Origin of the sequence: Rheinheimera soli (assembly GCF_021290985.1) — a bacterium.
GTDB classification, from domain to species: domain Bacteria; phylum Pseudomonadota; class Gammaproteobacteria; order Enterobacterales; family Alteromonadaceae; genus Pararheinheimera; species Pararheinheimera soli.
Genome location: NZ_JAJOYU010000006.1, coordinates 57,672 through 163,866, shown reverse-complemented (window position 1 = coordinate 163,866; position 106,195 = coordinate 57,672). Strand labels below are relative to the sequence as shown.

Annotated in this window: 106 protein-coding genes and 1 pseudogene (1 of these 107 running past the window's edge); 59 read left to right on the top strand and 48 right to left on the bottom strand. The window is 46.3% G+C overall.

The features are described from left to right. Positions 1-57: 57 nt before the first annotated feature. Positions 58-582 carry a GNAT family N-acetyltransferase gene (locus LSG37_RS06690; RefSeq protein WP_233079145.1) on the bottom strand — a complete coding sequence of 175 codons (525 nt, stop codon included), beginning with the start codon at positions 580-582 and terminating at the stop codon, positions 58-60. Positions 583-824: 242 nt separating this feature from the next. Here LSG37_RS06690 and LSG37_RS06685 point away from each other — a divergent pair. Further along, a pseudogene (locus LSG37_RS06685) lies at positions 825-1,868 on the top strand (integron integrase). 75 nt (positions 1,869-1,943) lie between these two features. On the opposite strand, the gene LSG37_RS06680 reads toward LSG37_RS06685, so the two are convergent. Then, positions 1,944-4,175 (bottom strand): S46 family peptidase, encoded by a 2,232-nt coding sequence (locus tag LSG37_RS06680; RefSeq protein ID WP_233079144.1) that lies wholly within the window; start codon positions 4,173-4,175, stop codon positions 1,944-1,946. Positions 4,176-4,387: 212 nt separating this feature from the next. Between LSG37_RS06680 and LSG37_RS06675 the strand changes: the two genes are divergently transcribed. Next, positions 4,388-5,410, top strand: coding sequence for a hypothetical protein (locus LSG37_RS06675; RefSeq protein WP_233079143.1), 1,023 nt, complete (start codon positions 4,388-4,390; stop codon positions 5,408-5,410). A gap of 146 nt (positions 5,411-5,556) precedes the next feature. Beyond that, positions 5,557-5,967, top strand: coding sequence for a YccF domain-containing protein (locus LSG37_RS06670; RefSeq protein ID WP_233079142.1), 411 nt, complete (start codon positions 5,557-5,559; stop codon positions 5,965-5,967). Between the two features lie 19 nt (positions 5,968-5,986). On the opposite strand, the gene LSG37_RS06665 is transcribed toward LSG37_RS06670, so the two are convergent. Next, positions 5,987-6,169 carry an oxidoreductase-like domain-containing protein gene (locus LSG37_RS06665; protein ID WP_233079141.1) on the bottom strand — a complete coding sequence of 61 codons (183 nt, stop codon included), beginning with the start codon at positions 6,167-6,169 and terminating at the stop codon, positions 5,987-5,989. Positions 6,170-6,254: 85 nt separating this feature from the next. Between LSG37_RS06665 and LSG37_RS06660 the strand changes: the two genes are divergently transcribed. Continuing rightward, on the top strand, positions 6,255-6,602 hold the full coding sequence (locus LSG37_RS06660; protein ID WP_233079140.1) for an MGMT family protein: 348 nt from the start codon (positions 6,255-6,257) through the stop codon (positions 6,600-6,602). Here LSG37_RS06660 and LSG37_RS06655 read toward each other — a convergent pair. Genes LSG37_RS06655 through LSG37_RS06640 form a run of 4 tightly spaced genes read right to left on the bottom strand, consistent with a single transcriptional unit; the run spans position 6,599 to position 10,150 of the window. Then, complete coding sequence (locus tag LSG37_RS06655; protein WP_233079139.1) at positions 6,599-7,309, bottom strand: ZIP family metal transporter; 711 nt, start codon at positions 7,307-7,309, stop codon at positions 6,599-6,601. The genes LSG37_RS06660 and LSG37_RS06655 overlap by 4 nt on opposite strands. Positions 7,310-7,346: 37 nt before the next feature. Continuing rightward, the gene (locus tag LSG37_RS06650; protein ID WP_233079138.1) at positions 7,347-8,051 is read right to left on the bottom strand and encodes a 2'-5' RNA ligase family protein; all 705 of its coding nucleotides are present in this window, start codon (positions 8,049-8,051) and stop codon (positions 7,347-7,349) included. Between the two features lie 10 nt (positions 8,052-8,061). Next, positions 8,062-8,943: a DMT family transporter gene (locus tag LSG37_RS06645; RefSeq protein WP_233079137.1), complete on the bottom strand. Its 882-nt coding sequence runs from the start codon at positions 8,941-8,943 to the stop codon at positions 8,062-8,064. Positions 8,944-8,962: 19 nt separating this feature from the next. Then, the gene (locus tag LSG37_RS06640) at positions 8,963-10,150 is read right to left on the bottom strand and encodes an MFS transporter (RefSeq protein ID WP_233079136.1); all 1,188 of its coding nucleotides are present in this window, start codon (positions 10,148-10,150) and stop codon (positions 8,963-8,965) included. Positions 10,151-10,314: 164 nt separating this feature from the next. On the opposite strand from LSG37_RS06640, the gene imuA reads away from it, so the two are divergent. The 5 genes from imuA to LSG37_RS06615 all read left to right on the top strand — a co-directional run bounded on the left by imuA (position 10,315) and on the right by LSG37_RS06615 (position 16,935). Beyond that, entirely contained in the window at positions 10,315-11,007 is a 693-nt protein-coding gene (gene imuA / locus LSG37_RS06635; protein WP_233079135.1) for a translesion DNA synthesis-associated protein ImuA, read from the top strand. 11 nt (positions 11,008-11,018) lie between these two features. After that, entirely contained in the window at positions 11,019-12,512 is a 1,494-nt protein-coding gene (locus LSG37_RS06630) for a Y-family DNA polymerase (RefSeq protein WP_233079134.1), read from the top strand. Beyond that, positions 12,512-15,640, top strand: coding sequence for an error-prone DNA polymerase (locus LSG37_RS06625; RefSeq protein WP_233079133.1), 3,129 nt, complete (start codon positions 12,512-12,514; stop codon positions 15,638-15,640). The genes LSG37_RS06630 and LSG37_RS06625 overlap by 1 nt, the downstream gene beginning before the upstream one ends. Before the next feature lie 18 nt (positions 15,641-15,658). Then, the gene (locus LSG37_RS06620; protein WP_233079132.1) at positions 15,659-16,057 is read left to right on the top strand and encodes a hypothetical protein; all 399 of its coding nucleotides are present in this window, start codon (positions 15,659-15,661) and stop codon (positions 16,055-16,057) included. 77 nt (positions 16,058-16,134) lie between these two features. Next, positions 16,135-16,935, top strand: a complete 801-nt coding sequence (locus LSG37_RS06615; protein WP_233079131.1) for an ion transporter — start codon at positions 16,135-16,137, stop codon at positions 16,933-16,935. 37 nt (positions 16,936-16,972) lie between these two features. On the opposite strand, the gene LSG37_RS06610 is transcribed toward LSG37_RS06615, so the two are convergent. The 4 genes from LSG37_RS06610 to LSG37_RS06595 form a co-directional block, all read right to left on the bottom strand. Continuing rightward, the gene (locus LSG37_RS06610; RefSeq protein WP_233079130.1) at positions 16,973-17,686 is read right to left on the bottom strand and encodes a helix-turn-helix domain-containing protein; all 714 of its coding nucleotides are present in this window, start codon (positions 17,684-17,686) and stop codon (positions 16,973-16,975) included. Positions 17,687-17,791: 105 nt separating this feature from the next. Next, positions 17,792-18,142, bottom strand: a complete 351-nt coding sequence (locus LSG37_RS06605; RefSeq protein WP_233079129.1) for a hypothetical protein — start codon at positions 18,140-18,142, stop codon at positions 17,792-17,794. 76 nt (positions 18,143-18,218) lie between these two features. Further along, complete coding sequence (locus LSG37_RS06600; protein WP_233079128.1) at positions 18,219-18,803, bottom strand: HAD family hydrolase; 585 nt, start codon at positions 18,801-18,803, stop codon at positions 18,219-18,221. A 69-nt stretch (positions 18,804-18,872) separates the two neighbouring features. Then, positions 18,873-19,787 carry a LysR family transcriptional regulator gene (locus LSG37_RS06595; RefSeq protein ID WP_233079127.1) on the bottom strand — a complete coding sequence of 305 codons (915 nt, stop codon included), beginning with the start codon at positions 19,785-19,787 and terminating at the stop codon, positions 18,873-18,875. A gap of 163 nt (positions 19,788-19,950) precedes the next feature. Between LSG37_RS06595 and LSG37_RS06590 the strand changes: the two genes are divergently transcribed. Then, positions 19,951-20,400: a DoxX family protein gene (locus LSG37_RS06590; protein ID WP_233079126.1), complete on the top strand. Its 450-nt coding sequence runs from the start codon at positions 19,951-19,953 to the stop codon at positions 20,398-20,400. Positions 20,401-20,485: 85 nt separating this feature from the next. Further along, on the top strand, positions 20,486-21,178 hold the full coding sequence (locus LSG37_RS06585) for a pirin family protein (protein WP_233079125.1): 693 nt from the start codon (positions 20,486-20,488) through the stop codon (positions 21,176-21,178). A 33-nt stretch (positions 21,179-21,211) separates the two neighbouring features. Here the strand turns inward: LSG37_RS06585 and LSG37_RS06580 are convergent, their stop codons facing one another. Then, positions 21,212-22,054: an alpha/beta hydrolase gene (locus tag LSG37_RS06580; protein WP_233079124.1), complete on the bottom strand. Its 843-nt coding sequence runs from the start codon at positions 22,052-22,054 to the stop codon at positions 21,212-21,214. A 172-nt stretch (positions 22,055-22,226) separates the two neighbouring features. On the opposite strand from LSG37_RS06580, the gene LSG37_RS06575 reads away from it, so the two are divergent. After that, complete coding sequence (locus LSG37_RS06575; RefSeq protein ID WP_233079123.1) at positions 22,227-23,093, top strand: DMT family transporter; 867 nt, start codon at positions 22,227-22,229, stop codon at positions 23,091-23,093. Between the two features lie 10 nt (positions 23,094-23,103). Here the strand turns inward: LSG37_RS06575 and LSG37_RS06570 are convergent, their stop codons facing one another. Together LSG37_RS06570 and LSG37_RS06565 are read right to left on the bottom strand one after the other, a co-directional pair. Beyond that, the gene (locus tag LSG37_RS06570; protein ID WP_233079122.1) at positions 23,104-23,490 is read right to left on the bottom strand and encodes a hypothetical protein; all 387 of its coding nucleotides are present in this window, start codon (positions 23,488-23,490) and stop codon (positions 23,104-23,106) included. 28 nt (positions 23,491-23,518) lie between these two features. Next, positions 23,519-24,121, bottom strand: a complete 603-nt coding sequence (locus tag LSG37_RS06565) for a DUF2799 domain-containing protein (RefSeq protein ID WP_233079121.1) — start codon at positions 24,119-24,121, stop codon at positions 23,519-23,521. 119 nt (positions 24,122-24,240) lie between these two features. Between LSG37_RS06565 and LSG37_RS06560 the strand changes: the two genes are divergently transcribed. After that, positions 24,241-24,888, top strand: a complete 648-nt coding sequence (locus LSG37_RS06560; RefSeq protein WP_233079120.1) for an acyl carrier protein phosphodiesterase — start codon at positions 24,241-24,243, stop codon at positions 24,886-24,888. Here the strand turns inward: LSG37_RS06560 and sixA are convergent. Together sixA and LSG37_RS06550 are read right to left on the bottom strand one after the other, a co-directional pair. Then, positions 24,846-25,316, bottom strand: a complete 471-nt coding sequence (sixA, locus tag LSG37_RS06555; protein ID WP_233079119.1) for a phosphohistidine phosphatase SixA — start codon at positions 25,314-25,316, stop codon at positions 24,846-24,848. The two genes, LSG37_RS06560 and sixA, sit on opposite strands and share 43 nt — an antisense overlap. A gap of 6 nt (positions 25,317-25,322) precedes the next feature. Further along, on the bottom strand, positions 25,323-25,877 hold the full coding sequence (locus LSG37_RS06550; RefSeq protein ID WP_233079118.1) for a hypothetical protein: 555 nt from the start codon (positions 25,875-25,877) through the stop codon (positions 25,323-25,325). A 171-nt stretch (positions 25,878-26,048) separates the two neighbouring features. Between LSG37_RS06550 and LSG37_RS06545 the strand changes: the two genes are divergently transcribed. The 6 genes from LSG37_RS06545 to LSG37_RS06520 all read left to right on the top strand — a co-directional run bounded on the left by LSG37_RS06545 (position 26,049) and on the right by LSG37_RS06520 (position 30,039). Beyond that, positions 26,049-26,441 carry a ribonuclease E inhibitor RraB gene (locus LSG37_RS06545; RefSeq protein WP_233079117.1) on the top strand — a complete coding sequence of 131 codons (393 nt, stop codon included), beginning with the start codon at positions 26,049-26,051 and terminating at the stop codon, positions 26,439-26,441. Between the two features lie 31 nt (positions 26,442-26,472). After that, positions 26,473-27,174 (top strand): YebC/PmpR family DNA-binding transcriptional regulator, encoded by a 702-nt coding sequence (locus LSG37_RS06540; protein ID WP_008900266.1) that lies wholly within the window; start codon positions 26,473-26,475, stop codon positions 27,172-27,174. A gap of 81 nt (positions 27,175-27,255) precedes the next feature. After that, entirely contained in the window at positions 27,256-27,765 is a 510-nt protein-coding gene (yjjX, locus tag LSG37_RS06535) for an inosine/xanthosine triphosphatase (RefSeq protein WP_233079116.1), read from the top strand. An 86-nt stretch (positions 27,766-27,851) separates the two neighbouring features. Continuing rightward, a complete protein-coding gene (locus LSG37_RS06530) occupies positions 27,852-28,400 on the top strand; it encodes an NADPH-dependent FMN reductase (RefSeq protein WP_233079115.1) in 549 nt (182 codons plus the stop codon). A gap of 146 nt (positions 28,401-28,546) precedes the next feature. Further along, positions 28,547-29,569: a GGDEF domain-containing protein gene (locus LSG37_RS06525; RefSeq protein ID WP_233079114.1), complete on the top strand. Its 1,023-nt coding sequence runs from the start codon at positions 28,547-28,549 to the stop codon at positions 29,567-29,569. A 71-nt stretch (positions 29,570-29,640) separates the two neighbouring features. Beyond that, on the top strand, positions 29,641-30,039 hold the full coding sequence (locus tag LSG37_RS06520) for a hypothetical protein (RefSeq protein WP_233079113.1): 399 nt from the start codon (positions 29,641-29,643) through the stop codon (positions 30,037-30,039). On the opposite strand, the gene LSG37_RS06515 is transcribed toward LSG37_RS06520, so the two are convergent. The 3 genes from LSG37_RS06515 to ahpC form a co-directional block, all read right to left on the bottom strand. After that, the gene (locus tag LSG37_RS06515; protein WP_233079112.1) at positions 30,040-30,651 is read right to left on the bottom strand and encodes an excalibur calcium-binding domain-containing protein; all 612 of its coding nucleotides are present in this window, start codon (positions 30,649-30,651) and stop codon (positions 30,040-30,042) included. Between the two features lie 116 nt (positions 30,652-30,767). Further along, entirely contained in the window at positions 30,768-32,312 is a 1,545-nt protein-coding gene (gene ahpF, locus LSG37_RS06510) for an alkyl hydroperoxide reductase subunit F (RefSeq protein WP_233079111.1), read from the bottom strand. Positions 32,313-32,473: 161 nt separating this feature from the next. Next, the gene (gene ahpC, locus LSG37_RS06505) at positions 32,474-33,040 is read right to left on the bottom strand and encodes an alkyl hydroperoxide reductase subunit C (protein ID WP_127025081.1); all 567 of its coding nucleotides are present in this window, start codon (positions 33,038-33,040) and stop codon (positions 32,474-32,476) included. A 296-nt stretch (positions 33,041-33,336) separates the two neighbouring features. Here ahpC and LSG37_RS06500 point away from each other — a divergent pair, with 296 nt between their 5' ends. Beyond that, positions 33,337-33,960 carry a lytic transglycosylase domain-containing protein gene (locus LSG37_RS06500; RefSeq protein WP_233079110.1) on the top strand — a complete coding sequence of 208 codons (624 nt, stop codon included), beginning with the start codon at positions 33,337-33,339 and terminating at the stop codon, positions 33,958-33,960. Positions 33,961-34,095: 135 nt separating this feature from the next. After that, positions 34,096-34,860, top strand: coding sequence for a DUF4097 family beta strand repeat-containing protein (locus tag LSG37_RS06495; RefSeq protein WP_233079109.1), 765 nt, complete (start codon positions 34,096-34,098; stop codon positions 34,858-34,860). 33 nt (positions 34,861-34,893) lie between these two features. Here LSG37_RS06495 and LSG37_RS06490 read toward each other — a convergent pair whose 3' ends face one another. Then, positions 34,894-35,514 (bottom strand): DUF2238 domain-containing protein, encoded by a 621-nt coding sequence (locus tag LSG37_RS06490; RefSeq protein WP_233079108.1) that lies wholly within the window; start codon positions 35,512-35,514, stop codon positions 34,894-34,896. Positions 35,515-35,710: 196 nt separating this feature from the next. Here LSG37_RS06490 and LSG37_RS06485 point away from each other — a divergent pair, with 196 nt between their 5' ends. The 4 genes from LSG37_RS06485 (at position 35,711) to LSG37_RS06470 (ending at position 38,122) form a co-directional block, all read left to right on the top strand. Continuing rightward, on the top strand, positions 35,711-35,848 hold the full coding sequence (locus LSG37_RS06485) for a hypothetical protein (protein ID WP_233079107.1): 138 nt from the start codon (positions 35,711-35,713) through the stop codon (positions 35,846-35,848). 65 nt (positions 35,849-35,913) lie between these two features. After that, a complete protein-coding gene (locus tag LSG37_RS06480) occupies positions 35,914-37,023 on the top strand; it encodes a sensor histidine kinase (protein ID WP_233079106.1) in 1,110 nt (369 codons plus the stop codon). After that, on the top strand, positions 37,016-37,750 hold the full coding sequence (locus LSG37_RS06475) for a LytR/AlgR family response regulator transcription factor (protein ID WP_233079105.1): 735 nt from the start codon (positions 37,016-37,018) through the stop codon (positions 37,748-37,750). Before LSG37_RS06480 ends, LSG37_RS06475 begins: the two co-directional genes overlap by 8 nt. Positions 37,751-37,861: 111 nt before the next feature. Beyond that, positions 37,862-38,122, top strand: coding sequence for a superinfection immunity protein (locus tag LSG37_RS06470; RefSeq protein ID WP_233079104.1), 261 nt, complete (start codon positions 37,862-37,864; stop codon positions 38,120-38,122). Between the two features lie 34 nt (positions 38,123-38,156). Here LSG37_RS06470 and LSG37_RS06465 read toward each other — a convergent pair whose 3' ends face one another. Then, the gene (locus LSG37_RS06465; RefSeq protein WP_233079103.1) at positions 38,157-39,044 is read right to left on the bottom strand and encodes a tRNA/rRNA methyltransferase; all 888 of its coding nucleotides are present in this window, start codon (positions 39,042-39,044) and stop codon (positions 38,157-38,159) included. Positions 39,045-39,234: 190 nt separating this feature from the next. Here LSG37_RS06465 and LSG37_RS06460 point away from each other — a divergent pair, with 190 nt between their 5' ends. Together LSG37_RS06460 and LSG37_RS06455 are read left to right on the top strand one after the other, a co-directional pair. Continuing rightward, a complete protein-coding gene (locus LSG37_RS06460; RefSeq protein ID WP_233079102.1) occupies positions 39,235-40,077 on the top strand; it encodes a 23S rRNA (adenine(2030)-N(6))-methyltransferase RlmJ in 843 nt (280 codons plus the stop codon). An 11-nt stretch (positions 40,078-40,088) separates the two neighbouring features. Next, complete coding sequence (locus LSG37_RS06455; RefSeq protein WP_233079101.1) at positions 40,089-40,874, top strand: S1/P1 nuclease; 786 nt, start codon at positions 40,089-40,091, stop codon at positions 40,872-40,874. Between the two features lie 2 nt (positions 40,875-40,876). Here LSG37_RS06455 and LSG37_RS06450 read toward each other — a convergent pair whose 3' ends face one another. Both LSG37_RS06450 and LSG37_RS06445 read right to left on the bottom strand, forming a co-directional pair. Beyond that, on the bottom strand, positions 40,877-42,469 hold the full coding sequence (locus LSG37_RS06450; protein ID WP_233079100.1) for a response regulator: 1,593 nt from the start codon (positions 42,467-42,469) through the stop codon (positions 40,877-40,879). A gap of 99 nt (positions 42,470-42,568) precedes the next feature. Beyond that, positions 42,569-42,901 (bottom strand): DUF440 family protein, encoded by a 333-nt coding sequence (locus tag LSG37_RS06445; RefSeq protein ID WP_233079099.1) that lies wholly within the window; start codon positions 42,899-42,901, stop codon positions 42,569-42,571. Positions 42,902-43,056: 155 nt separating this feature from the next. Here LSG37_RS06445 and LSG37_RS06440 point away from each other — a divergent pair, with 155 nt between their 5' ends. The 3 genes from LSG37_RS06440 to LSG37_RS06430 all read left to right on the top strand — a co-directional run bounded on the left by LSG37_RS06440 (position 43,057) and on the right by LSG37_RS06430 (position 46,341). Further along, complete coding sequence (locus tag LSG37_RS06440; protein ID WP_233079098.1) at positions 43,057-43,443, top strand: VOC family protein; 387 nt, start codon at positions 43,057-43,059, stop codon at positions 43,441-43,443. Positions 43,444-43,467: 24 nt separating this feature from the next. Beyond that, positions 43,468-44,277: a 23S rRNA (guanine(745)-N(1))-methyltransferase gene (rlmA, locus tag LSG37_RS06435; RefSeq protein WP_233079097.1), complete on the top strand. Its 810-nt coding sequence runs from the start codon at positions 43,468-43,470 to the stop codon at positions 44,275-44,277. Between the two features lie 84 nt (positions 44,278-44,361). Beyond that, positions 44,362-46,341 (top strand): cache domain-containing protein, encoded by a 1,980-nt coding sequence (locus tag LSG37_RS06430; protein ID WP_233079096.1) that lies wholly within the window; start codon positions 44,362-44,364, stop codon positions 46,339-46,341. A 421-nt stretch (positions 46,342-46,762) separates the two neighbouring features. Here LSG37_RS06430 and LSG37_RS06425 read toward each other — a convergent pair whose 3' ends face one another. From LSG37_RS06425 to LSG37_RS06395, 7 genes are all read right to left on the bottom strand, one after another. Then, on the bottom strand, positions 46,763-48,232 hold the full coding sequence (locus LSG37_RS06425; RefSeq protein WP_233079095.1) for a hypothetical protein: 1,470 nt from the start codon (positions 48,230-48,232) through the stop codon (positions 46,763-46,765). A gap of 85 nt (positions 48,233-48,317) precedes the next feature. Then, a complete protein-coding gene (locus tag LSG37_RS06420; protein ID WP_233079094.1) occupies positions 48,318-49,535 on the bottom strand; it encodes a serine hydrolase domain-containing protein in 1,218 nt (405 codons plus the stop codon). Between the two features lie 4 nt (positions 49,536-49,539). Beyond that, a complete protein-coding gene (locus LSG37_RS06415; protein WP_233079093.1) occupies positions 49,540-50,043 on the bottom strand; it encodes a gamma-glutamylcyclotransferase family protein in 504 nt (167 codons plus the stop codon). Continuing rightward, the gene (locus LSG37_RS06410) at positions 50,040-50,546 is read right to left on the bottom strand and encodes a M48 metallopeptidase family protein (RefSeq protein WP_233079092.1); all 507 of its coding nucleotides are present in this window, start codon (positions 50,544-50,546) and stop codon (positions 50,040-50,042) included. The genes LSG37_RS06415 and LSG37_RS06410 overlap by 4 nt, the downstream gene beginning before the upstream one ends. A gap of 68 nt (positions 50,547-50,614) precedes the next feature. Beyond that, complete coding sequence (locus tag LSG37_RS06405; RefSeq protein ID WP_233079091.1) at positions 50,615-51,181, bottom strand: hypothetical protein; 567 nt, start codon at positions 51,179-51,181, stop codon at positions 50,615-50,617. Continuing rightward, positions 51,174-51,743, bottom strand: coding sequence for an RNA polymerase sigma factor (locus LSG37_RS06400; RefSeq protein ID WP_233079090.1), 570 nt, complete (start codon positions 51,741-51,743; stop codon positions 51,174-51,176). Before LSG37_RS06400 ends, LSG37_RS06405 begins: the two co-directional genes overlap by 8 nt. A gap of 53 nt (positions 51,744-51,796) precedes the next feature. Then, positions 51,797-52,432 (bottom strand): energy transducer TonB, encoded by a 636-nt coding sequence (locus tag LSG37_RS06395; protein WP_233079089.1) that lies wholly within the window; start codon positions 52,430-52,432, stop codon positions 51,797-51,799. Positions 52,433-52,493: 61 nt separating this feature from the next. Between LSG37_RS06395 and LSG37_RS06390 the strand changes: the two genes are divergently transcribed. Then, positions 52,494-53,015, top strand: coding sequence for a SixA phosphatase family protein (locus LSG37_RS06390; RefSeq protein WP_233079088.1), 522 nt, complete (start codon positions 52,494-52,496; stop codon positions 53,013-53,015). A gap of 122 nt (positions 53,016-53,137) precedes the next feature. Further along, entirely contained in the window at positions 53,138-55,360 is a 2,223-nt protein-coding gene (locus tag LSG37_RS06385; protein ID WP_233079087.1) for a GspE/PulE family protein, read from the top strand. A 34-nt stretch (positions 55,361-55,394) separates the two neighbouring features. Here LSG37_RS06385 and LSG37_RS06380 read toward each other — a convergent pair whose 3' ends face one another. The 3 genes from LSG37_RS06380 to LSG37_RS06370 all read right to left on the bottom strand — a co-directional run bounded on the left by LSG37_RS06380 (position 55,395) and on the right by LSG37_RS06370 (position 59,095). Beyond that, positions 55,395-56,963 (bottom strand): methyl-accepting chemotaxis protein, encoded by a 1,569-nt coding sequence (locus tag LSG37_RS06380; protein ID WP_233079086.1) that lies wholly within the window; start codon positions 56,961-56,963, stop codon positions 55,395-55,397. A 148-nt stretch (positions 56,964-57,111) separates the two neighbouring features. Next, positions 57,112-58,260, bottom strand: coding sequence for a 23S rRNA (uracil(747)-C(5))-methyltransferase RlmC (rlmC, locus tag LSG37_RS06375; protein WP_233079085.1), 1,149 nt, complete (start codon positions 58,258-58,260; stop codon positions 57,112-57,114). Between the two features lie 91 nt (positions 58,261-58,351). Beyond that, positions 58,352-59,095: a dienelactone hydrolase family protein gene (locus tag LSG37_RS06370; RefSeq protein WP_233079084.1), complete on the bottom strand. Its 744-nt coding sequence runs from the start codon at positions 59,093-59,095 to the stop codon at positions 58,352-58,354. Positions 59,096-59,242: 147 nt separating this feature from the next. Between LSG37_RS06370 and LSG37_RS06365 the strand changes: the two genes are divergently transcribed. The 3 genes from LSG37_RS06365 to LSG37_RS06355 all read left to right on the top strand — a co-directional run bounded on the left by LSG37_RS06365 (position 59,243) and on the right by LSG37_RS06355 (position 60,475). Continuing rightward, entirely contained in the window at positions 59,243-59,950 is a 708-nt protein-coding gene (locus LSG37_RS06365) for an SIMPL domain-containing protein (RefSeq protein ID WP_233079083.1), read from the top strand. A 26-nt stretch (positions 59,951-59,976) separates the two neighbouring features. Next, complete coding sequence (locus LSG37_RS06360; RefSeq protein ID WP_233079082.1) at positions 59,977-60,207, top strand: lipoprotein; 231 nt, start codon at positions 59,977-59,979, stop codon at positions 60,205-60,207. A gap of 79 nt (positions 60,208-60,286) precedes the next feature. Further along, positions 60,287-60,475, top strand: coding sequence for a hypothetical protein (locus tag LSG37_RS06355; protein ID WP_233079081.1), 189 nt, complete (start codon positions 60,287-60,289; stop codon positions 60,473-60,475). A gap of 153 nt (positions 60,476-60,628) precedes the next feature. Here LSG37_RS06355 and LSG37_RS06350 read toward each other — a convergent pair whose 3' ends face one another. From LSG37_RS06350 to LSG37_RS06340, 3 genes are read right to left on the bottom strand one after another with little or no spacing between them, the layout of a single operon-like run. Continuing rightward, entirely contained in the window at positions 60,629-61,582 is a 954-nt protein-coding gene (locus LSG37_RS06350; RefSeq protein WP_233079080.1) for a metallophosphoesterase family protein, read from the bottom strand. Between the two features lie 25 nt (positions 61,583-61,607). Next, positions 61,608-62,639, bottom strand: a complete 1,032-nt coding sequence (locus tag LSG37_RS06345; protein ID WP_233079079.1) for an AraC family transcriptional regulator — start codon at positions 62,637-62,639, stop codon at positions 61,608-61,610. Next, on the bottom strand, positions 62,639-63,538 hold the full coding sequence (locus LSG37_RS06340) for a GGDEF domain-containing protein (RefSeq protein WP_233079078.1): 900 nt from the start codon (positions 63,536-63,538) through the stop codon (positions 62,639-62,641). Before LSG37_RS06340 ends, LSG37_RS06345 begins: the two co-directional genes overlap by 1 nt. 198 nt (positions 63,539-63,736) lie before the next feature. On the opposite strand from LSG37_RS06340, the gene LSG37_RS06335 reads away from it, so the two are divergent. From LSG37_RS06335 to LSG37_RS06325, 3 genes are all read left to right on the top strand, one after another. Next, positions 63,737-66,490 carry a TonB-dependent receptor gene (locus tag LSG37_RS06335; protein ID WP_233079077.1) on the top strand — a complete coding sequence of 918 codons (2,754 nt, stop codon included), beginning with the start codon at positions 63,737-63,739 and terminating at the stop codon, positions 66,488-66,490. A 14-nt stretch (positions 66,491-66,504) separates the two neighbouring features. Beyond that, complete coding sequence (locus LSG37_RS06330) at positions 66,505-68,466, top strand: phytase (RefSeq protein WP_233079076.1); 1,962 nt, start codon at positions 66,505-66,507, stop codon at positions 68,464-68,466. Between the two features lie 278 nt (positions 68,467-68,744). After that, positions 68,745-69,137: a response regulator gene (locus LSG37_RS06325; RefSeq protein WP_233079075.1), complete on the top strand. Its 393-nt coding sequence runs from the start codon at positions 68,745-68,747 to the stop codon at positions 69,135-69,137. Here LSG37_RS06325 and LSG37_RS06320 read toward each other — a convergent pair. Then, complete coding sequence (locus tag LSG37_RS06320; RefSeq protein ID WP_233079074.1) at positions 69,134-69,481, bottom strand: HopJ type III effector protein; 348 nt, start codon at positions 69,479-69,481, stop codon at positions 69,134-69,136. The two genes, LSG37_RS06325 and LSG37_RS06320, sit on opposite strands and share 4 nt — an antisense overlap. Before the next feature lie 75 nt (positions 69,482-69,556). Here LSG37_RS06320 and LSG37_RS06315 point away from each other — a divergent pair, with 75 nt between their 5' ends. From LSG37_RS06315 to LSG37_RS06305, 3 genes are all read left to right on the top strand, one after another. Next, entirely contained in the window at positions 69,557-70,567 is a 1,011-nt protein-coding gene (locus tag LSG37_RS06315; RefSeq protein WP_233079073.1) for an SPM autocatalytic domain-containing protein, read from the top strand. Between the two features lie 93 nt (positions 70,568-70,660). Next, a complete protein-coding gene (locus tag LSG37_RS06310; RefSeq protein ID WP_233079072.1) occupies positions 70,661-71,104 on the top strand; it encodes a hypothetical protein in 444 nt (147 codons plus the stop codon). A gap of 160 nt (positions 71,105-71,264) precedes the next feature. Beyond that, positions 71,265-71,612: a hypothetical protein gene (locus LSG37_RS06305; RefSeq protein WP_233079071.1), complete on the top strand. Its 348-nt coding sequence runs from the start codon at positions 71,265-71,267 to the stop codon at positions 71,610-71,612. 224 nt (positions 71,613-71,836) lie between these two features. Here the strand turns inward: LSG37_RS06305 and LSG37_RS06300 are convergent, their stop codons facing one another. From LSG37_RS06300 to LSG37_RS06285, 4 genes are all read right to left on the bottom strand, one after another. Continuing rightward, positions 71,837-73,747 carry an extracellular catalytic domain type 1 short-chain-length polyhydroxyalkanoate depolymerase gene (locus LSG37_RS06300; RefSeq protein ID WP_233079070.1) on the bottom strand — a complete coding sequence of 637 codons (1,911 nt, stop codon included), beginning with the start codon at positions 73,745-73,747 and terminating at the stop codon, positions 71,837-71,839. Positions 73,748-73,977: 230 nt separating this feature from the next. Then, entirely contained in the window at positions 73,978-74,439 is a 462-nt protein-coding gene (locus tag LSG37_RS06295) for a VOC family protein (protein ID WP_233079069.1), read from the bottom strand. A 78-nt stretch (positions 74,440-74,517) separates the two neighbouring features. Further along, positions 74,518-75,015 (bottom strand): STAS domain-containing protein, encoded by a 498-nt coding sequence (locus LSG37_RS06290; protein WP_233079068.1) that lies wholly within the window; start codon positions 75,013-75,015, stop codon positions 74,518-74,520. 11 nt (positions 75,016-75,026) lie between these two features. Continuing rightward, positions 75,027-76,358, bottom strand: coding sequence for a PP2C family protein-serine/threonine phosphatase (locus LSG37_RS06285; protein ID WP_233079067.1), 1,332 nt, complete (start codon positions 76,356-76,358; stop codon positions 75,027-75,029). Between the two features lie 204 nt (positions 76,359-76,562). On the opposite strand from LSG37_RS06285, the gene LSG37_RS06280 reads away from it, so the two are divergent. From LSG37_RS06280 to LSG37_RS06255, 6 genes are all read left to right on the top strand, one after another. Further along, on the top strand, positions 76,563-77,966 hold the full coding sequence (locus tag LSG37_RS06280) for an AlkA N-terminal domain-containing protein (protein WP_233079066.1): 1,404 nt from the start codon (positions 76,563-76,565) through the stop codon (positions 77,964-77,966). Then, positions 77,963-78,463, top strand: a complete 501-nt coding sequence (locus LSG37_RS06275; protein WP_233079065.1) for a methylated-DNA--[protein]-cysteine S-methyltransferase — start codon at positions 77,963-77,965, stop codon at positions 78,461-78,463. The genes LSG37_RS06280 and LSG37_RS06275 overlap by 4 nt, the downstream gene beginning before the upstream one ends. Before the next feature lie 154 nt (positions 78,464-78,617). Then, a complete protein-coding gene (locus LSG37_RS06270) occupies positions 78,618-79,502 on the top strand; it encodes a pirin family protein (protein ID WP_233079064.1) in 885 nt (294 codons plus the stop codon). A 193-nt stretch (positions 79,503-79,695) separates the two neighbouring features. Next, positions 79,696-80,409: a 5'-methylthioadenosine/S-adenosylhomocysteine nucleosidase gene (gene mtnN, locus LSG37_RS06265; RefSeq protein ID WP_233079063.1), complete on the top strand. Its 714-nt coding sequence runs from the start codon at positions 79,696-79,698 to the stop codon at positions 80,407-80,409. Continuing rightward, positions 80,410-81,369, top strand: coding sequence for a cobalamin biosynthesis protein CobD/CbiB (locus LSG37_RS06260; protein WP_233079062.1), 960 nt, complete (start codon positions 80,410-80,412; stop codon positions 81,367-81,369). Between the two features lie 216 nt (positions 81,370-81,585). After that, positions 81,586-86,007, top strand: a complete 4,422-nt coding sequence (locus LSG37_RS06255; protein ID WP_233079061.1) for an EAL domain-containing protein — start codon at positions 81,586-81,588, stop codon at positions 86,005-86,007. Positions 86,008-86,089: 82 nt separating this feature from the next. Here the strand turns inward: LSG37_RS06255 and LSG37_RS06250 are convergent, their stop codons facing one another. The 4 genes from LSG37_RS06250 to LSG37_RS06235 form a co-directional block, all read right to left on the bottom strand. Then, a complete protein-coding gene (locus LSG37_RS06250) occupies positions 86,090-86,392 on the bottom strand; it encodes a type II toxin-antitoxin system RelE/ParE family toxin (protein ID WP_233079060.1) in 303 nt (100 codons plus the stop codon). After that, positions 86,380-86,637 carry a type II toxin-antitoxin system Phd/YefM family antitoxin gene (locus tag LSG37_RS06245; RefSeq protein WP_233079059.1) on the bottom strand — a complete coding sequence of 86 codons (258 nt, stop codon included), beginning with the start codon at positions 86,635-86,637 and terminating at the stop codon, positions 86,380-86,382. The genes LSG37_RS06250 and LSG37_RS06245 overlap by 13 nt, the downstream gene beginning before the upstream one ends. Before the next feature lie 88 nt (positions 86,638-86,725). Next, a complete protein-coding gene (locus LSG37_RS06240) occupies positions 86,726-87,691 on the bottom strand; it encodes a hypothetical protein (protein ID WP_233079058.1) in 966 nt (321 codons plus the stop codon). Positions 87,692-87,772: 81 nt separating this feature from the next. Next, complete coding sequence (locus LSG37_RS06235; protein WP_233079057.1) at positions 87,773-88,330, bottom strand: hypothetical protein; 558 nt, start codon at positions 88,328-88,330, stop codon at positions 87,773-87,775. Between the two features lie 401 nt (positions 88,331-88,731). Here LSG37_RS06235 and LSG37_RS06230 point away from each other — a divergent pair, with 401 nt between their 5' ends. The 5 genes from LSG37_RS06230 to LSG37_RS06210 all read left to right on the top strand — a co-directional run bounded on the left by LSG37_RS06230 (position 88,732) and on the right by LSG37_RS06210 (position 94,406). Continuing rightward, the gene (locus LSG37_RS06230) at positions 88,732-89,583 is read left to right on the top strand and encodes a DMT family transporter (protein WP_233079056.1); all 852 of its coding nucleotides are present in this window, start codon (positions 88,732-88,734) and stop codon (positions 89,581-89,583) included. A gap of 240 nt (positions 89,584-89,823) precedes the next feature. After that, complete coding sequence (locus LSG37_RS06225) at positions 89,824-91,098, top strand: efflux RND transporter periplasmic adaptor subunit (protein ID WP_233079055.1); 1,275 nt, start codon at positions 89,824-89,826, stop codon at positions 91,096-91,098. 37 nt (positions 91,099-91,135) lie between these two features. After that, entirely contained in the window at positions 91,136-91,840 is a 705-nt protein-coding gene (locus tag LSG37_RS06220; RefSeq protein ID WP_233011176.1) for an ABC transporter ATP-binding protein, read from the top strand. Between the two features lie 9 nt (positions 91,841-91,849). Continuing rightward, entirely contained in the window at positions 91,850-93,160 is a 1,311-nt protein-coding gene (locus LSG37_RS06215; RefSeq protein WP_233079054.1) for an ABC transporter permease, read from the top strand. A 10-nt stretch (positions 93,161-93,170) separates the two neighbouring features. Further along, the gene (locus tag LSG37_RS06210) at positions 93,171-94,406 is read left to right on the top strand and encodes an ABC transporter permease (protein WP_233079053.1); all 1,236 of its coding nucleotides are present in this window, start codon (positions 93,171-93,173) and stop codon (positions 94,404-94,406) included. A 501-nt stretch (positions 94,407-94,907) separates the two neighbouring features. Here LSG37_RS06210 and LSG37_RS06205 read toward each other — a convergent pair. After that, the gene (locus LSG37_RS06205) at positions 94,908-95,753 is read right to left on the bottom strand and encodes a DUF2971 domain-containing protein (protein WP_233079052.1); all 846 of its coding nucleotides are present in this window, start codon (positions 95,751-95,753) and stop codon (positions 94,908-94,910) included. An 82-nt stretch (positions 95,754-95,835) separates the two neighbouring features. After that, complete coding sequence (gene leuE, locus LSG37_RS06200; RefSeq protein WP_233079051.1) at positions 95,836-96,480, bottom strand: leucine efflux protein LeuE; 645 nt, start codon at positions 96,478-96,480, stop codon at positions 95,836-95,838. A gap of 307 nt (positions 96,481-96,787) precedes the next feature. On the opposite strand from leuE, the gene miaB reads away from it, so the two are divergent. The 5 genes from miaB to lnt all read left to right on the top strand — a co-directional run bounded on the left by miaB (position 96,788) and on the right by lnt (position 102,304). Then, positions 96,788-98,215: a tRNA (N6-isopentenyl adenosine(37)-C2)-methylthiotransferase MiaB gene (gene miaB / locus LSG37_RS06195; protein WP_233079050.1), complete on the top strand. Its 1,428-nt coding sequence runs from the start codon at positions 96,788-96,790 to the stop codon at positions 98,213-98,215. Between the two features lie 72 nt (positions 98,216-98,287). Further along, positions 98,288-99,352: a PhoH family protein gene (locus LSG37_RS06190; RefSeq protein WP_233079049.1), complete on the top strand. Its 1,065-nt coding sequence runs from the start codon at positions 98,288-98,290 to the stop codon at positions 99,350-99,352. A gap of 3 nt (positions 99,353-99,355) precedes the next feature. After that, on the top strand, positions 99,356-99,817 hold the full coding sequence (gene ybeY / locus LSG37_RS06185) for an rRNA maturation RNase YbeY (protein ID WP_233079048.1): 462 nt from the start codon (positions 99,356-99,358) through the stop codon (positions 99,815-99,817). A gap of 75 nt (positions 99,818-99,892) precedes the next feature. Beyond that, a complete protein-coding gene (locus tag LSG37_RS06180; protein ID WP_233079047.1) occupies positions 99,893-100,771 on the top strand; it encodes a CorC family transporter in 879 nt (292 codons plus the stop codon). A 3-nt stretch (positions 100,772-100,774) separates the two neighbouring features. Further along, positions 100,775-102,304: an apolipoprotein N-acyltransferase gene (lnt, locus tag LSG37_RS06175; protein ID WP_233079046.1), complete on the top strand. Its 1,530-nt coding sequence runs from the start codon at positions 100,775-100,777 to the stop codon at positions 102,302-102,304. A gap of 55 nt (positions 102,305-102,359) precedes the next feature. Here lnt and LSG37_RS06170 read toward each other — a convergent pair whose 3' ends face one another. Further along, positions 102,360-104,060, bottom strand: coding sequence for an alkaline phosphatase D family protein (locus LSG37_RS06170; protein ID WP_233079045.1), 1,701 nt, complete (start codon positions 104,058-104,060; stop codon positions 102,360-102,362). 252 nt (positions 104,061-104,312) lie between these two features. On the opposite strand from LSG37_RS06170, the gene LSG37_RS06165 reads away from it, so the two are divergent. Next, entirely contained in the window at positions 104,313-105,800 is a 1,488-nt protein-coding gene (locus tag LSG37_RS06165; protein ID WP_233079044.1) for a methyl-accepting chemotaxis protein, read from the top strand. Next, positions 105,797-106,195: the 5' portion of a DUF6436 domain-containing protein gene (locus LSG37_RS06160; RefSeq protein ID WP_233079043.1), read on the top strand. It continues 132 nt past the right edge of the window; 399 of the gene's 531 nt are visible here — the first part of the coding sequence; the start codon lies at positions 105,797-105,799; the stop codon falls past the right edge of the window. The genes LSG37_RS06165 and LSG37_RS06160 overlap by 4 nt, the downstream gene beginning before the upstream one ends.

Genomic DNA, 106,195 nt, shown 5'->3' with positions numbered 1-106,195 from the left:
TGCACTTTGCGGCAAGCTTGAAGCGCAGCGAAAAACTTGTCCGATAACAGCGCCTTGTTACGAGTTAGCAGGATTGACCAATGATGTGAGTACATGATCCTCCCAACGACCATTAATTTTCAGGTACTTCTTTGCCAGACCCTCTTCGGAAAAACCAAGCTTCTTGAGCAAACTGCCGGACCGTTCATTGCAGGGCATATAATTCGCCATAACTCTATTTAGTTCCAGCTCATCGAAAGCGTACTTTATTGCTGCTAGACATAACTTACTCATGGTTCCGGTGCCTTCAAATTCTTTTGATACACCATAACCCATGAAACATGCTCTGAAAGGTCCGTAAACTATGTTCGTCAAAGAACAATGAGCAATCACACTTCCATCATCAAGCCCAATGAAATGGGCTGAACTACCACTACCATCTTGATGTTGCTTTTCGTATTCCGACAACCTCATCTGGATTGACGCCTCACTGTAATAACCACTTTCCCGTACAGGTTCCCAAAGATAAAAATGATGTGCATTGGAACTGTAATAGTCAGCCAATCGGCCCGCATCATCCTTTATGGCCAGACGTATATTCATTGCTTAATCAAACTCGTAACAATTTAATAGAAGGGTTTCTGCCCGCAAGTCGAACATTTTTCCGCCTTCTTTCATGATTTTTACTCATACCAAATTAACGCTGATGTACCTCTATTTCAACAACTTTTTCTGAAATCAGTAAATTTATGCACGACAAAATCTATACAGCCTGTACGCTAGTTGGTGGATTTTTTACTCAAACTGAACCACTGTTTATTTAAACAGTTATTTGGAAGCAAAAAATGGCCTCGCCTTTTTTGGATTATGTCAGGGAGTTTATGGTGTCGCGGCGTTATGCCAAGCGTACCGTCGAAACCTATTTGTATTGGATTCGTTTTTATATTTTATTTCATCATAAGCAGCACCCGAATCAGCTTTCGGATGCAGATGTGGAGAGTTTTTTATCTTATCTTTCCAATCAACGCACTGTGGCTATTAAAACTCAGGCGACTGCTCTGAATGCACTGAGTTTTTTGTACCGGCATATTATTTTGCGGCCACTGTCGCTGAACCTTAATTTTAATAAGGCTCAGGTAGCGCAAAAACTGCCAGTGGTACTAACCCGCATTGAGGTTCAGCAGTTGCTTGTTTTGATTGAGCCTAAATACAAGCTACTGGCTCAACTGATGTATGGCAGTGGTTTGCGTTTAATGGAAGCAGTTAGGCTTAGGGTACAAGATATTGATTTTGATTATTTGTCTGTACTGGTGTGGCAGGGTAAAGGTAATAAAAATCGTCGGGTGACTTTAGCACCAGAGCTTATTCCAGCCCTAAAACTGCAAATAGAACATGTAAAACAGCATTTTCAGACCGATCTGCATAACCCTTCTTATGCAGGAGTCTGGTTGCCTTTTGCGTTGGCACGAAAATATCCAGCTGCGCCAAAAGAGATTGGCTGGCATTATTTATTCCCGTCTAACCTGCTTAGCCTTGATCCGGAATCAAAGTTAATACGTCGGCATCATTTGGATGAAACTACGGTTAGAAGTGCTATAAAAGTAGCTGCTCGATTAGCGAAAATATCAAAAAACGTTACCTGCCATACACTCAGGCACTCTTTTAGAAACTACATCCCTGTAGTTTCCCCTGCGGGCCAGCCTGCGGCTGTTCAAATTCATTCCCGATGAATTTGTGCAACTCACCTCTTAGAGTCAGGCACTGATATTCGTACCGTACAAGAACAGCTTGGCCATAGCGATGTAAAAACCACACAAATTTATACCCACGTTTTAAACCGTGGTGGCAATGCAGTGAAAAGTCCGTTGTCTTTGTTGCTGAATGGGTGAAGGTTCTGATGGTTATGCGTGAATATGAAAAGGGAGGGCATAAAGCCCTCCCCTACGGTATTTTCGACGGGTTGATTACCTTACTATTTCCATCTCCGCCAATAAATTATCGGCGTTATCAACGTATTGCATCATCCACAATACATAGCGGATATCTACATGAATGGCGCGGGTGATCTCCGGGTTGAAGTACCAGTCTTTGGTGATCGACTCATAAGTCGAGTCGAAGTTTAAGCCCACCAGTTCGCCTTTGCCGTTCATGACCGCTGAACCTGAGTTGCCGCCTGTGGTGTCGGCGCTGGATAAGAAGTTAACCGGCACTGAGTTAAAGGCTTTTACTTCGGCTTTTGGGCAGTTGAAAATACCGCAGAACCATGGTTCCTTGGTTTGGGCTGCTAAATCAGCGTAGAAATAGCCGTCAGTTTTACCAGCCTGATAGGCATCCACTAAGTTTTGTGGGGCGTTAAAAGGGTAATCAGCCTGACGTTTGGCAATTAAGCCTTTGACTGAAGTAAAAGGCGTTTTATACACACCGTCTTTGGCCGGGTAACCGTCTACTGAGCCATAGGTAATACGCAAAGTGCTGTTAGCATCAGGGTACACTGGTTTTCCCTGTGCTTTGTTGTAGGCAATAATGGCCTGCATATAAGCTGGGCGTACTTGGGATAACTGACCTTTTAGCTCTTTATCCTGAGTTTCTAAGGCCATATTTTTATCAAAAATAGCCACTGCAATGCGAATAAATGGGTCTGAGCTTGCGGCAAAATCAGCAGGTGTTTTACCCAGCCAGGCTTTGCGGCCTTCAGTGCTGGTTAAACTGCTTTGTGGGTAAAGTGCTGTTAGTTTTTCTGCAACTTGCGCATCTGTCATGCCAGCAGTTAAACCTAAAGCGCTGTCCAATTCGGCTACACGCACAGCATCAGGCTGAGCTAAATATTCGGCTAATTGCTCTGACCAAATGGCGATATCCATAGTCGGGTGGAAGCTTTTTTCCATACGGGCTAAGCGGCCTTCAATCATTTTTAAATCACGTAACTGAAAGCCCATTTCGCGCATCGCGTCTGGTTTTTGGTTTTCCTGCGCTAAGCGATACAACAGCATAGCGGCTTGCAATAAATCGCTGCGCTTGGCGGCTTCAAAGTAATAAGTTTGCTGAGTAAAAGCCTGCTCGGTTTTTATCAGTTGTTTTAATGCATCTATACTTTGCTGGTAGGGTTTGCGTGTTTCATCGGCTTTGATCCAGTCCAGCAGTGCCTGCTCACGTTGAACTTTAATAGCGTGAATATCCGTTACTTTAAAGCCGTCCAATAAGCCCTGCAATTTTTTCATGCGGTTATTGTGACTTTTAACCACAGACGAATACTTCACTTTTAAATCAGCATCTGCTGCACCTAAACGGTCAATCGTGTTGATCATTTGCTGAAAAGTATTTACCTGGGCCGGATATTGCCAGTCGGCCGCAAAAGAGATTTCATCAGCTAAACGATAACGGCTGGTTTGGCCCGGATAACCTGCCAATAAAATACCGTCGCCCTGACGGACACCATTGGCATTCACTTTTAAAAAGTTTTTGCTTTGGTAGGGTACGTTATCCACTGAATAAGGCGCTGGTTTGCCGTCTTTGCCGACATAACCACGGATAAAGGTATAATCGCCGGTATGACGTGGGTACTCAAAGTTGTCGATATCACCACCGTAGTTTCCTACCGCTTCTGATGGTGCATACACCAAACGTACATCCTGCAGCATCAGCTGTTTGATTTGGAAATACTCCATACCGTGGTGAAAGCTCACCACAGAGCAGCGGTAGTTCGCATCACTTTCGCAGTCTTTAATTAATGCTTTACGGTTGGCTTCTATCGCTTCATAACGATCTTTTCCAGACAAGTCTGCTGCCAGTGAACCTGTAATTTGTGCTGTTACATCGGTTACGGCCTCAGTGATATACAAGCGTTCCTGCGGCCCTGCCGGTAATTCTTCAGCCATAGTTTTGGCTAAAAAACCTTTATCAATCAAGTTATTGTCTTTGGTCGAATTATTCTGAATAGCGTTGTAGGCACAGTGGTGATTCGTCACTACCAGGCCTTGTGGCGATACAAAAGAGGCAGAACAGTAACCGAGACTAACAATGGCATTCATAGGGTACTGGCTTAAATCGGCCAGTTGTTTGCCCGGAATATCAATGCCTTTGGCTGTCAGTTCTTTTTGTAATTCAGCCAGTTGATGCGGCTGCCACTGGCCTTCGTCGGCTATGCTGGCAAAGCTGAGGCTAAGTGCCAAAGTGCTGAGCAGGTATACAGATTTCATAAGATCCCTTGGTATTTTTAGTTGTAGTTTTAGTGCGTAAAAATAAAAGCCAAATTATCCATGTAAAGCGCTTTGGTGCAACCTTGTTTAGTTCAGCGTGGGAAATTTAAGCCCAGTTGCAGGATTCTTTTCTCTGATGGATTGAGCAAAAAGCTGCCTCGTGCTAACAATAGCAACATAAAGATAACTATATAGAATTCAGGAATTTAACTATGCAACAATGGAATGAGCGTTTTCCCCGTTTGGCGCAGCTGCATTTTGCGCAGTGGTGTTATTTGCTGGCCACTGTGTTTTTATTTTTATACCTGCTGCTGGGTTTAAATAACACAGTGCTTGCTCAAATTGGCGCTGTATTACTGCTTTTGGCCACAGCCAAAGAGATGTGGCAACGTTTTGCTATTTGGTGGCATAGCTTGCTGGGTAAAGCCTGTATTCTGATTTTTTACGCCATAGTGCTGAATTTCTCTTTTGCTTATGCCGAATCCATTGTCAACGGTGTGATAGGCGTAAGGCCTGATGTAGTGCCCTACAGTGTGAATTTAGCCGCTTTATTACTGGCACCGGCCTGGACTTTAATTGGCAGCATGCTGACTCTGCAGTTTTATTCCATGCTGCACCTGTTGAAAGTGATGCTGCTGTTGATGCTACGGCCTTTAGGCGTGCCCTCTAAACATCTGCTGGATGACGAAGAATTTCCGGTCTGGACTTTAATGGCCCGCATTATTTATTTGCCTGTGGTCACTATGATTTTAATTTTGACTTTATTCAGCTATTTCAGCGGTCATCCTGAACAGTTTCTGAATTGGGGAGAGACAACTCAGCAGCAAAACACTCCAGAATCTTTGCAAAAACAACTGGAAGAAATAAAAAAACGTGAAGCAGAATTGCAGCATCAGCAGCCAAAAGGCCCACACAGCAAAGTCCCGGAGTTTCAGATATTTATCGATGATGGTTATTTAATGGGCAATAGTGGTTTTAAACTGCCCACTATGCTGTGGCTGAACAAACTGGTGGCCTCTTTTAACTACCATGTCGAGAGCTTAAGTGCGTCGAGCTGTAAACTGACCCCACCTGAGCATTTGGTGCATATCAACGACTACGAAGTACTAGTGGTCACGCCTGATGCCACTCAGCCTGTGGGCTATAGCTACAAAGTTCGGGTCTGTGACTCCCCGGCTTTTCCATTTGGTGTAACAGGCAGGGCTTTGGTACCAGCACCTTTAACTGATCAGTAGCCACATCAGAGGTGCATTTGACTATAAAGTGGTAATTTTCACAGTGCCACTTTCGCCTTAAAACATTATCCTACTGATTTATATAGAAATTAAATCTGGCCTTAATCTTGTAACCTTTTTGGCATCACTGAAAAAGGAGAACGACCATGGGTGCTTTAAGGCTGATATTTAATATTTTCTGGTTTGTGATGGGTGGCTTTTTAATGGGGCTGGCCTGGTGGTGTATCGGTTTGCTGTGCTTTTTAAGTATTGTATTTATTCCTTTTGGCCGCGCCTGTTTTGTGATTGGTGAAATGGCGTTCTGGCCTTTTGGCAACGAGCACGTCAACCGTGAACGCTTAAATCGTATTTCCGATATAGGCACTGGTCCGCTGGGTTTTATCGGTAATGTAATTTGGTTTGTCTTTGCCGGTTTCTGGCTGGCCTTGGGTCATTTGTTTCATGCCGTGGCTTGTTTTATTACCATCATCGGCATTCCATTTGGCTTAGCTCACTTAAAACTGGCAACTTTAAGCCTGGCCCCAATAGGCCGCACTGTGGTTAATAAAGCCTATTAAGCTCATTGCGGAGTAAGAGTCATTGATTAGACTCTTGCTCCTGCTTTTGCTCCTTTTGAGCCAACCAAGCTTTTTGCTCTGCACGGTAATAATCCCAGACACAAGGGCAACAGCTGCCACTGCCACAACAATCGCTGCTTTCTGGTGCTACAGGTTCTTCGGTGGGGATACGCAGCCGAATACCGTTAATAGTGGTAAACATAAAAAACTCCGGCAAAAAATGCGGCGGCATTGTAGCATTGTGCTTTCATATTCAGCCACTGATGTACTTTTAAACCAGAGATTTAATGCAGCAACAAAACCCTTCTAAACAACAAAAAATCTGGCAAACGGTATTACAAATTCCGGCTGGAAAAATTGCCAGTTATGGTCAGATTGCTGATTTGGCAGGTTTACCCGGCCGCGCTCGCTTAGTCGGAAAAACGCTGGGGTTAGCACCAGATGAACTGCACCTGCCCTGGTACAGAGTGATGCGTTCTGGCGGTCAGCTGGCTTTTGCTGCAGGTACACCCCAAGCTTTAGCACAACAACAATTACTACTGGCCGAAGGTGTAATAGTACGTAATGGCCGGGTGGCCAAAGATTTCTGGTGGCAACCTGATTTATCCGAGTTGCTGTTTAAACTGCAGTATTAGTGATACATATAACCCAGCATACCAGTAACAAAACCTGCAATGGCCCCCATAGGAGGAGCCCAGTGCTGCTCTAACCTGACCTGTGGCGCTATATCCTGAAACAGCGAATACAATATACCGCCAGCGGCAAACAACATAATCATAGCCACCAGTGCTGGTGATTCTGCCAGCCAGAAATAACCGACCAGCCCTGCAAGCGGGCCAAAACATGCCATAGCTGCAAAACTTGCGACTATGACCCAACCTGAATACGTCGAAAATTGCCTAAGTTCACGATAGGCATTGAAGCCCTCAGGAATATTTTGCAGCGCAATTAAAACGCCCAGTAATAAAGCCTGCGAACCACCAGCCGCAACAGCTGCCCCTAAAGCCAATGATTCTGGTAAAAAATCGGCCAGCATGGCCATCAGTTGACTGGCAGAGGTTTGGTTTTTACTCAGCCAGATATCAAGCAACATAAAAATAGCAGCGCCGCCAATAAACCAGCTGCAGGCCACTACAGGTGAGAGTGCCTTCATGCCTTCGGGAACCAACACTAAAGCAATAGCAGATAACAAGGCGCCGGCACCAAAAGCCATAATGCTGTGCCTGAACTCCTGTTCCAGCCAATCTGACTGAATATGCTCAAACTTGGCCAGCAAAGCCCCTAAAGGCATAGCAAGACCTGCAGCCAAAGTGAGCAGAATTACATTAAGTAGATCCGACATAAGAATAACAACAACCCTGTCCTGATTTGAATCAAAATCAGCCTAGCCGTAAGCGCTTGATCAGTACAGTATTTTCTTGACGCTGATACCAGTCATTGCCAACCAGTTCCAGCTCTTCAATCAGGCAAGTACCAAAATCAACTGAGGCTAATGCCTTGATTTTATGCAGGAACAGCTCAGGATTGGCAGGCTGTTGGCTAAAACGTAACACCGTCATATGAGCGGTTTGGATGGCATAACGCTGGTCAATCGAATGCTGTAAGGTCGATTGTCCAAAGGCAGAGCGCAGCTGTTCTCTTAACTGGTTTAACTGCTGATCGTCAAAAAAGCCCTGCACCAGCACACAAGAAGGCGATGCTGTGATCCCCTGAAAATGCAGACGAAATGGGCCTGTGTTTTTAATCACTTGTTGTACTAATTCCACATAAGCCGCTGTATCTATCTGCGATAAAGTAAAGCCTGAATAACAAGAAATCAGTGACAACACAGTCAGGTGTAAATCTGACGCCGGATAATAATACTGTTGTGGCTCCAGCTGCATCAGCTCTGCGAGACTATGCTGGATTTGCTGTTTTACCTGCTCTGAAGGACGGGCCAACAAAGTGACGCCATAACGGCTGTCATCTTTAGCAGTTAACAGAGGGTCAGTCTCAAACTGATGCTGTTCAAACTTGACTAAAGACTGCTGCCACAAGGCTTGATAGTGCTGTTGCTGTTGCTGCTGCACTTGCTGCTTAGCCATCATCAACTTGTTAAGTAAAAGCTTTGGAGCGCAATAACCAGCGCAGTGGCAGTTGAGACACCAGCATACCCAGTAACATCAGGCCACAGCCTGTCAGCGCCCTGCTACTTAACTCTTCTCCCAACAGCCATACACCACCTATAGCGGCAAAAACGGTTTCTAAACTTAAGATAATGGCAGCGTGAGCCGGATGGGCATGCTTTTGCGCCATCACTTGCAAGGTATAGGCAATACCCACTGACACCACACCTGCATAAAGCACCGACTTCCAGGCCAATAACGCATTGGTGACTGTGGGTGTTTCGATGCTAAAAGCCACCACCATGCTCAAGGCACCACAGACCACAAATTGCAGACAAGCTAATAAAATTGGCGGTACTTTTTTGCTGTAGTGATCAATAGTCAGTAAATGCGCGGCCCAGAAAAATGCACCTATCAGCTGCAATAAATCACCGAAATTCACCGAAAAGTTGTCACCCACACTCAATATATACAAACCAGAGACAGCAATAGCGCAGCCGAGCCAGATATTGCCGCTGATTTTATGCTTAAGAAAAATCCCCAACAGCGGCACCAGCACTATATAAAGCCCGGTAATAAAACCTGCATTAGCGGCTGTAGTGTACAAGAGCCCAACTTGCTGCAGTGATGCAGCTATAAAAAGCAAAACTCCAACCGGCAAACCAGCCCACAACAGCAGCTTCCAGTCCACATCTTGTAATTTACCCTGATGCCGATACCACCAGATCAAAGGCAATAAACTGAAAGCCCCGATAAAAAAACGCAGGCCGTTAAAGGAATAAGGCCCTAAATGGTCCATGCCCAAACGCTGGGCGACAAAACCTAAACCCCAGATCGCAGCGGCCAGTAATAACATCAGATTGGCTTGCATGCTCGACTCCTGAAAAAGCCTATTGAAATTTTGTGTTGTAAAACGCCGGATTAAAGCGTGTCACCATCGCCATCAAAAGCACTGCTATAGCGGCTAATAATAACCAGCTGATGCTAAAGCTTTGGCTAAAGTCACGGATAAAACCAGCAATCAGCGGTGAAAAAGCCGCCAGCGTATACCCTATGCCCTGCACAAAAGCCGTCAGACTGGCTGCTGAAGAAGGCTGATGCTGATGATCCATAGACACAATCAAAGACAGTGGAAACAAACCGCCAATACCTAAACCTAATAACGATGCCCATAGCAAACCCAGCGCAGGTGCAGCTACTAAACCAGCAAAACCTGTCGCCATCAACACCAATAAAACCAACATCACAGGGCGACGATCGGCTTTACGACTGGCCAGCCAAGGGCTGATAAAACCAGACACCACTTCCATACAAAGCAATAAACCCAGTAGCAAACCACTTTTTTGTTCACTCCAGCCCTGCTCCACATAATAAGCAGGTAACCAAGCCAGCACACAGGTAAAAGCACAAGTGACCAGACCAAAAAATAGCGCTAAGGTCCAGGCTCTGCCGTATTTACGAAAGCTCAGAGGCTTTTGTTGCGACTGCACCACAGGCAAGTTTTGAATAGCGTTTTTTTGAGAAAACCACAAAACCAAAGCCACTACAGATAAAACCACCCAACCAGATAAGGCGACTCGCCAGCTTTGTGCCCAATCAGCCCAAAATGCAGCTAAAGACGCAGTTAAAGCAGCACCAGCAATAATGGCGGATATATACCAGCCCATGACTAAAGGTGCTTTGGTGCTGAATTTTTGCTTAATCACCCCTGGCACCACAGCCTGCACCATGGCAATACCTAACCCCGCCACTATGGCACTTAAGGTTAAATCTAAAGCCCCTACAGCCCAATAACGTTGTGCTGTGGCACCAGCTATGGCGATAGATGCCCAAAAAATCACCTGATAAGAGCCAAACCACAGCGCCAGCTGATGCGCAAAAAAGATGCCTAAACCCATCGCCAGTACAGGCAACATGGTCAGCAATGAAGCCTGGGTAAAAGACAGATGCAGTTCAGGTTGCATCAAAGGTAATAAAGGCCCGATAGACGCCATGGAAGGTCGTAAGGTGAGAGCAATCAGCACCAAACTCAGGATCAAAACCCAGGTTTGGGCAGTAAATTTTGTGGTTTCAGTCATGTCTATACCAAGATGATGGAGCGCCAGAGGACGCAGAAAAGTCGCGCACATTAACATAATTCTTACGCTCTGATCGACCCGAAGCAAAAGATCAGAAAACTCTGACTTTATCCTTGCGATCCAAAACAGATCTTTTATACTGTTTTTATATACAGTAATTTGAGATGAAAATCATGAATGCTCTGCTGCAACAGCTACAGAACAGACAATTGATCTGGCAGGCTAGTCAAACCGAAGCGCCTTATGAACATTGCCAAAGCACAGGCTTTAGCGCTTTGGATCAGCTTCTGGGCGGCGGCTGGCCACAGCATAACGTGATTGAATTACAAAGCCATGGCGCTTGTGCTGAACTGCAATTGATCCAAAAAGCACTGGCAGGATCCGGATCTGAACTGCTGCAAATCTGGATCAATCCACCAGCCAATCTCTGTGCGGAATACCTGCTGCAACAAAAGCGGCCTTTGCATCAGGTATTGCAACTGAATGCCCCCCGCACTGCTGATGCACTCTGGGCGGCTGAACTCTGCTTAAAAAGTGGCAGTTGTATGGATGTGTTGCTCTGGCAAAACAACTTAAATTTAACCCAGCTCAAACGTTTGCAGTTAGCAGCAGCACAAGGCCAAAGCCAGTTGTATTTTTTCCGCCCTGCGGTGGCTGAACAACAACTGCTGCCCTGGGCTTTAAGTTTGCAACTGACTCCGGCGACGACTGGCTTACAGATCCGCATTCTGAAACGTAAAGGCGGCTGGCAACAACAGGAATTAGTGTTGCCATGGGCTGAGCTTTATCCGCACTTTATAAAGCCAGAGTTACAACAAAAGCAGTATTCCAAGCCACCTTTATCCCGAGTCAGTTGAGGCTATTTCTCATGTCTGCCCAGATGGAGTTTTGGTTGTATTTATATTTCCCGCAATTGCAGCTGGATAAATTGCTATTACTGCAAAACACAACTGCAGCCCTATCTACTCAGGACAAAAGTCATCATCTTGATTTAACAGCACCTCTGGCGATAGTAGGCGCTGACCATCAGTTGCTGCAACTCAACTCTGCAGCCAGACAAGCAGGTTTAACTTTGGGCATGGGATTGGCGTCCGCAGCCTCTTTATGTCACCAATTGCAGCTGGTCCCCCATCAGGCGGAGCAAGAACAACAACAACTGCAGCAACTGGCTCAGCTTTTGTATCAATACTGCGCCGATATAGCACTGCAAGCGGATTCGGGTTTAGTGCTGAAACTAAGCCCTATGCTGGCTTTGTATGGCGGCGCTATACAGTTCTGGCAGCAGATACAACAAGTGTTGCAGCAAGCCGGTTATCAGTATCATTTTGCCACAGCACAGCAGCCTTTAGTCGCACGTTTATTGGCGCAGCAGCACTGGGATCAGTTTTTACTGCAAAGCGATAAAATTCAGCAGCAACTTAAAGCTTTGCCACTACAACACGCCCAATTGCCAGACAAACTACAGGAACAATTACAGCGGCTTGGGCTTGCACAACTAGGCGATGTACTGAAAATTCCACAGGCCGAACTGGTACGGCGTTTTGGTGTTGAAATGCTGCAGTATTTACAACAACTGACAGGAACAAAACCCGCGTTACTGCTGTTTATTCAGCCCGCAGAACACTTTGAGCAGCAGTTAGAACTACTGTACGAAATGGAGCGCAGCGATCAGTTACTTGGGCCTTTACAGCACTTGTTTGGCTTGCTGCAGCTGTATTTACAACAACGGGATCAACTGGCTTATCAGTTGGAACTTTGCTTACTGCAGCGCCAGGATCAGCAGCAACAGCTGCAATTGCATTCAGCTCAGGGCGAATACCAAAGCAAAGACTGGCTAAAGATCAGCGAATTGCAGCTGGAACGCTTAAAACTGAAAAAGCCTGTTATCCAGCTGAAACTGATTTTAAGGCGCAATGGGCCGCGTTACGCTCAGTACAAAACCCTGTTTGCTGGCCATTTAGGGGCAGGTAAAGCACAGCTGTATTCAGCCCTTCAGCTCTTGTCATTACTGCAGGCACGTTTGGGAAAGGAACAGGTAAAAAGCCCTTGTCTACTCAATGATCTGCTGCCGGAACAGGCCAGTAGCTATGCAGGTGCTTTAGAGCCACAAGCTGCTATTGCCGGTACTTTAGCTGCGGTGCGCCCCGCATTTTTAGTGGATCCACCTTTGGCTTTGGATGCAGAGCAACAACAGCAGTTGCAGCTACACTATGGCCCTGAACGCTTAAGCAGTGGTTGGTGGCAACAACAAAGCCAGCACCGTGATTATTATGTCGGCCAGAATGCGCAGGGCCAGTGGTTATGGCTCTACCGTAATTTGCAGCAGCCAGAGCAGCTATACGTACAGGGGTATTTCAGCTGATGAAAATCCCAGCCTGCAGTAAAAACAACAGCTACTCCGAGCTCTTTTGCCAGAGTCATTTTTCCTTTCTGCAAGGCGCTTCCAGTCCGGCTGAATTGGTGCAACAAGCCGCAGCTTTAGGCTATAAGGCCTTGGCAATTACTGATGAATGCTCGCTGGCAGGCGTAGTACGCGCTCACCATCAGATCAAAGAAAAACAATTGCCACTTAAACTGATTATTGGCTCTTTGCTGGTACTGAACCCGCAATTACGGCTGGTATTGCTCTGTCCGGATAAAACAGCCTATAGCGAGTTATGCCGTATTATCACTCAGGCCAGACGCCGCGCCGAAAAAGGCTCGTACCAGTTGGCCGAATGGGACATTCAGCGTGTGCAGCATTGCCAGATCCTTTGGCTACCCAGTGGCGATGATCAAACCGATCAGTACTGGGGCAACTGGTTACATCAACATCATGCAGAGCGGTTATGGCTTGGAGCCAGCCGCAAATTACAAAGTCAGGATCAGTTTTATCAGCCCTACTGCCAACAGTTGGCAGAGCGACTCCAACTGCCTTGCTGTGCTACAGGTGAAGTGCTGATGCATCAGGCCAGCCGTTTACCTTTGCAACATGCATTAAGTGCCATTCAAGCGGGCTGTGCTGTGCCTGATATGGCGCGGCAGTTATTAAGTAACGCCGAACAAAGCTTAAGGCCTATTAAAAAATTACAGCAGTTATTTCCGGCAGAGCTTTTGGACAATAGCCAAAAACTGGCTGATTTATGCCATTTTTCATTGGATGAACTAAGTTACCAGTACCCGGCTGAACTGGTGCCTGCAGGCAAAACTGCTATGCAACATTTACGGGACTTGGTGAAAGCGGGCGAGAAACAACGTTTCCCTGAAGGTGTACCAGACGATATCCAGCAGACCATCAACAAAGAGCTGGATTTAATAGAACAGCTGAACTACCCCTTCTACTTTTTAACTATTCATGATTTGGTGGTATTTGCACAAAAACAGCAGATTTTGTATCAGGGCCGTGGCTCGGCGGCTAACTCAGTGGTCTGTTATTGCCTGGCTATTACTGCTGTTGATCCACGTCAAATTCAGGTTTTAATCGAACGCTTTATTTCGATAGAACGGGCAGAACCTCCTGATATAGATGTAGATTTTGAACATGAACGCCGTGAAGAAGTGATCCAGTATATTTACCAGAAATACGGCCGTGAACGCGCAGCGCTGGCTGCCACTGTGATTTGCTATCGCTTTAAAAGTGCTTTTCGCGATATCAGCAAAGCTTTGGGTTTTGAGCTGCATCAGGTGGAGTTTTTCTTAAAGAACCTGCATAGGCGGGATAAAAGTCAGCACTGGAGCAGCCAGCTGACTCAATTGGGGCTGGATCCTCAAGCGAAAAAAGCTCAGTTGTTGGTGCAACTGGTGCAGCAGCTGGTTGGCATGCCACGGCATTTATCTCAGCATGTTGGGGGCTTTGTTATTTCAGAAGGGCCTTTGTACGAACTGGTGCCGGTGGAAAATGCAGCCATGGCCGATCGCACCGTGATCCAGTGGGATAAAGATGATCTGGAATCATTAAAGCTATTAAAAGTAGATGTGTTGGCTTTGGGCATGTTGTGCGCCATTCGCAAGGCTTTTGATTTGGTCAGGCGTTACCAGAATACCGATTTAAGCATAGCAGCTATCACCAAAGCAGGTGACGATCCAGAAGTCTATAAAGCTATTCAAAAAGCCGATACGGTAGGTTTATTCCAGATTGAATCTCGCGCTCAAATGTCGATGTTGCCACGGCTTCGCCCCAAGACCTATTACGACTTAGTGATCCAGATAGCCATAGTACGACCTGGCCCTATTCAGGGCGATATGGTGCATCCTTATTTAAAACGCCGCAATGGCGAAGAAGCTGTGTCTTACCCTTCGCCTGCAGTACAAAAAGTGCTGGAACGTACTTTAGGTGTGCCTATTTTTCAGGAGCAGGTGATTAAACTGGCGATGGTGGCAGCAGGTTTTAGCGGTGGTGAAGCCGATCAACTTCGCCGAGCTATGGCCAGTTGGAAAAAAACCGGCGAGCTGATCCAGTTTAAACAAAAACTAATAGACGGCATGTTAAGCAGAGGCTATCAGCTGGATTTTGCCGAACGTATTTACCAGCAAATTTGTGGTTTTGGTGAATATGGTTTTCCTGAATCGCATTCAGCCAGTTTTGCTGTGCTGGCTTATGTCTCAGCTTATTTAAAACATTATTACCCTGTGGCTTTTTATGTCGCTTTGCTAAATAGCCAGCCTATGGGGTTTTATGCACCCAGCCAGCTTATCCAGGATGCCAGGCAACATGATGTGGAGGTGCTGCCTGTTTGTGTTAATCAATCGGATTGGGATCATTTGATGCTGCCAAGCTCTTTAGCAACTAAAACTGCCACTACGAATTCAGGTTTTGCGATCCGCTTAGGGTTGCGACTGGTCAAAGGCTTAAGTCAGCAAGGGGCACAGCTTTTGTTAAAACACAGGCCTGAAGGTGGTTATCAGCAACTTGCTGAAGTAGCGCAATCTGGACTGAGTGATAGCGATTTAACCGCACTTGCCAGTGCCAACGCCTTGCAGCAGTTGTCGGGGCAACGTTATCAGGCGCGTTGGCAACTGTTGGATCAGCAGCATAAATTGCCTTTATTAGCAGCCGAGCCTTATCAAACCCAGTACCAGTTGCCTCTGCCTTCAGAACTGGCTGAAGTGGTGGAAGATTATCAAAGTACAGGCCTGAGCTTACGTACTCATCCGGTGCAGTTATTAAAACAACAAGGAGTACTGGGAAAATTTGCCCAGGCGGCAGAGCTTACTGCACTGAACCATAAGTCGGTGGTGACTGTAATAGGTTTAGTCACAGCGAGGCAAAGCCCTGGCACTGCATCGGGTGTGACTTTTATCACGCTGGAAGATGGCACAGGTTTTAGTAATTTAGTGGTCTGGTCGGCCACAGCCTCGGCTCAGCGTCAGGCCTATTTAAAATCTAAATTATTAAAGGTAAACGGCATTTTGGAGAAAAAAGACGGCGTGATTCATATTATCGCCGGTCGTTTAACCGACCTGACGCCACTACTTGGCTCGCTGAAATCCTACTCCCGAGAGTTCCATTAACACGAAAGAATAAAGACGATGTGGACACCTAAAAGTAATAAAAGAGACAGACCCTACAGAGTAAAAAAAACCGGTATTAAAGATGAAAATATCGACCGGCAAATTCTGGTGCTGCATCAGGCTATTGCGGCCAAATTATTAGCAGAGCCTGCTTTACTGGAGCAGGTGAAAGCCAAACTGGACGAACGTCGTGATAATGGCCAGCTGGGTTATGGTGCCTACTTACATTGGGTATCTGTACTGGAGTTGTATCAGCAGCCAAAACAGTTTTGTGACGGCATCACAGAAGACAGCCCTTATTTGCGTAAGTTACGCCGCCGCACACCTTTTGTCGGGATTTTAACTGAGCAGGAGCGGCAACAGGCCTTGTCACAGCACAGCCTGGGCACTTTGGATCAGGTGCTGACAGGTTTTTAACAGCGACCTAAAAGATAGCCTTGCTATATCAAGCTCTTGCCGAGACAATTAGCCAAAGCTTTTCAACCTGGTGTGTTATGCACGATCACAGCTTGTTGCACAAACTCCGCTCACGCCTGGCTCATCAGCTGGATCCTGTGCTGTATTCAGGCCGTGGCATGTCTCCGCTCAATATAGCCATAGCACTGGTGATACTTGCAGGAATTCTGCTGGCCATTATTCAGACCGAACCCAATATCAGCAAGGGGCATGAACATTGGTTTCGTTACACTGAGCTGGCTTTAGGTTCGCTGTTTTTGCTGGAGTATCTGGCAAGGCTTTGGACTTGCATTGAAAATGATTCGATAAAAAGTCGCTGGCAACATTTCTTTTCCTTTTTTGCCATGGCCGACTTATTGGCGATCCTGGTCGCCTTTTCGCTCTATATGGGGAATGGCGGTGTCATTTTACGTCTGGTGTTATTAATTCGCGTAGTGCGATTAGCACGACTTGGGCGTTTTTCCACTGCGCTGGAATGTATAGTAGTCGCCATCCGCAGCCGCACTTATGAGCTCTTGGTCAGTGGTATTTTTGGTCTGGTTATTTTGCTGTTTGCCGCCACTTGCCTGTATTTAGTCGAAGGGGATATTCAGCCAGAAGCTTTTGGCTCTATCCCCCGGGCAACCTGGTGGGCTGTCGCCACGTTAACCACTGTAGGTTATGGTGATGTCTACCCTATCACTGTACTTGGCCGTGTTTTGGCAGGTATTACTGCAGTCACAGGTATATGTATGATTGCAGTGCCAACAGGCATTCTGGCGTCCGCTTTTAGTGACGCCATTAAAGAAGCCAAAGAAAAACACCGCCGTCTGCCAAAGGTGCTGGATCGCGAAATTTAGCAGCAACGTAAAACAGGGGCAGTAGTGGCCCTTGTGTTCAGATCCGTAACAATGCCTTGCGGCCCAGACTTAACACAGCACTAAATACCATCAAAAATAAGCCAAGCAGTTGCAGTACTGTGTTGCCAGTGCGGTTAACACGGCTGGCTGTTTTATATTCAAAAGTACGGCTGCCGCCCTCTACAGTGCGAGTGTAATACTGGCCCAGATTTTCAAAGCTATGTTCTGTCAGTTGGGCTAAACGTTGATACATCTCCTTCTTCTTTTGCTCCATCTCTTTATCAGTACTGGGAAAGAAAGAATAACTTTGATTCCAGTCGTTAAATACAAAAGCTGATTCGCCAGGTAATACAACACCTTGAGATTGATACTGGTAGAGTTTCTCAGGAAAACATAACGCCTGAAAACCAGCGTAAAAACAGACGGCCCCTAAGGCAAAAACAAAACTTAAACTCAGCACTAACCAACCGGAGTGGCGTTGCTGCTTGCTGTTCTGCTGTTTCAGATAAAACTCGACATCAGCTATGGCGGTCAGTTGCTGTATTTCCTGCGCAGAAAAAGCTGCAATAAATGCAGGTAAGGACAGGTTCAAAGCCGTCAGAAGACGACGGAATACTTCGTTGGATGGCAGGGATTTATCGTTTTCCAATTTGGATAAATAAGACTGCTCAATGCCTATTTGCTCAGCCAGTTGTGGCTGGCTTAACTGCATTGTTGCACGCTTGTCTTTAATATAATCGCCTAAGGTCATAACAGTTCCTTGTGTGTTGAAGTCCTGGTAATGCTCGGGAATTCCCACAGAAATAGGAAGCTGAATATACCGGAATACTAATGAATCTCTGGAATAGCTCAGAATTTACAATGCTTTTTGCGCTACCTGATGTTGTTTGACCAGCTCTAACAGTTTTTTCTGTATCAAGCGCCGCTGCATTTTTTGATCAAGAAAAGTACAGAAAAAAGCCCCTGCCAGCACTGCACAGACAGCTTCTGCGGACCAAAAGAATCCTTGCGCAGATACCTCCAACAGCGGCTGACCAATAAAACCTGACAGCAAGGTAAAACAGAAAACCCAGGCGATCATCAGCAGTATTTCCAGCCTTTTACAAGGCTGTGTTGCTTTGGCTTGCTGAATTAAGGCAAAGGTGTCCACGGACGGCCATGTCTGTGTTTCCGGACATTGTTGATGTAACCACTGGGTGTAACTCATATGACTGCTCCTTCAGGCACTGTTAAACAAATGTTAGAAACATTATGCCTAAAAGTCCAGAACAGAGTGCTATACGTCAGGCTGTTAACCAGTCTGCGAGCTCCAGCAGATCGTCTACCACCACATCAGCCAGCTCTGCATAAATATGGTTATCGCCGTAGCGGTATAAACAGCAATAAGCACCAGCATTACGGGCCGTTTGGATATCAAACAAATAGTCGCCTACATAAAGTATTTGATCAGGGGTAACGCCCAGCTGCTCTGCGATCAACCATAAACCTTCAGGCTGAGGTTTAGCCGGAGCATCGTCGCGGGTCAGCACCAGTTTAATAGGAATATTCAACGCCTGCACACACAACTCTGTGGCCTGCCGCATATTGCGGGTTAAGATTGCCATCGGTATGTTTTGGCGATTCAGTTGCTGCAGCAACAGATCTGCATTGGGCATCCAACTGGCGTTACGCGCACCTTCCAGTTCAAAGTCGATAATAATTTGCTCTGCCTGTTGTTTCTTCAAAGCACAATCTAAGGTGGCTAAATGCTCCAGGATCAGCGTTTGCTCAGGCCAGCCTAAACGGCGACGCAGCTCAGAAAAATCCAGTTTGGAGTCCACCAAAGTGCCATCCAAATCAAACACTACAGCTTTAATTTTTTTATTCAATGCCCATCTCTTTCACTTTGTGTTGTTGGTATCAGGCTACGTGCAAAACTATAACATAGCCCAGTTTGTTCAGGTGCCTGACCAAACTTTTAGCCAGGGATAATGGCTAAAAGCTTCACTAAACCACTGCAGTGCTTTGCCCTGACCTTGTTTTTGCCAGGCCAGATACAACATCGCCTTTTCGCGTGGAATGCTGGTTTTTTTGGCAATTAATAAACCTCTGGCTAATTCGTCCTGAATTAAATGCTTTGGTAAAAAACCTACCCCTAACCCCTGCACCTGAGCGGCAATTTTTGCTTGCATTGAACTGACCTTTAGCGCGCGTCTGGTGGTAAATAAGCCTGAACTTCGTTTGGGTGCATCCAAAGCCGAATCCGACACCACTATGGCCGTTTCCTGCTCTACATCGGCTAAGTCAATCTGTCTGTTGATATTGGCTAGTTCATGTTGCGGCGACAGCGCAAAGACAAACTCTACTTCGCCAATAGGCACCAGTTCGTATTTTCCTTTGGGCATATCGGCCGATACCCCTATCGCAATTTGCGCACGCCCTGTTTCCAAAGCCTCCCAGCCGCCACCTAATACTTCTTCACGCATACTGACTTCGGTCATTTTGCCAAGCGCCATAAATTCATGAATAAGGCTCAGCACGGGCGGATACGGCACTATGCTGTCTTTGGCAATCACAAACTGAGTTTCCCAGCCCGTGTCCACTTGCTTAATTGCATCCTGCAAGCGACTGGCGGCCTGCAATAATTCACGCCCTTGTTGCAGCAGCAACTGGCCAGCTGGTGTCAGCTGTGCTTTTTGTTTGGAACGATCAAACAGCTGTACTTCAAGGTCAGCTTCAAGTTTGGCTATGGTATAGCTTAAAGCTGAGGGCACTTTGTATAGGTGTTCAGCCGCTGCGGCAAAGCTGCCTTTGCGATCGATAGCGTCCAGTGCACGCAAAGCGTCCAACGTCAGAATAGGATGATTAGCCATAGAACCTTTATTTCCATGTTCAAATATTTTGAATTATAAACTCAGTTTATTCCGCTTTTTTAAAAATACAAGCCGTTCTAAAGTACACAAATCGGAACTGACAAGCGGTTTAAAGCAGTCTGACAACCCTAATTAACGGTCAATTTATTTAAAGGTGAATACTATGAACAAAGCAACTTTACAGAAAATTTTTGGTACTAACGCAGGTTTTGGCGCTTTAGCTTTACGAGTTCCAGTAGGTATTATTTTTGCTGCACACGGTGCTCAGAAATTATTTGGCTGGTTTGGTGGCTACGGCCTGGAAGGCACTGGCGGCTGGATGGAAAGCATAGGCCTGGCTCCTGGTGTACTGATGGCGTTTTTAGCAGGTGCAGCTGAGTTTTTTGGTGGTCTGGCATTAGTCTTTGGTGTACTGACCCGCCCTGCCGCAGTGACTTTAATTATCGCCATGTTAGTGGCCATCTTTAAAGTACATTTTGCCAACGGTTTCTTTATGAGCACCAACGGCTACGAATTTGCCTTAGCCCTGTTAGCTGCCAGTGTTTCACTGTTGTTCAGCGGTGCAGGTAAAGCCTCAGTAGATGCCATTGTCGCGAAAAAACTGAACTCATAATTCTAACCAAGTGGCTCTCTCTGCTACAGAGAGAGCCTGCCCAAACTCAGCCCACCGGGCTGTAGCTTCAAGTACGAGGGATATCATGATTGAATTAAGACATTCTGCAGAGCGTGGCTCAGCCAATTTTGGCTGGTTGAAAAGCAAACATAGCTTTTCTTTTGGCCGTTATTACGACCCGGCTCATATGGGGTTTTCGGCTTTAAGAGTTATAAACGATGACCAAGTAGACGCAGCTGCAGGCTTTGATACTCACGGCCATCAGGATATGGAAATCATCAGTTATGTGCTGGAAGGGCAAATTGCTCACAAAGATTCAGCCGGTAATGTGAAAACTTTACCAGCAGGTGAGTTTCAGCTGATGAGTGCAGGTAAAGGCATTTATCACAGCGAATTTAATGCCAGTGATAAAGACAACTTAAAGTTTTTGCAGATTTGGATCCAGCCGAATCAATTTGGTGGTAATCCCGGTTATCAGCAAAAAGATTTCAAAGCTGAACCTGGCTTAACGCTGGTGATATCGCCGGACGGTCGTGACGGTACGCTGCAGATTAAGCAGGATGCCTATTTATCACAACTGTTGTTAAGTGAGCATGATGTCATTGAATTACCTGTGAAAGCCAAACGTAACTTCTACCTGCATTTAATTACAGGCGAATTAGAGCTAAACGGCACAGCGATGCAACCCGGTGATGGCGCAAAAATCAGTAAAGAAACTGAACTGAAAGCTTTAGCCACTCAAGGTCCGGTCAAAGCCTTGTGGTTTGATTTGCCTTAAGACTTAAAAGCAGAGTCGATGACTCTGCTTTTTCTATGGTTTGGAATTAAACAACCACAAAACAGCAGTTTTAAATTCATTCCGCCACGCAGCTTCGTTGTGCTCTGCATCCGCCACCAAATGATACCGGGTCAATTCTGCCGGATGTCTTTTGCTAAGCACAGCCTGATAAACACGTTCAACATCCGGCACCATGGAGTCGCCTTCTTTGCCGCCCATATAAAAATACAAGCGTGCTTCCTTAGCAGCTGAATGATTTTCAAACCATCTGACCTGTTCACCTGTGATCCAATACGAAGGTGAAAAGATCCCTGCTTTACCAAAAACGTCGGGAAACTGCAGGATGGCGTAATGACTGATTAAGCCCCCTAAAGAACTGCCCATAATAGCTGTGTGTTCAACATCAGCCAGAGTTCGATAATGCTGATCAATATAAGGTTTTACTGTGTTGGCAATAAACTCCACATAAGCTTTGCCTTCTGCTTTACCAAACTTAGCATGATCAACAGGGTTCAGCTCAGTCATGCGCTTTTCACCACCGTTGTCTATCCCCACCACTATCAACTCAAGCAAACCTGCAGATGCAAGCTCATTCAGCGTTTCATCCACGCCCCACTCACCGGCATAAGCTGTAGCGTGATCAAACAGGTTCTGGCCATCGTGCATATAAAGCACAGGGTATCTTTTGTCTGAGCTGGCGTAACCCGGAGGCAAATACAAACGCACTTGCCTGCTGCGATCCAAATCCGGCATTACAAAAGCTTCACTCAACACCGTCACTTCCGACGATGCAGTTGACGGCTTAGATTGTGGCTCGGATTCAGAACAAGCAACCAAGATCAACACCAAGGGTAAACTAAAGATAAACTGGCGCATTGCAACAGATCCTTAAGTAATCACAGTAAGAAAAGGCTCAAGCCTAGCCAGCTTTTTTTTAAACAACAAACAAAAATTTGTTACAGAATGCGGCTTACAGTCACAACTTGAATTGTGCAAAACAGGCAGCTAAAGTGGCAGCTTCCCAATCCTGTCCCTGAACGGCCATTGCATGTTTTTATCGTCTTACCGTTATTTTTATATGGCCGCTTTAGCCGCTGCTATGATGGGCACCATTGGTTTAATAGCGCGCTACAGCGCTGTCGATCCAGCCAGCCTGACCTTTTATCGCTTAGGTTTAGGCGCAGTGATCCTAGCTTTGTATTTAGCTGTTACAGGACAACTACGCTTATTAGCAGGAAAACCTCCGGTGTTGGTACTGGTGAATGGCATTTTGCTGGCCAGTTTTATTTTGTGTTTTTTATCTGCAATCCAGACAATCTCTTTAACTCTGGCTATTTTGCTGGTGTATCTGGCTCCGGCATTGTCAGCCATTCTTGCGCATTTCCTGTTTGCAGAACGCTTAACCAGTCGCACTTTGTTCTTGATCATGCTGGCTTTTTTTGGCTTTTTTATGCTGCAGGAATTTCAGTTCGACAGCCGCGTTGAGCAACAACAAGGTCTTTGGTATGCACTGGCATCCTTGATCACCTACACCGCCTTTATTTTACTCAATAAAAAAGTGCCTGATGCTGTGCCTTTGTATCACAAAAGTTTTTATCAGTTGCTGGTTGGCTCACTGTGCGTTTTACCTTTGGTCGCGAACCAGCCCTGGCCTGAAGCGGATCAATGGCTGTGGCTGGTGATTGCTGGATTATTTCCTGGATTCTTAGCCTTGGTGTTTGCCCTGCAAGCCATTCAACATTTACCGACCAGAGTGTTTGGAACTCTGGCTTATCTGGAACCCGTGGTGGTGATTATCGCTGCATGGCTGCTGTTTGCTGAGCCTATGTCTGTTTTGCAATGGCTTGGCGCGATGCTGATTTTAGCTTCTGGTGTAGCTCAGTCCTGGTTGAGTCAAAGCCCTAAGCAAAGCTGATTAAATCAATCTAAGGAGCTACGTCCAGCGACACTCTGTTGCGTAAAATCACTTCTTCGCCCGGACTAAACAGGTTGGTATTGTGCAGGTACAACTCCAGCCTCATGCCTGGTGTGATACGTAAAGGCCGCTCCAGCACATAACGTTTGGTACAAGGCAAGCTAAGCAGCAGTTCGTCCTGAAGCCTAAGTTCTAACTGGCAATGGATGCCGTCAGGCAACACGCCAGTCATGCTGTAGGCAATAAAATCTGTCTGCTTTTCAGGCCATTGGGGTTGATGAGGCAAGCGGCTGCGCTGGCCGGCGATCAACAGTTTTTCTGTAGTCCAGGTGATATCCAGAGGGGCAGACAACACCACCAGAGGCATACTCAATAACAAAGCACCAAAAAGCTTCATCTGTTGATCACCTTAGTCAACCACCTTTTTAGCCACCCTGCTGGATCAACCCAAACTGAAATTCAGCTTGTTTCAAATCACGCTGTATCTGGCCTTGCATTTGATTCAGCTCACGCAACTGTTGCTGCAGATTACGGTTTTCATCCAGCAGTTTTTGTTTCTGCTGCTTGTCTTTTAGCACACTCAACTCTTTACTGTTGTCGTCGATGCGTTGTTCCAATTGATCGATAGTGCCGGCATTTCGCTGCAAAGTTTTTTGTAAATTCAACAAGGCTGATTCAGCCTGATACCATTTACGGCCACGGTCATAACCTAAACGAAACTGCGGCTCTAAAGCACCGCTACAAACTTTGTTATAAGCACCACCACTTTGACCTAGTTCTCTGCCTGCATCGTAAGTACAGTACAACATAACTCCTTCAGCGTGGCCTTGCTCATAGGCTTTAAAATCAGAACCTACGCCATGTTCAGCACATTCTTTTTGGTAGCTGCGAAATTTAGTGCTGGCAACCCCTTGCTGACCATCGGTTTTGCCAATAGCAAACCAGTCTCCAATCTGACATTCCTGTGGACTGATGCTGCTACAGCCTGTAAGCACTAGTGCAGTTATCAGTAAAACACCTTGTTTCATGTCACTTATCCCTTTGTATTCTCTATAAACTTCAGACCTCTACTTATAGCGGATTAGTTCAGCAAATACATCTTTTTTGCCTTAGACTAAACGCAGTTTTGCAGAAATCCCGTGGTGTAATGAATTATCTGGCCCATCTGCTGTTAGCACAACCCAACACTGATTCCCGTATTGGTAATTTATTGGGTGACTTTTACCATGGCACCAGGCTGGAGTTATTAAGCCCAGCAGTGGCCGCCGGTTTATACAATCACAGAGCTGTGGACTGGTTTACCGATCAACATCCACAAGTTCGCGCAGCTCGTTTGTTGTTTAGCCCAGAAGTACGGCGTTTTTCCCCTATAGCTTTGGATATGTTGTTTGATTTTTGCCTGATTAAGCACTGGAAACATTTTTTTGCTTCAGACTTTAATAGCTATAAAGCTCAGTTGTATCGCCAGTTGCAAAACGACTTGCCGCAGATGCCGGACTCCATGGCCCGAACCTTTAAAGCGGTAACTGAACAAGACTGGTTTGGTCGCTACGCACAACTTGAAGGTATTCAACAGGCGTTACGCCGCATGGCCTTACATGGCCGATTTACTGCCCGTTATGCCTCTATTGCAGATGAATTGCCAGAGCTTCAGGCAGAAACAGAAGCAGTGTTCCTTGAATTTTTCCCGCAGTTACAAAGCTTTATTCAACAAGCAGCCATAGAACAGCAGCCGCTTTTGGCCTTTGAGCGTTACAGCAAAGCCACAGGCAAAGACCAGAGTAATACCGCCTGATCAGACCTCAGCTCAACAGCTGTAATGGACGCCTTTTTAATAAAAAAATTGTCTGCATTGGTATTCAGTAACAGCGCCAGCATAGCTGAAATATCAGGTTCATGGCCGACACAGCAGACAGATTCAACCCCTTGTTTGATCAACTCAGTTAAGGCGTTGTGCTGTACTTCTGCCAGAGTATCAATAATCAGCCAGGCTTGTTTTTGCGGTTCGGGCCAATCGGCATGCTGATGCAGTAGCAGCGCTGTTTGCTCGGCTCTATTAAAAGGACTGGTCAGCAGCAGTTGTGGTTTTAACTGCTGTTTTTTACAAAAATCCGCCAGTTTTTGGCATTGTTTAATGCCTTTATCCACCAAATCACGGCTTGGATCCGGCAGTCCCAAAGCTCTGTCCTGCGCCGTAGCATGACGCACCAAATACAGCAGCATCAGGCCTTACTTCGCTTGAGGTGCAAAATCTGCACTTTCAAAATAAAGTTGTTCTGCATCTTTGCCTTTGGCCTGATAAAGAATTTCATCCACAGCACCTTCCCCTGAAATAGCCCTTACCAATAACTCGCCTTGCGAAAGCGCAATACGATAAAGCCCTTTTGACTCTGCTCCAGCGCCGACTGCTTTATCCAGCAGTTTTTGCTGCACCAGCACTGTTACAGTGCCAAGATCTTTACCACCTCGTTCAAAATGCCCCAGGTAGACTTGTGCGTTAAAGGTTTTTAGTTTGCCCTGCTGTAAATCTTTGAGTGCAAAAGGCTGTGGTTCCAATGTGACTAAGTTTTTTGCTGTTAGCGCCTGCAAGACTTGATCTGGCAGTTCGCCGCTCACCTGAAGCACAATCTGATGGGCATGTTTGCCTGTTGGAAAAGGCAGATGAGAGGCAATCAGCTGATCGTCTACCTGTAATAACACCATGCCATGGATGCCATGACTGGCATGCAGACAAGCCCAAAGCGGTGCGCTGAAACAACACAACATAAGCCAAAGTGCTTTCACAGTGACAGCCTCATTAATTCTGATAGTCCTGAGTCTGCAACTATCCATGATATGGGTCAAGTTCAATACCAGATTGCCATACCAATCAGCTAGAGAATATTGCTATAATCCGGCCACTTGCCGCGCCGGGCTTACCGGATCGGCCTATTAAACTGATGTGGAGAGCGGACCATGCAATTTCCTGATGACGGCAATGGCGATATGCTGCGTGCCTTAATGGACGCCGGAATAGATTTAAGCCAGCCTCTGGCCATTGATTTTTATCTGGTGTTTAAAAACAAAGACTATGCAGAAAAAGCTATGGCCGCTTTAGTAGCGTCAGAGCTGCAAGGTGAAGTAGAACTGCACTTCAACGATCTGGAGCAATGGGAGCTGATTGTTAGTCAGACCATGGTACCAGAGCATGCTGCAGTGACAACACGTGAAGCTGAACTGGATAAATTTGCCAAGAAATTTGGTGGTCACAACGACGGTTGGGGCGTGATGCAACATCAGGACGGCGATGACGATTTTGATGATGAACATGGCGACGACTGTGAGCCTGACTGCGGTCACCAGCATTAATTTTTACTGATACAGATACGAGAGAGAAGCAATGGGCGCTCAATGGAAAGTTAAACATAAAGCCGACGCCTCGGCTGCCAAAGGCCGTATTTTTACTAAATTAGCCAAAGAAATTATGGTTGCAGCCCGTAACGGTGCTGACCCTGATATGAACTCTAAATTACGTGTTGCTGTAGAAGCCGCCAAAAAAGCTTCAATGCCACGTGAGACCTTAGAGCGCGCCATTAAAAAAGGTGCAGGTTTACTGGACGGCCCGGCCAACTATGAAACCGTCGTTTATGAAGGTTTTGCCCCACATCAGGTGCCTGTGATTGTTGAATGTTTAACAGACAACAAAAACCGTTCAGCCCAGAGTATTCGTGTGCTGTTCCGTAAAGGTCAGCTGGGCGGTTCAGGTTCAGTCTCATGGGACTTCAAATACTTAGGCGAAATTGTTGCTCATGCTGTGACACCGGATGCCGATTTAGAAGTAGCAGCCATTGAAGCTGGCGCACAGGATTTTGAAGAAGGCGAAGAAGGCGATAGCGTGTTCCTGACTGAACCTACTGATCTGGATGCAGTCAGCAAAGCCTTACCTGCTTTTGGTTTTAACGTCACCTCAGCCAAGCTGGTGTATCGTCCAAATAACCCTGTGACTTTAGATGACGCAGCCCGCGCTGAAGTGGAAGCCTTTTTGGAAGCCATTGACGCCGACGATGACGTACAACACGTCTACGTGGGTTTAGCAGGTTAATACTGCACACTGAATGCAAAGGCGGCCATGGCCGCCTTTGCTTTTTCTGAAATTCAAAATATCTGATCAACAGGTGTTGTCATGTTAATGATTCAAGTAGCCTCAGCTAATCCGGCCAAAATCAAGGCTGTGGCCTCTGCTTTTGCTGAACTATTTCCTGATGAAACTTTAGAGGTGCAAGGTGTAGCTGTGCCCAGTGGCGTTGCAGCTCAGCCGATGAGCAGCGATGAAACCTTATTGGGGGCCATGAATAGAGTGGCGGCATTAGCAGACTACAAAGCAGATTATCGGGTGGCGATAGAAGCAGGTTTAGATGGGGATTTCACCTTCGCCTGGATGGTGATTGAACATCAGGGCAAAATCGGCAAAGCCCGTTCCGCCAGTTTAATGTTACCCCCTGCGGCTTTGGCACAACTTAAAGCAGGTAAAGAGCTGGGCGATGTGATGGATACTATGTTTGAACAAAACAATATCAAACAAAAAGGCGGTGCTATTGCCCTGCTGACCCATAACAAACTCAGCCGCAGCTCGGTTTACCACCAGGCCTTAATTCTGGCAATGATCCCTTTTTTAAATCCGGATTTGTTCTGACTGGCGCAAAACAAAGAATTAAGGTTGTCATTCATTCACTTCAGACTTAGTGTAGAGAGCCCATCATTTACCTAAGGGAATATTACATGTCTGAATTAAAAGTACTGGCACTCTGCGGCAGCTTAAGAGCCAAATCGACCAATAAAGCTTTGGTAGAGTATGCGATAGCGCATGCCCCTGAAGGCATGCAGATTGAACTGGCCGATTTATCTGATCTGCCTTTTTATAATGCCGACCTTCCAGCTAAACCTGATGCAGTAGAGCGCCTGCTGGCCCAATTTGCTAAAACTGATGCCTTGCTGCTGGCCTGCCCTGAATACAACTACTCTATTGCCCCAGCGCTGAAAAACGCTCTGGATTGGGTTTCCCGTGAACCAAACAATGAATTAATGGCGGGCAAAGTAGCAGCTATTATGGGCTCAGGTGGTGGTATGGGTACGTCTCGTGCTCAGTATCATTTACGTCAGGTGTGTGTATTTTTAGATCTGCATCTGGTGAATAAGCCTGAAGTCTTCTGTAACGCTTTTGCCAATACCTTCGATAGCGACGGCAAACTGACCGATGAGCGTATTCAAAGCCTGATAGTGCAGCAATTGGCTGCCTTACAAGAGTTGGCGTTACGTTTTAAAAAATAAAGACTTAGCAATAACTTACTCTGGTACAAAGCAGATAAAACAAGACTGTTGTGTTCATCTGCTTTCTTTGTCAGAGTATGGATCAGAATAAGAAATTACATGGTTGGAATCAGCCATTCCCAACTTGCCAAGGACTGAGGTAAAGCTTGTTACAGCGCTTAAAAGACAATTTCCATCTGTCGATGATTACTTTGGTTGGCGTAATTGCCAGCTGTACTTTATTGCCTTACGCTTTATACCGTTTGGCAACAGGCAGCTATTTGGTCGGTATAGTCGACATGCTGATGATAGCCGTCAGTACAATTTCTGTCTGGATGGCATGGCGAACCGGCGATACTGAAAAACCGGGCTTTCTGATGGCCGCCGTATTTTGTTTTGGTGCTGTGCTGGTATGCATGAAGCTCGGGCAGGATGTACTGTTCTGGATTTACCCTTTGATGGTGTTCATCTTCTTTTTAGTCGCTCCGATCAAAGCTCTACTCTTACTGTTACTCATGGTCAGCGCTATTGTATCGCTGCATTTTTCCGAGCAATCCAGTATTTTTAATAGTGGTTTTCAGTTGTTGGCTTTTATTACCACTACCTTAATCACCAGTATTTTTGCTTATATTTTTGCCTATCGTACTCACTTGCAACGACAGGAGTTGCGGCATTTAGCCACCACAGATCCACTGACAGGCGCGGCAACCCGCCACTCTTTAACCGACGAACTGACAGCTGCAATTGAGCAATACCAGCAGAAAAGTAGTGTCAGCGGTTTAATGCTGTTGGATTTAGACCATTTTAAGCGTATCAACGATAACTTTGGTCACCAGTCCGGCGATCAAATTCTGAGTCAACTGGTGCCTTTATTAAAACAAATGATCCGCCAACAGGATTCTGTGTTTCGTTACGGCGGAGAAGAATTTGTCTTGCTGATCAAAGAGATCCAATTGGCAGATTTACATCGTTTAGCGGAAAAGATCCGTCATGCGGTTTGGCATCAATTGGCTTTACCTGACGGCTCTGCCCTGACGACCTCTATTGGCATTGCCACAGTGCAACAGGCTACCGACTGGGAAAATTGGTTACAACAAGCCGATGTAGCTTTGTATCAAGCCAAACATCAGGGCCGCAATCAGGTGGTGATCGCCACTGGTCCTGAAGTAGACAAAAGCAATCCGTCTTAGACTTAAGTCGAAGCGCCATTTATCAGCTAATACTTTAAGCTGGTTTTATCTATTCTGTGCAGGTGCCTTTTATGTTGTCCTTTATTATCAGCCGTTTTTTTGCTTTTCAAATTCTGGTGCTGCTGGTTCTGGCTTTAGCCAATTACTTTTCAGCCATTAAACTTGGATTTATTCAGGATGTTGTGTTATTGCCAGCCCTGACTATTTTTCTGGTCTATCAATACTGTAAAAAACAAAATGCGTTTTTAACAACAGAGCAAAGTCAGAAGGTGGTTTACGCTCTGATTTTAAGTGATGCATTGATCCAGGCTGTCCTCACCTTCAGCAGCCCACAAGGTATTATTGCTGCACAGCACTTTACCAATGCAGCTTTAACTTATGCAGCAGTGATGGTGTTCCATAGCCTGATGATTTATTTCGCTGTGGGGTACAGCAAAAGCTTATTTGAAAAACGCCAGGCTGTGAGCTGACTAAAAGCGCCTGTGACCACAGTGCTGGCGCTCACATGGAATGCCATTGTTGTCGCCATCAATCAATACATCAGGGCAATTTTTCAAATAAAACTTAGCCTCATCACAAGACAACATTTCTGAACAATGTTGTTTACCTTCACATTGAAACTGCTCGGCGTGTTGGTTTTGTATAGGTGGCCACACCGGACTATCTAACAAGGCGGTTGCATGCTGTAACTCTTCTGTTTCTACCTGATCCATCCCGGTATGCACAGGAAATTCTGTCTGAGCACTGAATAAATGCACCGACTGATAACCCAACCATATCAGCACAGATAACACCAGTACGACGGAGAATAACTGCTGGAATGGCAAAGTGGAGAGCGCGGGCTTTTTTAGTTCAGGAGCCGGAGCAAAATGCTGGCCTGCTTTGTATGCAGAAACAGCCTTGGTTTTGCCCTCTGAGTCTATTTCAATCTGAAAAAAAATCTGGTCGCCATTTTTTAGCTGATCCGGCTTTTTGCGAAAGCCTGCACTGCTGATGCGAATATCCGGTCCTGCTTTGTCCTGTTGCAAAAAACCAGTACCAAGTGCAGGATCCCAGTCCCTTAACTTTCCCTGATGTAACATCTCAACGTCCTGTTGTTGCTATTTTAAAAACACCCTATTTAACCTAAATCGCTTTTATTTTACAAGCATAAAAAAAGGCCACCTGTTTACCGGCGGCCTTTAAGCAAAGTGAGCTGTTAGTTGCGGATCAGGTAATCAAAAGCACCTAAAGCCGCTGTTGCACCACTGCCCATCGCAATAATAATTTGCTTGAACGGTGTGTTAGTCGCGTCACCTGCAGCAAACACGCCTTTTAATGACGTCTGGCCGTGGCTATCGACAATAATTTCGCCACGCGGCGTTAATTCCACAGCACCACGCAACCACTCGGTATTTGGCACTAAACCAATTTGTACAAAGATACCGGCCAGTTCCACAGTTTTGCTTTCGCCATTGGTACGGTCTGTATACTGCAAGCCAACAACGCGCTGACCATCACCCAGCACTTCTGTAGTTTGTGCCTGGGTGATAATAGTGATGTTGCCCATAGACTGCGCTTTTTTGATCAGCACTGCGTCTGCACGCAATGTGCTGTCAAATTCCAGCACTGTCACATGCTGAACAATACCAGCTAAGTCGATAGCAGCTTCAATACCTGAGTTACCACCACCTATGACTGCAACTTTTTTGCCTTTAAATAAAGGACCATCGCAGTGCGGGCAATAGGCCACGCCTTTACCACGGTATTCTTTTTCACCAGGCACGTTCATCTCTCTCCAACGTGCGCCAGGAGATAGAACTATGCTTTTACTTTTCAGCACAGCGCCGTTTTCAAGCGTGATTTCAAACAAGTCGCTTTTGCCAAGCTTCACAGCTTTTTGACTGTTCATAATGTCCACTTCGTAATGACGAACGTGAGACTCTAAGTTAGCGACCAATTTTGGACCTTCAGTTTCTTTGACAGAAATAAAGTTCTCAATACCTACTGTGTCTGCCACCTGGCCGCCAAAACGCTCGGCAACAATACCAGTGTTTAAGCCTTTACGGGCTGCATAAATAGCAGCTGCAGAACCAGCAGGACCACCACCCACAATCAGCATGTCGAAGTTGTCTTTAGTTTTCAGCGCTTCAGCCTGACGAGCCGCAGCACCGCTGTCGACTTTGTTCAGAATGTTGGTCAGGGTAATAGCGCCCTGAGAGAACTGCTGGCCATTTAAATACACTGTTGGTACAGCCATGATATTGCGTTTGCTGACTTCATCAGGGAACACAGCACCGTCAATCATGGTGGTTTTAATATTTGGATTCACTGCTGCCATTAAATTCAGCGCCTGCACTACTTCAGGACAGGTCTGACAGCTTAAAGACACAAAAACTTCAAAATTAAATTCACCCTGCAGGGCAGCAATTTGCTCCAGTACAGCAGCTTCTTCTTTAATGGTGTGGCCACCTGAATGCAATAAAGCCAGCACCAATGAAGTGAACTCGTGGCCCATAGGCACACCAGCAAAACGAATTTGAGTGTTCTTCGCAGTAGAGCGCACCAGCATAGATGGCTTTAATACTGCCGGGTCTGTCTCATCTTTTAAATGGATCAGCGAACTTAAACTGGCGATATCTTCGGCCAGACTTTTTAACTCGGCTGCTTTATCGCTGCCGTCTAACGCAACTACCAGCTCCACCGGGCTTTTCAGGTTTTGCAAATAGGTTTTTAATTGGTTCTTTAGGTTAGTATCTAACATATTTGGCCCCTTTCTTATAGCCACAGTCACTGCCACCTTCAGGTGGATTGCCACTGCCCTTTTGGACAAAGCTTCGCCGTACCAGTAAATACTGGTGAGCAAAACTCACAAATTTATTTGGAATAGGGGCTGAGAACTCAGCCCCTGTAGTCTAATCAGACTTAGATTTTACCAACCAGGTCTAAAGATGGAGCTAAAGTCGCTTCACCTGGAGTCCATTTAGCTGGACATACTTCACCGTCGTGGTTTGCAACGTATTGTGCAGCCTGAACTTTACGGAACAGTTCTGCAGCGCTACGGCCGATACCTAAGTCGTGAATTTCAGCAACTTTGATTTCGCCTTGTGGGTTGATTACGAAAGTACCACGTAAAGCTAAACCTTCTTCCTCGATCATCACACCGAAGTTACGAGTGATAGTACCAGTAGGGTCGCCGATCATTGGGTAGTTGATTTTCTTGATAGTTTCAGAAGCATCGTGCCACGCTTTGTGAGTGAAATGCGTGTCAGTAGATACTGAGTAAACTTCAACACCGATTTCCTGGAACTTAGGGTAGAAATCAGCCAGATCGCCTAATTCAGTTGGGCAAACGAAAGTGAAGTCAGCTGGGTAAAATACTACTACTGACCATTTGCCTGCCAGATCCTGTTCAGTCACTGGAACAAATTTACCGTGATGGAAGGCAGTCGCTTTAAATGGCTTGATGGTGCTGTTGATAATTGAAGACATTGTCTTACTCCATGTTGGTTGATTACTAAAATGAACTCGCTTCGATGGGACAGAGAATAGCTGCTCCGACCGATTTGAGATAACGAATTAAATCTATAAAGTTAATCTGTTTTAGTGATTGAAAAACTCAGCTTCTTATCTGTTTTTCCACTTTATTCTACAGTGCCACTATGACAACAGCATAAAAGCCCTGTGCTTACTGCATCTGTAGCGCTGTCATTCTTTGTCCGTTCACACCACAAAAAGTGCAAACAATGACTATGCTCAATGGGTTAGCATTAAAGTGGGGGCATAAATTGAAACTTCAAGCAGCTAAAGCCCTGGCTGGCGGTGTTTTTTTATTGCTGGTTCCTACTGCAATTGCAGACAATCCGCCTGTGTACCGTTACCAGCAAGCCAATGGCGTCACGGCCTTTTCCGACAGGGCCCCCAAAAACCAGCCTTATCGACTGGTAAGGTTTGATTGTTTCGCCTGCAAGGTGCAAAGCACAGTAGACTGGCACAATACACCGCTGTTTCTACAGAAGTATCAGCAGGAAATAGCTGCAGCGGCTTTACATCATCAGTTAGACCCAGCCCTGTTACGAGCCATCATTCATGCCGAATCTGCTTTTAATCCCAAAGCTTTATCCAAAAGTGGCGCCGCAGGTTTAATGCAGTTAATGCCCGCTACCGCCACTGAAGTGGGAGTGAAAAATGTCTGGCATCAACAACAGAATATTCAGGGTGGGGCTTCTTATCTGGCTTTTTTACTGAAACGCTATAAAGGCAATATCAAACTGGCCACCGCAGCCTACAACGCAGGGCCAGGTGCTGTGGATAAACATCAGGGAATTCCACCTTATGCTGAAACTCAAACCTATGTAGAGCGGGTTCAGTTACTCTGGTCCCGCTATCAGCAAGCCAGCCAGGCATCCTGAAACATTTAAAGCTAAAGAGTAACAATTTATAAGTCTTTGTTTTTTAATACCTTTAATACCTACCCTTCCTTTGCAATTGCTTAGCACAACAGGCAGACTAACAACACTTTCAAGGAGTTGTTTTAAGGACCTGTTATGAAAAAACTGATTGCTGTCTGTATTCCCACCTTATTGCTCAGTGCCTGTGTGATCCACGTAGGCCATAGTTCTGCAACAGAAAATCTGCAACACGAACAACGCCAGTTGCAGTTAAGCGCTGCAGGTTTGAGCGAGTTAAAAGCTGAAACTGAAGCAGGCGGCTTGAAAATTGTCGGAGTCAAAGGGGCCAGTCAGATTGTAGTGACAGCCGATATTTATTCCAGCGAAGACAGACCTTTTACTTTATCACTGGAAAAACAAGGCTCTGCTGCTGTACTGAAGGCTGTCGGCAGCTCTTGCATCGGTATTTGCACTGGTTCTTCTGCTTATGCTGATCTGGTAGTGACCATGCCAGCTGAACTTGCTTTGGCGCTGGAAGACGGTTCAGGTGATATCAGTATTGAAGGCTTAAGCGCTGATCTGGTGATTGAAGATGGCTCGGGCAATTTAACAGTGCAAGGTGGCCGTCATCTGGTACTGGAAGATGGCTCAGGCAATGTCAGCCTGACTCAGCTCAGCGGCAATCTGACTGTCGAAGATGGCTCAGGTGATTTGTTTATTCAGCAGGTTGCAGGCACTGTACTGGTGGAGGATGGTTCTGGCGATATAGATATTCAGCAAGTCAAAGGCATGGTGACTATCAGTGATGGTTCAGGAGATATCCGGGTGCAACAAGCAGGTGGTTTTACTTTACTCGAGGATGGTTCAGGTGAGCTGAAGATTGATCAGATCAATGGCCCTGTCAGTTTAAATAAAGACTAATCCATACAGGCATCCACACAAGCAGGTCAGAGTTTAACTCTGACCTTTGTCCGCGCCTGTACGCAGTTGCCGTAGCTGTTTATCATGTAAACTTTTCAGCATAAACCAGCCAAGCAAAGCACCTATTAAGGCCCAAAGCATATCGGATTGAGTATCCCAGACATAACCCTGAGTGCCCAAAAAGGCTTCGGCATCTTCACCTGTAGCTAAGGCGACCCACCATTCGATCAGCTCGTAAAAAGCACTGAAGGCTAAACAAAAACAAATACTGAAAAAACATTGCCAGCTTTGACCGAAAATTAAGCCCCTGCGTAAAATAATTTCGCGGCAAATAATCACAGGAATAAAGCCCTGAGCCAAATGCCCGACTTTATCGTAATTGTTCCGCTCACCGCCCGTCCAGTCACGGATCCAGTCAAATAAGGGGACTTCGGCATAAGTGTAATGACCACCGACCATCAAAATCACTGAATGCAGCAAAATTAAGCCATAAAGCAAAGGGGTTAATGGAAAGCGGCTTTTAGTGACCGTCAGCACAATCAGGCCAATCAAGGCAGGTAAAACCTCCAGAAACCAGGTGAACTGGTCTTTTGGTTCTATGCCAGACCAAATCAGTACGACAAAAAATACTGCTAACCACACACTCTGTTTCATCCAACTATGACCCTTCCTTGATTAGTACCTGCTATCAAAGCAATAAAGCGATTAAAACACAAGACCAGCTTGTAGCAGCCTGACTCAACTGCCTGAATAACCTTCTATCCCTTTGACTCACCGCTGGTCACTTTTTATAAAACAAAGACTCTATGCTGCAGCACACTCTGTATTGTGACTAATAGATGGTGCCGGCATGATGGAAAATATAAAACAAAGATGCACAGCTTTTGTCCTGAGTTTTATCAGCCTGAGTTGTATTCTGGCTATGGGGCCCTATCTGATGTTAAAAACAGCTCCGGCTTTGGGCACTTTACTTATCATGCTGCCTTGAACCCTTGTTGTTTTCCCCTTGCTGCGGTAAAACATCTGCGTTTATTTGATTTTGGAAGTCTTATCTTGTCTGATTTTTTAAGTCGTGCTGTTGAGTTATCAAGCCGTATTAGCAGATCCTATCTGCTTGGCCAGCTGATTTTTATCTCAGTGTTTTTTGCCAGCTACCTGCTGATGATGCAACCTTTTCTGAAATTAGTAGAAACCAGTTTAGTTTCACGCTTTGTGATCCGTGGCTTAGTTGACTGCGCCAACTTAGTACTTGTCACTCATTTGCTGTTAAGACCAGTGCTGAAATTCTATTTACTAAGTGTTTCACAGAAACTACTCCCTGCTCTATGGAGCTTTTTGTATATAACAGCTTTGTCGTTGTTTTGTTCGGCCCTTTCAATGCTGACGGCTAAACTGGAACTGTTGAAAACCACTCAAATTGATACGGTCAGTTTTAACCATCAGAACCAACAGCTTTTGATGGAGTTCTCTCAGTTTAATCAGTGGCTACTGGGTGGTTTTAATACCTTTATTATTTTACTGGGCTGGAGCCTGATTTATTTATTCTGGCATGGTCTACAGCAAAAAAAGCAATTGCAACAACAGATGCAACAAGCTCAAATTCAACAACTGACCTACCAGCTCAGTCCCCACTTTTTATTTAATGCATTAAATTCAGTACGAGCCTTAATTTTTGAAAATCAGCATCAGGCCGCACAAACAGTCACGCATTTATCTGAACTGCTGCGTATTCATTTACAAACTCAAATGCGGCCTGTTGCCACTTTGGCAGAAGAATGGCAAACCGCAGAATTTTATTTGCAAATAGAACAGGTAAGGCTGGAGCAACGGCTGGAGACTTGTATTGAATTGGCTGAAGACTGTCTGACACAAAAACTGCCGGGGCTGACGGTATTAACATTGATTGAAAATGCCATTAAGCATGGTATTAGCCCTAATGCCGAACCTGGCTGGCTGAAGGTGAAAGCAGAAAAAACAGGCCGCTCTGTCTGGGTGCTGTCAATCAGCAATAGCTACAAAGCGGTCAGCCCTTTCAAGGGCACTGGCAGCTCGCTGAACAATTTACAACAACGTCTTGTGCTGCAGCTGGGAGATAGCATTCGCTGGCAGCAGACTAAAACAGATCAGCAATTTGAAGTGCGGATGGAGCTGCCTTATGTTTAAAACCTTAGTGGTGGATGATGAACGTTTAGCCAGAGCCGAACTCAAGCGTTTACTGGCTCCTTACCCACAGATCAGTATTGAAGCTGAAGCCTGTACAGCGGAACAGGCTTTGGAGTTGATGCAACAACAGGCTTTTGATTTGGTGTTTTTAGATATTCAGATGCCGGGTTTATCAGGACTACAGCTGGCCCCTCAAATACAAAACCAATCATCACAAAAACACTGCCACTTTGTATTTTGCACTGCCTTTGATCAATACGCGCTGGACGCCTTTGAACTCAATGCGCTGGATTATTTATTAAAACCTGTTGCACCAGAGCGGCTGGAACGCACTATTCAAAAGCTGGAGCAACAGCGGGCCTCAGGTCAACAGCACAGTTATTTGCCTGAACAGCATGGCATTTTGCTGAAGTTTGGTGACATAAGCCGGATCAAACGACTGAATGAAATTCAGCGTTTTGAAAGTATTGGCAACCACACAGCTGTGTACTGCGACGATGGTAAAAGCTTTTTGCACAGCTCCTTATCCAAAGTAGAGGTGCGCTTAAACCCTCAGCAGTTTTTTAAAGTCAGTCGCTCCGACCTAGTGCGTATTGATGCCATCAGGCAAATTGAACCCGGCCTGGCTGCAGGCACTATGATTGTGGTACTGCATGATGGCTCAGCTGTGGAAGTCAGCCGCCGTCAGGTGCAACAGCTAAAACAGTTGTTTAATGCCTGGGGTTAACCGTATTTCAGTGTTATGGGCCGAAAATCACTTTTTCTGAGGCTGAACCAGACCGATCTTATACTCTGAAGCTGTTAAATCACAGACTTGGATCACACAGAGGATTAAAAGATGAACGAAATGATGACGACCTTTAGTAGCGCTTTTGCCGCAGCCTCATTGACACAATGGCTGGTTTTTTTACCCCTGTTTCTGGCTGTCTACTTTTTGCCAGCTTTGCTTGCTTTGGCCTTTAATCGCAAACATTTAAAACTGATTTTAATCGCCAATATACCAGCAGGTTTTTCCATGATTGCCTGGAGCGCGCTGATCGTCTGGGCTGTGACAGGAAAAATGATGGAAAAAAAACAACCTGAAAAAAGCCCTGTTTAATCAGGGCTCTTCATGTATAGGGTACCTAGTGCCTTTACTGCTGCTGGCGATACCATTCGCCTAAAATCAGGCTGGCAGCAACACTCACATTTAACGACTCCACTTTACCAGTACCAGGAATTTGTAAGGCGATATCAGCGGATTTAGCCACAGACTGAGAGACACCAAACATCTCTTCACCAAAAACTATCACGACTTTGGCAGGCAACTGGCTGCTGTACAGCGATACGCCACCATGGCTTGAGGTGGTTACCAGTGTATAGCCTGCCTGTTTACACAGCTGCAATGCCAGCGGCAGGTTGTCACAACTTAAACCTTCGACAAACTCTACGCCACCTTCAGCAGTGCGCGCTGCAGCGCCATGCGCCAGTAAATCCGGGTCTTTCATCACTATGCCACTGATACCAAAATGAGCGCAGCTGCGGGCTATAGCGCCTAAATTGTGTGGATTACCTACACCATCTAATGCCAGCAAACAATCCTGCTTTTTACGGCCGTTTTGGGTTAAATAAGTCGCCAGCGATAGCACTGGCTTACGTTTCACCAATAGTACCACACCACCGTGATGCTGGCTGCCTGCTACTTTTTCAAGCTCGGCTTCAGACACCACATGATAGGCTTTTTTATTAGCCGCTAAATACTTCATCAGATCTGCAAACTTAGGCGCCATTTGCTCGCTTAAATACAAACGCACTAAAGCTTCAGGACGTTGCAAAAAGGCGACACGGCAGGCATTTTCACCATAAATTTTGGCTTCTTCCTGACGATTTTGTTTTAACACTTTGGCAGACACAGCTTTAGGTGCAGTGGTTTTTGCTTCAGCTGTTTTGACCGATGCTGGTTTTGCCTTAGTCCATGGCTTTTGCAGCTCTGAACCTGGTTGAGTTTTTTTATGCTGTGGTGCTGAGGTTTTGCGATTCAAGGGAGATCCTGTACGGGCGCTGTCGCTGATTGGGCAGATTTTAACACTGCATCAGCCAGAACCCCAAGCAACTTATGACTTACCGCGATACACAGAATACTTGCCTTTCTGCTCTGGCGCAGTATGCTGGCGCCTTGTGCCGCTATTGCTGCGAAAAACACTGAAACATTACCGTTAAAAGAGTCTTCTTATGCTGAGTTATCGTCATAGTTATCATGCAGGTAATCACGCTGATGTGATCAAACATCTGGTGCAGATTTGTATCCTGAATTACTTAAAACGCAAAGATAAGCCTTTTTGCTATCACGATACTCATGCAGGTGCTGGTTTATACAGTCTGCATAGCGAACAAGCGCAAAAAACTGCGGAATACCAAACAGGTATAGGCAAACTCTGGACCTATCAGGGCGTAAATGCGGACATCAAAGCTTATGTCGATACCATCAGGCTGGTGAATGACAGCGACGACTTAGCCTTTTATCCGGGTTCACCGAAAATTGCTGATTTATTATGCCGCGCTACAGACACCATTCAGGCCACCGAATTACATCCAAGCGATCATCCTATTCTGGCCAGCCAGTTTCAGCGTCGCCGCCACAGCCGTATTGAAAAGATGGACGCCTGGGCTGGCCTGCGCGCTATGTTACCGCCTTTGTCCAAACGTGGCTTAGTGCTGATTGACCCACCTTATGAGCTAAAAACTGAATATCAGGACCTCATCAAAGGCCTGCAACAAGCTTACCAGCGCTTTCCACAAGGCACTTATGCCATCTGGTATCCGGTGATCGAACGTCAGGCGGTTGAAAGTTTTATTGATGCTATTGTTGATACACAAATTCGTAACCAGCTGCGGATAGAATATTGCCCGCAACCAGATACTGAAGGTTTTGGCATGACAGGCAGCGGCATGCTGGTGATTAACCCGCCTTTTACGCTGAAACAGGATATGGAGAGCTGCTTAAAAGAGCTGGCGCCATTGCTTTCACGAAGCCCACTCGCCCACTGGCAAGTCACTCAACTCGTCGATGAATAAGGAAATACCCTATGCGTAATCTAGTCTTAGCTTTGGCGTTGTTTTGCAGCCCGGTATTTGCTTTTGGTGAATTAGGCCATCAGATGGTCTGTTCCATGGCCTATCAGTTATTAAGCCCGGTCAGCCAGCACAAAGTGCAGCAACTGATGCAATTACACGAACAGAAAGATTTTACCCAAGCTTGTTCCTGGCCGGATCAGGTGCGCTCACTGCCGGAGTATCAGCACACCAAAGTCTGGCATTACGTCAATATCAAACGTTCTGACAGCAAATTGACCATGCAGCACTGCCCCGCTGAAGGTTGTGTGCTATCCGCTATTGAGCAAGAGCGGAAAAAGCTGACGCCATTTGCGCCATCAAAAACCCAGTTAGAAGCTCTGCTTTTTGTAGGACACTTTATAGGCGATTTGCATCAGCCTTTGCATGCGGGTTATGCCGATGATTTAGGTGGCAACAGAACTGCAGTCTATTTTGAAGGTGAACCGTCGAATTTACATGGGGTTTGGGATAGTCGTATTCTGGAAGCCGCCTCTTATCAGGATGATGCGAAGCAACAGGCCTTGTATCAGGCGTTGAAGACGAAACAACAGCAATGGCAAAGCGTCAGTGTGCTGGACTGGGCAAACGAGTCGGTGTTGCTGGTGAAACTGATTTATCAGGGCTACAAGCCAGGCATGTTAATAGACGAAAACTACCAGCAACAGCACCTGCCTCAGTTGGAGCAACGCTTGCAGCAAGCTGCTGTGCGTCTGGCATTAGTGCTGGAACAAAGTTTTAATCCAACGGACGCTGATTAACTTCAGCGGCTGTTAAACTCATCCAGCACAAAGGTCTTAAACTTGCTTAGCTTTAACTGGCTTAGCAAGTTTGCTAAATGCTCCTGATGGGTTAAATAACCAGGTTCAGCCAGATAGGCCTTGTAATACATTTGAGCTGCCGGGCGTAATTCACCTTCTTTTTCATGCCGTAACCCCATTTGAGCATAGACCTGCCCTCTGTCTTCTGCGGTATAAATCAAATGAAAGGCCTGCTGATGCACGCAAGCCGCATAAACTTTATGTATGCTGTGCGGCATCAAATTCAGAGCTTTATTCGCCAGATACATTAAATCAAAGGCAGCATTCATCTTACCAAGACCCGCCATCAGGCTCGCGCCATGACACTGACTGGCGACAGACATCTGCATAGCAGCTAAATGTTGTTTTTGTTTCTCTAAGAAAGCAATAGCGGCTTCTTTGCCATCAGCCTGACAAACTAAGCTGCCCTGCAACCAGATGATATCAGCCGCAAACTGACTGGCTTCTTTGTCGGTGATTAACTGACGAAAACATTGCTGCAACATAGCCTGATACTGGGAAACTCTCTGCTCTGGCATAGGCTGCGCCATTAAAAACAGCAGCAGCTTACACAAAGTTACCGTCAATACACAAAACTGGTAACCACTGCCAGCCTGCCGTCTTTTGCGCTCTATCAGTTCAATGGCTTGTTCTGTTTTATCCGACACCATCATCACCAATTGCACTAACTGAGTAATATGGGTCGACATACCAGCAGCCGGGAATTTAACAGCCACACCAAGAGCTGCGGCGTAGTCTTCGTTTTCCAGCGCCAGATACACTTGCCAAACTTCTTTGCGTTCTTGATAACGCAGTACTTCTTCGGTCACATTCACTAAAAAGCTGTTGCAGGACTGCAAATCAGCTTGTTCGTAATCCAGTATAAACTGCAACCACAAGGCCCAGCCCTGCTGCTTGGCACAGGCTGATTTAATCAATGCAGAAGCTGCGTCATAAACGCCCAGCTCCAGCAGCATCTGCGCTTTTAGTTGCAGCACGGCCACTGGGGTATCAGCACCAGCTTTTTGTTGTAGCTCAGCTATCAATTTAAAAGCATCAACATAACGGCGTTTATGCACCAGAGGCAGGATCTGATCCATAAAAGGTTTTAGGCGCACATGCAGTTTTAACTGCTCATCGATGTGGAATTTATTGCAAGGCCGGTCGAGAAAATCAATCTGATGAAAAGGATAATCGACAGCATGCTTCTGCCGCTCTGTCGCAGTGGATAACACCACCAAGCGGCTTAAGGGACTAACAATGTGTTTGTGCAGCAGCAAATCAATCAGATCGGCGCCAACCAAAGAGGGTTCCGCATCATAATCAAGCAAAATTACATCGTATGGTGCAGTACCTTCAGTGCTCAACAGATCCTGAGCTGTACGGCTGAGCTCTACTTTTTTGATACCAAGGCCGGTCAGTATTTGTTTTAACTGATGACCAGACGCAGGATCAGACTCAACAACTAACACATTGAGATCAAATAACTTACTAAAATCAAATCGGGTAAGACTCAAACCTTTGCCTCGTTTTTTCTCAGATCGATGATCGGCCACTCACACCTCTTTAGTGTAGGCGGAAGATGGCCAGTCGCAAAAGAAAAATTTAGAAAAAACGATACAAAATCCGAGACTTGGCAAATTTTTTAGCCTGGTTTAATCCTGTCCGCGCCAGCGGGCATGACATAAAGTTTCATATTTTTCTTTAGACAATAAAATTCTGGCCAAAACAATTTCTGCAGCGCCATTCACATCAGCCAAACCAATGCGAGCTTCGACATGCAGTTCAGGGTCTATATCCATGGCGATCATATCCACCCAGTCGTCGATGGCGGGCACCAGGTCAACATAAGCTGAAGCCGACGCATGTTGTTGATACAACGCATAATCTTCAACTGATAAGTTCTCTTCTGCTAGCTCTTCAAAAATAGCAAAAGCGTGATCACACAGCTCATCTAAAGACCAGAGTTCCAGTTCTGCACCAGACATTTTTCTCTCCACACAGATAAAATAAAGACCGCAGTATACCAACAGCCATCCTCAACTGCCCAGCAACTCAGGGGCAAAAGGCTAATAATTGCTGGCATCCGCTGCATCGGATCGGTAGCATAGCGCCACTTTTTCTTCTGCCGGAACCACCTATCATGAAGCAAAGCTTAGGTTTAATAAGTCTGTTAGTGGCTGACTACGACGAAGCGATAGCGTTTTACACGCAAAAACTGGGTTTTGAGTTAGTAGAAGACAGCCCACAAGGTGAAAAAAGGTGGGTAGTGGTACGACCCAAAGGTGCTGTAGAGACCGCAATTTTACTGGCCAAAGCCAGTAATGAGCAGCAAAAACAACAGATTGGCAATCAGTGTGGTGGCCGGGTTTTTCTGTTTTTAAATACCGACGATTTCTGGCGCGACCACAGCATGATGCAACAGCAAGGTGTGAAGTTTCTCGAAACGCCACGCGAAGAAGCTTATGGTACTGTGGCCGTGTTTGAAGATTTGTACGGTACCCGCTGGGATTTGTTGCAACTGAATTAATTGAATTTTTATTAGGGAATTGTTATGTACCGCTGCCCGCTTTGCCAACAGAGCCTGACTCAACACCACAACAGCTTTGCCTGTGTTCAGGGCCATAGCTTTGATCTGGCCAAAGAAGGTTATTTGCATTTACTGCCGGTGCAGCAAAAAAATTCCAAAGTGCCGGGCGATTCTGCATTGATGATGCAATGCCGCCGTGATTTCTTAAATGCCGGTTATTACCAGTTGCTGTCCGATGCGGTGAACCAAAGCTTCGCTTCTGTATTGCCACAACAGTCTGTAGTGCTGGATTTAGGTTGTGGTGAAGGCTATTACAGTCACAGACTGCTTCAGGCCCTGGCAGACAAAGAAGCCACTCTGTACGGTTTGGATATCGCCAAAACCGCCATTAAAAAAGCCGCCAAAACTTATCCTGCCATTCACTTTTGCGTCGCCAGCGCTTGGCATCTGCCTTTTGCCGATCAAAGTTTTGATGCAGCACTTAAACTCTGTGCTCCTTGTGAGCCGGAAGAGCTGGCCAGGGTATTAAAAACTGACGGCATGCTACTGACGGTCACGCCAGCGCCGAAACATTTAGTAGAGATCAAACAACAGGTGTACAACTCTGTACGCTTGCATAGCGATCAGATTGAAGTAATTCCGGGTTTTGTGCACCAACAGCGTCAGGAATTAACACATCAACTGACCGATTTACCCGCGCAAATGGTACTTAATCTGTTGGAGATGACGCCTCTAGCCTGGAAGTTTAACAGCGAACAAAAGCAACAATTTGCTCAAAGCTCACCTCAAATCAGTCTGAACTTTTATTTAGACTTGTATCGAAAAAATCGTTGAGACAAAGGGTCAACAGACTGGCAAACCCCTTGCATTAACCTCTACGGATCCATTGGAGGGCAATAGCTCAGGTGTTGGTTGTACATGCAGTTTTTTTTCGAACATCATAAAAATAATCTCAAACCTTATATGAGTGGCGTTATACAGTACGAACAAAAATTAACTGAACTGGATAGTTGGTGGAGTAAGGTTAGTTTAATAGGTAAAATCAATAGCTTACGTCTTGGTTCTACCATACTCGACAATATGGACCAAACCAAAAAACGCTTCACTGAATTACAACAAATCCTGATCGACAACTTACTGCTGGAACAAACCAAAAAAACCTTACTGTCAGACAAAGCCTGCTGCCAGATTGCCATTGATGTGCTGATCCGCAACTTGTTTGAACGTACAGCAGATATAGGTTTTTTAGCCACAGACTCGCAAATTCGCGGCTTTTTAGCTGCTCCTGCAGCTGGGTCAACCGATGCGATGCAGCAGCATTTAGCCAGTTATGTCAGCTACTATTCAGTGTATCAGGATGTGGTTCTGCTGGGTCCTGACGGACAGATCCTGCTAAGGCTGGATCAGTCGTACACTCAGAACTACAGCCGTGATCCCTTAGTGCAACACTGCTTGCAGCAGCCCCGGAATTTTAGTGAAACCCTCAGGTATTCAGACCTGCAGCCCAACCAAAAACAAAGTTTGATTTATGCTCAGGCTGTTGTATCAGACCAGGGCGAAGCGCTTGGCGTACTTTGCCTTTGCTTTAAGTTTGAAGATGAAATAACCAATATTTTCAAAAACTTAATTCCAGAACATAGTCAAAGTATTTTATTGCTGCAGGCTGATGATGGTTGCACCGTATTCAGTTCAGATCCTGACTCTTTGCCGCCACAACAGACTTCTGGACGACAACAGCAACTGGGACTCAGAAAGGTAGACAACCGCGATTATTTACTTAGTTTCGCTCAGACTCAAGGCTATCAGGGCTACTTTGGCCCGGCCTGGCAAACTCAGATCTGGACACCATTACAGAGCTTTGCTGCTCAGACCGCATCGACTCAGCAGGTGCTGGATATTGATAATCTGACATTATTCCCTGAACTCTTTCAGATCCATCGTTCCTCCTTGCAGGTCAACGAAGAGCTTAGCCTGATTGTACTGAATGGTGTGATTTCAGCAGCCCGTAACGACGCTGTCGAATTTGTGCCAGTACTGGATGCAATCCGGGGTATAGGCAAAGAAATCCATCAGGTATTTTCCCATTCAGTGGAAGAGCTGGCTCATACAGTGCTGCATAGCCAACTGGAAGAACTGATGATGCTGGCGCGACAGGCATTGGATATCATGGACAGAAATCTGTATGAACGGGCCAACGACTGTCGCTGGTGGGCACACAACAAGAAATTCCAGCTGTTGCTGCAAAATCCTGATGCAAAAAACCAACAGCAGGCCGCTGAAGAGTTAGCTTACATCAATGATTTATATACAGTTTACTCCAACATTTATATCTACGATGCAAAGCAAACTATCTTGTGCAGTGCCAGAGAACACCAGGCAGAGCTAAAGCAAATGCCAGCACAAAGTGGTGCTGCACAGTGCCTGCTATTAAACGCCCCGCATCAGTATGCGGTTAGCGATTTTGTGCCCAGCTTTTTATATCAACAGCAATCCACATACATCTACCATGCTCCAATTTTTACCGATACAACCACAGGAAAAGCTCAAGGCGGTATAGCCTTGGTCTTTGATAGTACGCCACAATTTAGTGCAATGTTGCTGGATATTTTGCCCAAAAATGCACAGGGGGAAATTAAAGCTGACTTTTCCGCCTGTTTTATCGATGAGAAAGGGGCCGTTTTGTCATCCAGTCATACCGAACTCTGGCCTGTAGGACATTGTGTGCCATTGGCTGACGAGTTATTTCGCTCTGCGCAGCTGCACCCTGTCAGTCAGCGAGTCACCCTGAACGATCAGCCGTATTGGCTGGCACTGGCGTATTCTAAAGGCTACCGTGAGTACAAAACTTGCGATGGCTACGACAATCCGCTGTATTGTTGCGTACTGCTGCAGTGTTAACTTAGGCTTGCCATCAAGCCGCCTCATCCATTAAACCGATAGAGGCTATAGAGTTAAAACGTTATCTTTCACCTGCATCCATCTTTATGCTGAGCACAAAAATCAACACAAGATGGATGCAGCGTCACCATGCGAATCACGACTTCAGCTGATGCTCTGACGCAAAGGCTTACCAGCTGCTACAACTTTTGATCTGTCTCTAATCATTTTAAAAATGAATACAACCTCAACTGAACCAATGCCGGACACTATGGTCCATAGCTTTCAGAAATTTGGCTTGTTGTCATTCCGCAGTGAAGATTTCAACACAGAGTCAGCTTTTTGATTTAAGGAGTTCTAGCGCAAGCGGTTTTATTTATCTCCCTGAACCGCTATTTTTTGCCCGGCTTTATAGCCGGGCTTTTTTTATCAGAACAGGACTTCAGTTTTGAATAGTGGTCACTCTGTTCCATAAATTCTGATTTTTGCTGTAAGAAAAATACTCGTCAGGAAACCAGCATTTAGGAATTAACTCCATATTCTTACGTTCTTCAAAATTCGACACCAGCTTGCTCAGAATTTCCAGCAGACGCTCTTCGCTCATTTTTTCCAGCTTTTTCCGTGCCGTTGGGAAATACAGGTTGTTATCGACACCAATAACCACATTGGTGCCTGTATTGCTAAAGGTCATACTGCGGGTGACCACCCGACATATCGGCATATCTGTGGCAGGCGGGTACAAAGAGACAACCAGTGCATATTCGTACCTGTCCAAATCACGTTTGTCTGAGTCTTTTGGAATATAAGTCACGCCATACCCCTGCGGAAACAGGCCGGTAATTTTAATCAGCGCATCAACAGCGGCTTTATGGTAGTAACCTCGCTCTACTCCACTTTGCAGCACCAGCGCCGCTTTGGGTAAAGATTCATAGCTGTGGTTTAACTTAGTCGACAAGACAACTGAGGTATAAATTTGCGGAATTTTCAGCAAGTTACCCACGCCACCTTCGGGTTTAATGGCGTTTTTAAGCAAGGTATAGACAAAATTCAGTTTGTCTTGCTCGTTTTGATTAAACAGCTCCCGCTCTTCTTTTGAATTCCCGACATAACGGTCGCAGGCCAGGCCTTTGGTGACATAACTCAGGGTTTCCTGATAGTTAATTTTCAAAAGCGCTACGCGGTTTTCATCATCTAAAACCCGGAATTCATCCAGATCGCCATCCGAGCCTTTGAGAATAGCCAAAGCATCCGGGTGATAAGTGCCGATATCCTGCAATATGGCCGCCATCAATAACGGCAGTTGCACGTCATCGCGAAAAGGTGAATAGTCGGCTTTATAAGCTGCATCTGCGTTATCCAGCATTTCTTTGGCTGCACGCATCTTGCCCAGAACATAATTATTGCTCAGTTCGTTATCCAGCAGCAGGCGATCGAGTAAACGCAGGCTTAAAATGCCTTTGTACAGATGTTTAAACTTTTGGTTCACTGCCGCAACATATTTGCCGTTACTGGGTGCCAGCAACTGAATAGTGCCCAAAAACTTCGATGACATTTGGATGGTTTCATCAAAATTTTCGCCCTCAGTCAGCTGTAACACCGACAAACAGAGTGCTTTTAAAGCTCTGTATCGCTCTACCCTGCTGTCATCGAGCATACGTACATACAATTTTAGCGCAGACTGAGCTTGAGCCAATTGCTTCTGTTCACTGGAAGACAGCTCTGGCTTTTTTTCAAGTTTGCGGACTTGCAATTGTAATTGCTGAAGTTTTTCATCCTGCTGCTTCGCATGACGAAAATAATCAGTCGCCACCTCATAGACAGAATCATTCAAGGCTGTGGCATCGTGGATTTTGCTCAGGATAGTTTTTACAGTTTTACTATACGAAGACTGACTTATGGTTCCCATCGACATATCGGGCATCTATCCTTTTCAGCGGGCCGTTCAGGTTGTATCAAAATGAGTCAAGAGTATAGCAGTCCTTTGCCTCTGTCTGGTGTCAGTCTGCCAACAAAGGCACTTGCCACTCGACGTCAGGTTCCATTTCCATATCCCATTCTTGCTGCATTTGTGCTGCTATACGCTTCTTTTTCTGCGGTTTAACCGCCAGTAAATTTGACCAGAACCAGGTGGATAAATCCCCCACCAGATTGGTTTCGGCGTTAATCAGTACCACTAAGCCTACACCTTTTTCTTTGGAATAGGCCATTTCGGTGCGATAGCCTCTGACCCAGCCACCGTGATAAAAAACCTCATGACCACCAAAGTTAAAAATGCGTACTCCTAAACCGTAATGTGACGTAGTGACATACTGGCCCCAGGTGCGGCCACCTAAATCATCAGCCACTTTAATTCTTTTATTGCGTACGTCCTGCAACATAGCCGGGCTTAATACGGCAGGGTAATGACCTAGTTGAGCTATCAGCCATTGACTCATGTCCATCACACTGGCATTCACGCCAGCGGCCGGGCTTACCCGGTAATAACTTGGATTGACCTTAGCTTCAGCCCAGCCTCTTTTCACCCGGACATGAGGCATAGCACGGTTTTTAGAGGCTAAAAATGCAGAATACCCCACTGAAGCTGTTGGCATTTTTAGCGGTTTAAACAGTTTTTGCTCCATCAGGCTTTCAAAGCTGCTGCCTGTGGTTTTTTCCATCACAGGACGAATAAGGCTGAACAACACGTTCTGATAGCCATAACATTTGCCTGGCGCACAACGAGGGTTTAAGTAACGAAACTTAGGCAATATCTGAGCTGGAGTCTGGTTGGCTTCAATTAAGTCATCATAGGTATTAGGCACCAAACCCGCACTTTGTGATAACAAATGCTCTACTTTCAAAGCTCCGGTATGGCGCGGACTTTTAAAAGAAAATGCAGGTACATAACGGGTTACAGGATCATCCCACTGAAAACGGCCCTGATGCACCAACAAAGACGACAATTGGCCAGTAAAAGTTTTTGATACAGAGGCCAACCGGAACACTGTGTACGCATCTATATTTGATTTAGTGCCGACATTTCGCACGCCATAGGCACCAACTTTCACTACTTTGTTATCTTTAACGATAGCGTAAGCAGCACCAGGAATATTGTTCTTTTTTAGTGTCTGGCGAAAATGCCAGTCAAAGTTGGTAGCCAGTTTATCAACATCAGCCGCCAGTAACTGGGGGGAAAGGACGAGGAATGCGCCCACCAGTAATTGGATTAATTTCAATGTTTCAGTCCTCAGACAAAGGGGTTGCCTTTGTTTTAGTGCCAGTATTGGCCTGTAATTTATGATAAGTCGTTAACATCGACGGTATCAGCTGTGTAATCAAATGCTCTTTATGACTTTCACTGACCTGATGCAAAAACCAGTCTCCGGCAACATAAGGCAGTAAAGCTGGCCCTACTGTATAACACCAGGCGTCTATCCATAGACCCAAAGATTGCACTCTCACTTTCTCGCGCAGGTATAAACCAGAATCCAGCTCTTCAAAAAAATCCAGCTTCGCCAGTTCTTCAGGCGATACCCCCAACAGTACTTTTCCCTGCTGCAAATGGCCAGGACAATGAGCTAAAGCAGGCACTGGCGTATTGGCATGTTGCTGGCTTAAACCATATCTTTTGTAATCAAGCAGGCTGGCGTCTTGCATCACGTAGTCTTTGCCTGTAATGGCAAAAACAACTTCAGGTAACATCAATAAACCATAAACAAAAACTGCATCACCATCAGGCTTCATACCGCTTTTCCTTCCAGCTGTCTCAAAGTTAAAAACAGACGTAAGTCGAATTCCAATTGATGATACTGGGGTTCCATATGCTGACACAATTGATAAAAGGCTTTGTTGTGATCTTTTTCGCGCAAATGCGCTAATTCGTGCACCACCACCATTTTTAGCAGAGGAAATGGCAATTGTTTAAATAAAGCGGAAATACGGATTTCCTGTTTTGCTTTCAGTTTGCCACCTTGCACTCTGCTGACAAAACTATGCAAGCCTAAGCTGTTGTCCAGATGAATTTTACCGTCAAAACAAACTTTGCTGACAGGTGGGCTGGATTTAACAAAACGTTGCTTTAGCTCCTGAGTAAACTGATACAGGCTTTTATCATTCTGAATATCGTGCGACTGTTGAGGGTAACGAGTGGCCAGTACTTCAGCCAGACGCCCTTGTGCAATCAGCGACTGTACCTGTGTTCGCACTGCTTCGGGATAAGAGGTTAGAAAAGTTAAAACAGGTTCCACTAAGCATCATCCACAACTAAAACGATGCTTAGTGTAAAAAATAAAAGCCCTGCCGTGAACCTTTCTTTTCAGCTGCTGCAGTGTAACGCTTGTTTACCTGAGATTATTGCCAGGATCTGGCCTTGCTGACCGGTTTTAAGCTCTACCCACTGCCCGGCCCGCCATGGCAAATCCTTTTGTAATTCCAGAGCCAGTTGCTGATCAATTTTCACTAATAGCTGATCACAAACTTCGACTTGCCAGTGCTGACCACTAAAACTGAGTTGCCCAACCAGACTATTACTTTGCTCAAGTTGGTGACGGGCTTGCTGATACTGTTGGTACCTTTGCTGGTAAGCCGTTTGCTGCGGCGACACCTCGTTTTTGGCCAGACTATGCAACTGCACCTGATGGTAGCCCGCATCCGACTGCAACACGATTTGGTAATAGGCAGGTTGCCACCAGATTTGTTGTGCTAACCAGATTAAAGCCACAGAAGCCGCCAGGCCCTGCACTGCAGGCCATAAAGATTTCCAGTTTGTTTTGCGGGCTTCAGGCTTGAGCTGTAACAACTGCTGCCTGAGTTGATCGGGCATAGGCTGTTCAGTTTTACTTTGCTGATACAACTGCTGTAGTTTTTCATCCAGCTTATTCATCGTGCTCTCCAAGCTGTTTTGCCAACGCCTGCCGCGCATAACGTAAACGGCTTTTGACGGTCTCTGGTTCTGTCGAAGTGATTTGTGCTATCTGCACTAAGCTGAATCCTTCCAGTTGCAGCAATAAAGTTTCGCGTTGCAATAACGGCAGCCGCTCTAATAAATGCTGTAACTTCAGTTCATTTTGTTGCTGCTCCACTGCTGCAGCAGGGCTGTTGTCTTCTGATGCTAAGTCTTCACTGATTTCATAGACCCAGCGTTTTTGTCTTCTGAATTCATCCAGTAGTAAATTACGGCCTATCGCAAACAACCAGGTTTTAAAACTGCTGTGTCCGGCAAACTGTTGTTTTTGCTGCATCACCTTTAACCAGCTTTGCTGACTCAGATCAGCTGCCAGTGCCAGGTCACTTTGCTTTAGCAAAAAATGATATAAATCATCACCATAAGAATGGATCAACTGGGCAAGGTAAGCTGGATTATCTGTTTGTATATAAGCTTGCATCAGCCGCTGTGGATCAGACTCTGGCAGAGCGCTATGTCGATTTAACCAGGATAACAGCATCCCTTACTCCTCTTTCAGCCAGGCCAGCACCACAGCAGTGCTGGCTTTGAGTTTTATGCTTTATCCAGACTAAAATCCAGCTGCACCTGTAAATGACGTTGTACCACAGCTTTGCCATCGATCAACTGAGGTTGGTACTTCCAGGAACGTAAGGCTTTCACAGCCTCCCGGTCAAAAATACGTTTGGGTTCAGCATCCAACACTTCAACATCAATCACAGCGCCAGTGGTATCAATTGAAAAACTTAACTTTACCCAGCCTTCTATACCATTTTTAGCGGCTTCAACCGGGTATCTGGGATCAATACGCACCATAGCTGTGGCTGTTTTATCCGGCAAGCTAAATTCACCTGCATCAGTTAACTCAAGTCCGGGCAATACAGGGTCCACGGACAACTCAATGAAAGGCCCTGACTCACCTGTGGTTTCAGCTGTCAGGGAATCCGGTCTTGCTACAGGTTTTGGTGGCTCTGGCAAAGTGCGTATGATGATGTTGGCCTGACTGTCTTTTCTCGGTTCATGCAGTTGATGATCGACAGCATCTACAGGTGGTTGTACAGAAACGCTGTCAGCCCCTATTAATTGCTGCATCAAAGCAAACAATAAAAACGTGATCAGTAAAGCCGGTATAGCGGCCGCCATCAATTTTGCTGTATCTGTGCTGGTATCCATAGTATCTATAGTATTCATCTGGCATTCTCCTGTTGTTTTCAGTTAGACGAAACTGCAGGAAAAAAGGGGTTAAACAGTGATGAAAAAAATAGTGGCTCTGGCTGCAATAACAGCGTTGACTGGTTCTGCATTTCAGCTGCACTCAGCGCCCGCTGAAATTTATCTGGTGCGGCATGCCGAAAAAGTGAAATCTGCGGATAAAGACCCCCACTTAAGTGCTTGTGGTCTGGCACAAGCGCAGGCTATGGCGACACTGATCCCTGCAGCTTTGACACGCATTTACCACAGTGGTTATCAACGAACCCAACAAACAGCAGAACAAATACTGACGACTCAGCCAACAGCCTCACTCAACACTTATGACGCCAGGGATTTAGCAGCTCTTGCCAAGGACATTCACCAGCAAAACAGCCCGCTACTGGTGGTAGGACACAGCAATACCACTCCAGAACTCATCCATCTGCTTAGCCAGTTAACAGCACCAAAGATGAGTGAACAGGATTACGGCATGGTTTATCAGTTAAAACAATCAGCACAAGGCTATCAGTTGGTTAGTTTTGCCATTTCACAGCCGGACATTTGCCCTACAGCTGCTATTTAATCAAGCTCTTGGATCAAGCACTTAGCTACAGCGCCTCCCGGCAAAAATAATCCCCTATGCTAGACTGAAACTAATAAAAACTTTCCTTTCTTTGGCAAGCTACAGTCTGGTTCAGGGGTCTTATGGCGTTTTATCAGAAGTTGTTAGAGCTGTTCCAGTCCATCCATAACTCAGAGCGTTTTCTGGATGTGTTTCCTGAATTGGAAGCACAAATACTTCAGCTTTTTGCGGCTGAACGTATCACTATTTATCAGCGCAGTTATCACAGTCAGGATATTTATTCACGCTTTAAAACCGGCTCAGAACTGACGGAAATACGGGTGCCTATAGGCCCACAATCTATCGCAGGTTTTGTCGCTTTAAGTAAAAAATCAGTACTGATCAAAGACGCTTACGATGAGCAGGAACTACAAAGCATCCACCCTAAACTGAACTTTGCCCGGCAGTTTGATCAGAAATCGGGCTTTCGTACCCGCTCAGTTTTAGCAGTACCCATTACAGAGCAAAACGTGTTGTTGGGCGTGATCCAGCTGATTAACGCTAAAACATCCGCTGCTTTTAGTCAGGACGACTGCGACAAAGCCACTCAGCTGGCACAGTTACTTGGCCAGAAATTCCGTTATGAATTAGGTGCCACCCGTGGGCCTTTCGATTATTTACAGCATCGCAATTTAATTTCTGCCAGTCAGTTACAACAGCTAAATGTACCACCAGCAGATTTTGCTCATCAGGTGAATAAAATCATCACAGAATATAAAGTCAGCAAAGAGCAATTGGGCTTATCGCTGGAGGCTTTTTATCAGGTCAGCTTTATTGGTTTTGAACCGGACAAATATCAGTTGCATGGACTGAACAGCAAACTCAACCGCTCTTACCTGCTGAAAAACCATCTGGTGATCCTGGAAGATCAGGCAGGCAAAGTGGTGATAGTACTGACCAACCCCAACCACGCCGATACCCTGATGGAAGTAGAACGGGCAACAGGCTTACTGAGCTACGATATTCATGTTGCTTTGCCTGACGATATCGACCATTACATTAAAGGCCAACAAGAGGATAACTTAACCGAGTTAGGCGATCTGCTGAATGAAGCCGATGACGATCTGACATTAGAGACTCTGCAGCAGGAAGACGAAGGTATTTCTGAAGAAACCCCAGTGGTGGTTAAGCTGGTGAACCGGGTTTTAATGGACGCTCAGCGCCTGAATGCTTCGGATATTCATATTGAATCCGGTAAAGGCAAAAGCTCCTGCCGGGTGCGGCTGCGGATAGATGGCGAGTGCCGTGAACTGATCCAAATTCCGCCGGCTTTTATGCCGCCCGTGGTGTCGCGGATCAAAATTATGGCAAGGCTGGATATAGCTGAAAAACGTCTGCCACAGGATGGTAAATTCAGCGTCAAACTGGCGAATAAAATTATAGAAGTCCGGGTTGCTACCTTACCTACTGTATTTGGTGAAGGTGTGGTGATGCGGATTTTAGCCAGTGGTGAAGCTTTGCCTTTTGACAAGCTGCAATTGAGTCCACGCAATTACCAGATGATGTCGCAGATGATTAAACACCCACATGGGGTATTGCTGGTCGTCGGCCCTACAGGTTCGGGTAAAACCACTACTTTGCATGCCATCTTAGGCCGGTTAAATACCACAGATAAAAAAATATGGACTGCTGAAGATCCGGTTGAAATCACTCAGCCAGGTTTGCAGCAAGTGCAAATGAATAATAAGTCGGGTTTAACTTTTGCTGTGGCACTGCGGGCTTTTTTGCGCGCCGATCCGGATATTATTTTAATAGGTGAAATGCGCGACAAAGAAACAGCCCATGCCGGTATTGAAGCCTCGCTGACAGGGCATTTAGTGTTATCCACACTGCACACCAATTCGGCCCCCGAAACCATAACCCGTCTGATTGATATTGGTATAGACCCTATCAACTTTGCAGATGCCTGTATCGGTATTCTGGCGCAGCGACTGGTCCGTACTTTGTGTGGCAAATGCAAAGAAGCTTACCAACCCGATCAGATTGAGCTGGACTACTTACAGAGGCATTATGGTTTAGCCTTTGCCCCCGAGCTGGAACTAAAAAATCCGCTGACACTACACAGGGCAAAAGGCTGCCCTGCATGCGAGCAAACAGGCTACAAAGGCCGGGTCGGTGTGCATGAACTATTGCCTATCACCTCGAAGGTGCGTCAACTGATTTATCACAAAGCCAGCATAGAGCAAATTCAGCAGCAGGCGATAACCGACGGTATGCGCACTTTAGTGCAGGATGGCATTTTAAAGGTTTTGTCTGGGATGACAGATTTTAAACAGTTACAGGCCATTTCGGTGTTTGAAGACTAAAGCCGGTTGCCCGGCTTTCGTCAGAAGCTAAAGATTAAGCTTTGCGGAAACGCTCCACTAGTTCATGCAATTGCTCAGAGGTGTTTTGCAAATTTTTACCACTTTCGCTGACCGCAGTTCCCTGACTCAATGATTTGCTGGCCAGATCAGAAATACTGACAATTTGCTGATTAATATCTTCAGCCACATGAGCCTGCTCTTCGACAGCGGCGGCCATTTGCCCAGCCATAGCAGCGATACTACTGACAGCAACACTGATGCCTTCCAGCGCTTTTTCGGCCTGAGCGACTTGAGTCACACCCAATTCTGCATCCTTACGACCATTTTCCGCTACCAACACTGAAGCTTTGGCTTTGGTCGAGAGTTGCTGAATAATCTCATAAATCTCTTTGGTCGATGCAGTAGTACGGGACGCCAATAGCCGCACTTCATCAGCGACCACGGCAAAACCACGACCTTGTTCACCAGCACGCGCAGCTTCAATAGCAGCGTTTAATGCAAGCAAGTTAGTTTGCTCTGCGATCTGCTCAATAATTTGCGCAGCGCCAACAATTTTATTGGTTTGCTCCGCTAAATCTGCCACAGACTGACTGATGTCATTGACTGTTTTTTGTAACTGTTGCATAGCACCGCGGGTTTGACCTGCAACAGCTGAACCAGAACGGGCCAACGCATCTGCATCATCAGCTTTACTCGCCGTATCCTGCACATGAGCAGAAACCTCAGCGATAGTAGTGGTCATTTCATTCATCGCAGTCGCCACCTGCTCCGTCTGCATTTGCTGCTTACGAATACTGTCTGCTGCATCAACCGATAAGTGCCGCACCTGATCCGACTGCACAGCCACTTTAGTGGAAGCGTCTTCAATCCGGGTTAACACAGTATTTAAATGAGCAGACTCTGCCAACAGCGCCACCTCCAACTGCCCTAACCTGCCCTGATGTTTTGCATAAGAGGCCACAGCTAACGGATCAGTAAAAGGAGTTGGCAACAAATCGACCAGTCCTGCCAAGGATTGCTTTAAGCGATAGACACCAAGAAAATAACTTATAAAAGCGCTTAAAATCAAAGCAATAGCTGCAGCTACAGGGCCCATGGCCCACCACAACAACAAAGACACAATGACAAAGAGCAGCGGCATCACAGCCCAGCGTAAATCCGCTGACAGATCTGAAGTTGCTTTTGCCGTGTTTTTCCCGGCATTAATAGCTTTATACAATTGCTCTGCATGAGCGACCTGGGCACGGCTGGGTACAGTGCGCACCGATTCATAACCTACAACACGGCCGTGCTCTGTGATGGGAGTCACGTACGCGTTAACCCAATAATAATCACCATTTTTACAGCGGTTTTTCACCAGCCCCATCCAGGGTTTACCCTGCTGTAAATAGCTCCACATAGTTTGAAATGCAGCTTCTGGCATTTCAGGGTGCCTGACAATGTTATGAGGTTTACCCACTAACTCTTCTTTACTAAAGCCACTGATCGAAGCAAAAACATCGTTGCAATGCAAAATAGTGCCTTTGATATCTGTAGAGGAAATGAGCTGCTGCTCTTTGGGAAAAGTACGTTCTTTTTCGGTGACAGGTAAGTTCTTACGCATTTGTGACACTCTCCTTAGTTGTGCACGATCAGACTAAATTCAACAGATATGAAATTAAAATAGGGAAATGAAAATACTGATAAAAAACTAGCAGCAGATCGGCGTCTTGCACAGGAAATATAAAAAAATATATAACTTGCTGAATGACTTATGCGGTACTACGTCTTTGTAACAAGGTTAACACTTCTGCATGATGGGTATGAGGAAACATATCAAACAGTTGTACTTTGAGCAGTTGGTAGTCTGTTGTCAGCACAGCCAAATCGCTGGCCAGCGTATCAGGATTGCAGCTGGAATAAATCAGCCATGCTGGTTGTAACGCCAACACAGACCTGCAAAGCTCCGCCCCCAAACCCCGACGCGGTGGATTCACCAGCAGCAGATCGGGTGTTTGCTCTGCCGCTTTGGCAAAAGCAGTGGCATCCAATGCCTGAAATTGAACCTCAGCAAGCCCAAGTTCAGCGGCTGAACGTGTTGCACTGGCAATAGCTTTGGGCGCAATTTCAATACCAGTTAAAGCCCGAACCTGGCCTTGTGCTGAACTGGCCAGATGCAAACCAAAACCACCCACACCACAAAATAAATCCCAAAGCCTGTGCCCTGGTAAGGGTGCTGCCCATTGTTTTGCTGTGGCATACAAAGCTGCGGCCACTGTGCTATTGGTCTGGAAAAAGCTTTGTGGCGTCAAATAAAGCGGAATACCGTTTAACTGCTCGCGCAACAATTCTGCTGGCGTTAACACAATTTCTTCCGGCCCTTCAAGCACCGCCATATGCACCGGCTGAAGATTCACCGAACAGACCTCAAGTTCAGGCCATTGCTGTTGCAACCAGGCTAAATGTTTTTGGATTGAGGCCAGGCAGTTTTTCGAGCGCAACACAAATCGCAGCATAAAACGGCCTGAATGCTGACTTTGGCTGAGTAAAACAAGCTTCAGCTCACCCTGTTTTTGCTCCAGTTGATAAGGGGTTAAACCAGCGCGTTGAATAAAGCGTTTAATCAAGACAAAAGCCGGCTCAAAGGCTGGCGGATACAAAGGGCAAGCGGATAAATCGACTGGGTCTTGTCCATTCAGAATGCCCAGCACAGGCTCTGCTGTTGTGCCGGACACCACCATTTTGGCTTTAGTACGAAAACCCTGTTCGTCACTTGCCACTGCAGGCAGCAGTTCAGCTTCAGTAAAAGGCGCCATCAACAGCGCCAGTTTCTGTTGTTTTTGTGCTAATTGTTCAGCATAAGGCACAGCAAGCTGGCTACAGGAGCTACAACGTCCGGCTAAAAACTCAACACAATTCATCGTCTCTCAACTGTACTTAAAGGCCTGTAAGGAATGGCTGCCATTTTACGACGTTAAGCAAAGCCAAAGCCAGAAAAACTGCCTGTAGCAGCTACATCTGGCGAAACAAAGCCAAAGCCTGCTGGTAATTTTGCAAAGCTAAAGCAGCATCATAACGCTCCCCTTCATCTCGCATAAAGGCATGCTGAGCATTGTATTCATACCAGCTGAAATGAACTTTGGCCTGGGTCAGTTGTTGATACACTTTTTGCCGCCCTTCAGCAGACACATGAGGGTCTTGTTTGCCCCAGACCATCACCAGTTCGCCCTGAATATCAGCGGCACGGCTTAACGTCTGCGGGCCTTCGCCACAAGGTAAAGTATCACTGTGTAAATCTGTGGCATACAAGCAATAAGTGGCTTTGATAGCCGGATTGAGCGCTGCACGAAATGCCAGATGACCGCCAATACAAACGCCCATAGCGCCCACTTCAGGCCGGACATAAGGCAGACTTTTTAAATAATCCAACATGGCCTGATTGTCGCTGTCATAACTTTCCAGCGGCTTAGTCCATTTATCCTGATTGCCTTTGTCTTTGCCTGCATCGTCATAAGCCAGCACTGTGCCCAGTGGATTCAGCTCATGGAAAATTTCAGGCACCAGCACCACAAAACCATGACTGGCAAGCAGTGCAGCACTGCGGGCTATAGGAGCAGTTTGCTGGAAAATCTCGGAATAAAACAAAATAGCCGGAAAGGTTTTACCCAAAGTAGCAGCCCCTAATGGCTGATACTGATACACCAGCATAGGCCCGGTTGGCGTAGTTAAGGTGATTTTTTTGTGTTCAATTTGCATAAAAAAAGTCGTCTGCTGAGAAGGCTGGGCAGCCATCATAAATAGCTAAACACAAAGTCACCAGCTTGTTTTTACTATCAGTAAAGTATTAATCAGCCATTCAGCTACTCTGCATACACTTAGCTTATCTCAAAATAAGGAGTTTATATGATCCAGTCCCGTTCATGGGTTGCAGCAGCAGTTCTGGCTTTGGGTATAGTTGCAGGCAGCGCTATTTTAGCCAGCAGCCTGATCCAGTTCAGAGCTATGGAGCGCGTTGTGCAGGTCAAAGGTTTAGCTGAGCGGGAAGTTGCCGCAGATACGGTGATTTGGCCTATTAAATTTAACGATGTCGACAATAACCTGACCACGCTGGTGGCTAATGTTGAGCGTAAAAACGAGCAAATTCAGGCGTTTTTAAAACTGCAGGGCTTTAGTCAAAAAGAGATCTCTGTGGGTGTGCCACAAATTGTCGACCGTCAGGCTGGATACTACGACCCGAATGCCAATCAGATGCGTTACACCGCCAGCTCTATTGTCACCGTATACAGCAGCAATGTCGATTTAGTGCATCAGGCCATGGCGAAGTTACTGGAGCTGAGTAAAACAGGGATCGCCATAGCGGGGCAGGATTATGACAGTAAGCCCGAATTTATTTTCAGCGGTTTAAACGAATTAAAACCCGACATGATTGAAGAGGCCACCCGCAATGCGCGTGAAGTGGCGACTAAATTTGCCGCAGATTCACAAAGTAAACTCGGCAAAATTAAAACCGCCAGCCAGGGTCAGTTCAGTATCAGTGACCGTGACAGCAATACGCCTTATATCAAAAAAGTCAGAGTGGTCGCGACGGTTGACTACTACCTGTCAGATTAGTAACGATTCTACAAACGGAGCTTATGATGAAAAAAGCATTGTTTTTGACCAGCAGTATTGCAATTTTACTGACATTAACAGGCTGTGTGGTGCGTGGCCCCAGTGTCTGGGTTGAACCAGCAGGCTATTACGGCACTGCTGTGATAGTTGAGCCAAGACCCACTGTAGTAGTGGTTGAAGAGCGCCATTATCATCAGGACAGGCACTATCATAAAAAGCAAAAAAAACATAAACGCCATTATCATCGTCACCACTAAATCAACTTCAGGCCGCGATTGTACAATTGGCTGAATTGAAACTAAGCTAGCAGAGCTAGTTTAAATAAAAGGGAAAACAATGCGTATCTATTCAGCTTTAATTGTTACAGCAGTACTGATGTCAGGTGTAACAGGCTGTGCAGTCAGAGGACCCAGTGTCACAGTGGAGCCACCTAAAGTGATCATTCCTGGGGTGGTCGTTGAAGGCCATGGTCATGGCAAGAACAAACATTGTCCGCCGGGCCAGGCGAAAAAAGGTAAGTGCTAGTTTTTGACTTTTTAATTTTTTGATTTGGCAGGAAGTGTGGAAAGGCCGGAGCTTTGTGATTTCACAAAGCTCCGGCCTTTTTATTTTATACCTTAAACTGCCCTAACGAGGTCAGGTTCTGACACTCAACAGCATTGCCGTTGACTGCCGCTGTTAGGAAGCGCGCTTTATGCTGAAACTGTAACTATGCTGTGGCAGCGGTGTCGCAACGCCCGTCTGGTAAGTGTCGACCTGCATTATGCCTTTATCATTCAGGCTGAAGACTCTGAACATAGGGGTATGTTTGGTCTCATCAGGAATTTTGGTGCGTTCCAGCGCTGGAATATGTAAGTAGTGCACCTGCCCTATCTGCTTGGAGTGCGCCACTCTGTCCATATCCATATGTAAATCACCTGAAATAACTGCAACCAGATTGGGCTGAGCTATCACTTCTGCAAAACCAGCATGATGAATACCTTTTTCTGCATTTTCAGGATAAACACCGGCTTGGGCACCATGCACAATTAACAGCACTGCTTTGTTATTTAAGCGCTTTAACTCGCCAAGGATCCAGCTGATGCCTTGATCATTAAAATCACGGCCATGATCTGGTGAAGCAAAAACCAGAGCCACTTCATCATACTCCAGCACATAACTGGGTGAGTCGATCGTCACTTTGCCTTGGTTCCACAGATTGGCATACTGCATAAAACGCTCTACTGTACTGCCATGTTCTTCATTACCCATAATAGGATAAAACGGCAGTTTCAGTTGTTGCAGTACTGGTGTCGCATTTTCATATTGAATTTCTGTGCCTTTGTGCGCAATATCGCCCACCCCAACCACAAAGCTTAGCTTCAGAGGTTCAGTCAGTTTGTTCACATCGGCTACTGCTGCAGCCAAATTTGGAAACTGGGGTTCAGGTTTAGGTTCGGCATCACCCAATACAGCAAAAGCCAGCACTACGGAGCCCGCTTCTGCTGGTGTTGCTGCGACTGGCGCTGTCACTGGTACAGCTTGTGCCTGTGGGTTTGGTTGTTTCGTCTCTGTTGGTGAGTCTGCTGGAGAGCAGGCGCTCAGCAACACGCTGAGTACCAGAGGTACAAAAAGGCTGAAACTGGTTTTCATAGATAGTCCTGTCAAAAGTTGCGGGTTAATTAAAATGGAACATGCCTTTAAAGCTGCTGGGAATTAATCCTGTCCAGCGTTTAAAGGCACGACGAAAGTTGTGTTCATCTGAATAGCCCAGCTTCAGGGCTAGTTGGCGGTTTGAATACTGGCCTTGTTGCAGTAAATTGCGGGCAGCGTCACGACGCACTTCATCTATTAAACGGGCAAAATTAGTGTCATGCCGACTGAGCAAACGTTTAAGTGTGCTATTGCTCAGTCCCAAAGCCAGTGCCACCTGCTCCTGACTCAGCAACTGAGGCAAAGCGCGCTGTTGCAACCGACAAATACTTTCCAGTATTCCTCGTTGTTTTATCAACACATGGTTTAGCTGACGACAGGTTCGTCTGGCCGCTTTAAATTGCTCAGCGTCAGCATCACTAAAAGCCTGCTGCCACAGGGCCAAAGGAATACGTAAAGTATCACAGGGCTGATTGACACTCAGCTCACAGCCCCATTGCAACTGATACTGCAATTGCTGTTCAGCACAAGCCTGCTGTAACTGCACACTAACACCGGTCAAAGACCCCAATTGCTGCTTGATCAGGCTAAGCAACAGCGAACATAAAATGGTCAGCATAAATGGCCGCTGCGACGCTAAACCCAATGCTGCTTTAAACTCAATCACTAGATGGTCATTTTGCTGGTAAAGCCTGGCGTAAAAGCCTGGAAACAACTGATGACGGAAGTAATACAAATGACAGAGCGCCTGCTTCAGGTTTTTTGCGTACTGCAAACTTTGGCAAACGGCAATATAACGGCTGTTCAGCATAGCGCTGCCCAATAAAAAAGGCAGCTCAGGGCTTTTCAACTGATGCTGGCAATTGTGCAATAGCTTCAGCCAATCTGCATGGTGCAGTCGTCCATGCGGCCTTTGTAAGTCCTGCTCAAAAATACCAGTGCCACTTAATAACTTATGCAGTTCAACTCCACGACGCTGAGCTAATGCCAGCAACTCTGTACTGCCATGTTGCAGCAACAGAATTTTGTCGTGAGAATCAAAGTGGCGTGCTGGCATCAGACAGGCTGCAATCTGAATTCAGTGCTCTGTTTAGCAGCGACCAACATCGAAAGCGCGGTTTTAAGCGCAGCAGAGGCCGAATCCTGACTCACTTGCATAGCGGCCATAGTCAACTCAGGTCTGCCTTCTGCATCCGTCAGTTGCTGCACCTGCTGTTGCAAATGCTGAGCTATGATCTGAGCTGCAGCTTCAGCTGTATCGGGTAAAACAGCCACAAAACAATCTCCGCTGTAGCGACAAACCACATCACTGTGGCGTAACTGACTTAGCAGCAACTCACTCAACTGGCTCAGATAATGATCACCTGCAGCTATGCCATGACGTCGGTTAAAATCGGCGAAGTTGTGAATATCCAGCACTAACAGGCTTAACGGCTGACGCTGGCTCTGATGCAATTCAACTTCCCTTTGCAACACAGCCAGTAAATACTCAGCACCATACAGCTGAGTTAAAGGGTCAATTAATTCATGATTGCGTAAAAACAGCTCCCGTCCACGCAATTGCCGATTGATAGCCCGCTGTTCCCTGTGCCAGCCAATCAAGCCATAAGTGAGTACCAGCATGCCAATAGGCGCAGGCAAAGATTCCAGCCAGCTCATCAGCCGGATTTCTTCCGGGTATTGAATAAACTCGTCAAGTAAATCAAGAAAGTACGAGTACACCAGCAATAAGCTGCCGTAATACAGCCACTCTGTCACCCGCCCTGCCGGACGACTGCTGATAATCAGCCCCAGCCAGCCACAAGCAACCAGTAAGGTCGTGCCTTCCCCCAGCACATCCACCCAGTCAAATTCATAGCTTTGTTTGGCATAACCACAATAAAGCGCGAGCAGAAAACCGCTAAGCAAAAGCAGCAGGCTGCATATTAATTTATAGCGATGTTGGCGCCACGTCATACTCAGGTCCAGACAAATAAAAACCATTCTGCGGTTGGCGCATGACAATTACATGACAAAGTGAAGCCAAGACAGCAGCAGGCTGAGCGGTAAAGACCCGGGTCAGCAGCGCTCAACCAAACAGGTTCAGAAGCGGTGTTTTGTCACAGAGCAACGGCACACTGGCTCACAGTTCTAATAAGCACACTGAGAGCACACATGAAACTTAACTATCGCCCGAACCTGTTGGCCTGCGCCGTAACACTGGCTTGTAGCACATTATCTATGGCCCTGCTGGCCGATGCGGATGTACAAGGCCGGATCACGGATAACCGTAATAGCCTGCTGACTGGCGCTGAAGTCAGTATCCCTGAATTAAAACTACGTCGTACTACAGGTGCAGATGGCAGCTTTCATTTCAACCAGTTACCTTCTGGCACCTATACCCTGCTGATCAATTACCTCGGTGCAGCTCCGGAAAAAAGGGTACTGGTGGTTGCAGATACTCATCAGCGCCTGGGTGATATCAAACTGCTTTCAGCCGGCAATTCTGTTGAGCATATAGAAGTGGTCGGTCAGTCTGGTGCCATTAGCAAAGCATTAAACCGCCAACGTAACGCCAATGGCATTGTGACAGTGGCAAGTACGGATGAAATGGGCCAGTTCCCGGATAGTAACGTCAGTGAAGCACTGCAACGTCTGGCAGGTTTATCTGTAGAGCGGGATCAGGGCGAAGGCCGTTTTGTTCGGGTTCGGGGTTTAGCGCCGGACTACAATGCGGTGACTTACAACGGCACTCAACTGGCAGCGCCTGAAGCTGGTCGCCGTGCTGTAGCTTTGGACGTCATTCCTTCTGACTTACTTGAGTCGGTGGAAGTGAATAAAACTTTGACTCCGGATATGCCAGCAGGCTCTTTGGGTGGCACAGTAGAAATCAAAAGTTTATCTGCCTTTGATCGCAGCAACGACTTTTATTCCGCCACAGTAGAAGCAGGCCATAACGAGTTGCAGAGTAAAACCAGCCCTAAAGTGTCAGGTGTGATCAGCAAGATTATGGATCTGGGTGGCGAAACTGACGTCTTTGGTGTGGCTTTGGCTGCCAGTTTTGCTGAACGTAAGTTTGGCTCTGAAAACGTTGAAAGTGGCGGCGCCTGGGATTTTGAAGAAGGCCTGGAAGAATTTGAGTTAAGGGACTACAGCATCAGTCGTGAGCGTTTGGGTGTGGCACTGAATCTGGACTACAGACCAGGCAACAACAACGACTATTACCTGCGTACTCTGTACAGCCGTTTTAGCGATACAGAAGAACGTCAGGGCATGATCGTTGAACTGGCCGATCCGCTTTTAGCAGGCGATACAGGTGAAGCAGCGCTGATCCGTTCCTTAAAACAACGGGAAGAAACTCAGAGTATCAGTGCTTTTGTACTGGGTACTAAACAAACGTCAGGCAACTGGGAGTGGCAACTGGAAGCTGGTGCCAGCAAAGCAGATGAAGATACGCCATTTAATATTGGCGCTGCCGACTTTGAGCAGGAATTTGACGAAGGTGTAGGCTACAGCGGCAGCACTATTTTACGACTGACAGCGCCAGCAGAAGCTTATTTGGCCGATGGCTATGAGTTAAAAGAAGTCGAAATGGGCGACACCTATGCCAAAGAGACTGAACGTAATGTCAAATTTGACCTGAGTCGCGAATTTACCCAAAGCCAGGGCAGCATGATCCTCAAAAGCGGCGCTAAATTCAGCCAGCGTGAGAAAACAGCAGATGAAGACATCTGGTTATTTGAAGATTTTGAAGACTTAGGTGTCAGTGCATTGAGCATGGCCGATTATGCTGGTGGACAGGTAGATTATGGCCTGGGCTCTATAGGTCAGGCCGTCAACAGCAGCGACATCTATCAATTAGTGAACAGCCTGAACCGTGATGATTTTGTGGATGAAGTTGAATCACAAATTAATGACTATCAGGTGGATGAAGATATCAGCGCCGCCTATTTGATGGCACAGTGGGAACGCGATAATTGGCAGCTGATCACTGGTGTGCGTTATGAACATGAAAAACGCGATGCTCTCGGCAGCCGTTATGACGCCATCAACGAAACCTTTAGTGCCAATCAGGTAAAAAATTCTGAAGGTTACTGGTTACCGGCCCTAGTGGCACGTTATAACCTGTCGGAGCAAAGTATAGTCCGCGCTGCCTTCAGCACAGGTTTGGTGCGCCCTAACTTTGAGCAACTGTCACCCGCCTTCCTGCTGGAAGAAGATGACGACGAGCTGGAAGCGGCTTTTGGTAACCCTGAATTAGAAGCCCTGACATCCAACAATTTTGACCTGGGTATTGAGCACTATGCCGATAAGCTGGGTGTATTGTCTGCCATGTTATTTTACAAAAAAATTGATAATTTCATCTACGAAGCCGACCTGGCTGGCCGGGGTGAATATGCTGATTTTGCTGTGGCAGAAACCTATGTCAACGGCGGTAAAGCAGATTTATATGGTATCGAACTGAACGCTGTGCATAAAGTTTCAGGTTTTGGCAACTGGCTGGATAACCTGCTGCTGTCGACCAACCTGACGCTGACGGATTCAGCCGCCGATATTGAATGGTTTGATGATGGTACTTTGTTCAGTCGTGAAGTGGCCTTACCCAGCCAGTCCGATAAAACAGCGAACCTCAGCCTGGGTTATGAAACCGACGTAGTGAGTCTGCGCCTGGCTGCTAACTATAAATCTGATTATCTGGCTGAAGTGGGTGATATCACCGACCAAGAATACGACGTGCACGCTGATGATCATATGCAGGTTGATTTCACCAGCAAATGGACAGTGCAACCAGGCATGCAGCTTTACTTTAATGTCGTCAACGTCAATGACGAACCTTATTATGCGTACACAGGGCGTAAGCCTTATAACTTCCAGTATGAGCAATATGGCCGCACCTTTGTGCTGGGTCTGCAAATCACCAACTGGTAAGTAAGGAAAACAGCATGATATCGACTACAGATTTTTTTAAACTCAGCATCATCACTCTGGCGCTGAGCACTGTACTGAGCGCCTGTCAGGCCGATAAAGCCCAGCAGCAAGTTGCAACATCAGCTTCTGCTGCAACAGCGTTGAACGTCAAAGCCAGCCATTACCATCAGGTACAAGTTGCAGGTGCAGAGTATCAGCTCTTCACCGATGGTCAGGGCTTACAGATCAAGCTGGGCGAGAGCCAACACAGCAGCTACAGCGGCAGCTTTAACCGTCTGACCCTGCAGCCACTGTCAGCAGACAGCCTGCTGGTCGCGGCAATGGATAGCAACGACAATAGCTTGTACTTATGGCGTTTTTCACCCAAAGAACAAAAGCCTTTAGTGCTGATAAGACAGCAACTGATCAGCAGCAGAGTGGTAGAAGACTTGTGTTTTTATCAGAGCCACGAAAATCAGCAATTGAGCTTATTTTTACTGGGTGGCCGCGGTGGTGCTGACCAATTATTGCTGCAACAAAAGCAAGAGTGGCTGGCAGAACCCTTGGTAATACGTGAATTGAATGTGCCTTATGACAGCAAAGCCTGCGTTGTGGATCAGCACACTGCTGCGCTTTATATCTCTGAAGCTGACAGAGCTATCTGGTCTTATCAGGCAGAGCCAGAAGCAGATGAAGGCCGCAGTTTAGTTCAGGTTAATCAGCCATTTGGTCAGCTGCAAGGCGAAATTATGGCATTGCAAGTGCTGCCAGACAGCAGCCTGCTGGCGCTGGAAGAAGAACCGGCCAGACTGCTGCATATCAGCAGCAAAGGTGAAGTGATAAGCCAAAACATGGTTCCGGCCTTTAGTGCCGCCAGTGGCTTATCTGTTAGAGTGCAAGGCAACAGCACAACAGCCTATATCAGCAATGAAGATGCAGATGCGGTGCAACCTCTGACACTGCAGGAAACCATGAAGACTGCTGTAGCCACAAAACCAGCCATGGTGCAAGTAAAACCCACTTTGCAAACCGAAGCGGCCAGCCAACGGGGTGATGTGATGGATGACCCAGCTGTCTGGCATCATCCTTCCCAACCAGAGCTGAGCCTGATCCTCGGCACCGACAAACGCGCAGGCCTTGATGTGTACAGTATGCAAGGCAAGCGAGTGCAACAACTGGCCGTCGGACGTTTAAATAATGTGGATGTGCGTTACAACTTAAGCTGGCAAGGCAAAAAACATGACATCGCCACAGCCAGTTTACGCGATGACAACAGCCTGCAACTTTTTGCTATTGATCAGCAAGGGAAATTGCATAATGCCGGCAAAGTGCCAACCTCAATGCAAGAGATTTATGGCCTGTGCATGTACCAGGATGCCAAAACTGGCACCCCTTATGTTTTTGTTAATGATAAATCTGGCTTAATTGAGCAATACCGCATCGACAGCAATGGCACAAACTGGCAAGGCACTTTAGTGCGTTCTTTGCAGGTGCCAAGTCAGCCTGAAGGCTGTGTTGCCGATGATAAGCGCGGTATTTTATTTGTTGGCGAAGAAGATGAAGCTGTATGGCGTTTTGCAGCAGGTGCAGAAGCCGACAGCAAAGGTGAGAAAATCATTTTGGTTGATGACAAGGTTCTGGTCGATGATATAGAAGGTATAGCTCTGGCTGAGCACAATGGAGCCAGCTATCTGGTCGTTTCCAGTCAGGGCAACGACAGCTATGTGATTTACGATGCAGCACCACCTTATGCACAACGCCTGCACTTCAGAATTACCACTAACCCACAACTGGGCATAGATGGCGCTTCTGAAACCGATGGTCTTGAAGTCACAACCCGCTCTTTAGGCCCTGGTTTTGAACAAGGTGCTTTGATAGTGCAGGATGGCCGCAACCGGATGCCGGAAGCAGGCCAGAATATGAAACTGGTGCCCTGGCAGAGCTTGCTGCAAGAGTTGCAAAAGCAGAACCAAAGTAACCAGAGCCAAGATAAATAGCACTAAAATAAAGAGTGCCAAAACGAAATTCTTTCTTTACGGCTTACTATAAAAAGCAGCAAAGCGACTGGTTTAGCTCAAAAAAGCCAGTCGCTTTTTTATTTTTTATAGCGTTCAGACACCACTGTTTTGCCCGGCTTTATCACCACTGCAGCTTATGTATTTTATCCGTTACTCTGCTGAACTGGTTTTATCAGGAAAATATCGTTTATTTATTGCGCTTTTAGCTAAATCACGACATGCTTAATCAGTAAATGCCCCAAGCAAGGATGTTGCGCATGACTATAGATCAATCCTCTATTCTGATCGTCGATGACGTCAGTTCTGTTCGTTATTTCTTAACTCAAAATTTGCGTATTATGGGTGCCGAAAAAGTGGCAGAAGCCAGCACAGGGCAACAAGCCTTGATGGCCATCAGCACTGATCATCCTGATGTGATTTTTCTGGATATTGAATTACCGGACAGTAACGGCCATGAGCTGTTAAGCCGTATTAAAGCATTAGAACCTAAGTGCCATGTGGTCATTATGTCTGCACACAGCACTGTGGAAAATGTAAAACGCAGTGTCGAAGGAGGAGCCAGTGGTTTTATGGCAAAACCTTTTACCCCGCAAAAAATTCAGGCAACGATGAATCGTATCTGCAATCTACCCCAAGCCCAATCCGCTTAAACGGATTTTGGGCTTAAAGCCTGACCGCTGAACTCAATGCCATCCCAGCCGTGCTGCATGAACTGACGGATATTGGCGTGATCTGAGCCTGCCGGGCTGGATAACACATCTACACGGTAATAATCACCAAACATCTGCAAAGCTTGTGGTTCCGACAAACGGTGCAACAACGCAAAAGCTAAAATCTTGCAGGAACCATTGTTTTCACCAGCGGCATTGTGTTTATCGCCATTCTGAAAAGCAGTTTCAGTAAAATCGTATAAGCTTTCAATCAGCTCTATGCTTTGCTGAAAACTAATGCTGTCTGGATCTGTCGTCAACTGACGGAAAAAATTTTCTAACATGATTAAGGCCCTGATTAAAGTTTGTACAATTATGGTCGATACAGTCGTTAAGCCTAAGTAAGAGGGGGAGCCAAAATGCAAATCCTCAGCATCAAGCAACAACAGAACTCCAGCAGTCAGCAGTTATTGTATTCAGGTCGCACTGTGAGTCCAGCGCGAAATGACAGCTTAACTGTAACAAAGGATAACAGAAGTTTAACTCAGACTTCTCTGCTACCTTCAGCTAATGTTATTACTGCAGAAAACAGTGCAGCATCAAAGCCGGAAGACACAACGCAAGCTACAAGTGACGATGGTCTTTTTAACGCTGTATATTCCATTGGCACTATTAAACGTTTGCTGGAACAACTGACAGGTGAAGAGTTAAAAAGCTGGGTAGACCCGGCAGAATTAAACCGGGCCTTGAATGGCTCAACCACAACCCCCCAGCCAGCGCAGCTTGAAAATCAAAATGCTTCAGGCGTGACTATCCGTGAGTGGTCCTATCGTTATGAAGCCGTCAGCGCAGATTTCTCAGGTTCAGTAGCTCTGGACGATGGCAGCAGTTTTAGCTGGTCGATGCAATTTGCCATGAGCTACGAAGCATTCAGCTACAGTGAACGCACAGAACAGCCGATGAAAGACCCACTGGTAATGAGCTTTAACGGCCGCCCTGTTGAACTGACGGGCCAAACTACAGCTTTTCATCTGACAGACAATGCCAAACATATTCAGCAACTTGCACAAGGCCAGTATTATCTGGCCAAAGACAGCAATAACAATGGTGTGGTTGATTCTGGCAAAGAATTATTTGGCCCCAGCACAGGCGAAGGTTTTGCCGAACTGGCCGCTTTTGATGAAGACCAAAACGGCCTGATCGATAAGCAAGACCCTATCTGGGAAAGTTTATGGTTATGGCGCCCGGAAGATAAAGGCTTGTACAGCTTAAAAGAGATGGGGGTCACAGCCCTGAGCGTCGATTCTGTCGCAACACCTTTTAGCTTAAGGCACAAAGACGAACTACAAGGCCGGCTGGAGCGCAGCTCAATTTTTATCACCGAAGATAAAAACGTAGGTTTATTGCAGCAGATTGATTTGAAAGTCTGAGGGACAGAAACAAAGCTTGTCTCAGAAATTGACCTTGGTTCTGCAACTATGTAGTGTATTTTCATAGCCTAAGCCTATGGAAAGTTATAAAAAATGGAATTTGAACTGCGGGAACGAAGCCAAAGTGCAGGTATAAAAGCGCTGAAAATCATCCTGTTGAATATAGCACTGTGGACAGCAACCTTTATTGGCTACCACTACATCTCCGATGTCCTCAGTTCAGGGAATAGCAATGCAGGGAAACTGGTCGCAGTGATTGTAATGGGGCCAGCCTTAGCTTTGGTGCTTTCAATACAAGTCGGGATCAGGCCGCAGCGCATTTTTGTTGCCAGTGAGCAAGGTATTCAATTTGGTGATCCGGTATCAGGTATGAAGCGCTATTGCTGGAAAGAAATCAGCTGTTTTGAGTTATCCCCTGACTCCAAATTATTAAAGCTAAGTTTAAAAAACACTGATCAAGCAGAAATTATTCCGCTCAAGCGTTACGGCATTAATCAGCAACAATACGACAGACTGATTCAACTGGCCCAAAATTAATCTGAGGGCCACTTGTTCCCTAAATGTGCAAATGCCATTAGTATCAGATAGACAACTAAAGAGCGCCCCATAGTTTCACAGACTTTGATCCATTGTGAACGCCAGATAAGGCGGTAAAAAGTCAGCTGCTTTCCCCTTCATAGTACATAAGGACATTAAAATGAAAATTAAGGTAAGTTTATTAGTCGCCTCTTTATTGACCTCTGTGGCCTGTTTTGCCGCTGAGACCTATCAGGTTTCGACTTCTTTTTTTAAGAATGGTGAGTTAGTTGCAGCCCCCATGCTGATCGTAGAGGCGGACAAAACGGCATCCTTTACTCTAGGTGATGACTTTAGCTACAACTTAACGATCACACCAAAGCAGGATCAAACTGTCGGTGTTGCAACTGCAGTTACCTTTGGTAGTGACACTATAAAGCCGTCATTTATCCTGGCCTACGATAAAGAAGCGTCCATGGAAATTGGCGATAAAAAACTGACACTAGTGGTAAGCAAAGTGGGCAGCTAACAAGCTGCGGTATTCGGGGCCTAAGGCCTTGCAACCTTCACCAGATCAAGCGGACCGGCTGTGCATGAAGTCCACTTTTGTTTTTTTGTCATTTGGTCTCAGCCGATCCATTGCTTTTATGCAACCTCTCACTGCTTAACTTACTGCTCATTTCAGACAAAAAACAGGGCAAGACATTAGGTCTTACCCTGTTTTTATTCAATGACAACTTAGCGGCAATTTAACTATTGGGGGCAAGCGCCCAGTTGCCAGTACCCGCTACTACTGGACGATAAAACACTGACGCCCCAGGTAGAGCCTGCCAGCGCTGTATTGCTGCCGGTCGCAAAATAATTTGGTGCATATGGATTACCGGAACTATAGGCCCGGCCTGCCAGTTTGTGACTGTAGTTATTGGTGCTGAACTGCACACAATCTGCCGGTGGCTGTGGTGTTGGATCGCCACTATCGTCCCCTCCACCAGTGCTGCTGCAACTTTGAGTGGGGCCAAAACAACTGGCGTCATTATCCTGCCAACGGCACTGATTACCTGTAACCAGCTGTTCACGCAATATAAAACTGGCGGTGCTGTATTCCAGATAACAGTTGGCATAATTGGTGTAGTTCAACCGACCTGCAGCAATGTGCTGATCAAGCGTCGCGTTTTGTCCTGCATCTATGCTGAAGTTAACTAATTCCGAACTTAGCAAGCCTCCGGCATCAAGTGCTGTGACTAAAGCTGTATTGTTACCGCCAGCTAAACCACAACGCTGGGCACTAAATAAATCGCCGATCAAAGTGGCAGCGACAGTGCCTGTACTGAATTCAACACTGACAGAGGCCAAATCACGATTTAAATCAAACACCCGGCCTGTGACAGTGGCACATTGCCCATCCACAACAACGGACAGCTCACTCAGTTCTGGTGCTGCGGCTGGAGGTGGCGGCCCTAGTAAAACTGAGCTGCTGTAAGGGTCACTTACCAAACCTTCGCTGTCAGTGGCTGTCACTGTGATTTGATACCAATCGTTGGCCAAAACCGGGCTGGTCAGGCTGAAGTTGCCTGTGGTGTTGGGCGTTGTGCTGACACTCACCGTCTGGTTCATGCTGTTATTAAAACTGGCATGGATACTGATGGAGTCCGCATCTGCGTCCGTTGCTTTCCCACTAAGGCTTATTTGATTAGTAGTCTGGCTGACACTGATATCTGTCAGTTCTGGCGCGCTATTGCGGTTTACTCTTTGGTTATTGTCACGGAAATACTGCCCTAAATAACTGGCGTAATTAATACCGTTGCCATTGATGTAGGATCCACTGGCACCCTGACCGCCAGACCAGGCGTGATCGACATTATTGAGCCACAACATAGACACCCGACCGTTTTGCCATAAGCTCTCATCTGCAGTGCGGCCAGTGCCGTTGCTGATCAGGTTCTCACCCGCCAATCGGCTTACGTTGTATAAATCGGCCATGCCAGTGGCATTTTGCTCGTTATAGCAAAGGTTCACTGTAGTGTCGTTACGGCCATGGGCAATAGAGGCAATCTGGCTGGTAAAGTGACTGGAATAACTGCCGGCGTATTGGTTACAGCGTGTTGCAACATCCGCGGTTTCACAAGGACCAAGAGCACCACTAGAGCTGGTGCCTATGCTTGGGCCAGCACTAACGCCAACACCAGCAAAAATATCAGGTGCAATACAAGCTGTGGTATGAGCAAAAGAGGCACCAGAGGACAAACCGGCAATATAAACCTGATTCGGGTCTATCTGATAACTTGGGGTGGCCATTAAGGCGGTCGCCAGATTGATCAGGTTTTTATAATCGCCACTGCTGCGGTTTCTGGTTCCCTGCCAATAAGACCAGCAACCAAAACCCGCTTTATTCATTGCATCAGGTACGGCAATGACCAGGCCATGCTGTTCAGCCGCTTGCGCCAGATTTGCAGTTAAGTAAGCATCTACCGACTGAGTACAGCCATGCAATACCACCAGTAAGCCCCGGCCCTGACCAATAGAAGATACTGAATCCGGGGTATATAAATGTACTTTGTTAAAGCCGCCAACTGCCTGATTTTGCTGCCAGCTACCGGCCAAAGCCGCTGAAGATAATAGGCCCAGCGTTAACAGAGCCGCCAGAGGGTAAGAATATTTTTGCACTTTGTCTGTTCCTTATCTTTATTGTTTTGATGAACACCGAAGCAACGCAGCCCTTCCCTGTTTGTTCGTTAGCAACTACAGCAGCAGGCTTTGGCGTGAAAAAAACTATAGATGGAACAGCTAAAAAGCGCGGTAGTACTTTAGTGCTGTGAGCGATGAATACAAAGGTCAAGGGCGCATTGCTGCGCCCTTGTTTAATAACTATTTGATGATGATTGTTAAGTTCACTGCTACCCAAACATCTGTGCTGAGCGTTTTGCCATTTCTTCTTCAGATACATCTTCTACGTGAGTAGAGATCATCCACAAGTGGCCAAAAGGGTCTTGCAGACAGCCACTACGATCGCCCCAGAATTGGTCTGCTACCGGCATGGTCACAGTGGCCCCAGCCGCTGCTGCTCTCTCTACAAAAGCATCCACATCAGGTACGTAGATCATCAAAGTCACAGGGCTGGCACCCAGCATATCCGGGCTTTTTGTGCCCCACTCATCACTCTGCTCACTGAGCATAAATACTGCAGCGCCTATATGCATTTCGGCATGCATTACAGCACCGGACGGCATATTCATCCGCATTATGGTTTCGGCACCAAAAGCTCTCTGATAAAAATCCAGTGCCGCCGCCGCATTTTTGATCACCAGATAAGGCAATACTGCAGAGTAGCCTGGTGGAACCGCCTGAACGTCGGACATAACCTTCTCCTTATAAGTCGTTTATTTGAAGTTAAAAAAACGCTATGAGTATAGTCAGAGATACAGAGGCTGCACTGTTCAACTTAACTGCTGCTTTAATACATCCACCACAGACTGAAACTCACTTCTGTTTTTCTCATTCAATGCAATCAGTGCTTCGTGTGCATGCAGGATCATCAGACCTTTTTGCTGATCGCTGTATGGCTGGGCTTGAACGCTGGTCATATCGAACTCTTTATCTGTACTCTGCTGCACAATATCAAAAGCCTGATCCAGGCAAAGGCTAAACAGCAGTTCGTTGACCTGGGGCTGAGTGGAAAACAAAGTAGGTTTTGGCAATTGCTGCTGCTGACAATAACGCGCCAGACTGGCCAATAAACCTATATAAGTGCTGTCCATAAAGCTGGCTTGGTTTAAATCTACCACCAGTTGTTTACACTGCAGTTTTGCAGAAAACAGCCGTTCAACCAGATCGTCCATACCGGTCGCATTGGTATAACGCAGCTCACCACGCAATTTGAAAAAACAGCAATGCTCAACGCAGGCGAACAGAATTTGATCTTGTGGTGTTGTCATAGGTTTGCCCTTTATCTGCGTAGGTGCCGGGTTAACTTCAGTATAGTTAAATCGTCGGGCAAAGGCTGAGTTGGATCTATGGCTAAAGCCTTAAGCAAATCGGCGATGTCGTTTTGCTCTGCACTAACCTGCAATAAATGCTGCAGTTTTTGCTCTGTATTTTGTTGTGGTAATACATCTAACACACCGTCGGACCATAAAAATAAGCTGCTGTTTTCCTGAATTAACAGGCAGTGATTCGTGTAACTGGCAAAATCAAACATACCCACAGGGGTGCTTTTTAATTCCAGATAGCTGCCATGCTGCTTTTCTAACAGCAAAGGCCAGGGAAAAGCGCCTGCGTTGGCATAGGTTATTTCTGCAGTCCGGGTGTCCAGCACCGCATAAAACAGCGCTATGTATTTGCCGATTTTTTCCTTCAGCAGCTCTTTGTTTAATTCAGCCAAAACAGCAGCAGGATCAATAATATGATCGCAGGTGCCACGCTGATAACGTTCCAGCTTAGCGCTGATAAAACGCTTCAGATACACAGTCACAAAGGCCGATGCCACGCCGTGACCTGACACATCGGCGATATAAAACACTACCTTGTGCTCATCGACCGCAAAGTAATCGACAAAATCACCGCTCATAAATTCAGATGGATACAAGGCATGGCAAAACTGATATTCAGCACAATGGAAACTTGGCGGTGGTAACATTTTAAACTGCACCTGCTTGCCGGCTTTTTCCCCCGCTTCCAGTTCCGCCAAAGAATGCTGTAATTGTTGATTACTGCATTGTAATTGTTCAGTTCTGGATTGAACTTGTTGTTCCAGACTGGCATTAAGCTGTTCTAACTGCTCAATCGCCATATAGGCTCTTAATGCAGACACCACGCTGGTCGTCAGGCGTTGCACTGTCAGCTCAGTTTTAGATCGGTAATCATTGATATCATAATCCAGCACTATGCGATGCTCGGGCGCCTGTCCCGGCTGACCTGTGCGCAAAATAATACGTACCAGTTGATTTTGTAACTGGTCACGAATGTAGCGCACCAGAACCAGACCAGCGTCATCAGTTTCCATCACAACATCCAGCAGTATCAGCGCTATGTTGCTGTTCGTTTCCAGAATATCCCTGGCTTCGGCGGCACTGTAAGCACTTATAAACTGCAGTTTATGTTGCAGGAAAGTAAAATCACGCAACGCCAATAAAGTGATCTGATGTATTTCTGGCTCATCATCAACAATAAGCACTGTCCAACTGGGTCGCTGATCGTCATCCGATTCAGCGTCAACAGCAAACAACAGTTCATCGTCATCAGAGCCTTGAGTTGGCTGGGCATTAAAGTGTTGCTCCATACAGCTTTCCTTCACATTAATGTCTGTTCGCACGAGTTGAAGAAGTGCAGAGGTATGCCTTAACTATAGCCGCCTGTAATCAACCTGCAGTCCGGGTTTTGTTATCCAGCTCAGAAAACCCTTTTCTTTCAGTGCCGGATCCGGCCAGCTTTTTTCTTGCCGCCAAGGTACACTCTGATTAGTTTTTGCTGATGAGTCTTTGCCATGCTGGATCCTTTGGTATGCCAACAAGCCCGTTTATCGCGTGACAGCCGTTTTGATGGTCTGTTTTTTATTGCGGTAAAAAGTACTGGTATTTATTGCCGTACTATTTGCCCGGCAAAGTCTCCGGCTGAACATCAGGTGAGTTATTTTTCCTGTGCAGCAGCTGCAGCATCAGCAGGTTATCGACCTTGCTTACGTTGCAGACCCGACAGTGCGCCACAGTCTCCGGCCTGGCTTGGGGTCGAAACCAGTGTCAGGCGTGCTTTAAAACTGATAGCTGAAGGTGCTTTGGTGCATGGCGATCAGGCCGCTTTAGCCTCGCGTCTTGGTATTAGTGAGCGTTATTTACGTAAGCTGTTTCAGCAGCATTTAGGGGTTGCGCCCAAACAATATGCTTTGTATCAACAGGTACTTTTGGCCAAACAGCTGTTGCATCAAAGCCAACTGCCTGTGCATCAGATCGCTGCTTTATCTGGTTTTCACAGCATCAGGCGTTTTAACGATGCCTTTAAGCAGCAGTTGCTGTTAAACCCAAGCCAAATCCGCCGTAAAAAAATGACAGGACACTCATCCGTGATTGAATTACAACTTAGTTATAGGCCGCCTTTAAACTGGCAAGCTCAGCTGGATTTCTGGCGTCAGCGCACTTTGGATGGTATGGAATGGGTGAAAGGTGATGCTTATGGCAGAACTTTTAGCTGGCCTACTCCTCAAGGTATGGTGCATGGCTGGTTTGAGTTAAGTCCGGTGAAAGAAGGTGTGATGCAGTTAAAACTGCATTGGCCGAGCCAGCAGGAACTGACCTCAGTGCTGCAACGTATTCGCCAACTGGCCGATTTAGATGCCAATATGCCACAGATAGAACAGCAGCTTGCACCTGTGTTTGGCGACTTTCTGGAATCAGGCTTAAGGCTGCCGGGTTTATGGAACCCTTTTGAAGCAGCGGTGCGGGCTATTTTAGGTCAGCAAGTCAGTGTGCAAGGCGCTCGTACTCAGCTAAATAGGTTACTGACAGAATTAGCGGAACCATTAGCTGATGATCCAGAGAAAAAGCTATTTCCAACGCCGGAAGCTATCCGTCAAAACGAGCTTTTAATGCTTAAAGTGCCACAAGCCAGACGCGATACCTTAAAACAACTGGCCGCTACTGTGATAGCAGAACCTCAAAGCACGCCGGATGACTGGTTAAAACTCAAGGGCATAGGACCCTGGACTGTGGCCTACAGCAAAATGCGTGGCCTTGCCGATCCGGATATCTGGTTAGGTGGTGATTTAGGTGTGCAAAAAGCCTTAAAACGCCATGGTGATATCACACCAGAGCAACTGGCTCCCTGGCGCAGTTACGCCACTTTTCAGCTGTGGTTTAGCTTATCCCGCCCTGCAGTAACGGAGCAAATCAAATGAAACAACTGCAATTTTCCACACCTTTAGGACTTTTGGTTGTCACTTCCAATACCAAGGGCATTGAATCCATTTTATTTCGCGACCATACAGAGGCGCCGGATCACAGCAACGATATGTTATTGCTGGACTGCAAAGCTCAGTTTGATGCGTATTTTAAGGGCAGCTTGCAACAATTTGATTTACCCTTAGCCGCCATTGGCACAGATTTCCAACAAGCAGTTTGGCAGCAACTGAGCCAAATCCCTTTTGCACAGCTGCGCAGCTACAGTGATATTGCCCATGCACTGAATAACCCAAAAGCAGTAAGGGCCGTAGGTGCTGCCAATGGCCGTAACCCTCTGACCATTATTGTGCCCTGCCACAGAGTGATAGGAGCCAATGGCAGCTTAACCGGCTACGCAGGCGGCTTAGAGCGCAAAGACTGGCTGCTAAAACATGAACAAAACACAGCGCAGGCCTTGGGTTTGTTTCAGCTGGAAGCCAGCATAGCTCCGTAGGGGCGACCTTTATGGTCGCCCGCATCAATCAATCCGCCCAGCGACGGGAACGTTCAAATTTTTAGAACACTCAAAGCAAAACTATCCGCTATTGCTTCGATTGAAGAGCTGTTTTAATAGACCTATCAACAACCACTGAATAGGTGAAGTGAACATGACAGCCCGTACTTTAAAACAATTGATCCCTGCCATGCTGGCCTCTGACGGCGCTGGCGTAAAAATTAAACGTAGTCTGGGCCAAAGTCAGGCCGTACGACTGGACCCGTTTTTAATGCTGGACGCTTTTGGCTCAGACAAAGCCGATGACTACATTGCTGGTTTCCCAGCCCATCCGCACCGTGGTTTTGAAACCGTCACTTATATGCTCGATGGTCATATGTTGCATGAAGATCATCTTGGCAATCAGGGCCATTTAACCAGTGGTGGCGTACAGTGGATGACGGCAGGCCGCGGTATTATTCACTCAGAAATGCCACAGCAGGAATCTGGTCTGATGCGTGGTTTTCAGCTGTGGATTAATTTACCAGCCGCAGAAAAAATGAAAGAGGCCGCTTATGTCGATATTCCGGCCTCCGACATTCCGCTGGTAAATTTAACGGCGCAAAGTTTTGTCAAAGTCATAGCTGGCGAAACAGAGCTGAATGGCAACATTGTTCGTGGTCCTATTTTTGGCTTATCGACTGAACCTTTGTATCTGGATGTGCAGTTAGAGGCAGATCAAAGCCTGACTTTTCCAGTCACGGCTGGTCATAACGCTTATGTTTATCCTTTTGAAGGCGAAGTGTTTGTTGAAGGTTTAAAAGTGGCCAATCATCATGGCGCTGTCCTGACAGATGGCGACAAGGTTAGGGTATCTGCAAAAGATAAAGCGCGTTTTATTCTGTTAGCAGCCAAGCCAATAAAAGAGCCAGTAGTGCAATACGGTCCCTTTGTGATGAACAAGCCAGAGGAAATTGAGCAAGCCATTCGTGATTATCAGGCAGGAACCCTGACCAATAATCAGCAAGCCAAAACCATAGCTATTCATAAATCAATCTGAGATCTCGTAGGGGCGGGGCTTGTCCCCGCCCGTCTTGAATTCCAATCCTATGCCAGACAGCTGGTTTATCCCCGCCCGTCTTGCATGCCCATCCGATGCTAAGTTGGGTTGACCCCATGCCAGCAATTGTTCGGGTGTAATTAATAAAGGGCGGATGGTATCATCTGCCCTTTATTATTTTGAGGATCGGCAGATGCAACTTGTGGGTATTATCGGCGCTATGGAGCCGGAGATTGCAATTTTAAAAGCTCAGTTAAGCGATATGACCAGTGTCAAACTGGCCGACTATGAATTTTATCGGGGTCGTCTGGCCGACACTGACGTCGTTTTAGTGCAATCAGGCATAGGTAAAGTAGCTTCTGCAGTCGCCACCACATTAATGATTAGCCAGTTCAAACCAGACTGCGTGATCAATACAGGTTCAGCCGGTGGTTTTGACCCGGAATTAAATGTAGGCGATGTGGTAATTTCATCTGAAGTGCGGCATCACGATGTAGATGTGACAGCTTTTGGTTATGAAATTGGTCAGGTGCCACGTATGCCAGCAGCTTTTACCGCCCATCCGGCTTTGATTAGCGCAGCGGAGCAAAGCATCACTACCTTAGGTTTTTGCAAAACGAAAAAAGGCTTAATCACCACAGGTGATGTGTTTATGTGCCAGCCTGAGCGTATTGCTCAAACTCGCGCACAATTCCCAACCATGCTGGCGGTAGAAATGGAAGGAGCAGCCATAGCTCAGGCTTGTTATCAGCTCAATACTCCATTTGTGGTGATCCGCAGCTTAAGTGATATTGCAGGCAAAGAGTCGCCTACCTCTTTTGAAGCTTATTTAGAAATCGCCTCGAAAAACAGTTCTGCCATGGTGCTGGAACTGCTGAAAAATCTGAAAACGGTTCAGTTAAGCTAAATGCCGTATTGGCTGGACGATCTTTCGGCTTATCCACTGGTACTGCTAAGCATTTGGTTGCTTGGCAGCCAGTTGTTATTGCCACAGGATTATCAGCCTTTAACCTTTTTCCGCATTTTTGCCAAACAATTGGCCGCAAAAGTTCATCCTGATCCAAACCGGGCAACCAGTCAGCAACTGATATCCGGCAGTTTAGCTTTAGCTTTAGTGATACTGCCTACGCTCGGCTTACTTGCCCCTTTGTACTGGTTATCCGATTGGCCTTTGGTGCTGGATGGGCTGTTGCTGTATTTCTGTTTGGATTTTGTTTACTACCGCAAACAAAGTCACAAAATAGCCCTGGCAGTTAGTCAGCAACAAAACAGCAGAGCCAAAGATCTGTTACAACCTCTGGTGTTACGCCAGACTCAAGGTTTAAGCAGCACAGGCTTATGTAAAGCCACGATAGAAATGCTATGGCTTCGTACTGCTAAACAATGGATAGGGGTCAGTTTCTGGTTTTTAATTGGTGGTGGTCTAGCCGCTGTGGCTTATCGTTTACTGCTTTTATGTAATCAACAGTGGAACGATAAACACAGTAACTTCCGCTATTTTGGCCGCCCCGCTGCCTTGTTAACTCAATGGGCCAGCTTTCCTGCCTGTCTGATCACTGCCTTGCTGTTGGCTATGTTGACCGATATTACAGGTGCATTCCGGTACTGGCGTGAAGCTTCACGTCTGAAGTTGTGTTTGCCGCATCTGCTTATTCTGGGTGCTTTGGCTTCAGCTTTGCGTGTCAATCTGGCCGGCCCCGTCATGTACCAACAACAGAAGAATCAGCGACAACGACTTGGAGCTGCCCATTTACCTCAGGTTAGTGATCTGCTTGGTTCTGTTAAACTAAACCGGCAATTTCAGCTGTATTCGGCTCTTTTTGTATTTATTTTCAGTCTGTTACAAGTGCTGTGGTTTATCTATTAACAAGCTGGCTGTTTTTGTAAATTTCTTTAGAACTATGCTGGACTTTATAACGCCATTCACTGTATTTTCTTAGGCTTCTTGCGGCAGATTGACACCTATAAAAATAATAACCAGACCTGTAGAGGAATCGTTTTGCCTGTTTTCGCCCTGTTGCGCTATGTTTGCGGCCTGTTGCTGCTCTGTTGCTTTTGCAAATCTGCAGTAGCTGCACCGCTATTGCAGCCACTAACTCCGGACCAAAATTTATCTCAGGGTTCAGTCAACGATTTGTTGCTCGACCGTCAGGGCTTTTTATGGGTTGCCACTGATGCGGGTTTAAACCGCTACGATGGCTATAAAAACCTGTTGATTGGTGCAGACTCCCCTCAATTACAAAGCCTGGCTTTTACTCAATTATTGTTAGATTCAAAACAAAAACTGTGGGCTTTAGCGCCACGTTCTGGCTTGTATGTTTTTGATCCACTCAAAGCAGAGCTGTTTTTACACACGTCCTTGCCCGGCACTGCGACACTGCAAAATCGGTTTGTCAATTTGATACAGTCAGACGACGAACACTTACTACTCAGTACCAGAACAGAGCTTTACAGCTATCACACAGACAAAAGCCAACTGACCGTTTTAGCCAGACTGGCCGATATAGAGTTAGACGACGCCAATATCCGCGTGTTGTTACAATCCCCGGAGTGGATACTGCTGGGTACCAGTCATGGCTTAGTGCTGTATGACAAAACCACCAAACAACTGAAGCTGGTGCCTCATTTACCCCCAGGCCAGTCGTTGGACTATCAACGTCATGTCAAAGCTTTACAAATTCAGGATCAGCATCTGCTGGTAGGTACTGTCGAAGGCTTGTATCAACTGGAACTGTCGGCAATTAAGCAGTTTTTAACATCAGGGCAAACTCCAGCAAGCAAAGAGCTGATTGCCGGGCCTAATGTCTGGCAAATTAAGACCCAGTCTGATCATTTATTAGTGGCTACAGAACGAGGTTTGTTGCGTTATACACCAGAGCAAAACAGCACAGAACTGCTACTCAAATTCAGCGACAGCAATTTTAATTTATCCGACGACAATATAGTGGCCTTGCAAGAGGATGGTCAGGGTGGTTTTTGGCTTGGCAGTCGTTTTGAAGGCGCTTACTACTGGCATCCCCGCAGTAAAGCCATTCGCAGCTTCAGTCAAACTGGGCCTGATGCTTTAAGCAATGACAAAATAACCTCTATTGTCGAAAAAAATACAGAAGAGCTCTGGCTTGGCAGCCGTAATGGCCTGAACTTATTAAATCTGGAAACTCAGGAGACTCAGCATTTTCTGGTTAATCCAGATCCAAAGGCGGTCTGGCATACCAGCACCATCATGAATTTGTCGATGGATACTGCTGGCGATTTATGGTTTTTATCCTCCAGTGGTCTGAACTACTTTTCCAGTCAAAACAAAGAGCTGCAACCAGCCCCAGTCGCAGAGCCAGAGCAACTGGATGTGCTGCAAAACGCGCGGCCCGGCAGTTGGCTTAATCAACAACAGCCTTTTTACCTACTGACCAGAGACAGTTTTTATCTGTACCAGGCTAAAACAGGCCAGGTTGAAGAACTAACGGCATTAAACCAAAAGTTGCCAGCCAGCGGGGTGCGGTCTGTTTTGGGTAAATGGCCTGGTCAGCCAGACTGGCTTGTGCTGTCTGCTTACGAAAAACTCTGGTTATACAATGAAAAAACAACAGAGTTAAAGCTGTTGTACCAGGCTGAAGCAAGCCAGGCTTTTAGTATGCGTTTTGCCGATCAGATGGCTCTGGATAAAAATAATACCTTGTGGTTCAGTGCGGCAGATATAGGCTTGTTGGCTTTTGATGCCAAGACTATGCAGCTGAAACATCATTTTCACAGTAAAAACAAACTCAATACTAATGTGGTTTATGCAGTAAACCGCGATCAACTGGGGCATATCTGGTTCTCCAGTTTGCATGGTGTATCTTCGTTAAATGTCGATACTCTGCATATAGAACAGTTCAGCAAAAAAGATGGTTTATCCAGCAATGAATTTATCGTCCAAAGCAGTAAAACCTTAAGCAATGGCGAGATGGTGTTTGGCTCCATTCGGGGCATCAACTTACTGTCGCCTGTTGCGCTGACAGAACCCAGACGTAAGCCCCGTATTGTCATTACTCAACTGGATTTATTGTCTTCCCCTATAGAAAGCCCGCTCACCGATTTATCAGGTCAATTTTTTAGTTTGCCTTATGACAGTCAGGGCTTAACCATCAGTTACTCCAGCCTGAACTTCCGGGACAGCGGCAAAATGCGTTACCGTTACTGGTTGGATGGCCCACAGCGTTTAGTTTTTCCTGAACAAAGCTCCAGTTCTGTGATGTTTCCTCAGCTAACTCCGGGCGATTATCAATTTAACGTAGTGGCTGTGTCGCCAGTGACTGGCCTTGAAAGCGAAGTGGCAACAGTGCGCTTAAGAGTTGAACCTGCGCCATGGTTGAGTTACTGGGCCTACATGGCTTACGCTTCTGTCACCCTGATTGTGATGTTGTTTTACCTGCGAACCCGGCAAAAACAGCAACGTATGCTCAAAATAGCTCATGCCAAAGTGACGGCCAGTGAGCAGCGCTTAAAACAGGCGCTGGATTCCATAGACAGTGGCGCCTGGGAATGGCATGCCCGCAAAAACATTATGTTTGCGTCCCGTATTTACAGCATGCTTGGGTATCAGGAAGCACTCAATCCGCTGGCGATGAGCCAGCATTTGTCTTTATTGCATCCGGAAGATAAAGACGCTTATCAGCAAGCCTGGCTAAAACTGATGCAAACACCGGATAAAACCTTTGACCACACTTACCGTATGCAACATAAAAATGGCAAATGGCTGTGGTTCCGTGACATAGGTAAAGTGGCTGAAGTGGATGATGAAGGTCAGCCAGAACGGGTCATTGGCACCTTCAGCAACATTACCGAAACCAGAGCGAACCAGGAAAAAGCCAGGCTTTTTGGTGAAGCTTTCCAGCAAACCCGTGACTGGGTAGTAATTTTAGATGCCAGCCAAAGAGTGATTGCAGCCAACCAGTCTTTTGCCGATGTATTTGGTTCTGTCGATCAGTATCTGGTCAGCCCAAAAACTCACCATCTTGGCATCAGCCTGCAACGCCGTCGTTTTTATACCTCGTTATTACGTGGTTTAACCGTCAACCAACACTGGCAAGGTGAAGAGCTGGTGCATACACCAGACGGTAAAGAGCGCCCTGCTCTGATCAATATCAGCGCTATTGGTGATGTGGATAAAGTAGAGTTTTTTGTATTGGTGTTTACTGACATCACAGCACAAAAAGTGGCAGAAGAAGAACTACGTTATTTAGCCAGTTATGACTCGCTAACTGGCTTGCCTAACCGTACTTTGCTGATGGATCGTATTCAGCATGGTATTGAACAGGCTAAACGCGCGAAAAAATCTCTGGCCTTGTGTTTTATCGATTTGGATAAGTTTAAACAGGTCAACGACTCTTTAGGCCACGATGTAGGCGATCAGTTACTGCAGGAAGTGGCCAAGCGTTTGCGTGCCACCTTAAGAGAAACCGACACCATAGCCCGTTTGGGTGGTGATGAATTTGTGGTGCTGCTGGAAAGCTACAAAAACGATGACAATATCAGCCATGTAGCCAGAAAAATGCTGCAATCTATTGGCGAACCTATGCAATTAGGCACTCATACCGTCAGCGTGTCACCAAGCATAGGGATAGCTGTATATCCGGACGATGCCACGGACGCCAATTCGTTATTAAAACATGCTGACGTGGCCATGTATCACGCCAAAGATTTGGGCCGTAATAACTTCCAGTTTTTTATTGCCGAGATGAACGAAAAAGCTCATATGCAACTGGCCAAAGAAACCCAGTTACGACAAGCCTTTAAAGATGGCGAATTTATTAACTACTACCAACCTATTGTCGATTGCCGCAGCCAGTCCGTGATAGGGGTAGAAGTATTAATGCGCTGGAGTCATAAAAATACCCTGATTCCGCCAACCGAATTTATTCCTATGGCAGAAGATTTACGTTTAATTATTCCTATGACTTTATCCTTGCTGGAACGGGCTTTAGTCGATTTACAACAATGGCGTCAGGCCGGCTTAGACTTGTATTTGTCGGTGAATTTATCCACCAGTCATTTAGAACAACTGTCTTTGGCGGAACATACTGAAAAGCTGCTGAATAAATACCAGTTGCCCGCCTCTTGCTTGCGTTATGAAGTGACCGAAAGCGCACTGATGCGTGACCACGAAAAAGCCATTACCACTATGCTGGCGCTGAACCAACTGGGTATTCAGCTGGCGTTGGATGACTTCGGTACGGGCTATTCGTCGTTAAAGTACTTAAAAGAACTGCCAATAGACGCCATTAAAATTGACCGCAGTTTTGTTAAAGACATTGGTATAGATCCAGATGATGAAACCATTATCGAAGCCATTTTGTCGATGGCAGGCAGCTTAGGTATGAGTTGTGTCGCCGAAGGTGTGGAAACCGAACAGCAACTGGCATTTTTCAGCAGCCGCCAGTGTTATCTTATTCAGGGCTATTTATTTGCCAAGCCTATGCCTGCGATAGAACTGATCAACTGGCTGCATAGTGAGCACTTAAATTAACTGGTGATTACCTTAGCGGCGCCCGTCTGCGCAGAAACTTTTAGTTTATCGCAAGGCCGCAGGCCTAGAATGACGCGAATTGTTAGCTGTTTCCAAGCATAAACGCACGAAGCTGCCGCTCCTCTCGCATAACAGAGAGGACAAGAACTCGCTGCTCATCCTCACGATAAAAAATACGACAGGGTGGAACCACTAACTCCCTGTATACCGAATCAGGGAGCTCTGGAGGGATCGGCACGGATTTGGGGAAAGTTTCCAAACGCCCGGCTTTATTGAAAACTTCCTTAACGAGAGCGGTTGTGGCAGCAGTATTGTCCAAAGCAATGTACTCTGCGATGGAGTCCAGTTCTTGAAGGGCGGGCTCAGTCCAGATTACTTCAGCCATTTACTCATTTTCTCTTGGGCCTCACTTTGGCTATAGGTTCTTCCCTCAAGTACAGCGCGCTCTCCCCGAACAAGCCCTTCAAGCAGCGCAAGCCGACGCTGCATGAACTCATAATCCTGCACATCAACAAGGTATGCGGATGGCTGGCCATGCTCCGTAATCAGTACGGGCTCTTTCGTCAGATGCAGATCTGCCAGAATCTTTGTAGCCTGACGCTTGAGGTTCGTAACGAGTTCAACTTTCATGGGTTCACCCTGATCTAAATTCCAAGTGACACTATAGTATCACTTTACGGGGGAGGCAATCGCTGCTGACGCCGAGTGCAGCGCTTTGCTATATTTTGAATACTTCCGCACCAAGGGATAATCTCGTATTTACTTCCAAGTCGTTTACAAACAACTCCCAATCTCCTTTTGCTACCCTCCTCTGACAGTAGATAGAAGCCATGCGAATAAAGCCTTTAGTGACAACTCGAAGGTCTTCAATAAATTGATCCATCTTCTCTTCGTAGCTATTACCATATGATAAGAAGATCGAATCTCTATAGTTCGCCTTACCCCGATAGCGGAATGCCTGAAAGAGGAAATTTACTTGACCTCTCTCTAGCTCATTGTCTCGTAACTCTCTTGCCGCCTTAGTTCTGAAATTATCGACGTTCAGCTCTTTAAACTGTCTCGAACTCTTAATGCGCTCTTCAGCTTCCCATTTTCTATAGTCGGCAGTACCACTCAAATAGCTAAGACAAGCGCCCTTCGCATCGTCTAAACCTTTAGCGTATGTATTCAAATCAACTTTATTGCCATTGCGGAGTTCACTAATTTTTTCGTCTACATCTTTTTTAACCAGAGTTGATAGATAAAGATTAAACGGATAGACAAGCAGCTTTTTCTCAGCAAAATCTGCGTGCCAAGCTTTTGCTGTTGCCGTATGTGTCTCTTGCTGGGCCCCTGAGGAAGCCGCCACCATAGCGCTTGCAGCAAAGTAAGTAGCGTAGTACCAAGATATAATCGCAGATCGGCAGATATCATATTTATGAGATACATCTGAAGCTAGTGCGTTTAAGGAAGCAAGATTGTGATATGCCATTAGCATATTTTCAAAGACTACTGTGTCCGCTGACTTATTCTGATCGCGTCTTTGAACTTTGCTGAAGACTGACTTAATCTTTTCGTCTGAAAACTCATCACTATTAATAATTTCGGCTAATGCCCTCATCCAATTAATAGTTCCTTGAATAGCAAAAGTTGGCTGAGGTTGATCTTTTGCCTCAAAAAGTCTACTCAATAACCATTGTGCCATTGCACTTCCTTAAAAATATAACGCCCGCAGCACACGAGTGCGTAGCGAGTCGAGGCCGATAGGCCGGTGTGACTGCTATTGTTATAAGACATGATCAACCGGTGCCTCTTCAGCCAGGTTATCCAAATAGCATTCAAGATTGCCCTTAATTTTTTTAAACACTCTCGGAAAGTAATCCGCTAGCTCTTGAAAGGTCGGATTGTCTGATTGAGGCCCACCATGGTAATGGCGCATATGGTCAAGAATGTCTTGCTTCTCTTCATCCGATATAGTTTCTAGTGGATTTGATGCGTTATAGCCATGAAAATTAGAAAGGTGGATAAAGGCACATCCGAATTTGTAGACCGAGCGCGCCCAACCGGCGAATTGTTGCGATACTTCGACCATCATCGCGTCAGTGACAACAGCTTCCTTCCCTTTGGGGGTTGTTACTTTCCAACGTTCACCGTTAACGGTACTTGCCATCAGCCGATTTCTTTCTTCAAGATCAGGTATGGATAACAAGTAAAGAACTCGAATTAACGAATCAAGCTCTTGTCTAAGAATCGACATCATTGAGCCGGGCAGGTCACGTATGCGTGAGAACGCGATCTCGTGTTCATCTGAACGTGATTTTATCAATTTGATGAATTCGTGCACGAAACCTTCCTTGTCTTATAACATTTGTATATTGTGCTGGCACGCTTTCACTGGTTTGACACTGGTTTAAGCAGATAGCGAGATAGCATTAACTTATTGATAAAAAGCAATTAATTACAATCAACCACTGCCTGCTGTGACTCAAAGCGTGCTGGCACATTCTTACTTTTGTTTGGCCTGTTAATTTTAGGTTGGCACACTCTAAGTTTCTAAATTAGCGTGCATTTCCTTCTTCAGCAACAAATAAATGTGCCTGTTGATTTGCTCAAAGCGTGCCTGCTTTATGGTTATAGCAAATAACACTGTGTATTCGTCCCTATCTGTATGCCCCCTCGTCCCGCTTTGCAACATCAAGACCTTAAAGAGTATACTGCGCGCCTCTTCGATGGATGTGATTTCCGATGCAACCCAATTTGCTGAAAGGCGCGTTATTGCTGTTACTGGCAGAAGCTTGTTTTGCTGGTATAGGCGCGTTAGTCAAACTGACCAGCGACAGTGCCAGCAATGCACAGGTGGTGTTTTTTCGCAATTTTTTTGCCTTAGTGGTGATGCTGCCCTGGCTTTGGGTGCAAGGTAAACAACTGCTATATACCAAGCGCTGGTATCTGCATTTAAGCCGCTCCATTACCGGCATTATTTCGATGTACTGCTTCTTTTATGTCATCAGTCAGTTACCCCTGGCGCAGGCTATGGTGGTGCTTTTAATGTCACCTTTTATAGTGCCGCTGATTGCCAAATATTGGCTAAAAGAAACGGCCAGCCGTTTAACCTTATTCAGCATAGCTTTGGGTTTTGGCGGCGTGTTATTGGCTTTACCTGTAGCCAGCGGTGGCGGTGCTTTTTATCTGTTTTTAATAGCGCTGTTATCTGCCGTGTTAGTGGCTGTCACCAAAACCACCATTCGTTACATGTCTGACACTGAACCCGCCGCCCGTATCGTCTTTTATTTTTCCTTGCTGACCGCCATTATCTCTTTTGTGCCTGTGCCTTTTTATTGGCAGGAATTGCCAGCTATCGCCTGGTGGGCCTTTGCTTTTATGGGTATTTTGGCCGCTATAGGCCAAATGGCGATGACCAAAGCTTATGCTTTAGCGCCCGCTTCAGATATTGGGATTTGGACCTACAGCTCGGTGATTTTTGCCGGCCTCTTTGGTTATTTATTCTGGTCAGAACCTGTCACCATGAGCTGGTTTGCAGGTGTGGCTATTATCTTTTATGCCGGGTATATCACCACCAGACAAAGGTTATGGTAACAGCCCTTCGTCCTTGAAGCTGCGGACCTTGTTGACTGCATGCTCTCTCTAAACAACGATTTCAATCCATAGACGGGCGACCATAAAGGTCGCCCCTACGTCTTACAAAACAATCTTCATGGTTTTAAATCACAAAATTTATTTTTATTCGCTTCAAACCTTTTTTCTTTTACTTACGACTCATTGGTAATAGCGGCATTTTTTGATGCCTGACCCAAGACGAAAAGTGCAGGAAAAACCATGAAAATAGCGGATACCAGCAGCCAGGACGAGCGACTAGCACCGAAAAAAACCACTAAAAAAATCTGGGTAGCAGGCTCCGTCAGCCTGCTGTTGGTATTGCTGTTATGGCAAATTATTCCGGCAGCGCGTAGTTGGTCGCAGTCGGATATGTCGGTGTCTTTATCGCGCGTACGGCTGGATACAGTCAAAACTGCGGATTTTACCCGCGATATTTCAGCTCAGGGTCAGGTGGTCGCAGCGGTCAGCCCTAAACTGTACGCACCTGCAGAGGGCACCATCAGCTTATTGCTCGACGCAGGTACTGAAGTTAAACAAGGCGATGTACTGGCTATTATCGACAGCCCCGAGCTGAACAATAAACTGCTGCAGGAACAAGCCACATTTTACAGCTTACAAACCAGCCACGACCGTCAAAAAATCTTAGCGAAAAAGCAGCAACTGACCGACAAAAAAGCAGTGGATATAGCGCAAGTAACTTTAACCACAGCAGAGCGGGAAAAACGCCGCGCTGATCAGGGTTTTGAAAAAGGCGTGATCAGCAAAATTGAACATGAAAAAGCTCAGGACGATTTAGAAACAGCCAAACTACAACACCAACATGCCGTTGAAGATGCCCGGCTGAATAAAGAAAACCTCGATTTTGAAGTACAAAGTTTAGCCCAGCAGTTAGACCGCCAGCGTTTGCTGGTCGAAGATTTCCAGCGTCAGGTCAATGGCTTGCAGGTTCGTTCTCCGGTCAATGGCTTATTGGGTAATCTGGCGGTAGAAAACAAAACCTACATCACCAAAAACCAACTGATTTTATCTGTGGTGGATTTAAGCCAGTTTGAAGTGGAAATTGCCGTACCAGAAAGTTATGCCAACGACTTAATCATTGGTTTGCCAGTGGAGGTCACAGCTGAGCAGAAGCTGTATATGGGCAAACTGGTGACTATTTCCCCTGAAGTCTTTGAAAACCAGGTGAAAGGCCGGGTACGTTTTACCAAAGAAGCTCCTCCTGCCCTGCGCCAAAACCAACGCTTAAGCAGCCGTATTTTGCTGGAACACCGCGAAGGCGTAATGCAGGTGGCCCGAGGTCAGTTCCTCGACAGCAGCAATGGCAAATTTGCTTACAAAGTCGCAAATGGTATGGCCATCAAAACCCCGATTGAACTGGGAGCCCGCAGTCTGAACTCAGTCGAAATTCTGGCAGGGCTACAACCAGGCGATCAAATCATTACCTCTGGCACCGATATTTTCGACGGTGCCAGCACAGTACAACTTAATAACTGAATAAATAATTAAGGCTAAAAAGCCAGAGGGACTTGTTATGTTAACTATGAATAAAATCAGTAAATCCTTTATCACGGACGATGTGGCCACTCATGCGCTGCGTGATATTCAGCTGCATGTCAACGAAGGAGACTTTGTCAGTGTGACTGGCCCTTCAGGCTCAGGCAAAACTACCTTTTTAAATATTGCTGGTTTACTGGAAACCAGCACTAGCGGTGAATACCTGCTGGACGGCGAAGACATCGCCAAACTAAACGACAGCGGCCGCTCCCGCATGCGTAATCAGAAGATAGGTTTTATTTTCCAAAGCTTTAACCTGATCCCGGATTTAAACCTGTTCGACAATGTGGATGTACCTTTGCGTTACCGTGGCCTGAATACAGCAGAGCGCAGAAAACGTATTGAACACCATCTGGATCAGGTGGGTTTAGCCTCCCGGATGAAACACCTGCCAAGCCAGTTATCCGGTGGTCAGCAGCAACGTGTAGCCATAGCCCGGGCTTTAGCCACCTCACCCCGCTTTTTACTGGCGGATGAGCCCACAGGAAACCTTGACAGCCAGATGGCACAAAGTGTGATGAGTCTGTTGGAAGACATCAATAAAGCCGGCACTACCATTTTAATGGTGACGCACGATCCAAGCCTGGCCGCCCGTGCTAAACGTCAGATTTACATCAAAGATGGCCATGTCAGCGAGCTGACCAACAAAAACTCTAACTTGCATGTGGTTGGCGAAGCTTAAGGAGCCGCTATGTTTTCTTACTATGTAAAGCTGGCTTACTTGAGCTGCAAACGCACCTGGGGCATGACGCTATTGATGGTCTGCGCCATAGGTTTAGGTATAGGTGCGTCTATGACCACTATTACTGTCAACTACCTGATGTCGGCCAACCCTATTCCGCATAAAAGTGAGCAGCTGTTTTTTGTGCAAATGGACAGTTGGCAGCCAAACAATCCATACAACGATGATGGTGATGCGCCAGAGCAATTAACCTACCGTGATGCCACCTACTTATGGCAAGCCCAAAAAGCTAAACGCCAAAGTATTCAAAGCGGTATGTCTGCAGTAATAGAGCCTGCCGACAAAGAAGTGTTGCCTTTTATGGTGCAGGGCCGCGCCAACAGTGCCGACTTTTTCCCTATGTTTGATGTGCCTTTTTTATATGGTAGCGGCTGGGACCATCAGGCTGATCTGAAAAAAGAACGGGTCATTGTGATCAATGCCGAACTGAATGAGCGTTTATTTGGTGGCAAAGACTCCACAGGCCAGACAGTGCGTATGGCCGGTGAAGATTACAAAGTGACAGGGGTAATGGACAGATGGAATCCTAAACCAAGGTTCTACGATATCAGCACAGGCGCCTTTAACGACGTAGAAGAAGTCTTTGTGCCTTTTAGTTTAATTACCGAACAGAAATTCAGCCGCTCTGGCAATACCAACTGCTGGAAACCGACAGAATCAGGCTTTCAGGCTTTTTTAGACTCTGAATGTATTTGGGTGCAGTTGTGGGTGGAATTACCAACAGAGCAAGACAAAGACGCGTACTTCAGCTTTATGAATGCCTACGCTAAAGAGCAGCATCAATACGGTCGTTTTGCCCGCACCGACAACAATAAATTACGTGATGTGATGCAATGGCTGGAAAACCAGCAAGTGGTATCAGACGACGCCAGCATGATGATGGCGATGTCACTGATGTTCCTGCTGGTGTGTTTACTGAATACCGTAGGCTTATTACTGGCGAAGTTTTTAGGTAAAGCCTCAGAAATTGGCGTGCGTCAGGCTTTAGGAGCAAGCCGTAACGACTTGTTTATTCAGCATTTAATCGAATCAGGCTGTATAGGGTTAGCAGGTGGCTTATTAGGTTTGATCCTCGCCTTACTTGGGCTTGAAGCCATCAAAGTGATGTACGGCGATTGGATCCGCGATTTAGCTCAACTGGATTTGACCTTAGTGGCTATGGCTATTGGTTTAGCTATTGTCAGCGCTTTATTAGCAGGTTTGTATCCCACATGGCGTGCCTGTCAGGTACAGCCGTCCGTTCAGCTGAAAAGCCAATAAGGAGTTTGCCATGTTAGAACTATTAGCCCGATTGGAACTGGGCCCCATATTCCGCGCTTTAATGCGCAATAAAATTGGTGCTTTGCTGATCGCCCTGCAAATCGCCCTGACCCTGACCATTATGGTAAACGCCATTTTTATGATGCAGGAACGTAGCCAGCAAATGGCCAGAGCCAGCGGTTTAGATGAAACCAATACTTTTTATCTGAGCAACACCGTTTTTGCGCAAGACTACAATCTGAAAACGGCTTTACAGCAGGACTTGCAGCGTATTCGTCAAACTCCAGGTGTAGTAGATGCCATCCAACTGAACGCTATTCCTTTAAGTGGCGGCGGCTGGTCTATGAGCCTGCAAACCAAAGCCGGCGATGATATTGAAGGCACAGGTTCTGCGGTTTACATGGTGGACGAGCACGGTATCAATGCTTTGGGCCTAGAGCTAATCGCAGGTGAAAACTTCCAAAGCTCAGACATCGGCTGGCGTGAAATAGGCAGTACCAAGTGGCCTGCTAAAACCATTATCACCAAGGCATTAGCAGAAGCTATGTTTGAAGGTGACTGGAAAAGCGCCTTAGGAAAAACTGTCTACATTGACAACCATCAGCCGATGCAAATCACGGGCATTATCAACACTCTGCAAGCACCATGGAATGGCTGGAATGGCGTAGAGCGCAGCATGCTGGTGCCGCAACAACTGGATGGCAAAGGCAGCCGCTTTTTTATCCGCACCGAACCAGGCCGCCGCGACGAGTTAATGCCTGTAATAGAAAAAATGCTGGCCGAAAGCGACAGAGGCCGCATTATCCGTAATGTCACCAGCATGGAACAAACCCGTGACGAAAGTTATCAGGAGCATCAAGCCACCAACACTATTCTGCTAACGGTGATTATTGTACTGACGCTAATCACAGGTTTTGGCATTGTTGGTCTGGCGATGTTCAGCATCAACAGACGCACCCGCCAAATCGGCACCCGCCGCGCTTTAGGCGCCAGTCAGTGGCAGGTGATGCGCTACTTTATGCTGGAAAACCTGCTGATCAGCTTCGCTGGTGTAATCTTAGGCGCAGCAGGAGCCGTAGGTTTAAACATCTGGCTGGTTTCAACCTTTAGTATGAGCCCGTTAAGCCCTGTACTACTTGTGATTGGTGTAGTGGCCTTGTTAATAGTGGGCCAACTGGCAGTCAGTTATCCGGCCTTAGTAGCATCGAAAATTTCGCCAGCTACTGCTACAAGAGGACGGGCTTAGACCTGCTGTAACGACTCCCTGGTAAGTAAAAAGTTACCAACCTTTCCCTCAGCTTTTTTGTCCTTCGGCTGAGGGATTTTTGTTTTTAGCTCCGAAAGAATCTACGGCAAGTAAAAAATGAACAACATTTCCCTCAGATCTTTGTCCTTCGGCTGAAAGGGTTTTATTTTTATCTCCGAAAAATCCAAGTATCTACAGCAATAGAAACCTGAATCTGAATGGGCCCCCATTAGGACGCAAGCCGGGCAAAATGGGGTGACCAAGGTTTTAAGACGAGGAGTGTTTGAGCGAGGAGCGGTAGCGACGAACGAGTTGCCGAGTCGCCTTGGGCGCACGATTTTGAGCCGGGCTTTCGCAGCGGCCTGGGGTCGCCTTTTCTTTGGATACTTTCTTTTGGCGACGCAAAAGAAAGTATCTCGCCAACGGCGAAACCGTTGTTAGGGAGAAATAATTTACTGTTTCCTTTAGTTTTTATATGCACTTATCTAGATTTTTTTGGAGTTAATAAATTGGTGGCTGGTTCATTTTTGAACGCGTCACATCAACTTTCAAGCCATATTTATCTTTCACTAATGTGCATACTAGATCGAAAAACCATCCAGGGGCTTGAGGTGCAACCACAACCTTCGTTATCAATTCATGTAAGTTTACTTTATGTATTGTTCCTCGCTCACATTCGGGCCTGTCGCCAAAAACATTATCTCTTGGATCATAAGAGATCAGTCGAACCTCTTTCTCGAAAGAATAAAAATGATGCTTATGAAAATAAGGGGCCAGAGGGTCAGAACTCTGAAAAGAATCTTCCTCATGAGCAATGTAATGGACATCGGTCAAGAACAATTGGTATTTGGGGTCAGCGCAAATAGATCGAGCTAACGAGTCTGTACTTGAAATCACACACACAGCATCAACTGAACCACCATAAATTTTCCACATCGCCATACTTTCAGAAGAGCCTGCATGCCAACAGCTAACATCAAGCCATTCACGATGTCGTTTAAATAGGTCTCTCGCATCTGTCTGTTTCACGGGAAAGTCACCAAAAACAGTATTAATGAAATGTTCAGGAGGGTCTTTAATGATTGGAGTTTCTGTCCTTTGACTTTCTTTTTTCGCAACAAAGCTATGTGGCAGTGTGTAATTAGCGAAGTGATACCAGCGGTCAACTACTTTAGTCTCTAAGAGTATATGGTGATGAGTTAAGCTCCCTTCGAGATGATCTTCAAAACATGAGAGACGCGTGAAAAATAGACTGGAAGAATCTAAAAGAGATACTAACTTTGTAAAATCCATATATCTATGTAATTCAAAATCTTCATTACAACGACCATTCTTCGTAAAAGCCATATAACTCCTCAAACTGCTCAGCTAAATAATGCTAGATTCGATGTTGATGAAACCTTTCGTTTACACAGCTAAATCGTGAGATTTACGCCAAAGCCAATCTCACCGCAAAGCCGGTAAATAGCAGCCCTAACAGCAAATTCCCTGCTTGCCCAGCTTTAGGTTGGCCTTTGAAGAAACTGGCTATGGCGGCTCCTGCGTAGACTAACGTGGTCAGATACAGCAAGCTGATTATTTCCAGTACTACTGCGAGCACCAGATAAGGCACCCAGTTGGGGCTGAAACCGGAGTCGATAAACTGAATAAAAAATGACAGGAAAAACAAAATGGCTTTAGGGTTGGTCAGACTTAATAACAACGACTTGCGAAACACAGAAGCACAGGTCGCAGCAGCAACAACAGCTGGTGCTTGCGTGTCGGTGCTGGCTTTGGGTTGACGTAAACTCAATAAAATTTGGACGCCTATATACAGCAAATAGGCAGCGCCTAAGTAACGTATCCAGCGGAACAACTCGGGTGAGGCTAACAGCACAGACGCCAGCCCAAGGTAAGACAGAAAAATCAAAGTTGCATCACCCAATAGCACAGCTGCAAGCGCACACCAGGCGTGCTTTGATCCCTGCACTATGCTGGTTTTCAGCACAAACAGACTATTAGGCCCCGGCATCAGGATAATCACTACCACTCCGGCCAAAAAGGTCCAGAACTGAATCACACCAAAACTTTCCATTATTATCCTCTGAGCCTTATTTTTACTGACTCTGCATTGTTATCGCACAGCAAATATTATCAGGCCAACGGCTTATAAAAGTCACTGCAATTTAGCGGGGAAATTGACAAAACCCGGAGAACACGACTGCATGGAAGCAACTTAGCGTCAGACTATGACGCAAAAGTTACTATGCAGGTTTTATGATCCAGCTTTAAAGCGTTACAAATCCACTCGCAGCCGATCCACTGCTGGCACTTCAGGCCCTACTAGGATAAAATGCGCGTCCTTTTTCTTGGCGTTAACTTTTTTACGGGCTACAACACAAATGGGCAAAAAGCTGCACATTAAGACCTGGGGCTGCCAGATGAACGAATACGATTCATCCAAAATGGCGGACCTGCTGGATGCAACTCATGGCTACACTCTGACTGAAGATGCTGCTGAAGCGGACGTGATCCTGCTGAACACCTGCTCTATTCGTGAGAAGGCTCAGGAGAAGGTATTCCATCAGTTAGGTCGCTGGCGTCCGCTGAAAAAGAAAAACCCGGATTTGATTATTGCGGTGGGTGGTTGTGTGGCTTCTCAGGAAGGCAAAGCCATTCGTGAGCGTGCACCTTATGTCGATATCGTATTTGGGCCACAAACTCTGCACCGTTTGCCTGAAATGATTAACTCAGTGCATGGCAACAGATCACCAGTGGTTGACGTGTCCTTCCCGGAAATCGAGAAGTTTGACCGTATGCCGGAGCCAAAAGCAGACGGCCCTACCGCTTTCGTGTCTATTATGGAAGGCTGTTCTAAGTACTGTACCTTCTGCGTAGTGCCTTACACCCGGGGTGAAGAAGTCAGCCGTCCGCTTGATGACGTCTTACTGGAAATTGCCCAGTTGGCTGAACAAGGTGTACGTGAAGTCAACCTGTTGGGTCAGAACGTGAATGCCTACCGTGGTGAAACTTTTGATGGCGAAATCTGCCATTTCTCTGAGTTACTGCGTTTAGTGGCCGCCATTGATGGTATCGACCGTATTCGTTACACCACGTCGCATCCTGTTGAATTTACGGACGATATCATCGAAGTGTACCGTGATGTGCCTGAGCTGGTGGATCACCTGCATTTACCTGTGCAATCCGGTTCAGACCGCATTCTGGCGCTGATGAAACGTAACCATACGGCGATAGAGTACAAGTCGAAAATTCGTGCGCTGAAAAAAGTACGACCGAATTTATGTATGTCGTCTGACTTTATTATCGGCTTCCCTGGTGAAACCGCAGAAGACTTCGAAGCGACTATGGATCTGATCAAAGCGATGAACTTTGATATGAGCTTCAGCTTTGTCTACAGCGCCCGCCCTGGTACTCCAGCGGCCGATTTGCCGGACGATGTATCGGAAGATGAGAAAAAACAACGTCTGTATGTGCTGCAAGACCGTATTAACCAGCAGTCATTACAAATTGCCCGTGCTATGCTCGGCACTGAACAACGTATTCTGGTCGAAGGCCCGTCGAAAAAAGACATTATGGAGCTGACCGGACGTACGGAAAACAACCGTGTGGTGAACTTTGAAGGTTCACCAGATATGATTGGCCAGTTTGTAGATATTTTAGTGACCGATGTCTTTACCAACTCATTAAAAGGTAAAGTGATTCGCACTGAAAAAGACATGGATTTACGTCGTGAAGTATCGCCACAACAAATTATGGCGGCTAAAGCGGCAAAAACAGACGAATTGGGAGTGGCAACTTTTACTCCTTAGTTTCAAACAGCCTTAGTATGCTGTGGTTCGGTACATCCGGCCACAGCATAGTATTAAATATGAGACAGAGCATTGGATAACCCCATCACCAGTTTAGAATTTTCTCTCTCCCCTTTTGAACCTCAGCGTCTGGCTTTTTTATGGGGCCCCTTTGACGATAACTTACGTCAGATTGAGCGCCGTTACCGTGTGCAGGTGTCCTACCGCGATAACCAGCTGCGTTTAGTGGGCTTAACTGAGCAGCTTGAACCGGTAAAACAGATCATCGAATCTCTGTATGGTGAAACCGCTAATGCCCAGGGCAAAGCAGTGCCTTTAAGCCCGGAGCAGGTGCATCTGGTGATCCAGCAACAGCATCAGGAACCAACAGAGCAGCAGTTTGACGAAGAACAGGTCAGCATTAAGACCAAAAAAGGTGCCGTCAAAGGCCGCAACGCCAATCAAAGTGCTTATGTACGCAATATTCAGCGCCATGATGTGACTTTTGGTATTGGCCCTGCTGGTACAGGCAAAACCTATTTGGCTGTGGCTTGTGCTGTCGACTCGCTGGAAAAAGGCGAAGTGCGCCGTATAGTGCTCACCCGTCCAGCGGTGGAAGCCGGTGAAAAATTGGGTTTTTTACCTGGTGATTTAGCGCAGAAAGTCGACCCTTATTTACGTCCTTTATACGACGCTTTATTTGAAATGTTAGGTTTTGAAAAAGTAGAAAAGTACTTAGAGCGTGGAGTGATTGAAATTGCGCCTCTGGCTTATATGCGTGGCCGTACTTTAAGCGATGCTTTTATTATTCTGGACGAAAGCCAGAACACTACTGTTGAACAAATGAAGATGTTCCTGACCCGTATTGGCTTTAACGCCAAAGCGGTGATCACAGGCGATATAACCCAGGTGGATTTACCCCGAGGTCAATACTCAGGCTTAAAACATGCAATGGATGTGTTGTCTGAAGTGCCCGATCTGAGCTTTAACTTCTTTAAAGCCAAAGATGTGGTGCGTCATCCTGTGGTGCAAAAAATTGTCATGGCGTACGAAGCTTTTGAAGAGAAAAAGCAACAAGCCCTTGAGCTGGAAAAAGAAGCCGCAAAGCTGGCAGCAAAACAAGCCGCCCAAGCTGCAGCCAACACGAGTAAAGATTAAAGCATGACTATTACCCTGGATTTACAGCTGGCAAGCGAAGCGCCGAACCTTCCAACAGAAGCTCAATTTCAGCACTGGCTGGAAGCCGCTATTCTGCCGTTTCAGGACATAGCTGAAGTCACAGTGCGCATTGTCGACGAAGAAGAAAGCCAGCAATTAAACTTTGATTATCGCGAAAAAGATAAACCGACCAACGTACTGAGCTTCCCTTTTGAGCTGCCACCTGGTGTGGAAGAGTTGCCATTATTAGGTGATTTAGTGATTTGTGCTCAGGTGGTTGCCGCAGAAGCGAAGGAACAAGGCAAAGAATTACATCATCACTGGGCTCATATGGTGGTGCATGGGTGCTTGCATTTATTGGGCTTTGACCATATAAATGATGAAGATGCTGAACAGATGGAAGCAGAAGAAATTCTGATTTTGCAGCAACTGGGTATAAAGAACCCTTATATTTTAGAAGATTAACTGTTATTTTGTTTCTTACTTACCCCAATGATTGTGGGTATTCCTTTTTAAACTACTTGGAGCTTAAGTTCACTCATGGGTGACGACCATTCCCACTCTAGTCGGGGTTCTGCCGCCAAATCATGGCTGGAGCGTATAGCCGCGATTTTTACCGCAGAACCACAAGATTTATCTGATCTGGTTGAAGTGATCAATGAAGCGGCCATGCGCAAGCTGATTGATAACGACACTCAAAGTATGTTGCAGGGTGTTTTGGATGTATCCAAAATGCGCGCCCGCGACATTATGGTGCCTCGCTCGCAGATGGCCACCATTAACATTGACCAGTCCCTTGAACAAATGATGCCGCTGCTGCTGGAGAATAACCACAGCCGTTATCCTGTGGTCAATGAAGATAAAGACCATATCGAAGGTATACTGCTGGTGAAAGACTTACTGCAGCATACTTTACAAGGCAACACCGAATGGAGCCTGCGTGATTTATTACGCCCTGCTGTCATTATCCCTGAAAGTAAAAGAGTGGATGCCTTACTGAAAGAATTCCGTCAGAAACGCTACCATATGGCCATAGTGGTCGATGAATACGGTGGCGTGTCCGGCTTGATTACCATTGAAGATATCCTTGAACAAATTGTCGGCGAAATCGAAGACGAACACGACGATGAAGAAGATGTGGATATCAAAAAAATGGCAAGCCATGTCTATCAGGTCAGCGCTTTAACTCCTGTGGATGAATTTAACGAAAGTTTCGGCACTACTTTTGATGAAGAAGAAGCTGGCACTATAGGCGGTATAGTACTGCATGCCTTTGGCCATATGCCGGAAAAAGGTGAAACCATTGAACTGCAAAACCTGACCTTTAAAGTCAGCAAAGCCAATAGCAGACGTCTGGTGCAGCTGCAGGTGATTCGCGCTAAAACTGCCACAGAAACTGCAGCGTTACAGAAGGACTAACTTTTGCTGTTGTCAAAAACCTCCTGGTTTCCAGCCCTGCTTTTAGCAGGGCTGGGTGCATTAAACACCTTAGCTTTTGCCCCTTTTACTTACCATATGTTGCCACTGCTGACTCTGTCTGTGTTGGCCTGGTATCTGCTGCAGGCGCAAAGTCCAAAACAGGCAGCCTTATTTGGTTATGCCTATGGTTTGGGCTGGTTTGGTGTAGGTATTAGCTGGGTGCATGTCAGTATTGCTACTTTTGGTGGTATGCCGCTGATTGCCAGTCTGGCTATTATGGCAGTGCTAATAGGTTATCTGGCTTTATTCCCAGCCCTTGCCATCTGGTTTAGCTGGCGTTTTCGCGGCAATTTCTGGTATCCGCTGCTGTTGGCCTCCAGCTGGTTTATTGCTGAAAATATCCGCTCCTGGTTCTTAACAGGTTTCCCCTGGTTGTCTGTAGGTTACAGTCAAACCGATGGCTGGATGGCGCCCTGGGCGCCCGTTATAGGCGAAACCGGCATTAGCTTTTTAATGCTCTTAATAGCGGGTAGTGTCGCTGTTGCTGTACAACGTAAGTTATGGGTTTGGCCTGCTATAGCCGCCATAGTCTTGGTAGTAAGCCCAGCTCTGAGCACAATCAAAGGCTGGCAGGAGACCGGCGAGCAAGTCAAGGTTGCCTTAGTGCAAGGCAATATAGCGCAGGATTTACGCTGGGATCCGGAGCAAGAAGCCATCACTATGCGCAAGTACATGGAACTGAGCCGTCCACATCTGAATGCCGACATTATGATTTGGCCTGAAGCGGCTATTCCACAACTCGAGCCTTTAGCTTTGGCTTATTTATTTAATCTGGATATGCTGGCCGCAGAAAACAATACCGCCGTAGTAACAGGTATTCTGGATTACAAAGAAAACGGTGATGCCTATAACGGCATGATAGTTCTGGGTAAATCAGGCAAAGAAGCCACTGGCGGCGATTACAGATACAGCACCAGCAACAGGTACCAGAAACATCATTTATTGCCTGTTGGTGAATTTGTGCCTTTTCAGGACGTGCTGAAATATGTGGCACCACTGTTTAATCTACCGATGAGTTCATTTAGCCGTGGAGCTTGGCTGCAGCCTAATTTACAAGCCAATGGCTATGCATTGCTGGCTGCTTTGTGCTTTGAAATTGCCTTTCCACGCCAGATGATTGCTAATTTCAACGACAACACCCACTTCCTGCTGACCGTCAGTAACGACGCCTGGTTTGGCGCCTCTATTGGCCCTCACCAGCATTTAGAAATAGCCCGGATGCGTGCTTTGGAATTAGGCCGCCCGCTGCTTCGTGCCACCAATAACGGCATTACAGCCGTGGTGACTGCCGATGGCAAAGAGCTAAGCCGTTTACCACAGTTTGAAGAAGCGGTGTTAACAGCTGAAGTACCGCTGGTACAAGGCCGCACTCTATACAGCCTTTGGAGCGACTGGCCTTTGCTTGTCATTAGCTTTTTATGTGCAGGACTCTTGAGTTTCAGACGCTATCAGTTGGCTAATCAAGTTAAGTGAAGCGACGCCACTAGACAACGCCACCTTGCGGTGGCTTTGTTGTTTTAAAGACAACTTAAAGCTTATAGCTCTGCTGATGTCCCAAGCTGGTCTGATACTGCGCTTTGGTGATGCCATCGACAAAAAACCACTGCGCATCTATTTGCTCTTTGCCAAAAGACACCAGTAAATAACCACGCTGATGCAAATTGCAGTACTCCAGCTCGTTGATCAGTTGAGGCAATACCGAGGCTAAATGCTCTACCTGAGCTGTATTCAGTTTCAGATAGGTTTCAATACCTGGTGAGCTTACCGAAGGTGTGGCGAGTTCGATCCCCACTTTATTACCTTGCTGATCATGTAAAGTCGAAGCCCAGGCGTTATGGGTATCGCCGGCCAGCACCACCAGTTGTTTATTCTGTTGCTGCGCTGTTTTGTAAATCAACTCACGCTCGTACGGATAACCATCCCAGGCGTCCAGGTTGTAAGCCACTACAGACTCAATACGTTTTTTGTCTTGTGCACTAATACTGCTATCCCCTGAGGCAACACGCTGTTTTAAAGCCGTTAACTGAGCGATTTTGTCGACCAATTCCGGGCCAGGTTTAGAAAATGCCGACAGCAATTCTGAGGGAAACATCATCTTCGCCATCAACACCTGCTGCCCCAACACCTGATAGTGAGCTTTAGAGCGCAGCAACTGAGTTTGCAGCCATTGCTGCTGTTTTTGCCCAAGCAAAGTACGGTTTGGATTAGTTAAATCGCTGATGAAACCTTGGCTATCAAAAGCTCCGGTTTTTTCATCTGTGTAATGCTTGTATTCCAATTGCTGATTACGACCTTCAATGCGGGTGTCGAGCATATGCAAATCAACTAAATCACCAAAGGCAAAACTACGACATAAACTTTGTTGCTGACCAGACACCAGGGGCCGTATGGGCATCCACTCGTAATAGGCCTGCAGCGCATTGAGTTTACGACTCTGATAATCCCCTTCATTGGGCTGATGGTTTTCGGCTCCATCTGTCCAGGCGTCGTTGGTAATTTCATGGTCGTCCCAAACACAAATAAAACTATGACTGGCATGAGCTTGCTGCAAATCTTTGTCGCTGCGGTATAAAGCATAGCGGTTGCGATAATCAGTCAAGCTGATAATTTCACCCTGATTATCGGCGGCTAAAGCACGGCCTAATTCAACAGATTGTTCTGTGGCATAACCACCTTGCTCGTACTCGTAGATGTAATCACCTAAATGCAATACCGCGTCCAATTGCTGCTGTGCCACTTGCTGATACACATGGAAATAACCAGCTGGATAATTGGAGCAAGACAACACGGCAAAACGCACCTGAGACACAGACCCTTCGGGCAAAGTTTTACCATGCCCGACAGCGGACACCGTATTACTGTCGCTAAAACGATAATAATAACTACGGCCGGGTAACAAACCGCTTAAATCGACCTTACAGCAGTAATTGGCTTCTTTACGCGCCAGACAAAGCTGCTGATGCTTTACTGCAGAAAAATCTGCATTTTCACTGACTTCCAGTAGTAACTGCACTGAGTCTGGTTGTTGTGACGGAGTGACTTTAGTCCATAAAATCAGGCTATCGGTTAAAGGGTCGCCACAAGCAACACCATGTAAAAATTGGATTGGGCTGCTGTTTTTTGCAGTTTTAACTGCGCTGCTGCAGCCAAACACACTGCTGCTTAACCAGGCAGCGCCGGTAAAAAAAGCGCTGTTTTTAAGAAAATTGCGTCTGTTCAAGTTGGCCATAGTTCCTCCAAAAAGAAACTATTCTGAATGGCCATGATGATTTTTTGATGACGAAAAACAGTCATCGACTACACTTCGTCTATCCGCAGTTGGTATTCAACTCAGTCAGTGATCCAAGGCAGTTAAACTACGTATAAGTGCGCCTGTCTTTAGAAAAGTATTTTTCTTAAACTCCAAATATCCATTCAAGTGCAGGACGCAATTGTAGTCACAGAAACAGCAAGCCAGGCTTGCGGTTGAAACGAGGTCTTTATGCACATTTATCCATTTCGCCAGCAAGCTTTCCGTATTATGAATAGCATCAACCTGCTCTTGATGCTCTTGTCCCTCGCTTTGGCGAGCTGGCATCAAAGCTGGGGAGCGGCGTTATTGATTGGCCTGCCCGCTTTGATTGTGCCTTTTGTGTTGTACAAAACTTTAAGAGACCACCGCTTGTCACGTATCGCTTTTGGTGTCTCTTTTATGCTGTTTTGTGCCTTGCATATTCATCAGTCTAATGGTGTGACTGAGCTGCATTTTGGTATTTTTGTATTGCTGGCCGTGCTAAGCGCTTTTCGTGACTGGATGGTGATTGCTGTGGCCGCAGTCACTATTGCGGTGCACCATTTGTTATTTGCTTACCTGCAAACCCAACATGGTGCTGTCTTTTTGGTACCGGCTCAGGACGCAACCTTTAGTAATGTCATGGTACACGCTGCTTATGTAGTGGTGGAATCAGCGGTACTTATTATCATCACCTTAAACTCATATAAAGAGGCTATGGTGGGGTTGGCGTTTTCAGAGACCACTCAAAAGTTAGTTGCAGATCCCGCTCATATTAATTTAACTGTGCGTTGCCCTGATATCCGCTCCCGTCTGGTGTCGCAATTTAATCAGGCGCTCGATGGCATTCAGAGTACAGTGCAAACCATCAACAAGTCTGTGGCTTTGCTGCATACCGAAAGCGCACATTTGTCTGAGGATGGACAACAACTGCTGTCAGGCATGAATGAACAAAATAAGCAGGTCAAACGTATAGCCGCAGCTTCTGAAGAAATGGCCCAAAGTATTCAGGCGCTGGGCGAATTGGCAGCAGCAGTATTGAGCGCTGCTAAACAGGCAGAACTTAGCTCAGTATCTGGCAAAGGATCGGTGGACCAAACCATAGCGGCCATCTCGACTTTGGCGGTGACCTTGCAGGACGCCGGACAAAAAGTGGATAGCATGGCCTTATCCAGTAAAGAGATCACCACTGTACTTGAAGTGATTAAAAGCATTGCTGAACAAACCAATCTGCTGGCTTTAAATGCAGCCATCGAAGCGGCGCGGGCCGGTGAACAAGGCCGTGGTTTTGCGGTAGTGGCCGACGAAGTGCGTACTTTAGCGGGCCGTACCCAGCAATCTACAGAGCAAATTCAGCGCATGATCCAAACCTTAACTGAAGCCAGTCAGAGCTCAGTAAAATCCGTGCAACATTGCTTAAGTCAGGTTGACCATACCGTCAGTTTGGCGAAACGCAGTGATGAGTTATTGAATATCATCACAGGCGAGGCACAGTCTGTAGCCAGCTCAGCCGATATTATGGCGGGCTCTTTAGAACAACAACGCCATGCAAGCGCTGAGATGGCGCAAGGTGCACAGTATCTGAATGACAGTGCCGCGGCTCAGATGCAGCGCAGCGAAAAAGTAAAACAAAGCACAACCCAAATTGAACTGGTGGCCAACCAGCTGGCTATTGAAGCCAACAGATTCAGCAGTTGAAACAACAACGAATGACCAGGCGAGTGAAAGCTGCGGTTGTACTGCTTACGCTTTGGATTGCAGGCAGCGCAGCAGCTTTTTATTGGTTTTTCTTAGGTCATTATGGTGTATTCGATGAGCAGGGTTTGTGGCAACAACAGCCACTTCTGCCAAAGCAAGTACAAATCAAACTAAGCCATCAGCTGTTGCCAAACCGCCTTTGGCAAGCGATTTTGATCACTGATTCCAGCTGCAACTGCAGCTCTTTTGCCAAAGAGCATCTGCAGAGGATCCAACAACGTCAGCCTGATTTGGCCGTCAAAGAACTGGAATTGGATGAAGCCAAAGCACTGGGACTGGATATCATTGCCGCACCGCTGTTACTGCTGTTTCAAAACCAACAACTGCTTTACGCC

Bases quoted from the DNA above. Each gene is read 5' to 3' on its own strand.
- LSG37_RS06690 (WP_233079145.1), bottom strand. From the start codon at position 582: ATGAATATACGTCTGGCCATAAAGGATGATGCGGGCCGATTGGCTGAC.
- LSG37_RS06680 (WP_233079144.1), bottom strand. From the start codon at position 4,175: ATGAAATCTGTATACCTGCTCAGCACTTTGGCACTTAGCCTCAGCTTT.
- LSG37_RS06675 (WP_233079143.1), top strand. From the start codon at position 4,388: ATGCAACAATGGAATGAGCGTTTTCCCCGTTTGGCGCAGCTGCATTTT.
- LSG37_RS06670 (WP_233079142.1), top strand. From the start codon at position 5,557: ATGGGTGCTTTAAGGCTGATATTTAATATTTTCTGGTTTGTGATGGGT.
- LSG37_RS06665 (WP_233079141.1), bottom strand. From the start codon at position 6,169: ATGTTTACCACTATTAACGGTATTCGGCTGCGTATCCCCACCGAAGAA.
- LSG37_RS06660 (WP_233079140.1), top strand. From the start codon at position 6,255: ATGCAGCAACAAAACCCTTCTAAACAACAAAAAATCTGGCAAACGGTA.
- LSG37_RS06655 (WP_233079139.1), bottom strand. From the start codon at position 7,309: ATGTCGGATCTACTTAATGTAATTCTGCTCACTTTGGCTGCAGGTCTT.
- LSG37_RS06650 (WP_233079138.1), bottom strand. From the start codon at position 8,051: ATGGCTAAGCAGCAAGTGCAGCAGCAACAGCAACAGCACTATCAAGCC.
- LSG37_RS06645 (WP_233079137.1), bottom strand. From the start codon at position 8,943: ATGCAAGCCAATCTGATGTTATTACTGGCCGCTGCGATCTGGGGTTTA.
- LSG37_RS06640 (WP_233079136.1), bottom strand. From the start codon at position 10,150: ATGACTGAAACCACAAAATTTACTGCCCAAACCTGGGTTTTGATCCTG.
- imuA (WP_233079135.1), top strand. From the start codon at position 10,315: ATGAAAATCATGAATGCTCTGCTGCAACAGCTACAGAACAGACAATTG.
- LSG37_RS06630 (WP_233079134.1), top strand. From the start codon at position 11,019: ATGTCTGCCCAGATGGAGTTTTGGTTGTATTTATATTTCCCGCAATTG.
- LSG37_RS06625 (WP_233079133.1), top strand. From the start codon at position 12,512: ATGAAAATCCCAGCCTGCAGTAAAAACAACAGCTACTCCGAGCTCTTT.
- LSG37_RS06620 (WP_233079132.1), top strand. From the start codon at position 15,659: ATGTGGACACCTAAAAGTAATAAAAGAGACAGACCCTACAGAGTAAAA.
- LSG37_RS06615 (WP_233079131.1), top strand. From the start codon at position 16,135: ATGCACGATCACAGCTTGTTGCACAAACTCCGCTCACGCCTGGCTCAT.
- LSG37_RS06610 (WP_233079130.1), bottom strand. From the start codon at position 17,686: ATGACCTTAGGCGATTATATTAAAGACAAGCGTGCAACAATGCAGTTA.
- LSG37_RS06605 (WP_233079129.1), bottom strand. From the start codon at position 18,142: ATGAGTTACACCCAGTGGTTACATCAACAATGTCCGGAAACACAGACA.
- LSG37_RS06595 (WP_233079127.1), bottom strand. From the start codon at position 19,787: ATGGCTAATCATCCTATTCTGACGTTGGACGCTTTGCGTGCACTGGAC.
- LSG37_RS06590 (WP_233079126.1), top strand. From the start codon at position 19,951: ATGAACAAAGCAACTTTACAGAAAATTTTTGGTACTAACGCAGGTTTT.
- LSG37_RS06585 (WP_233079125.1), top strand. From the start codon at position 20,486: ATGATTGAATTAAGACATTCTGCAGAGCGTGGCTCAGCCAATTTTGGC.
- LSG37_RS06580 (WP_233079124.1), bottom strand. From the start codon at position 22,054: ATGCGCCAGTTTATCTTTAGTTTACCCTTGGTGTTGATCTTGGTTGCT.
- LSG37_RS06575 (WP_233079123.1), top strand. From the start codon at position 22,227: ATGTTTTTATCGTCTTACCGTTATTTTTATATGGCCGCTTTAGCCGCT.
- LSG37_RS06570 (WP_233079122.1), bottom strand. From the start codon at position 23,490: ATGAAGCTTTTTGGTGCTTTGTTATTGAGTATGCCTCTGGTGGTGTTG.
- LSG37_RS06565 (WP_233079121.1), bottom strand. From the start codon at position 24,121: ATGAAACAAGGTGTTTTACTGATAACTGCACTAGTGCTTACAGGCTGT.
- LSG37_RS06560 (WP_233079120.1), top strand. From the start codon at position 24,241: ATGAATTATCTGGCCCATCTGCTGTTAGCACAACCCAACACTGATTCC.
- sixA (WP_233079119.1), bottom strand. From the start codon at position 25,316: ATGCTGCTGTATTTGGTGCGTCATGCTACGGCGCAGGACAGAGCTTTG.
- LSG37_RS06545 (WP_233079117.1), top strand. From the start codon at position 26,049: ATGCAATTTCCTGATGACGGCAATGGCGATATGCTGCGTGCCTTAATG.
- LSG37_RS06540 (WP_008900266.1), top strand. From the start codon at position 26,473: ATGGGCGCTCAATGGAAAGTTAAACATAAAGCCGACGCCTCGGCTGCC.
- yjjX (WP_233079116.1), top strand. From the start codon at position 27,256: ATGTTAATGATTCAAGTAGCCTCAGCTAATCCGGCCAAAATCAAGGCT.
- LSG37_RS06530 (WP_233079115.1), top strand. From the start codon at position 27,852: ATGTCTGAATTAAAAGTACTGGCACTCTGCGGCAGCTTAAGAGCCAAA.
- LSG37_RS06520 (WP_233079113.1), top strand. From the start codon at position 29,641: ATGTTGTCCTTTATTATCAGCCGTTTTTTTGCTTTTCAAATTCTGGTG.
- LSG37_RS06515 (WP_233079112.1), bottom strand. From the start codon at position 30,651: ATGTTACATCAGGGAAAGTTAAGGGACTGGGATCCTGCACTTGGTACT.
- ahpF (WP_233079111.1), bottom strand. From the start codon at position 32,312: ATGTTAGATACTAACCTAAAGAACCAATTAAAAACCTATTTGCAAAAC.
- ahpC (WP_127025081.1), bottom strand. From the start codon at position 33,040: ATGTCTTCAATTATCAACAGCACCATCAAGCCATTTAAAGCGACTGCC.
- LSG37_RS06495 (WP_233079109.1), top strand. From the start codon at position 34,096: ATGAAAAAACTGATTGCTGTCTGTATTCCCACCTTATTGCTCAGTGCC.
- LSG37_RS06490 (WP_233079108.1), bottom strand. From the start codon at position 35,514: ATGAAACAGAGTGTGTGGTTAGCAGTATTTTTTGTCGTACTGATTTGG.
- LSG37_RS06485 (WP_233079107.1), top strand. From the start codon at position 35,711: ATGATGGAAAATATAAAACAAAGATGCACAGCTTTTGTCCTGAGTTTT.
- LSG37_RS06475 (WP_233079105.1), top strand. From the start codon at position 37,016: ATGTTTAAAACCTTAGTGGTGGATGATGAACGTTTAGCCAGAGCCGAA.
- LSG37_RS06470 (WP_233079104.1), top strand. From the start codon at position 37,862: ATGAACGAAATGATGACGACCTTTAGTAGCGCTTTTGCCGCAGCCTCA.
- LSG37_RS06460 (WP_233079102.1), top strand. From the start codon at position 39,235: ATGCTGAGTTATCGTCATAGTTATCATGCAGGTAATCACGCTGATGTG.
- LSG37_RS06455 (WP_233079101.1), top strand. From the start codon at position 40,089: ATGCGTAATCTAGTCTTAGCTTTGGCGTTGTTTTGCAGCCCGGTATTT.
- LSG37_RS06445 (WP_233079099.1), bottom strand. From the start codon at position 42,901: ATGTCTGGTGCAGAACTGGAACTCTGGTCTTTAGATGAGCTGTGTGAT.
- LSG37_RS06440 (WP_233079098.1), top strand. From the start codon at position 43,057: ATGAAGCAAAGCTTAGGTTTAATAAGTCTGTTAGTGGCTGACTACGAC.
- rlmA (WP_233079097.1), top strand. From the start codon at position 43,468: ATGTACCGCTGCCCGCTTTGCCAACAGAGCCTGACTCAACACCACAAC.
- LSG37_RS06430 (WP_233079096.1), top strand. From the start codon at position 44,362: ATGCAGTTTTTTTTCGAACATCATAAAAATAATCTCAAACCTTATATG.
- LSG37_RS06425 (WP_233079095.1), bottom strand. From the start codon at position 48,232: ATGTCGATGGGAACCATAAGTCAGTCTTCGTATAGTAAAACTGTAAAA.
- LSG37_RS06415 (WP_233079093.1), bottom strand. From the start codon at position 50,043: ATGAAGCCTGATGGTGATGCAGTTTTTGTTTATGGTTTATTGATGTTA.
- LSG37_RS06405 (WP_233079091.1), bottom strand. From the start codon at position 51,181: ATGAATAAGCTGGATGAAAAACTACAGCAGTTGTATCAGCAAAGTAAA.
- LSG37_RS06400 (WP_233079090.1), bottom strand. From the start codon at position 51,743: ATGCTGTTATCCTGGTTAAATCGACATAGCGCTCTGCCAGAGTCTGAT.
- LSG37_RS06395 (WP_233079089.1), bottom strand. From the start codon at position 52,432: ATGAATACTATAGATACTATGGATACCAGCACAGATACAGCAAAATTG.
- LSG37_RS06390 (WP_233079088.1), top strand. From the start codon at position 52,494: ATGAAAAAAATAGTGGCTCTGGCTGCAATAACAGCGTTGACTGGTTCT.
- LSG37_RS06385 (WP_233079087.1), top strand. From the start codon at position 53,138: ATGGCGTTTTATCAGAAGTTGTTAGAGCTGTTCCAGTCCATCCATAAC.
- LSG37_RS06380 (WP_233079086.1), bottom strand. From the start codon at position 56,963: ATGCGTAAGAACTTACCTGTCACCGAAAAAGAACGTACTTTTCCCAAA.
- rlmC (WP_233079085.1), bottom strand. From the start codon at position 58,260: ATGAATTGTGTTGAGTTTTTAGCCGGACGTTGTAGCTCCTGTAGCCAG.
- LSG37_RS06370 (WP_233079084.1), bottom strand. From the start codon at position 59,095: ATGCAAATTGAACACAAAAAAATCACCTTAACTACGCCAACCGGGCCT.
- LSG37_RS06365 (WP_233079083.1), top strand. From the start codon at position 59,243: ATGATCCAGTCCCGTTCATGGGTTGCAGCAGCAGTTCTGGCTTTGGGT.
- LSG37_RS06360 (WP_233079082.1), top strand. From the start codon at position 59,977: ATGAAAAAAGCATTGTTTTTGACCAGCAGTATTGCAATTTTACTGACA.
- LSG37_RS06355 (WP_233079081.1), top strand. From the start codon at position 60,287: ATGCGTATCTATTCAGCTTTAATTGTTACAGCAGTACTGATGTCAGGT.
- LSG37_RS06350 (WP_233079080.1), bottom strand. From the start codon at position 61,582: ATGAAAACCAGTTTCAGCCTTTTTGTACCTCTGGTACTCAGCGTGTTG.
- LSG37_RS06345 (WP_233079079.1), bottom strand. From the start codon at position 62,639: ATGCCAGCACGCCACTTTGATTCTCACGACAAAATTCTGTTGCTGCAA.
- LSG37_RS06340 (WP_233079078.1), bottom strand. From the start codon at position 63,538: ATGACGTGGCGCCAACATCGCTATAAATTAATATGCAGCCTGCTGCTT.
- LSG37_RS06335 (WP_233079077.1), top strand. From the start codon at position 63,737: ATGAAACTTAACTATCGCCCGAACCTGTTGGCCTGCGCCGTAACACTG.
- LSG37_RS06330 (WP_233079076.1), top strand. From the start codon at position 66,505: ATGATATCGACTACAGATTTTTTTAAACTCAGCATCATCACTCTGGCG.
- LSG37_RS06325 (WP_233079075.1), top strand. From the start codon at position 68,745: ATGACTATAGATCAATCCTCTATTCTGATCGTCGATGACGTCAGTTCT.
- LSG37_RS06320 (WP_233079074.1), bottom strand. From the start codon at position 69,481: ATGTTAGAAAATTTTTTCCGTCAGTTGACGACAGATCCAGACAGCATT.
- LSG37_RS06315 (WP_233079073.1), top strand. From the start codon at position 69,557: ATGCAAATCCTCAGCATCAAGCAACAACAGAACTCCAGCAGTCAGCAG.
- LSG37_RS06310 (WP_233079072.1), top strand. From the start codon at position 70,661: ATGGAATTTGAACTGCGGGAACGAAGCCAAAGTGCAGGTATAAAAGCG.
- LSG37_RS06305 (WP_233079071.1), top strand. From the start codon at position 71,265: ATGAAAATTAAGGTAAGTTTATTAGTCGCCTCTTTATTGACCTCTGTG.
- LSG37_RS06295 (WP_233079069.1), bottom strand. From the start codon at position 74,439: ATGTCCGACGTTCAGGCGGTTCCACCAGGCTACTCTGCAGTATTGCCT.
- LSG37_RS06290 (WP_233079068.1), bottom strand. From the start codon at position 75,015: ATGACAACACCACAAGATCAAATTCTGTTCGCCTGCGTTGAGCATTGC.
- LSG37_RS06285 (WP_233079067.1), bottom strand. From the start codon at position 76,358: ATGGAGCAACACTTTAATGCCCAGCCAACTCAAGGCTCTGATGACGAT.
- LSG37_RS06280 (WP_233079066.1), top strand. From the start codon at position 76,563: ATGCTGGATCCTTTGGTATGCCAACAAGCCCGTTTATCGCGTGACAGC.
- LSG37_RS06275 (WP_233079065.1), top strand. From the start codon at position 77,963: ATGAAACAACTGCAATTTTCCACACCTTTAGGACTTTTGGTTGTCACT.
- LSG37_RS06270 (WP_233079064.1), top strand. From the start codon at position 78,618: ATGACAGCCCGTACTTTAAAACAATTGATCCCTGCCATGCTGGCCTCT.
- mtnN (WP_233079063.1), top strand. From the start codon at position 79,696: ATGCAACTTGTGGGTATTATCGGCGCTATGGAGCCGGAGATTGCAATT.
- LSG37_RS06260 (WP_233079062.1), top strand. From the start codon at position 80,410: ATGCCGTATTGGCTGGACGATCTTTCGGCTTATCCACTGGTACTGCTA.
- LSG37_RS06250 (WP_233079060.1), bottom strand. From the start codon at position 86,392: ATGGCTGAAGTAATCTGGACTGAGCCCGCCCTTCAAGAACTGGACTCC.
- LSG37_RS06245 (WP_233079059.1), bottom strand. From the start codon at position 86,637: ATGAAAGTTGAACTCGTTACGAACCTCAAGCGTCAGGCTACAAAGATT.
- LSG37_RS06240 (WP_233079058.1), bottom strand. From the start codon at position 87,691: ATGGCACAATGGTTATTGAGTAGACTTTTTGAGGCAAAAGATCAACCT.
- LSG37_RS06230 (WP_233079056.1), top strand. From the start codon at position 88,732: ATGCAACCCAATTTGCTGAAAGGCGCGTTATTGCTGTTACTGGCAGAA.
- LSG37_RS06225 (WP_233079055.1), top strand. From the start codon at position 89,824: ATGAAAATAGCGGATACCAGCAGCCAGGACGAGCGACTAGCACCGAAA.
- LSG37_RS06220 (WP_233011176.1), top strand. From the start codon at position 91,136: ATGTTAACTATGAATAAAATCAGTAAATCCTTTATCACGGACGATGTG.
- LSG37_RS06215 (WP_233079054.1), top strand. From the start codon at position 91,850: ATGTTTTCTTACTATGTAAAGCTGGCTTACTTGAGCTGCAAACGCACC.
- LSG37_RS06210 (WP_233079053.1), top strand. From the start codon at position 93,171: ATGTTAGAACTATTAGCCCGATTGGAACTGGGCCCCATATTCCGCGCT.
- LSG37_RS06205 (WP_233079052.1), bottom strand. From the start codon at position 95,753: ATGGCTTTTACGAAGAATGGTCGTTGTAATGAAGATTTTGAATTACAT.
- leuE (WP_233079051.1), bottom strand. From the start codon at position 96,480: ATGGAAAGTTTTGGTGTGATTCAGTTCTGGACCTTTTTGGCCGGAGTG.
- miaB (WP_233079050.1), top strand. From the start codon at position 96,788: ATGGGCAAAAAGCTGCACATTAAGACCTGGGGCTGCCAGATGAACGAA.
- ybeY (WP_233079048.1), top strand. From the start codon at position 99,356: ATGACTATTACCCTGGATTTACAGCTGGCAAGCGAAGCGCCGAACCTT.
- LSG37_RS06180 (WP_233079047.1), top strand. From the start codon at position 99,893: ATGGGTGACGACCATTCCCACTCTAGTCGGGGTTCTGCCGCCAAATCA.
- LSG37_RS06170 (WP_233079045.1), bottom strand. From the start codon at position 104,060: ATGGCCAACTTGAACAGACGCAATTTTCTTAAAAACAGCGCTTTTTTT.
- LSG37_RS06165 (WP_233079044.1), top strand. From the start codon at position 104,313: ATGCACATTTATCCATTTCGCCAGCAAGCTTTCCGTATTATGAATAGC.